Origin of the sequence: Longimicrobium sp. (genome assembly GCA_036377595.1) — a bacterium.
Taxonomy (GTDB): domain Bacteria; phylum Gemmatimonadota; class Gemmatimonadetes; order Longimicrobiales; family Longimicrobiaceae; genus Longimicrobium.
Map to the genome: position 1 here is coordinate 1 of DASUYB010000057.1, position 86,799 is coordinate 86,799.

The following is an 86,799-nucleotide window of genomic DNA, read 5'->3' on the forward strand; positions in this document are numbered from 1 at the left end:
CGCCAAACATCCCCGCGTCCCCGCGGCTCCGCGTGAGAACCAACATCCATGGAGACGAGCGGAAAACAGGGGTCAGCCGACCAGCTTGTTCACACGGAGCAGGGACCCGGGGGTCGGCACATGATGGTTCACGATGCGCTGAAGCCCCTCCTTCATCGTTGCCGCGCCGAAGTTGATGAGCAGGCCGACATGCAACCCCAGCAGCCGCAGATAGGTAAGCACCTGCTTCCCGTGAACGGGGGCCAGTCGCTCCACGGACTTCAACTCGACCACGACTCGATCTTCCACCAGAAGATCGGCGCGACATACGTCCTCGAAGCGCGTTCCCTCGAACTCGAACGAGATCCCCCGCTGCTTCTCCACTTTCAGGCCGCGCTTCTCCAGCGACGAGGCCAGCACCACCTCGTACACGGACTCCATCATCCCCGGACCGAGCTCCGTATGGATCCGGTACGCACAATCCACGATCATCCCGGTAATCTCGTCGATCTCGCGCACGTGAAACCTCCGTGTGTGAGTTCTCAGCGGGATCACCCCTCGTCCAGCCCGTACTCGCGGATCTTGCGGGTGAGGGTGTTGCGGTGCACGCCCAGCACCTCCGACGCCTTCCCCAGGTGGCCGCGCACCAGGCGCAGCACCTCGCGGATGTGCAGCCGCTCCACGTCGGCCAGGGAAAGGTCGGGCGCGTAGCCGGCCAGCGGCGCGCCGGAGACGGCGTCCTCGGCGGGCGGCGGGCGGAGGTCGTCGAGCGGGAGATGCTCGGGGAGGAGGACAGCGCCGTGGGCGAGAAGGACGGCGCGCTCCAGCACGTTCCTCAGCTCGCGGATGTTTCCCGGCCACTCGTGCTCGTGCAGCCGCTCCATCACGCTGCGGGCGATGCCGCGCACGTCGCGGTCGTAGCGCGCCGCGTGCAGCGCCACGAAGTGCCGCACCAGCAGGTCGATGTCGCCCCCGCGCTCCACCAGCCGGGGAAGCTGCAGGGTGACGACGGCCAGGCGGAAGTACAGGTCCTCGCGGAACGTTCCTTCGGCGATGGCGGCGCGCAGGTTCTTGTTCGTCGCCGCGACCACGCGCACGTCGACGGGAATGCGCTCGTCGCCGCCCACGCACTCGATCTCGCGCTCCTGCAGGGCGCGCAGGATCTTGGCCTGCAGCGCCAGCGACATGTCGCCGATCTCGTCCAGGAGCAGGGTGCCGCCGCTGGCCCGTTCGAAGCGCCCCACCTTGCGCGCGATGGCGCCGGTGAAGGCGCCCTTCTCGTGCCCGAAGAGCTCGCTCTCCAGCAGGTTCTCGGGGATCGCCGCGCAGTTCAGCGCCACGAACGGCCCCGCCGCGCGCGCGCTGTTGCGGTGAATGGCCCGCGCCACCAGCTCCTTCCCCGTCCCCGACTCGCCCAGCACCAGCACCGTCGCGGGCGAGTTGGCCACGCGGCCCACCATGCGGAACACCTCGAGCATGGCCGGGCTGGCGCCGATGGCCGCCTCGTCCTCGCCGTCGCCCAGGTCGGCGGCCGAGACGGGGAGCACGTCCTCGGCCTGGAAGACCTCGCGCAGCGCGCCCTCCAGCTCGCGCGGATCGGGCGGCGAGGCGAAGACGCCGAGCACGCCCAGGCGCGAGGCCTCGACCATCATCTGCATGGTCGGCCTCGAGGCCAGCAGGACCATGCTCCCCGCCGGCGTGCCGGACTCGGCGATGCGGCGGACCAGCGCCAGGTCGGCCGCGGGGAGGTCGAGGGAGAGGACGAGCGCCGCCCAGGGGCCGCCGCGGAGCTGCTCCAGCCCGTCGCCCAGGGTGGCGGCGGCGCGGACCTCGGCGCGCGCGCCCACGGCCTGGCGCACGGCGTCGGCCACCGCGGGGGCGGGTTCGATGACCAGGACTGCGGGACGGGGCACGGCCTCGGCGCGCGGCGGTGGGCGGTGGGAACGCCAGCTTGCTGGCGAACGGTGAGGCGGGAATCTGCGCTGTTCTGCAAAATGGTGCAACGGGTGAGGGGTGCCCAGTGCCCAGTGCCCAGTGCCCAGTGCCCAGTGCCCAGTGCCCAGTGCCCAGTGCCCAGTGCCCAGTGCCCAGTGCCCAGTGCCCAGTCGTCGAGACTCGGGCGAGAAAGATCTTGTCTTGCGAGGATGGAGCGGGGCCGGGGGGTGCCCTGTCCCCCGGCCCGCGGCCGACCCGTCCAGTATCTGTTCGCCCCTGGTTCATGAAATCGGGGGGGTGCTGCCACTGCCAGACCGTGCATCACCCGATCGCGGGCGGACCGGCCGCGCTCCTTTTCTCCCTAGCGGTACGCCTTCGACGCCTGCACCGCCGCGTACGCGTCGGCGTATCCCGTCCCCTGCTCCCACAGCGCGTAGCCGGGCTGCGGGCGCGCGGTGTTGGTCAGGATCGACGAGACCTGGTCGGGCGTGAGCTTGCCGTTCGCCGCCTCCTGCATCAGCGCCACCACGCCGGCGATGTGCGGCGCCGCCATCGACGTCCCCGACATGCAGGTGAAGTCGTCGAGGTTCTGGAAGCCGATGTTGCAGGCGTTCAGGTCGCTGGTGATCCCCAGCGGCGCCACCACGCCGGTGTTCGAGCGCGCGGAGACGATGCGCACGCCGGGCGCGGTGATGTCGGGGTGCTGCAGCGGGTCGCCGGGAACGCCGCGCGACGAGAAGCCCGCCAGCACCGGCGCGCGCCCGTTGGCGTCCACGCACTGCGACGCGGAGTTGGTGGGGTCGAGCACGAACAGCTTGCACCCGGCGGCCACGCTGATCACCCACGGGGCCACGCTCTGGTAGTTCATGGTGTTCTGGTCCGGCCCGTCGTTCCCCGCGGCGAACACCACGGTGATCCCCGCGTCGTGCGCGGCCTTCATGGCCTCGGTCACGGGGTCGGTGGGATCGAAGTCGCCGGTGCCGCCCCACGAGTTGTTGACCACCCGGATGTTGTACTGCACGCGGTGGTCGATCATCCAGTCCACCGCCTGCAGCACCGAGGCGAAGACGATGTGCAGCCCCTCGCCCGCGGAAAGCCCGATCAGGCTGGCGCCCGGGGCCACGCCGCGGTACGCGCCGAAGCTGCTGCCGCCGTTCCCCGCCGCGATCCCGGCGACGTGAGTCCCGTGCCCTCCCGTGTTGTCGGTGTTCGGCAGATTCTCCACGTACAGCTCGCCGCCGGGACGCGGGAGCGAGGTCGTGTCGTCGGTCAGGTAGAAGAAGTTCAGCGTGAACTTGACGTTGGCGACGGTCTTCGCGGGATACGCCACGTCGGTGTTCAGCCCGTTGATGCCGCTGTCCATGATGGCGATCCCGACGCCCTTCCCCGTGATCCCGCCGGCCCACACCTGGTCGGCGCGCAGCGACTGCGTGCTCTCGCGCAGCAGCAGCGGCATCACCCGGTTGGCGTAGACGCTCTGCACGCCCGTGAGCCCCGCGATCGACTGGATCTGCGCGGGGGTGCCGAGGGTCACCAGCATCGACAGGTTGCGGAAGGTCATCACCCCCGCGCCCAGGCGCAGCACCTGGTTGGTGATGGCCAGCGGGGTGGTCCGGGCCGCGTCGTAGTTGACGATGGCCACCAGCTTCGTGGTCGGCAGCGCGGTGGCCAGCTGCGATGTCAGCAGCGGGTCGATCCGCGGCCCGCCCGCGAGCGTCGCCAGGCGCGCGCCGCCGGCGGGGGGCGTGGAAGCGGTGGGCTGCGCGTCGTTGCAGGCGGCCAGCGCCAGCGCGGCCAGCGGAAGGAGAAGCGTCCGTCTCATCGATTCGTCAGTCCGTCTCGTTGGTCGTCTGTGGCGGCCGCCGCCCTGGTGCGGCGGCCGTATCGCCGTTCATCGAAATCCCCTGCTTCTCCTACCGCCGCACCGCCATCACCGCCGCGTAGGCGTCGAGGTAGCCGGCACCCGCCTCCCACTCGCCGTAGCCCGTCATCTTCCGCGCGTTGCGGGTGATCGCCCGGTAGACCTGGTCGGGCGACAGCTTCCCGCGCGCGGCCTCCTGCATCAGCGCGATCGTCCCCGTCACGTGCGGCGCGGCCATCGACGTCCCCCCCATGCAGGTGTAGTAGGGGACGAACAGCTGGGGGATGGCGCAGTCGAGCGCGTCGGCCGGCAGGTTGATGGCGTTGATGGGGGTGCCCGTGCTGGCCCGCGCGGACACGATGTTCACCCCCGGCGCGGTGATGTCGGGGTGATACAGCGCGTCGCCGTGGATGCCGCGCGACGAGAAGTCGGCCAGCATGCTGGCGCCGGCCGCGCACTGCGCGGCGGAGTTGGTCGGGTCGGGGGAGACCGTCTTGCACCCTGCGGCCACGCCGATCACCCACGGAGCAACGCTGTACGGGTTCAGCGTGTTCTCCCCCGGCCCTTCGTTCCCTGCGGCGAAGACCACCGAGATCCCCGCCTTGTAGACTTCCTTCGTGGCCACGTTGGTGGGGTCGAGCGGGTCGAAGGTGCCGCTGGAGCCCCACGAGTTGTTGACCACCTTGATGTTGTATTTCGCGGCGTTGTCGATCAGCCAGTCGAAGCCGGCCAGCGCCCAGAACACGAACAGCGTCTCGCCCGCGCTGATGCCCACCAGGTTGGCGCCCGGCGCCACGCCGGTGTACCGCCCCGACGACGAGGCGCCGCTCCCGGCCGCGATCCCCGCCACGTGCGTCCCGTGCCCGCCGGTGAGGTCGGTGTTCGGCAGGTTCTCCACGAACAGGTCGGCCGCCACGGGCGTGGGGTCGGGAGACATCAGGTCCTTCATGCTCCCCATGAACTTCACGTTCTGCACGAGGTGCTCGGGATAGTGGACGTCGGGGTTGAAGAGCCCGTCCACGCCCGAGTCGAGGATGGCGATGCCGACTCCCCGCCCCGTGTAGCCCGCCACGCGCGCGAGGTTGGCGCGGATGCTGGGGACGCTCTCGGCCAGCATCCACTTGAGCTGGCGGTTGGCGTAGAGCGACGCCACGCCGGGGACGGCCGAGATCTGCGTGAGCTGCGCGGGGGTGGCCAGGGTGGCCACGATCGGCAGGTGGCGGAAGCGGATGATGCCCGCCCCCGTGGCGCGCACCGCCTGGGCGACGGCGTCGCCGTTGGCCGTGCTGTCGTACGTCACCAGCACCTCGAGCTGCTCCAGCGGGCCGGCCAGCGACAGCGCCGAGCCCAGCACCGGGTCGATGTCGACCCCCGGGGCGAGCGACACCGCGTTCAGCCCGGCGGGCACGCGGCTGGGTCCGAGGGGTTCCTGGTCACCGCATCCCGCGGCCATCACCGCGAGCGCTGCCAGGGCGAGCAGGCGCTTCATCCATCCTCCTGTGTGTCACGTGGCCGAGTACCGTCCACCCGCACGGCGTTGCGTTCCGTGCCCAGCGACAGGGCAAGCGCGGGTCCACATCACGGCACACCTGCACCGCAATGGTGAAATCGTCCCCCACCCGCTCGTCACCGATCGCCCCCGCGCGGGTGTCGAGGATTCGACCAAGTTGCTACGGGTGAACGACTTGGACGTTCGGTCGCAAACGGGTGGGGATCACTGAAAGGTGAGACGGAATGGCGATTTCAGAGGGGTGGAGCGAGGTGATTGTAGCAGATTGCAGCAGATTCGATCCGGGCGTTTTCACAATTCTGGTGAAACATCCCATACCATTCTGGTGAATTTCACCCTGCGCCACAAAATGTGATCGCGGGCACGATGAATGCGCAGGGCCGACGGCATGCGTACACAGCCGGTAAACCTTTGATGCGCAAGCGGATGGACACTCAGGCCGACGCGCCCGCCGCCGATCCCGCCGCCGCGGACGACCCCGTTCTCCCGCTCCTGGAGTCCGCCGCCGACGCCTACCGGGCGCACGACGCGGCGCTGCGCGGCGAGCTGGCCGTGGCGCAGGCCGACGCGCGCTCGGCCGCCGACGACGCGGAGCGCCGGCGCGCCGAGGCCGACGCCGCGCGGGCGGAGGCGGCGCTGCTGCGCGAGCAGATCACGCACGCGCGGAGGGAGCTGGAGAGCGAGCACCGCGCCTTCGAGCGCCAGCGCGAGCGCGCGGAGACGCTGCGGCAGTCGCTGGCGGCGGTGCACCGCGCGCTCTTCGGCGGCAACCTGTACGACATGATCCTGCGCGCCTGCCTGCAGATCACCGGCGCCACGCGCGGGGTGTACGTGACCGCCCGCGCGGGGGGACGGATGCGGGTGCGCTCGGCGGTGGAGGTCGACGGCTATCCGCGCGAGGACCCGTCGGCGTTCGTGCAGGCGCTGGTGCGGCGGGTGGCGGAGCGCGGCGAGCCGCTGGTGTGCAACGGCGGCACGGAGCACGGCGTGGACGGCATCGATCCGCCGTCGTCGCCGGCCGAGCGCTTCCGCAACCTGGTGGCCACCCCCGTGGTGCTGATGCAGGACCTGGACGGCGTGGTGATCGTGGGCGACAAGCAGGCGGGGCGCTTCGATCCCGAGGACGTGGAGACGCTGATCTCCGTGGGCAACCAGGCCGGCGTGGCGGTGGAGAACCGGCGGCTGCAGGACGCGCTGCAGCGCGCGTACGTCTCCACGGTCAGCATCCTGGCCGACGCTGTGGAAGCCAAGGACCCGTACACGCACGGCCACTGCGAGATGGCGTCGCGCTACGCGCGACTGGTGGCGGAGCGGATGGAGCTGCCGCAGCAGGAGCAGGCGCTGGTGTGCTACGCGGCGCTGCTGCACGACGTGGGGAAGATCGGCGTGAGCGACGGCGTGCTGCACAAGCCCGGGCCGCTGCTGCCGGAGGAGATGGAGCTGATGCGCGCGCACGTGCGTGTGGGGCACGACCTGCTGCGCAACGTGCCCGTGCTGGAGCCGGTGGCCGACGTGGTGCTGCACCACCACGAGCGCTTCGACGGCGACGGCTATCCCGACGGGCTGCGGGGCGAGGAGATCCCGCTTCCCGCGCGGATCGTGGCGGTGGTGGACGCGTACTGCGCCATGATCACCCGCCGCGCCTACAAGGAGGCGTACACCGAGGACCACGCGCGCGAGGAGATGCGCCGGTGCGCGGGAAGCCAGTTCGACCCGCACGTGGTCGACGTCTTCCTGCAGGTGCTCGACACCCCCGCGGCCGGCGATCCGGACGAGGACGCGTGGGCCGAGTGCCTGGTCCTCCCCGGCCTCGCCGACCGGGAGCTGCTGCGCAAGGCATTGTAGAGAATCTCACACGGCACGGAGACACAGAGAAAAAACGAGGCACGGAGAACCGATCGCGGTTCTCTGTGCCTCCGTGTCTCTGTGGTACCAAGTCCGGGCGAAGTATTGGTGCATCCAACCGAATCTCGTGCTGACGCGATGATAGATCCTTCGGCCTGCAAACGCTTGCGCAGACGCTGATTACGGTCTGGCCGGCCTCAGGATGACGTCAGCGCGGGATCAGTCGGGGTGCAATCAACAGTGTTCCCGGATTTCGTAGAGATCTCCCGGTTCAGCGGCAGCCGCGGGCGCGCTTGGTCACGTAGAGCGCCCGGTCGGCCTCGCGGACCAGCTCGTCGGGGCCGGCCAGCTCGGGGCGGTACTCGGCCACGCCCTCGCTGATCCCCACCAGGTCCAGCAGCCGGCGGCGGACGCGCTCGGCCAGCGCCCGGGCGGCCCCGGCGTCGCCGCCGGGGAGGATGGCCAGGAACTCGTCGCCGCCGTAGCGCACGACGACGTCGCTGCCGCGCGCCTCGGAGCGAAGCACCTCGGCCACCCTGCACAGCACGCGGTCGCCCGCCGGGTGCCCCTGCTCGTCGTTCACCGCCTTGAAGCCGTCCAGGTCCATCACCATCACCGCCAGCGGGTCGCCGCGGCGGGCGGCGGCCCAGGCGTGCTCCATCACCACGTCCATGTGGCGGCGGTTGGCCAGCCCGGTCAGCGAGTCGGTGAGCGACAGGCTGCGCACGCTCTCGATCAGCCGCACGCGCTTGAGCGCCATCTCGGCCTGCAGCGCCAGCGCGCGCATCACGTCCCAGTCCTCGGGCTCGAACACGCGGTCCTCGCGGCGCTCGGTCAGCACCAGCAGCGCCTCGTCGGCCACCGGCACGTGCGCCACCTGCGCCGTGGCCGGGTCGCCGAAGAGCGGCGCGGCGGCGGTGCACAGCCCCTCGGGGCGGGTGTCCAGCGCCAGCAGCAGCCCCGGCCGGGCGAAGCGGTCGTCCCAGAGGATGCAGGGGCGATACTCGGTGGAGGGCGCGCCGGGGCGGGCAGGCGCGCGCAGGAGCCCGCGCTCGCGGTCGCGCACCATCACCATCGAGGTGTGCGCGCCGATCATGCGCAGCGCGTGGCTCGACAGCGTGTGGAACACCTCGTCCTCGGTGTCCGCGGCGTTCAGCGCCTCGAAGTAGGCGATCAGCTGGTCGGGAAGGCGCTGGCGCTTGGCCTCGCGCACCCGCTCCTGGCGGAGCGCGGCCACGCGCGCGCGCGCCTGCGCCAGCAGGTCGCCCTCGCCCACGATGGGCAGGCGGCAGGTCCCCGACGCGGCCAGCAGCACGCCTTCCTCGGGGCCCGACTCCAGCAGCAGCACCAGGTCCTCGCCGTCCACGCAGGGCACCGGGACGGTGGCGGTGGACGACAGGGCAAAGCGCGGCCCCCGCTCGTCGCCCACGGGCGCGCGCGTGCCATCCGCGATCCACCGCGTGGGCGTGGCCATCAGCACGCCCAGCGTCCGGTCGTCTCCCCGCCTCAGCCGCATGGAAATACCTCCATAAGAAAGGCGGGAGAATCCTCATCGAAACCGAGAATCCACCCGCCGGAACACCGAGCTAAACCGTTACCTTTCAGGAAGATTGGAAATATATCACTGTTCCAGAAATGAGTCAATCGGTGTCCCTGCGGAAGGACGCGGATCGCAATGGAGCGCGCATCTGCGGCCTCTTTGCTGGAAAAATCGGGAGACGCGCCGGGCGCGCGAGGCGGCGGCCGAGGGGACCCTCAGCGGTCATGGCAGACGAGTGGAGAGGATTCCAACGCGCCGGGGCATGCTCGTATCCAACGGGGCTCACCTCCACCCGATCCGTCCATGCGAATCCGAATCCGCCGCCGCGCCATCCTCGCGAGCCTCCTCGTCCTCTTCGCCGCGACCACGTCCCGCTGCGGCACGGTGCCGTCCGGGCGCGGACCGTCCCCCACGTGGGACGGCGGCGGGGAGGTGGTCGTGCGCGGGGAGATGGCGCGCGTGGCGGAGTTCCTCCGGCGGCAGAGCGGCTTCGGCTATTCCGGGTCGGTGCTGGTCATGCGCGGCGACACGGTCCTCCTCCGCGGCGCCTACGGGCTCGCCGACGCGGAGAAGGGGATCCGCTATCACCCCGGCACCGTGTTCGACATCGGCTCGCTCACCAAGCAGTTCACCGCGGCCGCCATCCTCCGGCTGGAGATGGACGGCCGGCTGCGCGTGGGCGACTCGATCGCGCGCTACCTGCCGGGGGTGCCGGCGGACAAGCGTGGCATCACCATCCACCAGCTGCTCACGCACACGTCGGGGCTGCAGTCCGACTATCCCTACGCCTCCAGCGAGGCCGACCAGACCGAGTACGAGGTGGTGGGCCGCGACAGCGCCGTGCGGCGGATCCTCGCCACGGAGCTCGAATCTCCCCCCGGCGCCCGGTACTCGTATTCCAACCCCGGCTACGTGCTGCTGGCCGCCATCGTCGAGCGCGCCGGCGGGATGCCGTACAACCGGTACCTGCGGACGAAGCTCTTCCGCCCCGCGGGGATGACGAGCACCGGCTTCTGGGGCGACCTCTCGGGCGTTCCCGACTCGCTGGTGGCTCGCGGGCACGACGAGCTGGGGCGGGTGGTGCACGACCCGATGCGGCGCTCGCCCGACACTTGGTTCGACCGCGGCGGGGGGATGGTGCTCTCCACGCTGCCGGACCTGGCGCGGTGGATGGCGGCGCTGCGCGGCGGCCGCGTGCTGTCGCCCCGGGCCACGGCGAAGCTCTTCCACCCGTGGGTGGCCGCGACGTACCCGTACCCGCCGACGGAGGCGTACGGATACGGGTGGTTCCTCGGCGCGTCCGGCCCCGGCGGCCCCACGTCGATCCACCACGGCGGCGACTACCTGGGCACGGGCGCGCAGGTGCTGCTCCTCCCCCGCGAGAACCTGCTGATGGTGACGTCCTCCAACGTGCGGCACGACCTGTATCCCACCCGCAACCGCGTCGACCGCGTGATCCCGCGGATCCTGGCCGGCGAGACGGTGCCCTTCCCGCCCGCGTTCGTGGGATTCGACTCCGTCGCCGCGGCCGACACGGGGCGATACCGGCTGCCAACGGGCGGAGGCGTGGTGGTGCGCCTGGAGCGCGGGCGGATGTACGTGGGCGCGGAGGGGCAGGACGCGGTGGACCTGCTGACCCGCGCGCCCGACAGCCTGCGCGCGGTGCGGGCGGAGCTGTCGCGCGCGGCGGGCGCGTTGCTCGAGGGCGCGTGGCGTGGAGAATTCGCGCCCCTGCAAGGCTACTCGGGGAGGGAGCCGGTGGCGGAGCTGGGGAAGGCGATCCAGGACTACCTGCACGAGATCGCGCCCGGCGGGGCGCCGCTGGAGCGCGTGGAGGTGCTGGGCACGTACGCCACCGGCTTCCCCGCCCGCGGGTCGCGGGAGAAGACGCGGCTGCGCCTGCACTACGGCCGCACGGTGCTCCCGTTCTTCATCCACTGGGCCGGGCGCGCGCTCCTGGCGGCCGACACCACCGCGCGCGACCTGGCCGCGCGCATCCCGCTGCAGCGTGCCGGCGACGAGCGCTACGCCGGCTGGGAGATCGTCGAGACCACGCCCGTGGAGCTCACCTTCTCGCGCCAGGATGGACGGGCGATCGAGGTCCGCGTCCAGCGCGATTCCACCCTCGCCGTGGCCCGCCGCGAGACGCCGTGAGCGAGGCGGGGAGACGACGGAGGCCCCGCAACCGGCCGGTCACGGGGCCTCCCGGGGCGATGTGCCGCCGGCGCTCGCACCGCCGCCGTCACCCGCTCCCGCCGGCGACCCGGACGCGGGCGTCCTGGTCGGTGTTGTTGACGATCTCCATCCCCGCCCGGATGCCGCTGGTGGTGCCCATCGTGATCTCCTCGCGCTCTGTGGGTGATGCGCTGTACCGCGCCGGGTTCGATCTCCTCATCCGCCCGCGCCACCGGCGACGCGCACGCGGGCGTCCTGGTCGGTGTCGTTGACGATCTCCATCCCCGCGCGCACGCCGCTGCCGATGCTCATCCTCGCCTCCTCATGGTGATGGGTGCCGGCGGCGTCATCCGGTGCCGCCGCCGGCCACGCGCACGCGCGTGTCCTCGTTCGTGCCGTTGATGATCTCCATCCCCGCGCGCACTCCGCTGCCGATGCTCATCCTCGCCTCCGGAAAGGTGGGTTGCCGCCGTTCATCCGCTGCCGCCGCCGGCCACGCGGACCTTGGCGTCCTCGTCCGTGCCGTTCACGATGTCCATCCCGGCGCGGATCGCGGTCGTGGTATCCATCACGTCCTCCGTTGAAGTGGTGACACTCAGCCGCTGCCGCCCGTGACGCGGACCTTCGCGTCCTGATTGGTGTCGTTGACGATGTCCATCCCGGCCCGGAGGCCGCTCGTAGTGCTCATGCCGTCCTCCTCGCTGCGTGTCGAGATGATGGGCCGCCCTATCCGGCTCCGCCGCCCGCGACCTTCACCTTCGCGTCCACGCTGGTGTCGTTGGTGATGTCCATCCCCGCGCGAACGCCGCTCGCCGTGTGCATCGCGATCTCCGTCGACCGGGTGATATCAGCCCGGGCCGCCGCTGGAGCCGACCTTGTACTTCGCGTCATCACCCGTGTTGTTGGTGATGTCCATCCCCGCCCGCACCGCCGTCGTCATGTGCATCGTGGCCGTCCTCCGCTCAAGGTGATCGTCAGCCCTGCCCGCCGTTGCTGACGCGAACCTTCGCCTCCTGGTTCGTGTCGTTGATGATGTCCATCCCCGCCCGCACCGCCGTCGTCGTATGCATCGTGCCCGTCCTCCGCTCGAGGTGATCGTCAGCCCTGCCCGCCGCCGGTGACGCGGACCTTCGCCTCCTGGCTCGTGTCGTCGATGATGTCCATCCCCGCGCGAATGCCGCTCTGCGTGCTCATGTCGCCTGTCCTGGCTGGAGGGTGATGGGCGGACAGCGCTCGCTGCGCTCAGCCCTGGGGACCGCTTGAGGTGACCTTGTACTTCGAGTCGTCTCCGGTGTTGTTGGAGATGTCCATCCCCGCCCGGATGCCGCTGGTGGTGCGCATGGTGTCCCTCTGCGTCGAGGTTCCGCGTTCGCTCGCTCTCTGAACCAACGACCATTCGACACGCGTCGCGCACAGCGGAACGCCGCGATGGGACGAGGCGTGGAAAGCCGGATGCGGACCGCGTCGTCATCCACACGAGCGGGATCGGCGGACGGACGAAAAACGGCCCCGCGGCGTGAGACCGCGGGGCCTTGCTCGTCCGGACTGCGTCGTCGCGCCTACCTGCCGGGCGATACGGGTGCGACGCCGATGGCGGCGTAGAGCCGGTCGGGCTCGTACACCACGCCGTCCTTCACCACCAGCCGCGTGCGGCGGATGTCGGAGATGCGCGCGGTGGGATCGCCGTCCACCAGCACCACGTCGGCCAGCTTCCCCGGCGCGATGGTGCCCAGCTCGCCGTCGCGCTTCATCACCTCCGCCGCGCCCAGCGTGGCGATGTACAGCACGTCGGCCGGCGGGATCCCGGCCTCGGCATACAGCTCCAGCTCGCGGTGCAGCTGGAACCCCGCGAGCGCGTCGGTGCCCGCCACGATGCGCACGCCGCCGCGGTGCATCAGCGCCACGATCTGCATCATCCGGCGATAGCTCTCGCGGTAGCGCGCGTCCATCCCCTCGGGCACCGGCAGCCCGCCGGAGAGGAGGCTGCGCCGCACGTTCACCGGCAGCCGCGCCGCCACCGCCGCGAAGTCGGGCGAGATCTGGCCGGCGCGCGCGGTGAACATGCCCTCGAACGCGTTCAGCGTGGGGTCGATCACGATGTGCCGGTCGCGCAGCAGGGCGACGAAGCGCTGCACCTCGGGCGACGCCAGGTCCAGCCCCGCCGCCATCGCCGCGGGGCGGGTGAAGCGCGCCGGCGTGCGGGTGTCGATGGAGTCGCCCAGGAAGTTCAGCAGCAGGAAGTTGCCGTGCTGGATCTCGTCGATCCCCATCCGCACCGCGCGCTCCGCCGTCAGCGGCCAGGGGATGTGCCCGCTGACGCGCATCCCCAGCTGGTGCGCGCGCTGGACGATCACCGGCAGGAGCGTGGTGTCGAGCGAGCTGTAGACCTTGATCTGCTCCGCGCCCAAGCGCCGGTACGTCTCCACCGCGGCCGTCGCCTCCGCGGGCGTCGACACCTTGAGCCCCGTCGGGCCGGTGAACGGGCCGGGGCCGTCGATGAAGCCCGCCATGATCACCCGCGGCCCCAGCTGCTCGCCCGACGCCCAGCGCCGCCGCAGGTCCGTCACCACCGTGGTGTCGTTCCCCATGTCGCGCACGGTGGTGACGCCCGCGGCCAGGTGCATCAGCCCGTCGAGCGGGCCGTTGTGCGTGTGCATGTCCCACAGGCCGGGAAGGAGCGTCTTCCCCGCCCCGTCCACCACCTCCGCCCCCGCGGGGATGGCGACGGACGCCGACGGTCCCGCGGCGGCGATGCGGTTGCCGTCGATCACCACCGTCATCTCCGTGCGGCGGACGCGCGCCTGCGGGTCGAACACCGCCACGTCGCGGAAGACGAGCGGGTGCCCCGGACGGCGGGCGAGGGTGCGCGCCAGCTCCGCGTAGCGCCGCTCGTCGGCCGCGTCCTGCGCGCGGGTGAGCTGCGGGAGCGCGGATTCCCACCCCGCCTCCACCACGCCGATCCATCCGCCCCCGATCCCGAAGAAGCGGTTCTCCGGCGTCAGCCACAGCGCCGCCGGCTCGAACCCCAGCCCGGCGATGCGGTACTGCGTGACGGTGCGCGTCCGCCCGCCCGCGCTCACCTCCAGCTCTCCCACCCGCTCGAGGGAGACGCGCCCGCCGGGGAGCAGCGCCAGCGCGTGCCCCGGCGCGGCGAGCAGCGCCCGCGCCAGCACGCCGTTCTCCACCACGTCGTTCATCGGCGCGAACCAGACGGGCCCGCTCACCGCGGTGTCGCCGCGCTCGGCCGTGCTGCGCCACGTCGCCCGGCCGTGGGAGAGCTCGTACCGCTCGTCCACCGGGTTCTTGTAGTAGTCGACGCCGGTGGTGTGCAGCATCACCGGCACCCCGCCGGGCCCGAGCCGGACGCGCGACTCCAGCTCCGCCCCGCGCCCGCGGTCGTTCAGCCGCGAGGTGAAGCGCAGCTCGCCGTCCGGCATCGCCCACGCCTTCACCTCGCCCGCGTGCCGCTCGCCGAACACGATGGTCCAGCGCGAGGTGTCGGGAGATGCGGGCGACTGTGCGCGGAGGAGATCGCCGCGGACGGCCAGGCCGCACAGCGCCACGAGGAGGACGGCGGGACGGTTCATGGAGGAGATCGGGAGCGGGTGAAGGCGGAAACGGAGCGGAGAATCGGGTCAGGGGGATTAAGCTGCGATGCGGCGAAAGAATCAAGACTGTTGATGATGAGCCACGGCGCACGCGATCTTGATCGCGCGCGGCAGGTGGGCGACGTCATCGCCATGCGACGATCGCACGCGCAGACACCAGCACGCCGTCCGCCTGGATCACATCCCCGCTCGATCTCCATGCACACCCACGCAAAACCGCCCGGGCCGCAGCAGCCCGGCGATGCGCAGGCGACGCAGGCGCCACGATCTCCCGTCCGCTCTCGCGCGGACGAGGCGGAGGTGGTGCCCGGCCGGCTCGCGCACGACGTGCTGGGCCAGGCCGGGCAGCCGCTGGACGAGCCGACGCGAGGCTCGATGGAGGCGCGCTTCGGCCACGATTTCAGCCGCGTGCGCATCCACAGCGACGACCACGCGGCGCGCGCCGCCGACTCGCTCGGCGCCCGGGCCTACACCGTGGGACCGAAGATCGTCTTCGCGCGCGGCCAGTACGCGCCGGGAATGAGCGGCGGACGCCGGCTGCTCGCCCACGAGCTGACCCACGTGGTGCAGCAGGGCCGCGCGCCGGCCGATCCGCGCGTGGTGGAGCCGGCCGGGTCGCCCGCCGAGCACGAGGCCCGGGCCGTGGCCTCGGCGGTCGCGGGCGGCGCAGGACGGGTCCGCGTGGCCGCCGCCTCGCGGGCGATCAACCGCGACGTCGGCTGGGCGCGGCGCGGCCCGATCCCCGACGCGTACGGGATGGGGTACAACGACATCCTCAAGGCGGCCGGCGCCTCGGCCGAGCCGGCCGTGCGCGACCTGGCCTCGCTGGAGACGGTGCACCTTCTCGAGCCCGACATCGCGAGGTTCTGGGCCCTCCCCGCCAGCCGCGCCGACGCCGTGCTGAAGCTCGAGCCGCACGCGGCCGGCACCGGGTGCGAGAAGTGGTTCCCCAAGCTGCGCGCGCTTCCCAGCGGCTCGATGACGCTGGCCGATCCGTACGGCGGAACCTCGTCGGTCAAGGCGCACTTCGTCCCGGGCCGCACCGCCCGGAAGGCACTGATCATCGGCGGCGTGCACAACAAGACCGAGCCGCAGGGCTCCGAGGTCGTCAACCGGCTGCTGACGCTCCTCACCACGCGCGCCGCGGCCGGGAAGAAGCCGTTCTTCACCGTCGTGCTCATCCCCGACCTCTTCGCCGCCACCCGCTACGACTCCAGGAGCCCGCGCTGGATCAAGGGCGGGATGGGGCGCGACGAGACGGGGACGCTGGAGAAGAAGCGCTCCGTGGAGCCGAACCGGAATCTCCCCCTCCCCGGCGAGGACCTGGCCGCCGCCCGCGCACGGGGGGCGGGGAGCGCAACGGCGCCGGAGCTCGTCTTCCAGGATCCCGCGAAGCCGACGGCCGCCCCGCGCGCCGCGCACGACACCAAGGGTGCCGGCAAGGGCGGCACCAGCATCCGCATGCTCCCCGAGACGCGCACCCTGGTCGCGCTGATCGAGCATCTCCAGCCCGAGCGGATCGCGAGCGTCCACGCGCACAGCCTGAAGCAGACCACCGGCGACGCCCCGGGGATCTTCGTGGACCCCCGCGGCGTGGACCCCACCACCGGCGCCGTCACCGACGCCGCGAAGGCGGCGGAGGACGACCGCCTGGCCACGGCCATGGTCACCCAGGGACGGAGCAAGTTCGGCACGGGGGTCACGGGAACCGACGACCCCTTCGTCGGCAACGCCCCGGGAACGTCGAAGGCGAGCGTGCGCTACGCGTCGGGCGCCCACGCGGAGGGCAACTCGCTGGGGATGTGGGCGCCGGTGCCGGTGGCCTCGGGGGCGGGGGCGCGGCCGGGGATCACCACCGTCACCATGGAAGTGCCGCAGTGGACCGACGCCACCAAGCTCGACAAGATCGAGACGCTCGACAGCGAGCTGCTGGCCGACATCTTCCTGGAGGACCCGGCCACCGCCACGCCGTCCACCGGGCCCACCAGGCCGTGACGGGGCAGATGGAGACGGTTCGCTCGCCGCGGCGGTGACCGCCGGCGCGTCCGGACTCGACGATTCGAATCACGAACGACGGCCCCGGGTCCGGAAGGATCGCGGGGCCGTCTCGCATCCCCTGCGACGGGAGACGAGGCGCGGCCGGTTGCGCGAGCCGGCCGCGCGACCGAGTGTGAACCTGGCACCGTTCGCCCGGCGCGACGAGACAGTGCGCCAGGCAGCAACCGGCCCGGTTTCGCGGGAGACCCCGATGGCAGCCGACTTCCTCCTGTACGGATCGTACGGATACACCGGGCGCCTCATCGCGGAGCGGGCCCGCGAGCTGGGGCTCACCCCGCTGCTGGCGGGCCGCGACGCCCTGGCGCTCGCGGCACAGGGCGAGGAAACCGGCTTCCCGCACCGCGCCTTCGCGCTCGACGACGCGGCGTCGCTCGACGCCGCGCTGCGCGAGACGGGCGTGGTGCTCCACGCGGCCGGACCGTTCTCGCGCACCGCGGCCCCGATGGCCGAGGCGTGCCTGCGCACCGGCAGCCACTACCTGGACATCACGGGCGAGATCGCGGTGTTCGAAGCGCTCGCGGCCCGCGACCGCCCGGCGCGCCAGGCGGGAGTGATGCTGCTGCCGGGCGTGGGCTTCGACGTGGTCCCCTCCGACTGCCTGGCGGCCCACCTGAAGCGCCGCCTCCCGTCGGCCACGCACCTCGCGCTGGCCTTCCAAGCGGTCGGCCGGCCGTCGCGAGGCACGCTCACCACCATGGTGGAGAACGCGGCGCGCGGCGGCGCGGTCCGCCGCGGCGGTCGCATCGTCGCCGTTCCCGCGGCATGGCGCACGCGCGAGGTGGACTTCGGAAGCGGGCCGGTCACCGTCACCACCATCCCGTGGGGCGACGTCTCGACCGCGTACCACAGCACCGGGATCCCCGACGTCGAGGTGTACACGCGCGTGCCCCGGGGGCAGCGCCGGATGCTGCGCGCCACCCGGCGCCTGGGTTGGCTGATCGGCTCGCGGCCGGTGCAGCGCATGCTCCGGCGCGCCGTGCGCCGCGGGCCGCCGGGCCCCACGCCGGAGCAGCGCGCCCACGGACTGAGCCTGCTCTGGGGAGAGGCGGAGGACGGGCAGGGCCGGCGCGCGGTGTCGCGCCTGCGGGCGCCGGAAGGCTACACCCTCACCGCGCGCACGGCCGTGGAAGCGGTCCGCCGCGTGCTCGCCGGCGAGGCTCCCGCGGGCTTCCAGACGCCCTCCCGCGCCTACGGTGCCGACTGGATCCTGGGATTCGAAGGCGTGGAGCGGACCGACGTCGAATGAAGTCCGACCGCAACGATGAGTGATGATCGCGCAGCATCGAACGATCGTCCACCGGCAGCCTCAGGGGATTCGGGCGCTCCAATAGGAAGTGCGGCTCCACGGATCCAGTGTGCATTCCGACATCCTCAACAGAATGACTCACACGGAGGAAACGGAGGTAACGGAGGAACTGAACGCGATCGGAGTTCCTCCGTTTCCTCCGTTTCCTCCGTGTGAGATTCTTCAGTTCAGGAGCATGGGAATGCACGGTAAATCCTGAGAAACGGTGTGATATGATACGGCAGGACACCCGTCGGGACACCAGCAAAAGCCGAAGGCCCCGCCGCCCAAATGGGCAGCGGGGCCCAAGTCGTTGTACCGCGAGAACGGAGGCGGAGGGGCTCATCCGGCTGCCGCGATTGATTGTGCATTCCGATCGGCTGATGCCGGGCGGCACCTGGGGAAATCCAGGGCATGCGTTCGAGCGACAGGCGGCCTGTGGCTCGGGAGCCGGCCACAGATTCCTCAGGCGCCACAACTCTGGCGTGGAGGACAGGGCGGCGCAGCGCCTTCGGAATGACATTCCGTTTCTTCCTCCAACGCACAGTTGATCCGGAGACTCGGTATCGAACTTCCAGGCGATCGCGAACCTGCGCAATCCGGGAGAAGGTGCGGGGGGCATCTCCCGCACTGTGTGAGTGCGAACCCGCCGCCGCACCCCGCCGCGAGGCCGGAAAACCCGCGCCGCCACAGTGCGCAATCGGGGAGAAGGTCCACCCCCGCGGCTCGTGTAAGCTGGTACCACCAACCGGACCGACCCGGAGCCCGACGCGGCTCGGGCGAACGGCCCTCGCGATGCCGAGGGGGGTCGCCGGAATGGCGTCGGAAGGGCTCGCCGGGCAGCCGCCCCCCGATCCGCCGCGCGTACCCCGTCGCGTGTCAAACCGTCCGAACCCCACGAGGAGGGCACGATGTCGATCAATCCGTACCGGAACGAATCGCTGATCCAGATGGAGACGTACGAGACCGACCCGGCGCGCGCCGACGCCCTGGTGGCGCAGGTCCGCGCCAAGTGGGCGGTGCTGCGCGAGCGGGGGCTGGCCGGTGACTACCCGGTCGAAGTCCTGCGCAGCGCGGGTCAGAACGGCCACCCCATCAAGGTGGTGGAGATCTTCAAGTGGCGCTCCCGGCAGGCGCAGGCCGAGGCGGCCACCTCGCCGGAGCTGCGCGAGATCCAGACGAACATCACCACCCTGTCGTCGAGCGCGCAGGCTACCGACACGCTCACCGGCGTGGTCCGCGGCTTCAACACCAACTTCCCGCCGATCGGAGGGGTGGAGCTGCTCAAGGGCGTGTGCTCGTGCCTGCTGAGCATCGACGGGATGGTGGAAGACTATCCCATGAGCGTGAAGAACGGGATCGTGCTGATGCACCGGAGCCCCCGGATGGACCTGGACGGCGACGGGCGCAACGAGATGTACCTCAAGATCCTCATGCACGGCGGCGAGGTGATCCAGGCGGCGCTGGGACCCATCCGCGTGGAGCAGAACTTCGCCCGACCCAACGACGGGCTGGTCAAGTCGCTGGGCGAAGGCGACAACGACTTCCCCGCCATCGGGATCTGGCGGGTGTCGTGGAAGATCCAGACCGCCATGGGTGCCGTGCTCACCGACCCCGACCAGCCGCTGGTCTTCGGTCCGGCGCTGGTGAACCACTACCCGCCGGTGGGAACGCACTTCCACGCGGTCACCGGGCCGGTCAAGCTGGTGCTGGAGCGGACCGGCGAGACGGTGGGCCGGCTGGTGCCGGGTGAGCTGACGGCGTTCGACATCGTGGTGTCGAAGGACGACGAGATCTTCGCCGACATCCTCAACACGCCGCCCGACGACATCTTCGAGATCTGGGAAGCCAACCGGCACCGCGTGCACGTGGCGGTGGACGAGAAGGAGGCGCTGCCCGACCTGGCGCCCTCGCTGGTGGCGACCGTCTGAGCGCAGCAGGGGCACGGCGGAAACGCCGTGCCCGCGGCCGAACCCACACACCAGGAAGGGGGCGGAGATGGGACGGACCCCACGGGCGGCAGAGCCGGGACGCAGCACGGCCGCCCGCGTGGGTCCGCTCCCTCCCACCCCTTGGCTGGCGCAGGTCGGCGCCTCGCTTCCCGCGGTGGGGCGCCTGCCCGCGCGCGCGGAGGTGGTGGTGGTGGGCGGCGGGGTGATCGGCGTGGCCGCCGCGTACCACCTGGCGCGGCTGGGAGCGCGGGCGCTGGTGCTGGAGGCCCGCGCGCCGGGCTGGGGGGCCAGCGGGCGCAACGCGGGGCTGGTGCTGGGCGCGCCCGCCACCCTCGACGGGATGCGGGCGGTGCTGGAGGAGGAGGGGATCGACGCCGGCTGGGAGGAGCTCGGCCACCTGGCCCTGGCCGCCTCGCCCGGGATGCTGGAGCGGATGCGCGGCGAGGTGGAGGCCCGCCCCCCGGCCGCCGCGCCGGTGCAGGTGCTGGAGCGGGACGAATGCGAGGCGCTGCTGGGCACCCCCATCGCCCCGCGCTTCGCCGGCGGGCGGTGGATGCCGCGGGCCGCGGCGCTCGACCCCGCGCGGTTCGTGTACGGGGTGGCCGCCGCGGCGCTCCGCCACGGGGCCGCGGTGGCGCCGCGCACCCGCGTGCTGGCGATCCGGGCCGCCGCCGGGGGGTTCGACCTCCGCACCACGCGGGGGAGCCTCCGCGCCGGGCAGGTGGTGCTGGCGTGCAACGCCCGCACCGGGCGGCTCTGGCCGGCGCTGGCCGGGGTGCTGGCCCCCGCGCGGGGGCAGGCGCTGGCCACCCGCCCGCTGCGCTTTCGCTTCGGCGTGGCGCTGGCGGTGGACTACGGGGCCGTGTACTGGCGGCAGACGCCCGACGGCGCGGTGGTCCTGGGCGGGTTCCAGCACCTGGACCCCGCGGCCGAGGCCAGCGGGCGCGAGGCGCTGAATCCCCGCATCCAGGCCGCGCTCGAGGCCTTCCTCCCCGACGCCTTTCCCGGGCTGGGGCGGGTGCGGGTGGCGTGCCGCTGGGCCGGGGTCATGGACCGCACCCCCGACGGCCGCCCGGTGCTGGGCGCGGTTCCCGGGGCGCCGGGGCTCTGGGTGGCGGCCGGGTTCGGCGGGCACGGGCTTCCCCCCGCGCTCGACGCCGGCCGGGCGCTGGCCCGCGCGCTGGGCGGGGGCGGCGTCCCCGAGGGGCTGCGGGCGCTCGACCCCGCCCGCTTCGGCGGGAGGGCGCCATGCTGAGCGGCGCGTTCGTCCCCATGCTGTTCCGCCGCGTGGAAGGCGCCGAGCCGGCGCGCGCCTTCGCCGCCCGGATGCTGGGGTGGCCGGAGGTCGGCGAGGGCCTGTACGACGCGGGGAACGCGCTGGTGGGCTTCGGCGTGCAGGCCGCGGAGATGGGCCCCGGGGTCTGCTCGCGCGAGAACCTGCGCCCGGTGGCCACGGGCGTGAACCCGGCGTCGGAGCTGCGGGTGGCCGCCGCCGACTTCGACGGCGCGGTGCGCCGGGTGGCCGGCGCGCTGGGGGTGCCGTGGGAAACGCTCTCGGCGTCCGTCCGCCACGACCGCGAGGGGTGCTCGCTCTCCTTCCACGACGCCACCGGCAACCTCACCACGCTGCTGCGTCCCCTGCGCCGCCCGCGCGCGGCGTCGGTGAACGGCCCGCTCCGGGACGCCGACGTCCCGGCCGTGGTGGAGGTCGCGCTGCAGGTGGCGGACCTCGCCCGCTCGCTCCGCTTCTACTGCGGGGTGCTGGGGGTGCCGGCGCTGCGGGTGGCGGAGCGCGAGGCGCGCCTGGACGCCGGCCCCCTGGTCCTGGCGCTGGTGGCGGAGGAGGAGCCGGGCGCGGTGGCCGGCCTGCGGCGGCGGGGGGCGCTGCGCGATTCCGTCATCTTCCGCGTCGCCGGGCTGGAGGACGAGGTCCGCGCGCTGGCCGGCCGCGGCGTGGAGTTCCCGCTGGGCGTGGAGGAGTGCGCGGCGGCCCGGCGCAAGGCCTTCTTCTTCGACCCCGACGGACACCGGCTGGTGCTGTGGGAGCCGCCCCGCGCGGCCGAGCCGGGCACCGCGGCGGCCGGATACCTCCCCGTGCTGGAGCGCATCGAGGCGCGGCACGCCGCCCATCCATCGTCCACCCCCGCCCTGGAGGCCCGATGAGCCTGAGACGCGCCCCCCTCCTCTACGTCTTCTACGAGACGAGCCAGATCCGCAGCCAGCGGGTGCTGTTCGAGTCGGTGATCGGCGTTCCCGTGATCGAGGTGGAGCCGCACCTGCCCCACCACCGCCACGGCGTCTTCAAGTACGACGCGGGCGGCGTGGTGCTGTCGCACAACATGTCGGGGCCCAGCCGCTTCCGCCCCGAAGACTCCGACGCGCTGGTGACGGTGTTCGGCGTGCCCGCCGGCTGGAGCGCCGAGCGGGTGCGCTCGGTGGGGCTGGCCGGGCGCGCCGACGGCCTATTCACCGACGCCGAGGGGCGCCACTTCCGCTTCGTGCCCCACGCGCGGAACACCCGCGCGGTGGTCGACGAGCTGCGGCTGACGGTGGACGACCTGGAGGCGTCGATCGCCTTCTACCGCGACGTGCTGGACCTGGAGCTGGTGGGACGCACCGGGCGCGCCGCGCGCTTCGCCACCGGCACGGTGCCCATCGGGCTGGAGGAGGGCCCCGCGGCCCCCGACGGGCGCCGGCCGCGCCGCCACTCGTACCTGCTGGTCTTCCACACCGCGGAGATCGAGGCGGCGCGCACCGCGCTGATCGAGCGGGGGCTGGAGTTCCGGCAGCCGCGCGTGGGGTTCAGCGAGATCGGGGGGACGATCCGCTTCGACGACCCCTCGGGGCAGCGCTTCTGCCTGTACGTGGCCTCGGAAGAGAGCCTGACCTGGGGGAGCGGCCCCAAGGTGCTGGAGCTGGCCGGCGGGCCCGCGGCGGCGCGCTGAGCATTCACCCTGTCCACGAAAAGGAGGCCCCGATGCTGGCGGATACGCGGGTGCTCTACGTCTTCCTGTACGTGCGCGACCTGGCGGCGTCGCGCGCGTTCTACGCGGACACGCTGGGGCTGGAGGTGATCGAGGAGGACGAGGGGTGCGTGAAGTTCGACGCCGGGCACGTGATCCTGGCGATCAACCGCGCCGCCGACTACGGGATCGTCCTTCCCGACATCAAGGACCACTCCACCGACGTGGTGTGGCTGGTCGACGACATCCGGCAGGCCACGGCCAACCTGGCCGCGCGCGGCGTGGAGTTCAAGCCGACCGACTGGTACCAGCCGGGCGGGATCGCCGACTTCTACGACCCCGACGGGCGCTGGCTGACCCTCTACCAGCCCTCGGAAGAGGCGCTCGGCTGGCCGAGCGGCGAGCGGCTGCGCGCGGTGATCGAGGCGCGCCGGAAGCGCAACGGCGGCGACACGGCGCAGCGCGCCTCGGCCGTGCCCGCGGCCGGCCAGGAGCCGCCCGGGCTGGCCGACGCGGAGCTCATCTACCTCTTCACCTTCGTTCCCAGCTCCCGGGTGGCCGAGGAGTTCTACCACGAAGAGCTGGGGCTGCGCGCGCTGGAGGGCGGGCCGTGCAGCCGCACCTCGGGCGGCGACGAGGAGGGGGTGGTGAAGTACGACACCGGCGGGATCCTGATCGCCACCCACCACGTGGAGCCGGAGCGCTCGCAGGAGGAGTTCGAGGAGCACCTCTGCCCGCCGCCCGAGCTGGAGGGGGGGAGGATGAAGGGGGTGGCGCCGGTGTTCCACGCCCCCGACGCCGAGGCGGCCGCGCGCGAGCTGCGGCGGCTGCGCCCGGAGCTGGAGCCGGTGGTCACCCGCGGGCCGGTGGGCACCATCGTGCGGGTTGACGAGCCCACCGGGCACCTGGTCTTCCTGTACGAGCCCTCCGAGGCGGCGCTCGACACGCCCAGCGGGCGGAAGATCCGCGAGATCCTCGCCCTTCCGCTGGACGCCCCGGCATGCGCGGCCTGAGCCCACCCCCCGGCGCGGGAGCAGCGGCCATGATCGCCTGGAACGACGAGAGCGGCGCGGCGGCCACCGCCGCGCCCCCCCGCGAGCTCACCTACCTGGAGGCCGTCCTGCGCGAGCGGGCGCCGGGCCCGCGGGTGCTGGCGCTGGGAGACGGCGGCGCCGCGGCGCTGGCGCCGCTGGCGGGGGCCGGCTTCGGGGTGGAGCCGGCGGGAGAGGAGGACGGCGACGCCTGGCCCGCCGAGATCTTCGACGCGGTGGTCTGCCTGGCGTGGCCCGCCGCCGCCCCCGAGCCGGCGCAGCGGCGGCTGCTGCGCCGCATCCGCCACCACCTGGCCGAGTGCGGCGTGCTGGTGATCGGGCACACGCCCGCCACCCCGCGGCCGTCCGAGGGCGGCGACCCGGCGGCGGTGCGGCGCGCGCGGCTCCTGGAGCTGGAGTCGCGCCACAGCGCCACCGCCGCGCTGCTCGCCCTGGTGCGGCTCTCGGGGTTCGCGGTGGAGCGCATCGACGCCGACTTCCTGGTCGACTACCCGGCCACCCCCGCCTCGGCCACCCTGCAGCTGGTGGCGCGTCCCCTGGCCGCGCCACCCGAGGCGCTGGCGGTGGCGTCGTGGACCACGCGTCCGGGGATGCGGCTGGACCTGCGCTACGCCCCCGAGGAGGCGGGGCTCCTGGAGCCCCGCCCCGAGGCCGTGTGGGAGGCGCTGGTGCGCCAGGCGGGGCGCGGCGGGGCCGGCGTGGTGGCCGGCTACCCGGTCGACGACCCCTACGGCGGCGTCCGCGCGGCACCGGCGGTGTCGCGCTTCTTCGGCGTGGAGCTGGCACCGGAGCAGCTCACCTTCGCGGCGGGGGTGACCTCGCTCCTGCACGACGCGGCACGGCTGGCCGACGGCGGCTGCGTGGCCGCGCCCGCGCTGGTGCACCCCGACCTCGAGGCGTGGGCGGTGGGGCACGGGAGCGAGGTGCGCCTCCTGGACGGGCCCGCCACCCTCGAGCGGCTCACGGCCCACCTCGAGGAGGTCCGCCCCGCGCTCCTGCACTTCGACCGCCCCGACTTCACCGGGCGCTTCCTGGCGCTCCCCGAGGTCGAGGCGCTGGCGCGCGCCGCCGCGGCGATGGGCGCGGCGGTGGTGATCGACGAGAGCCCGGCGCCCTACCTGGGGCCCCGCGGGAGCGCGGCCACGCTGGCCAACCGGGTCGGCAACCTGGTGGTGCTCCGCGGCTTCACCAAGGCGTACTCGCTGGGGGGGATGCGGGCCGCCTTCGCGGTGGCCTCGCCCGGCGTGTCGCAGCGCGTGCGCGAGCTGGTGGCGCCCATGCAGGTGGGCGAGCTGGCGCTGGCCGCCGCGCTCCGCCTGCTCGACGCGGGCGACCTGTTCGGCGGCCTGCGCGCGCGCGTCCGCGCGGTGAAGCCGGGGGTGGTGGCGCGGCTGCGCTGGGTGGGGCTGGAGGTGATGGAGAACCACCGCGAGTTCCCCTGGGTGGCCGTGGCCGACCCCGGCGGCGCGGCGTCGCGCTTCCTGGAGGCCCGGGGGATCTTCGCCCTGCGCCCCGCGCCGGTCCCCGTCTTTCCCGAGCCCCGCCTGGAGGTGCTGCGGCTGACCGTTCCCCTCTCCGACGAGCGGCTGGCGCTCTTCGTCGAGCTCCTGACCGGTCCTCCGCGAGAGGGAGAGCCGTCCGCGCGGGACGCCTCCTCCTCCCCGGCGCCCGGAGGCCGTCCATGAGCGTGGCGGGCGGCAACGGCGGCGGCGACCCGTCCGCGTACGAGCGGGTGCTGGTGGTGGCGGCCCACCCCGACGACCCCGAGTTCCTCTTCGGGGCCGCGGTGGCCAGCCTGGTCCACCACGGCGCACGGGTGGGCTACGTGGTGTGCAGCGACGGCGCCAACGGCAGCCGCGACCCGGGCGCGCCGCGCGAGGAGATCGCCGCCGCGCGCGAGCGCGAGCAGCGCGACGCGGCCGCGGCGCTCGGCGTCGCCGACGTGGTGTTCCTGGGCTTCCCCGACGGGAGGCTGGAGCCCGGCGACGAGCTGCGCGGGGCCATCGCCCGCGAGATCCGGCGCTTCCGCCCCGACCTGGTCATCACCCACTTCCCCCGCCGGGCGCTCGACACCCCCATCGAGGCGTCGCACCCCGACCACGTGGCGGTGGGCGAGGCCGCGCTGGCGGCGGTGTTCCCCGACGCGGCCAACGCCCGCGCCCGCCCCGAGCTGCTGCGCGAGGGGCTGCAGCCGCACCGGGTGAAGGAGGTGTGGATCCCCGGCTACGAGCGCGCCAACCACTACGTCGACGCCACCCCCTTCATGGAGCGGAAGATCGAGGCGATCCGCCGCCACCGGAGCCAGGTGGAGGGCGACGACCCGCGCGAGTCGCTGGCCTGGGTCTACGGGTGGATGAAGTGGGCCGGGAGCCAGGGAGGCGTGGAGTACGCCGAGGACTTCAAGCGCATCCGGCTCTGATCCGGCCGGCGCGCGGCGACTCCATCGTCTCCGGGCGCCGTCCGGGATGGAGGGGATGTGATACGAAATCCGGGAATTTGGTTGATGCACCCGGACCGATCCCACGCTGACGTCATCCTGAGGCCGGCCAGACCGTAATCAGCGTCTGTGCAAGCGTTTGCAGGCCGAAGAATCTATAACCGCGCAGCACGAGGTTCGGTCGGACGCACCAATACCTCACCCGGATTCGGTATGAAGCCGGGGGAGCCGGCGGCGGTCTCGATCGCTCCGTCTTCCCGTGGGTGCCTGGTTTCGACGTGACCTGCGGGGGCAGGGTCCCCGCCTACCGATGCGGAGGGTTGTGATGGCCACCATCCTCGAGCCCGCCACCGCCACGGTCGACTCCGCCGGCGCCGAAGCGCTGCGCAGGGGGCTGCGCGGCGCGCTCCTTCTGCCGGGCGACGCGGGATACGACGCGGCGCGCAAGGTGTGGAACGCCGGGATCGACCGCGCGCCCGGCCTGGTCGTGCGCTGCGCGGGCCCCGCCGACGTGATGCGGGCCGTGGAGTTCGCCGGCGACCGGGGGCTTCCCGTGGCGGTGCGCGGCGGGGGGCACAGCATGGCCGGACACGGCGTGTGCGACGGCGGGATGATGCTCGACCTGTCGCCGATGAAGGGGGTGCGCGTGGACCCGGCGCGGCGGACGGCGCAGGTGCAGGGAGGCGTCCTCTGGGGCGAGCTGGACCACGAGACGCAGGCGCACGGGCTGGCCACCACGGGGGGAAAGGTCACCACCATCGGCGTGGCCGGGCTTACGCTGGGCGGCGGCTACGGGTGGCTCATGCGCAGGCACGGCCTGGCCTGCGACAACCTCCTCTCGGTGGACGTGGTGACCGCCGACGGCCGGCTCCGCACCGTGGGCCCGGGCCGCGACGAGGAGCTGTTCTGGGGGCTGCGCGGCGGGGGCGGCAACTTCGGCGTGGCCACCTCGCTGGAGTTCCGGCTGCACCCGGTGGGCCCGGTGGTGCTCGGCGGGCTCCTCCTCTATCCGGCCGCGGACGCGGGCGAGCTGCTCCGCTACTACCGCGGCTTCATGGAGGACGCTCCCGACGAGCTCCTGGTGCTGCTGGCGTTCAAGCCGGCGCCCCCGGCGCCCTTCGTCCCGCGTCACCTGCACGGCGCGCCCACCGTCATCGTGGCCGCCTGCTGGGCGGGGCCGCCGGCCCAGGGCGAGCGGGCGCTGGCCCCGCTGCGGGCGTTCGGCAGGCCGATCGTGGACCGGATGGGGCCCATGCCCTACCAGCGGGTGCAGCGTCTCCTCGACGGGGCGGCGGTTCCCGGCTACCACGTGGCGGTGCGCTCCGACCACCTGGCGCGGCTGGACGACGCCTGCATCGACACGCTTGTGGACCAGGCCGCCGGGATGACCTCGCCGCTCTCGGTGGTGGTGCTGATCCCGCTGGGGGGCGCCGTGGCGCGCGTGGGCGAGGACGACACCGCCTTCAGCCACCGCGCGACGGCGTTCGACTACGCGGTCTACTCGCTCTGGGACGACCCCGCCGACCAGGCGCGGCACGTCCGCTGGGCCGAGGAGTTCGGCGCCGCGATGCGGCCGTTCTCCACCGGCGTGTACGTGAACGAGATGGGCGACGAGGGCGGCGCCCGCGTGCGCGCCGCCTACAATCCCCGCACCTGGGCGCGGCTGGTGGAGCTGAAGCGGCGGTACGACCCGGAGAACCTCTTTCCCTACAACCAGAACGTCCCGCCGGAGGGATGATTCTCCCGGCATGCGCGCGCGGGCCGGTGGAACGCCGCCTCGCCGCCCGTCCCGCGGGCCCCGCCGACGCGGGCCGCAGCGACCCGCCGGCCACCGCCGGCCGGGCGGATGGAGACCGCGGGGGCGGAACCCCCACGGCCGGGCACCGGCTCCAGCGCACGCGTGCGGTCCCGCGGCTGCGGCCGCGCGGCCAGGGCCTCCTGCCGCTCGGGTCGTAGCCGCGGGGCGCGCGGGGAGACCGCCGCGGGTCGGCCGAACCTGCGTCCGCATCGCCGCACCCCGGCGATGCGCTTTGCAGGTGTAATTCGTGTCATAACGAATAACAATTCGTCCGTATACATCCTGATGGGTGCGACGCCGGATCGTGGGGACGAAGGGCCGCGGCTTCGGTGCACCGACGGGGCGAGCATCGTCACGTACTCGCGGGACCCGCCGAAGGTGAACGGGCGCGCTGACCGGGCAGGCCACGACGGATCAGGGCGCAGACCTCAGCCGCGCGAGCGTTCGCGCGGGGGGATGAGACCATGGAATCCAGATCGGGTGCAGGATACGACGGGACGCTGAACCTCGTGGAGTTCGTCGATCGCTTCACCGACAGGCGGCGCGGCCAGGACCTCACGCGCCTGGGACCGGCAACGGCCACGCTGCTCGCCCGCATCGGCGACGCGGGGCGCGCGCGAGAAGTGATCGCCGTGAACTACTGGCGTGCATGGCTGGCCTGCCCCGACGGGCCGCGGATCCTGGGCGGCGCATGGGACCGTGGCCGGCCCATCATCGTGCTGCGCAGGCGGCTCGGACGCTTCGACCTCCTGGTCCTCGACCCTTCCATCCCGCTGGGTACGCCGCCGGTCGCGACCCTCGTCGAACCGGCGTCGCTGGACGTGCGCGAAGCGGCGATGGACATGTTCGACAGCGGTCTCTCGCCGCTGGCCGGCGATCTGTCTCCGGACCTCGCGCGAGAGGTCGCGGAATCGGATCACCCCTTCGCGGTGATCGTCGCGGCCGCGCCCCAGTACGAGCTGCTCGCCGTGCCGAGCCAGCCCATGATGGTCAGCGGCCGCGGCATGGAATCGACGGCGGGCGTGATCGTGAACGACCGGCTGAACCCGGGCGTCGTGGGCGTCACCGCCGCCCTCCACGCCATCGCCGATGCCGGCACCGTGCTGGTGGACGGGCAGCCCGGCGTCGTGGTCCGGAGGGATGCCCGGACCGACAGCGCGTTCATCACCCTTCCCACCGTTCCGTCGGGGCCGGCGCTGCTGCGGACGAAGGGGGTGATGACGAGCGAGGCGCCCCGGTACAACGATCCCGCGAGCTTCGTGGGATACCAGTCCCGGGCCCACCGCACCGTGATCACCGGCGCCGACCCGACCATCCCTTCGCCCAGCGCGCTGCGGCAGGCATGCCTGTACACCAACCGCGACGCCCAGCCCCGCGACTCGGGGGCCGCGCTGGTCACCGACGACGGCTGGATCGTCGGCTTCGCGTTCGAGCGCACGCTCCCCGGACAGTCGCCGGCGCACTGCTCGTGGATCTGGGCCGAGTCGGTGCTCGACGCGCTCGGGCTCGACCTGCACGCGGGAGGCGAATGATGGCGACCCCATGGTTCGGCCGCGTCCTGGCGGCCGCGCGGCGCGTCGTGGTCACGGCGGGCGAAGACTTCATCCTGGAGCAGCTGGGGACGGAGCACGGCGTCGCCGCGCCGGCGCGGGAGCTCGCCAAGGGGGCCGAGTACATGACCATCCGCGTCAAGACGTCGCGGATCGTGAACGTGCGGCGCTGGACGAGCACGTACTACGGCTGCATCCAGGCGCGCACCAGCTACCTGCACGAGAAGCTCGGCGCGGTCGAGTTCCAGACGGTGGTGGTGCCGGAGCTGATGAAGCACCTCGACCCCCGGAACCTGGGCCAGGTGATCCTCGTCGACCGGCCGATCGTGGGGCCGGTGCCCTACGTGGGCGGCGTCTCGCTCGAGCTGGGCCTCTTCTCGGTGAAAGGCAGCGACCTGGCCGCCCCGTACATCGAGCTGCTCACCAGTCTCGCGGAAGCCTCCGGCGTCAGCTTCTTCCTGCGGGCGCTGCCCTTCGTAGAACCCCTTCGCAAGGGCATCGACCTGCTGTTCGGAAACGCCGACCAGGCGCAGCTCGAGATCGGGCTCGACCAGAGCTGGGAGACCGTCAGGACCGGAACCTGGCTGCTGATGCGCGCACCCAAGGGCAGCGTCCGCACCAGCCAGCTGAGGCTCGATCCCGACGACCACCGGCTCACCGACGCGCAGGGGAGGCCGTTTCAATCTCACCCCTACGTCATCTTCGCGATCGAGGGCTCGGCCGAGCGCGACGACTGGATGCTGATCCCCGAGCTGAACGCGGCCTGGGACGCGATCGGGGGAGCGGCGAAACGCGGCGACCTCAACGATGCGGAGCAGCTGCTCCGCAGCTTCGAGCTCGTCTGCAACTGGAGCGCCGACCTCATCCCCTCGGACGCGGAGCGCCTGGTGAAGAAGGCGCGGTCGAAGCTGCCGGGCCTGCAGCAGGGCACCGGGATGGCGGGCCTCCCCGCGGCGGAGCATCCGCTCGGCGAGCTGAAGGACCTGGACCTGTACGATCACCGGGAAAGTCCTGAGTCCTGAGTCCTGAGTCCTAAGTCCTAAGTCCTAAGTCCTAAGTGCTAAGTGCTAAGTGCTAAGTGCTAAGTGCTAAGTGCTAAGTGCTGAGTGATGAGTCCTGAGTCCTGAGTCCAGGCAGTTGTTGGGTTGTCACTTAGGACTTGGGACTTAGGACTTAGGACTATTTGCTCGAGATCGTCCCGGCACGCGCGCCCGCGCCGAAGGCAGCCGAGCAATCCCGGAGAAGTGCCCTAGGGCGCCGCCCGCCAACGTTGGGGAGGAACGCGCGCCCGGGGGCGGCAAGTCATTCATCCGAGCCAGGGAGGGATCGATGGCGACGCAGGAAACGCAGGTCCTGGATGACCGCTCGCGCCTCGAGGACGCGCGGATGGCCTCGCTGATCGTGTACGTGCACGACCTCGACGAGTCGCGCGCGTTCTACGGCGACCTGCTGGGGCTGCGCCAGGTGGTCGACGAGGCCGCCGAGGCGGGCTCGGTCCGCTTCGACGCGGGGGTCACGGTGCTGGACCTGCGCCGCGCCGCCGACTACGGGATCACCCTTGCGCCGCAGCGCGACGACTCGTCCGACACCGTGTTCCTGGTGGACGACGTGGAAGCCGTGAGCGCCGCCCTGGAGACGCGCGGGGTGACCTTCGCCCGCCGGAGGAGCTACGAGATCGGCAAGGTGATCGACTTCTACGACCCCAACGGGCACCGGCTGATGCTGTACGAGCCCTCGGAGAAGGCCATGCGCTCCACCAGCGCGCCCAAGATGCGCGCGGTCTGGCGCGCCGCGGGGCGGGGCTCGGCCGAGCTCATCGGCCCCCCCGCCGAGACGGTGCCGGTGGACGCCGCCGACCTCGAGGCGCGGGGGCTCGACGGCAAGCCGCTCATCTACTTCTTCGTGTTCGTGCAGGACATGGCCGGCGCCAACGCCTTCTTCGAGGACGCGCTGGGGTTCAGGGCGCTGGAGCGCACCCACTGCTGCAACCACGCCTGCGCCAGCGACATCAAGGGCGTGGTCAAGTACGACTGCGGCGGGGTCATGCTGTCGACCCACCACATGCACGGGCACGAGGCGGTGGTCGACGACTCCGGGAATCCTTACGGCGCCAAGGAGTTCCACCCCGAGCACGCCAAGGGGGTGGCGCCCGTCTTCCACGTGGGCGACCTGGGCGACGCGGTGTGGCGGCTGGCGCAGCGCGGCGTTTCCACCGCGCGCACCGTCACCTACTCGCAGGCCGGGGCCACCGCACGCGTGGAGGCGCCGTCGGGGCACCTGTTCTGGCTCTACGAGCCCTCCGACGAGGCCCGCGACGGCCCCGGCGGGCGCAAGCTGGAGGAGATCATGGGCGCGGAGCTCTGACGCCGGGTCACCGTCTTCCGCTCGTCGCCCGTCCGCTGCAGCTGGGGAGAGGGGGAGCGTGCGGCGCGGCGGGCGGGAGGCGGTGATCCGCTCGGAACGTAAGACGCCGGTCCGGCAACACCCACGCGAAGGGAAAGGGGACCCGCCGATGAACGCACCCGCCGCCGCCCCCGCAGCACCGCCCGCGCCCGCCGCCGGCGACGCCTCGTCCGCCGCGCGGCCGGGAGCGGCCCCGGCCCCGCGCGAGGGCCCGCCCGGACCGGGGGCGGGGCTCCCGCCCGAGCGCGCGCTGGTGCAGATGCTGATGGCCACGCGGGTGCAGCAGGCGATCTCGGTGGCCGCGGCGCTGGGCGTGGCCGACCTCCTGGCCCGGGGGCCGCGCCCCGTGGACGAGCTGGCCCGCGAGGCCGGGGCGGACCCCGGGGCGCTGGGGCGGCTCCTGCGCGCGCTGGCGGCCCACGGCGTGTTCACCGAGGCCGGGCCGGGGCGCTTCGCGCTGACCCCGCTGGCCGAGCTCCTGCGCGGCGACGCGCCCGGCTCGTTCCGCCCCGTGGCCCTGTGGTGCGGCAGCGTGGCGTACACGGTGTTCGGCGGGCTGGAGCACAGCGTCCGCACCGGCGAGCCCGCGTTCGACCACCTCTTCGGGATGGAGTTCTTCGACTACCTGGAGCGCAACCCCGAGACCGGGGCGCTCTTCGACGCCTTCATGGCGCGGCAGACCGCGGCGGTGGCCGCGGTCCTTCCCTCCGCCTACGACTTCGCGGACATCGGCACGCTGGTGGACGTGGGCGGCGGGCGGGGCGAGCTGCTCTCCGCCATCCTCCGCGCCCACCCGCACCTGCGCGGCATCCTCTTCGACCGCCCGCAGGTGGCCGAACGCGCCCGCGCGGCGCTGGAGGCGGCCGGGCTGGCCGGCCGCTGCGCGGTGGTGGACGGCGACCTGGCCGAAGCGGTTCCACCGGGCGGCGACGCGTACCTGATGAAGAGCATCGTGCACGCCGCCCCCGACGACGAGGCGGCCCGCTGGCTGGCCGGCTGCCGCCGCGCCATGGGCGCCGGCGGCCGGCTGCTGCTGGTCGAGTTCGTCCTCCCCGAGGGGAACGAGCCGCACCCGGGAAAGCTGATGGACGTGCTGATGCTGGTGGGAACGCACGGCGGGCGCGAGCGCACCGCGGCCGAGTTCGGCGCGCTCCTGGCGCGCGCGGGCTTCCGCCTGACCCGGATCGTTCCCACCGAGTCGTTCTACGCCGTCATCGAAGCCGTGCCCGCGTGAGGGCGGGGGGCATGGAGGCGGAGGTGGATGTGGCCCGCGCCCACGCGCCCGCCCCGGCGGCGGCCGGCGAGGCGGCGCTCCGCGCGCTGCGGGGCTCGCTGCGCGGCGACCTGCTGGTGCCGGGCGACCCCGGGTACGACGAGGCCCGGCGCGTTCACAACGCGCTGGTCGACCGCCGCCCGGCCCTGATCGTCCGCTGTGCCGCCGCCGGCGACGTGCGCGCGGCCGTGCTCTTCGCGCGCGAGCGCGGATGGCACCCGGCGGTGCGCGGCGGCGGGCACTCGGTGGCCGGCCACTCGGTGTGCGACGGCGGGATGGTGATCGACCTCTCGCCCATGCGGGGCGTGCGGGTGGACCCCGCGGCCCGCCTGGCGCGCGCCGAGGGCGGCGTCACCTGGGGCGAGCTGGACCGGCAGACCCAGGCGTTCGGGCTGGCCACGCCGGGGGGGATCGTTTCCACCACGGGCGTGGCCGGGCTCACCCTGGGCGGCGGGGTGGGATGGCTGGTGCGCAGGCACGGGCTCGCCTGCGACAACCTGGTGGCGGCCGAGGTGGTGACGGCCGGCGGCGAGATCCTCCGCGCCAGCGCCGACGAGCACCCGGAGCTCTTCTGGGCGCTCCGCGGCGGCGGGGGAAACTTCGGCGTGGTCACCGCCTTCACCTTCCGCCTCCACCCCGTGGGCACCGTGCTGGGCGGGATGGTGCTGTATCCGCGCGGCCGCGCCCGCGAGGTGCTGCGCTTCTACCGCGACTTCGCGCCCGGCGCGCCCGACGCGCTCACCACCTCGGCCGGGCTCCTCACCTCGCCCGAGGGCGTGCCCCTGGTGGCGCTGGTGGCGTGCTGGGCCGGCCCCCTTGCCGAGGGCGAGGCGGCGCTGCGGCCGCTGCGCACCTTCGCCCCGCCGCTGGCCGACGGGATCGGGCCGCTCCCGTTCGCGCGGATGCAGCGGCTGATGGACGAGGCGTTTCCCCCGGGCCGGCGCAACTACTGGAAGTCGGACTTCCTGCGCGAGCTGCCCGACGCGGCCGTCGACGCGGTGGTGGAGCACGCCGCGCGCGCGCCCTCGCCGCACACGGCCGTGCTCCTGGAAAGCTACACCGGGGCGGCGGCCCGCGTGGCGCACGACGCCACCGCGTATCCGCACCGGGGGGCGCCGTACAACCTCCACCTCTTCGCGGCGTGGACCGACCCGGCGGGCGACGCCGGCAACGTCCGCTGGGCGCGCGAGGCGCGCGAGGCGCTCCGTCCGTTCTCCACCGGCGGCGTATACGTCAACTTCCTGGGTGACGAGGGGGAGGCGCGCGTGCGCGCCGCCTACGGCGCCAACCACGCGCGGCTCGCGCGGGCCAAGCGCGCGTACGACCCCCTCAACCTGTTCCGCCGCAACCAGAACGTCCGGCCGGAAGGATGAGGCCGGCAGAAAGGCAGGGCCATGGGCTCGACCATCGACCCCGGGAGCCTGGCCGTGGCGGCGACGCACGTCGACGCCACCTGGGCGCCAGAGCGGCGGCGCGTCCGCCTGCACGCCTACTGGCTCCGGCTCCTGGCCGCGGGCCCCGACCGCTACGCCGGGGTGGCCGAACGCTGGACCGACGGAGCCAACTTCCACCCCGACCCCGACGCGGCCGCCCGCGACGAGCGCATCGCCGCGGCCGAGGCGGCCGACGGCGGCCGGACGCTGCGGGTGCGGTGGGAAGACGGCGCGACGCACCTCTTCGCCGCAGAGGAGCTGTGGCACCGGGCCTTCGAGGCCGACCCCGCCGACCGGGTCGAGCCCGAGCCCTGGGACGCGCGCACCCACTTTCCGGCGTTCGACCACGCGCGGGTGATGGACGACGACGACGCCCTCTGCGAGTTCCTGCACTTCTTCCTGCGCCGCGGGCTGGCATTCCTGCACGGGGTGCCGCGCCGCGAGAAGGAGATCGAGCGGGTGGCCGCGCGCCTCTCCACCCTGCAGCGCAGCCACCTGGGCGACACCTTCACCCTCCTCTGGCGCGAGGAGTCGCGGCACCTGGGCGAGACCCCCGACGGGATCCCGCTGCACATCGACATGGTGTACAAGCAGATCCCGCCCGACCTGCAGATGCTGCACGTGCTCGAGGAGGCCGAGGAGGGGGGCGAGAACGTGTTCGTCGACGCCTTCCACCTGCTCTCGCGGATGGACCCCGAAGACGTGCGGCTCCTGCGCGAGGTTCCCGTCTGGTTCGTGGCCGAGAGCGAGACCGTGCACTTCCGCGGGCTGCACCCGATCGTGGTGTGCGACGCCCGCGGGCGCTTCCAGGGGATGTACTACAACGAGTACAAGATGGTCTTCCCCGTCGACGCGCCGGCCGGGCTCTACCACGCCTTCCTGCGCCTGAGGCGGCTGGCGGGCGACCCGGAGAGCGCGCAGGTGGTGCGGCTGCCGCGCGACAGCATCGCCCTGTTCCACAACCTGCGCACGCTGCACGCGCGGCTGGCCTTCCGCGGCACGCGCCGCCACCTGGAGGGGTGCTACCTCTCCGAAGACGACCTGAAGAGCCGCTACCGCACGCTGGCCGCCCGCGCGGCCGCGCCCGCCGCGCCCGCCGCGCCGTGACGGCGCGGCGCTGCCCTGCTCCGCCGCGGAGTGGCCCGCCGTCGAGACTGACCGCCGCCCGGCGGGCCGCCTGGAAGCACCACCGCCTGCGCCGCGACCGCCGGGCGCATCATCCACCGCCCCGCCGCGCGGCGCCTGGAGCGATGCGCGGCGGCGTGGGAGACACCGGGAAGGGGAAAGGACGACCATGAGCTCGATCGCCACGCCGGCCGCCGCGTCCGCGCGGCACCCGGCGGAGACCGCCACCGGGCTCGTGGCCCGGCTCAACACGCGCGGGCACCGGCGCGCCCTGTGGGGGTTCGCGGCCATCGTGCTGGCGCACTGGGCCGAGCACCTGTTGCAGGCCTGGCAGATCTGGGGGATGGGGATGCCGCGCCCGCACGCGATGGGCGCGCTGGGGATGGTGTGGCCGTGGCTGGTGCACTCGGAGTGGCTGCACTACGGCTACGCGGTGGTGATGCTGATCGGCCTGTTCCTGCTGCGCCCGGGGATGGCGGGGCGCGCGCGCAGCTGGTGGACCGTGGCGCTGGCCATCCAGTTCTGGCACCACGTCGAGCACGCGCTGCTGCTGGTCCAGGCGCAGAGCGGCTGGCACCTGGCGGGGCGCCCCGTCCCCACCAGCATCGTCCAGCTCTGGCTCCCGCGGGTGGAGCTGCACCTGTTCTACAACGCCATCGTCTTCGTGCCGATGGTGATCGCCATGGTCCACCATCTCCGCCCCTCGCCCGCCGAGGCCGCGGGGATGCGGTGCACCTGCGCGATGCGGGGCGCCTTCCGGCCGTCTCCGCGGTTCACGTAGCTGTCGCAGCCGCCCCGGCGGTGACGCTGCCCACCACGGCGGGAGTGGCGCGCGCCGTGAGGTCCGGGATGGCCGCGCAAAGGCGCGAGGGTTACGTTCCGGGGGCGCCGGTACGCTCCCGGAAACGCGGGCGCGGCGCCCGGCGCACCCCTTTGCAAGGAGGTGCTTCGTGGGCCTGTCCGTGATCGCCGTGTACCGGCCCAGGGAGGGGCGCGAGGACGAGCTGCTGGACGTCATGCGCGACCATCTTCCCGTGCTCCGCCAGGAGGGTCTCGCCAGCGGCGCGGAGCCGGTGGTGCTGCGCACCGGCGACGGCACCCTGATCGAGGTGTTCGAGTGGGCCTCGGAGGACGCCGTGCGGCACGCGCACGAGAACGCGCGCGTGCAGGAGCTGTGGAACCGCTTTGCCGCCGTCTCCGACAACGTTCCCCTGGCCGAGGTCCCCGCGGCCCGCGAGCGCTTCGCCACCGTGGAGCGCGTGGAGCTCTGAGCGGGGCGGGACCGCCACCGCGCCCGGCGCAGGGCCCTTCCCCGCCGACGGGGAAGGGCCTTCGTTCTCCCTGGCTCCGCCCGGCGGCGAACGTCCGTCGCCCCTGCCCCGGCCACCTTCCCGCGGCCCCTCCCCGGCGCCCCTCCGAACACGAGCAACCTGAGAGAAGGCACGCCTCGCACCCCTGCCTAGACTATATCGCGGCTGCCCACTACCGCGAGTGCCCCGTCCGGAGCCGCGCATCCGCGCCGGTCCCAGGCCGTGCCAAGGCAAGGAGGAAATGCGATGCTCACCAAGCCCGTTGCCATTTGCGTGAACCGAGGGGGACAGAGTCTCGACACCGCCAAGATGGTGGCCGACGCGGTCGGCTGGCCCGTCATCGGGGCCGACCCACGAGACATCCTTCTGGTCGACGCAGGAAACGCCATCATCGGTCTCGGCTTCCAGGTCGTCACCTCGTTCACGACCGCGGCCGCCTCGGACCCGGCCGTGGATCCGGCACTGGATCCGTCGATCTCCGGCGACTGCGCCGGCGATCCCGCGTTCGCCGTGGCCAGCACCACCGAACCCACCATCGCCTCGTCGTTCGAGTTCGCCACCGGATCGATCGACGACGCCGCCGAGAAGCCCGCGCGCCACCTCCAGCTGTCCGCCGCCACGCTCACGCGCAACAAGCGCGGCGACAACGGGACGCAGCGCCTGCACTGGACCGACGTGAACGGCAACCTCTTCACCTTCGCGCAGTTCGACGACGCGGGGCTGCAGGGGAAGCGCGGCGCCTACTACCGCAAGCTCCTGGAGCGGCGCGGCTTCGAGCTGGGCAAGCGCACCCGCTTCGACAACACCCTGCCGCTGGTGGGGGTGACCCTGCTGGTGTCGGACCTGGAGCGCTCGCGCGCCTGGTACGAAGGGAAGCTCGGGCTGAAGGTGATCGACGCCGACCGCGACGACGTGAGCCTCGACGCGGGGAACATCATCCTGCGTCTGCGTCCCGAGTCGTCGACCGGGCTGGTGCGCAGGTACCGGATGACCATGGCGCTGCGCGACCAGTTCAGCTTCTACACCCCCGACATCCGGGCCGAGGCCGCCAACCTCGCGAAGGGCGGGGTGATCTTCCCGCGCGGCATCGAGTGGAGCACCTCGGGCGGCGCGCTGGCCAAGATGCCGGACCCCGACGGCTACGGCCTGTGGCTCTGGCAGCCGCAGCCGACCTACATCACCGGGATGCCCATCGACTACACGTCGGTGGTCAGCCGGATCCTGCACGAGCAGGGGCTGCCACTCCCCGAGCAGGGCTACAGCGGGCCGTACAGGCTGGAGCAGGTGGCCCAGCCGACCCTGAGCGCGCCGCCGCCGTCGGGCACGCCGACCACGCCGCCCACCACCAAGGGCTGAGGCGTGCGCGGAAGCGGGGTCCCGAAGACCGAGGGGGCCCCGCATCCCGGCGATCGCCGCTGCACCCCTCCGGCGGCGAACGCCCGTCTCCCTGCCCCGGCCACCTGCCGCGGCGCTCGCCGGCACCCCTCCAGACACGAGCAACTTGAGAGAAGGCACGCCTGCCGCCCCTGCCTAGACTGTACCGCGGCTGCCCACTACCGCGAGCGTGCCCCGTCCGGAGCCGCGTCCCCGCCGGTCCCGGGCCGTGCCAAGGCAAGGAGGAAATGCGATGCTCACCAAGCCCGTTGCCATTTGCGTGAACCGAGGGGGACAGAGTCTCGACACCGCGAAGATGGTGGCCGAGGCGGTCGGCTGGCCCGTCATCGGGGTCGATCCCCGCGACCTGCTGCTGGTCGACGCGGGGAACGCCATCGTCGGCCTCGGTTTCCAGATCGTGTCGGCACTCATCATCTCCGACCCGTCCATCTCCGGGAGCTGCGGTGGCGACCCCGCGTTCGCCACCGCCAGCACCGGGGAACCCACCCTCGCCTCGTCGCTCGAGTTCGCCTCGGTGTCGATCGACGCCGATGCCGAGAAGGCCGCGCGCCACCTGGAGCTTTCCACCGCCGTCGTCACGCGCAACAAGCGGGCGGGCACCGGTGCGCAGCGCCTGCACTGGACCGACGTGAACGGAAACCTCTTCACCTTCGCGCAGTTCGACGCCGAAGGGCTGAAGGGGAAGCGCGGCGGCTACTACGCGAAGCTCCTGGAACGGCGCGGCTTCGAGTTGGGCAAGCGCAACCGGTTCGACAACACCCAGCCGCTGGTGGGCGTAACCCTGCTGGTGTCGGACCTGGACCGTTCGCGCAGCTTCTACGAGGGGCAGCTGGGGCTGAAGGTGGTGGATGCCGACAACGACGACGTGAGCCTCGACGCGGGGAACATCATCATGCGGCTGCGCCCCGAGACCTCCACCGGCATGGTGCGCAGGTATCAGCAGAGCCAGTCGCTGCGCGACCAGTTCAGCTTCTACACCCCCGACATCCGGGCCGAGGCCGCCAACCTCGTCAGCCAGGGGGTCGGGTTCCCGCGCGGGATCGAGTGGACCGTCTCGGGCGGCGCCCTGGCCAAGATGCCGGACCCCGACGGCTACAACCTGTGGCTCTGGCAGCCGCAGCCCCGCTTCGTGGAGGGGATGCCGATCGACTACACGCCGGTGACCAGCCGGATCCTGAAGGAGCACGGCCTGCCGCTTCCCCGGGAAGCGTACACCGGGCCGTACGTGCAGGAGGCCCTGGGACTGCTCTCCACCATTCCGCCGCCGCCGTCCGGCACGCCGACCACGCCGCCCACCACCAAGGGCTGAGGCGCGCGCGGAGGCGGGGCCCCGGTCCCGGGTCTCGAGCGCCGGACCGGCGCCCGGAGACCGGGATCCGGTCCGGAAAGACCGAGGGCTCCGCGATGCCGGTCATCGGCGCTGCACCCCCGTCCGCCGTCCTCCGCCGTTCGCGGGGGGCGGCGGCGGGCACCCGACCTCCAGGAGGACGCATGGACGAGGAACTGCGGACCGATTTCGCCGGCGAGGGCGCGCTGGCCGGGGCCAGGCTGGCCGAGGTGGCGCTGTACGTGCGCGACCTTTCCGCCTCGCGGGCCTTCTACGAGGAGGTGCTGGGGCTGGAGCCGGCGGACGCGGACAGCCACTCGGCGGCCTACGCCACCGGCCCGGCCCGGCTGCGCCTGCGCGCGGCCGACGACGAGGCGGTGACGCTGGCCGACGCCGATCCCTCGGCCGACCTGACCTTCCTGGTGTCCGACCTCGACGGGGTGCGCAACGCGCTGGCCGCGCGCGGGGTGGCGTTCGCCGACACGATGCGCTACGTGATCGGCGCCACCACGGGGTTCCACGACCCCGACGGGCACCGCATCTCGCTGTACGAGCCCTCGGCCACGGCCATGACCTGGCCCAGCGGCGAGAAGATCAAGGAGCTCGTGCGCGCCGTCGGAAAGGACCCGGCGGCGTTCGGGACGGGCGCCCAGGGAGGCGCGCCGGCGCCGGCGGGGCTGGGCGGGAGCGAGCTGGTGTACCTCTTCCTCTTCGTTCCCGACGCCGACCAGGCGATGGAGTTCTACCACTCCGTGCTGGGGCTTCCCTACCTGGAGTGCCGGGCGTGCCGGCGCGGCTCCACCGAGCACCAGCAGGGCGTGGTGAAGTACGACGCCGGCGGGCTGATGCTGACCACCCACCTCTTCGAGGGCCCCGAGGCCGAGGCCGCGGGGGCGCTGACCGCGGCGCAGATGAAGGGGCTGGCCCCGGTGTTCCAGGTGCCCGACGTGGCGCGGGCCGCGGCGGCGCTGGCGGCGCGCGGGGTGCGCACCGGCCGCGTGGTGACGTCGGCGGCGGAGCGCAGCGCGCGCTTCGAGGATCCCTTCGGCCGCGTGTTCCACCTGCGGGAGACCCTGCCGGAGACGGCGGAGCCCCGGGCCGGGGCACGCGCCGCGGCCGGGGCGCGCTGAATGGGCGCGTTCCCCCGGTTGCGGCGGATGGGCGTGCTGGGCGGCCTGGGTCCGCAGGCCACCATGGAGTTCGAGGCGCGGGTGCACGCCGTCTCGCGTACGCTGCTTCCATCCCGGAAAAGCGGCGGCTATCCCCCGATGGCCGTCCTCTACTATCGACACACTCCCTTCCTCTTGGATTGCGACCTGCGCGTCGCCCTTCCTCCGCGGCCGCACCCGCGCCTCCTCGAGGCCGCCCGCTCGCTGCGCCCCCTGGCCGACTTCCTGGTGATCCCGGCGAACGCCCCGCACCTCTTCCACGCGGAGATCGAGGAGGCGTTTGGCGGGCCGCTGGTGAGCATGGTGGAAGCGACGCTCGCCGAGGTGGAGCGGCGCGGGTGGACGCGGGTGGGGGTGCTGGGGCTGGGCGAGCCGCGCGTGTACCTGGACCCGCTCGGCGCGCGCGGCGTGGACGCGCTGTCGCTTCCGCCGGAGGGCCGCGCCGCGCTGGACGCGGCGATCTTCGCCACCATGGAGGGGGGGGCGGAGCCGCAGTCGCGCCGCGCCGCGCTCGACGCCGTGGCGTGGCTCCGCGCGCGGGGCGCCGACGGGATCATCCCCGGGTGCACCGAGGTGCCGCTCCTGCTGGGCGAGGCGGCGGGCGCGCCCGACTTGGTGGACCCGCTCCAGCTCCTGGCCGAGGCGGCGGTGCGCTACGCCATCCCCGACGAGTGGCGGCCGGACCCGGAGACCGACGCGGCCCTCTCCACGCCGGCGCCGGCGGAGCGGGCGTCCTCCGGGGCCGCGGCGCCGGCCTGACCGCGCGCGCCGGCCCGGCGAATCGCATCGCCCCGGTCGCGACCGCCATCGCCGTCGATCTCATCCTTACGACGACCGGGATGGCCGCTCTGGCGCGTTCGCCCTCGCCCGCATAGCATGGACCGGCCGGTCCGGACGGACCGCGCGGACGGGCGCTGAGCTCCCCGTCCCTGCCGCTCTTCACCCGGTTTCGCGGAGGTGCGGGATGGCCGCAACGCTTGGCCCGGACGAGGTCTTCCGCACGCTGTTCGAGTACTGCGGCGCCAAGCCGGGCGCCGTGGTGGACCACCCCTGGGGCGAGGTCGTGTTCAAGGTGAAGAAGAAGATCTTCGCCTACATCGGCCGCCCGGGAGAATCGTCGGGGGTGACGGTGAAGCCCGCGCCCGAGGAGCTGGATGCGCTGCTGGCGCGCCCGAACGTGCAGCTGGCGCACTACATCGGGCGCTTCGGCTGGGTGAACGTGTCCATCCACGACCAGGCGTCGATGAAGCTGGCGCTGCGCCTGGTGGACGAGACCTACGAGCAGATCGCGCACGGGAAGAAGGGCGGGGCGCGCAAGGCCGCGTCCCCGTCGGCCGCCGGAGAGACGCCGCCGCCCGCCGCGAAGAAGAGCGCCTCGAAGGAGGCTCCCGCGAAGAAGGAAGGCGCCGCGAAGAAGGAGGCTGCCGCGAAGGCGGGCGGGGCAAAGAAGCCCGCCGGGGGGAAGAAACCGGCTGCGGGATCTGCGTAGATCACACGATCGATCCCCATTGGGGGACTCTGTCGTCCCGGGCGGCGCCGGCTCCGCTCGGGACGACGCGTCTTTCATTTGATCTGATTCGTATCGAACCCGAAAGTTCCGGATCTCATGAGGAGACGCGGAGAACTCATCCCCGGCATCGATACCAGTTCCGGATTGATGTCATCCCGAAGGCGCTGAACCGACGCCTCGTTACGCTCCGAACCCTGGCGCCTGAGGGATCTGTGGCATGCTTCCGAGCCAAAGACCGCCTGTCTCTCCCAGAGCCGATCACAGGAATCCGAGCGAGCGGCCGCCTGCCGCTCGGATGCGGATCATAGATTCCTCACGGTGCCGCCAATCATCCGTGCGGTGGAAAGGACGGTGCAGCGGCTCCGTTCGGAATGACATCCTCTCGAGGGAATCGCACAGTTCGTCATCTCCGCGCCCTCCGCGTCTCCGCGTGAGACAATCTTTTCCCGGGCTGGGATGATACCAACTCCGGGTGAAGAATTGGTGCGACCCAGCCAATCCCGTGCTGCCGCGATGATAGATCCTTCGGCCTGCAAACGCTGGCACAGACGCTGATTACGGTCTTACCGGCCTCAGGATGACGTCAGCGTGGGGATCGGTCCGGGTGCTTCAACCCAATTGCCGGATTGGGATGAGAACAGATACGGAGGCACGGGGAGAGTTCTCCGTGCCTCCGTGTGACGAGATCGCGGTACCCGCGGCTGCGGGTCAGCCGGCGAAGCGCCACGGCGCGGCGGGAACGCGGGCACCGGTGGCGGCCTCTTCCAGCAGCCCCGCCATGCGCGGGTCGCCGGGAACGTCGGCCAGGTCGGCGCACACCGCCGTCGCCGCGACCCCCACCTCGCCGAGCCGGCGCTCCCACTCGGCGGCCGTGCGGCCGCGCAGCTGCGTGGCGATGCGCTCCTGGAGGCGCTCGGGCGGCCCGTCGGCCCGCGCGCCGCACACCGCGGCCGCGCTGCGCAGCGCCGCCGGCTCCGCCGCCTCCACCAGCAGGAACCCGTCGGCCGTCTCCACCGGCTGGTCCAGCGGCCCCCACACCGGCCGGCCCATCCGCCGCCCCCGCTCGTCGCCCGTGGCGATCCCCGCCAGGACGTGGGCCTGCAGCAGCGTGGCCGCCCCGAGCAGCGAGGTGTCGACCCGGCACCCGCGCCCCGTACGCTCGCGCAGGTAGAGGCCCGCGAGGATCCCCTCGCAGGCCAGCAGGCCGCCCATGATGTCCACGTACGCCATGCGCGAGGGCGCCGGCGGCTCGCCCTCGGGCGTGATCCCCTCGGCGCACCCGGAGTACGCCTGCACCAGGAAGTCGCCCGCGATCAGGTCGCTCTCGGGCCCCCACCCCGAGGCGTAGGCGTACACCAGCCCGGGGTTGCGGCGGGCCAGGTCGGCCGAATCGAGCCCCAGCCTGGCCGCCCGCCCCGGGCGCCAGTTGTGGAGGCAGACGTCGGCGCCGGCCGCCAGCTCGGCCAGCCGCTCCCGCCCCTGGGGCGACTTGTAGTCGACCTCCTCCACCTCCTTGCCGCGGTTGTACGCCAGGTAGGCGGAATGGAGCGACTTCAGCGGCGCCACCCGCCCGATGTCGCCCCCCGGCCGCTCGACCTTCACCACGTGCGCCCCCAGCAGGCGCAGCAGGTGCCCCGCCAGCGGGCCCTGCAGCCGCGTGGTGACGTCGATCACCCGCATCCCCGCGAGCGGCGCGCCCCCGGCGGGCGGCGCGGCGGCCGCCGCCTCGCGGCGGCCGCCCGGAACGATCGACCAGGGGTCGGCCGCGCCCCGCCCCAGCGAGTCCAGCACCTCGGGATAGCCGCGGACGCGCCGCACCACCGCCCCCGACGCGGCCGCCGCGGCGTGCACGTCGTCGAGCGTGCGGCCCGCGGCCGCGCGGTGCAGCGCCCGGGGAAGGAGGCAGCGCGCGCTCAGGTAGCGGAAGACGTAGGTGGGCCACGCGGCCTGGACCTCGGCGCGGTCGGCGCCCAGCTGGGTCCAGAACGCCTCCCACACGTCGGGGGTGAGCGCCTCCAACTCCACCGCGTGCCCGTCGGCGGTGAGGAAGGGGGGTGCGGGGCGGGCGTCGGGCGAGCGCCGGAGCGCCTCGTCGGCGGTGCGGCGCAGCCACGGGTCGCCGCTGGTGGCGATGGCCAGGTGGTGCGACAGGAGGATCAGCGCGCCCTGCAGCACGGAGGTCTCCACGCCGCGGACGGCGAGCCCGCGCTGGCGGGCGATCAGCGCGGCCAGCACCCCCTGCGCGGCGATGACCCCCGCGGCCGCCGACGCCACCTCGAGCCCCAGGCGCCGGGGACGTCCCCGGTCGCGCCCGTGCACCGCCATCACCCCCGAAACCGCCTGCACCAGCGGCTCGGAGCGGGGCTCCGGCCCGTCCCCCGGCGCGGGGGGCGCCCAGCGCAGCGTGCAGCGAACGCCCTCGCCGCCGGCGGTGGGGCGCACCTCCAGCTCGCCCGCCAGCGCCGGGTCGCCGCCGGCCCGCTCCTCGCGCCGGGCGCCCAGCCGCGCCAGATGGGCGGCGCAGATCCGGGCCGGGAGCGCGTCACCCGCGGCGGCCACGGCCAAGTCGCCCAGCAGGGGGGGAACGGAAGCGGAGCGGGGCGATTCGGTCAGGAGCATGCCGTCCTCCCATGGAGCGGGTGCGGGCCCGTGCCGGGTCCGCGGAGGAGTGGTTCGAAGCGGATCCATCCACCCGGCGTCCGCCGCGGCGGGGACGGCGGACGCCCGCGGGGCGGGGACGCCGTCCGCCCTTTCGCGACGCGCACCGATCGTCGCCCCGCCGCGCCCGGTACCTCCACCGGGATCACGTCGTCGCTGCCGCCGGGACTGGCGTCCCCCGGCGCGGTCAGGCCGGAACGGGGCGTCCCCGGGCCTCCACCTGGCCGCGGAGCGCGGGGAGGTCCACCTTGCCCAGCGGCGTGCGGGGGATCTGGTCCAGCAGGCACAGCTCGCGCGGGAGCTTGTGCGGCGCCAGCGCGCCGCCCAGCTCCGCGCGCAGCGCCTCGAGGGAGGGCTCGGCGCCGGGCTCGGGCACCACGCAGGCGCACACCGTCTCGCCGTAGACCGCGTGGGGAAGCCCCAGCACCGCCGCGTCGCGGACGCCGGGGCAGCGCAGGAGCGCGCCCTCCACCTCCACCGGGTCCACCTTCAGGCCGCCGCTGTTGATCTGGTGCTTGATCCTCCCCAGCACGTACAGCCGCCCCTCGTCGTCCAACCGGCCCAGGTCGCCGGAGTGGTACCACCCGTCCGCGACGGGCGCGGGGTCGCCCCAGTAGCGGACGGGGAAGAACGCGCGCGAGAAGGCGATCTCGCCCACCTCGCCCGGCGGCAGGGGCTCGCGCCCGGGGCCCAGGACGGCCACCGAGCCCGGCGAGGGACGCCCCACCGAGCCGCGCAGCACGTCGTCGCGGTCGGTGGTCACCACCCCCACCCCCTCGCTGGACCCGTACATCAGCATGAACTCCATCCCCAGCTCGTCGTAGACGGCGCGCAGGAGCGCGGGCGGGAACGAGGCGGCGCTCCCGATCCCCATCCGCAGCGTGCGCAGGTCGTGGCGGGCGGGGTCGCGGCGGTCCAGCAGGAGGCGGAAGTGCGCGGCCGAGCCGCTCACCACCGTCACCCCCTCCTCGGTGATCCGGCGGAGCGCCTCGGCGGCGTCGAAGCGCTCGAGGAGCACCAGCCGCCCCCCGGTGGACAGGGCGCTCATGGCCATCATCATCCCGAAGCCATGCGAGAGCGGGAGGTACGCCAGGTGCACGTCGCCGGGCCCGAAGCCGAGGCGGTCGGCCAGCCGGCGCCAGCGCATCCGCAGGTTGCCGTGCGTGCTCACCGGCGCCTTGGGCCGCCCCGTGGTTCCCGAGGTCACGAAGATGGCGGCGGGGTCGGCGGGGTCGGGGCCGTCGGGAACCTCGATCCCCCGCTCGCCGCCGGCCTCGCAGGCGGCGATCACGGCGGAGAGGCGGACGCACCCCTCGGGCGGGGCCAGGCCGCCCACCACCAGGACGCGGAGCCCGGGGCGCGCCGCGCGGAGCTCGTCCAGCGCCGCGAAGGGGTCGCCCGCGCCGGCCGCCGGCTCGAAGACCAGCGCCGAGGCGCCGGTGAGCTCCACCAGCGCCGAGAGCTCGGCCGCGGTGAGGCCGTGGTCGGCCCCCACGTGCACGGCCCCGGCGGTCCACGCCGCGCCCGCGGCCACCAGGAGCTCGGGGCGGTTGGAGAGCGGGCACAGCACGCGGTCGCCCGCCCCGATCCCCAGGTCGCGGTACAGCGCCGCCACCGCCGTGATCGCGTCGCCCAGCTGGGCGTAGGTGGTGCGCCGGCCGCCATGGACCAGCGCGGTCCGCTGCGGCCAGCGGATCCACGCGCCGTGCAGCGCGCCGGCCAGGGTTTCCGGGTTCATCGTGCGCTTCGCTCCATGGCTGCGGGGTGCGGGACGTTCTCCACGGATAGCGGCGGAGGGGCGCCCGGCATTCTCCCTGGTTGCGCGTTTGGCCGCGGCGCGCCGGTGACCGGCGGCAGCTGCTCGGTGAAGGGAGGCGTTTCGTCGGTGTAGGGGAGGGGGACCGGCGGCATGGCGGTGAGCCCGCGCGGCACCGCGGCGTCGTCGATGCGCGCCTGCTCCATGTCTTCGCGCAGCCCGGGGCGGGCGAAGCGGGCCGCGGCCGCCGCGGGGACCACGAAGGGGCGCGCCTCGCGCTGGAAGTCCAGCCCGGGGTCTTCGTCGTTCACGATCCCCTCCAGCACCAGCAGCGCCAGGATCGGCATCACGAAGGCGCTGGTGCCGCGCAGGCCGTGCCTCGCCTGGATGTCGAACAGGCGCCCCACGAAGCCGGCCACCCGGAACTCGCGGGCCGGCACGCGCGACACGCGGTCGACCAGCGCGGCGATCTCGGCCTCGAAGGCGCCGTAGGCCAGCCCGGGGGGCACGGAGACGGCCATCTCGCGGGTGATCCGCGCGCAGCGGACGCCGTCGCCGGTGGCCAGCGCCAGGAAGAACTCCGCGAACTTCGCCCGCGCGTACGGGGCCGTCTCGGCCACGAAGCCGAAGTCCAGGAGCGCGGCGCGCCCGCCGTCCAGGAAGGCCAGGTTGCCGCGGTGCATGTCGCAGTGGATGCACCCCTCCTCGAAGATCATCCGGTAGAGCGCGCGCACCGCCGAGCGGAGGGCGGCGCGCCGGTCGCCGGTGCCGCGGGCCGGATGCCCCCGGAAGCCCTCGACGAACTCCATGGTCAGGATCGACGCGCTGCTCAGCTCGTCGACCAGCGCGGGCACCACCACCCCCGGCTCGGCGGCCAGCGCGGCGCGGAGCCGGCGGCTGGCGGCCGCCTCGGCGCGGAAGTCGAGCTGGCGCTCCAGGCAGGCGCAGAGGTCGTCGACCGCGGCCCGGAGAGGAACCGGCCGGAGCGGCGGGAGGCGGGCGGCCCACCGGGCGCCCAGCCGCAGGAGGCGCAGGTCGGCCTCCATGCGGCGCGCCACGTCGGGGCGCCGCACCTTGACCGCCACCACCCGCCCGTCGCGGAGCCGCCCGCGGTAGACGGTGGCGATGCTCGCGCTGGCCACCGGCGCGGGATCGAGCTCCTCGAAGGCCGCGCCGAGCCGGGTGCCCAGCTCCTCGCGGAAGAGCCGGGGGACCACGTGGAAGGGCCCGGGGGGAAGCCGGTCCTGCAGGCGCGCCAGGTGACGGATGGCGTCGTCGCTCAGCAGGTCGCGGCGGGTGCCCAGGAGCTGGCCGAGCTTGATGTACGTGGGCCCCAGCGCCTCGAACAGCTCCGCCAGCGTGCGCCCCGCGATGCTCGCGCGCGGTTCGCCGCTCCGCCCCAGCCCGGCGGCCGCCAGCCGGGCTCCCAGCCGCGCGGCCGCGGCCAGGCCGTGCCCGGCCAGCGCGAGCGCGCGGAGCGCGGGCGCCAGTCTCCCCATGCGTCCCTCCCGGGTCAGGCCAGGCCCGCGGCGGCGAGCCGCTCGGCCAGGAGGAGCGGAAGGGAAACCAGGATCGGCGGGTCGATCGCCGCGCCGGGGCGCAGCACCACCTCCACGCCGCGGACCCCGCCCCCCTCCGTCACCGTCACCGGCCCCCCCGCGCCGCGCAGCACGTCTTCGTGCAGCAGGCCGCCCTTCTCGGCCAGCGGGAGCGCGACACCCGCGGCGAAGACGTGCCAGGTGCCGTACCCCACCGGGGCGGCGCGGAAGGGCCCGCCGCCGTGCAGGAGCACGCAGGCGCCGGGATGGCCGCTGGGAAGCGGGGTGCGGAAGAGCCCCACGAACACCGCCCCCGAGAACCCCTCCGGCGCCCTCACCCGCCCCTCCACCGCCGGACCGGGCGCGGCGGCGCCGGCGTCGCGCACCTCCAGCGCCCGCGCCAGCGAGGCCGCGTCGGTGCGGACCGCGAAGCGGCGCAGCCGGTGCGGCGGCAGCCCCACCGACTCGGAGAACTGGCGCGTGAACGAGCCCACGCTGTTGAAGCCCACCTCGAAGCAGATGCGGGTGGCGCTGAACCGCGTGGTGAACAGGAGCCGCCGGGCCGCGTCCAGGCGCAGCGCGGAAAGGAAGCGGAACGGCTGCACCCCCGTGACCTGCCGGAAGATGCGGTCGAAGTGGAAGGGGCTGGCCGCCGCCTCGTGGGCGATGGCCTGCAGCGACAGCGGCTCGGAGAGGCGCTTGCGCATGGCCCCGATGGCGTCCTCCACCGACCGGCGCCGCGACGCGGCGGTGCGGTCGCGGCACGCGGGGGCGAGGGGAGCCACTGTCGCGGGGGCAGAGGCGGGGTCCCTGGGGCGTGTCGTGCTGCTGGCCATGGGTGCTCCGGTGCTCGGGTCCGAAAGTGCGAAAGTGCGAAAGTACGAAAGTGCGTCAGTGCGTCAGTGCGAGAGCTCCCGTAGCGCGCGCGCTCCCGCCGTGGAACGCCGCCTTCGGCGTCGCCGACGGTGTGCTCGCGGACGGGCCGGACTCCCGTGCCGGCCCGGCGTTCATCCCGGCCGCGACGACCTTCACCCGTACGGCAGCAGCGCGTCGCGGAGGGCGCCGGGGAGGGGCGCGGCGACCGTTCCGCCCCCCTCTTCGCGCCGCATGCAGGCCACCTCCTGCTCGCCGCGCGCGGCCAGCTCTTCGCCGTCGCCGGCGCGGCGCCAGTACTCGAAGCGCAGGGTGATGCGGTTCTGCGCCACGCCGCCCAGCCGCATCCGCAGCCGCACCTCGTCGAAGGCGTGCAGCTCGCCCAGGTACTCGCACGAGACGCGCGTGGTCACCAGCGCCAGCCCGCGCGCCATCTCGTCCAGCACGCCGGGGGCGTGGTCGCGCAGGAACAGCTCGCGGCAGCGCCCCTGCCAGCGCACGTGGTTGACGTAGTAGACGTTGCCGACGACGTTCGTCTCCTCGAAGCCCACCACGTGGCGGTATTCGTAGGCGCGCCCCGGGCCGCCGCCGCTCGCGGGCGCCGGCGTCATGGTCAGACGGCGGCCGCCGCCGCGCGCTCCAGCCAGGGCGCATACCCGTCGGCGGCCAGCCGCCGGCCCATCGCGTCGAAGAGGGCCGGGTCGTCGGGCGCCCAGGTGGCCAGCCCGTCGACGTAGCGGTTGTACATGCAGAAGGCGGCGGCGATCAGCACCGTGTCGTGGATCTCGCGGTCGGTGGCGCCCTGGTCGCGCGCCACCCGGATCTCGGCCTCGCCCACGCGCCCTCCCTCCTGCACCCGCCCGGCGATGGCCAGCAGCGCCCTGAGCCGCGGCGTCACCGGCGCGTGCCGGTAGTCGCGCACCACGGCGTCGACGGCGGCGCCCCCGTCGTCCAGCAGGTGCCGGGCGGCGGCCGCGTGCGCGCGGGTGCAGAAGGCGCAGCGGTTGAGCGACGACACGTAGGTGGCGATCAGCTCGCGCTCGGCCGGGGCGAGCCCCTCGCTGGAGCGCAGGAGCACCTGGGCCAGCTCGTTCAGCACGCGGCCGCTCTCCGGGTAGCGCTCCATCAGCCCGACGATCCCCGGGATTCCCTCCCTCACTTCCACGTGTGGCATACGGTCCTCCTGAGTCCTAAGTCCCAAGTCCTGAGTCCTGAGTCCTGAGTCCTGAGTCCTGCGTCCTGAGGGGAAAGAGTGGCGCATCTCCCTTGCACTTAGTCACTTAGGACTCAGGACTTGGGACTTGGGACTCAGGGTACGGCTCACGACGCGAGCTCCCACCGCGCGGCGGCGGCGTGGAGCGGGAACGGATCGGCCGCGGCGGCGGCTTCCACGGGGACCGCCAGCGCCACGACCCGCGCGCCCTCGGCCCCGGCGATCCGCAGGATCCCGGTGGCCACGACCATCTCGCCCCACGCCAGGATCACCCAGCCATCCGCGGAGGCCGAGGAGAGGGCCGGCGTTTCCGCCGGACGCCCGCTCGCCTTGGCCAGCGCCTCGCGGGCGGACCAGACGCGCGTGGCCGCCGTGTCCAGCTCGTCGCCGGTGGCGCGCGCCACCTCCTCCGCCAGGCGGAAGCCGCCGGTGCCCAGCAGGTCGTGCCAGAGCGCGGCCGGGCGCGCGGCCACCCGTTCCAGGTCGCACCCCAGCGGGCCCGGCCCGGCCACCCCCATGGTCAGCCCGTCGCAGTGGGCGGCCGACACGCCCAGGGGAAGCTCGAGCAGCTCGGGCTTCCCGTCGGGCCGCCTGCCGACGGGCGCGCCGGCGCCCGCGGCCCGCCGGATCGCGCGGTCGCTCGCCGTGCGGCGGTCGGCGCCGCCGTCGCGCTCCACGGCCACCGACACCGCGGCGCCGGGCACCAGCTCGGCCACCCGCCGCTCCAGCCAGGGGCCCAGCAGCGCGGGCGCCCAGCCGCCCGCCTCCGGCTCCAGCGGCGCCACCCGCCGCAGGCGCAGCCCCTCCCAGCGCTCGCAGACGGTGCCGTCGGCGGCCACCACGTCGACGTCGTAGACCAGCTCCCGCCCGTCGTCGGCGGTCTCGCGCGCCCGGACGGCATGCGCGGCGGCGGGATCCAGCACGCCCGCGGCCACCCGGGCCACGCCCACGGGAAGGACGAGCGCGTGGGGGATGCACGCCTGGATCGCGTGGAGCGCCGCGTCGCGCGCGCCGGGGTCGCCCAGCACCCGCGCGGGGGGAAGCCAGGCGCCGAACCAGCGCGCGCCGCCGTCGGGCGACAGGGCGGCCTCGCATGCCCGCGCGCGCAGGGCGCGGTAGGCGGCCACGCGGCGGAAGCGCCCGCCGTGGAAGAAGAGCGGGCCGTACAGCTCGCGCGCGGGGTCCAACGCGACCTCGGCGCCGGCCGGCGCCGCCTCCACCGGGCCGCTCCGGCCGCTGGCACGCTCCGCCCCGAAGCGGCAGCGGGCGCGGAAGTGGTCGGCCGCGAAGCCGGTGGCCTCGCTGCGGAGCGCGACCTCCACGCTGCCGTCGCCGTGCGCCAGCGCGCACAGGCGCACGCGGGTGCGGCCGCCGGCGGAGACGACCACCGGCTGCTCGAAGCGCACCTCCTCGAAGGCCGGCACCCGCTCCGTCCCGGCCAGCGCCATGGCCGCCTGGGCCATCGCCTCCAGCCCCAGCACCGCGGGCAGGAGCCGCTCGCCGCCCACCACGTGGTCGTCGAGATAGGGGTCGGTGTCGGCGGAGAGGTCGGCCTCGGCCACCAGCTCCACGCCCGGATAGTGGACGCGCGGGTGCTCGAGGAAGCGGAAGAGGGGGAGCTCGGGACGCTCCAGGAGCAGCGTGGGCGGCGCGCCGAAGCGGCCGGCCACCACCACCGACGGCGCCGGCGCGGGTGCGGCCAGGAGGCGGTGCAGCATGGCCACGCCCTCGTCCGGGGCGATCGGCGTCACGCCCGAGCGGGCCAGGGCGTCCACGGCGCCCAGTCGCGCCCCCATCCCCACCGCCGACCAGACCGACCACTCCACCGTCAGGCAGCGGCAGCGGGGGTTCGCGGCACCGAAGCGCTCCACCTCGCGCGCGAGCCACTCGTTCGTCAGCGCGTACGCGGCCTCGCCGGGCATCCCGGTGCGCGCGATGATGGAGCCGAAGCCGACCACCAGGCGCACCCCGGCGGGGTCGAGCGCGGCCAGGACGCTGCGCATCCCGGCCACCTTGGGCGCCAGCGCGGCGCGGAGCCCCGCCTCGTCCAGCGCGCCCAGCAGCCGGGGGACGTTCACCGCCGCGCCGTGCAGCACGGCGGTGACCCGGCCCAGCTCCGCCTCGGCCGCGCGCACCGCCCGGCGCACGGCCTCTGCGTCGCTCACGTCGGCCGCGAAGTAGCGGGCGCGCACCCCGGCGGCCGCCATGCGCTCCAGGGTGCCGGCGACCGCGGCATCCCCGGCGGGCGAGGTGCCCACCAGCGCCAGCGCCGCCCCGCCCTGGCGCGCCAGGGCCAGCGCGCACTCGGCGGTGATCCCCTTGGCGCCGCCGGTGGCCAGCAGCACGTCGCGCGGGCCCAGCGCGGGCCCGGCCGCATCCTGCAGCGCGGCCAGGCGCAGGCGGGGGACGCTGCGGCGGCCGAGCGCGTCGTAGCGGGCCTCGGCGTAGCCGTCCGCGCTCCGCACCTCGTCCACCGCCCACGCCGCGGCCTCGGGGAGGTCGGGGGGAAGGTCGACGACGCACACCGTGGCGCGCGGCGCCTCCAGCGCCAGCGTGCGCGCGAACGACGCGGCGCCCCCGCCGTGCTGCGCCAGGAGGAAGCGCGCGGGACCGTCGGAGGCCAGCACGGCACGCGCGCCCTCCAGCAGCAGCCCCAGGTGGCGCTCGTCCGGGTCCGGGGGAAGGCACACCGCCGTCCCGCTCCCCACGCCGCCCGCGCCCAGCGCGGCGCACAGCGGCTCCGCCAGCGGGTGGCCCGCCGGGGCGATCACCCGCCACTCTCCCCCACCGTCCGCCGCGGGACGGTCGGCGCGGTGCGGAAGGGGGGCCTCGACCCACCCGACGGTGAAGGCGCGCACCCACGGGCCGACGCCCGGCGGGGCCGTCTCCCCGCCCTCGTCCCCGGCGACGGGGGACGCGTCGCCGGCGGCGGCGAGCCCGGCCAGCGCGTGGGCCATCCCGGCCACGGTGGCCGACGCGTACTCGGTGGGCGCGGCGGGCGGGGCCACGCCCAGGCGGCGCGACGCGCGCGCCACGATCTCGCCCACGGTGATGGAGTTCAGGTGCAGGTCGCCCAGCAGCCGGTGCTCGTCGAGCACGGCGGCGGCGGGAAGCTCGGCCCGCTCGGCCACCAGCGCGCGGACCACCTCCAGGGGGGAGCCACTCTCCGCCGACCCGGCGCCGGCGGCCGTATCGGCTTCGGTGTCGGGAACGGCCGGCGAGGGCGTCTCGAGCTCCACCGTTCCCCCGTCCACCGGGGCCATCTCGCAGGGGCTGGCCAGGAAAGCGGGGCGGCGGGCGGGGTCGAAGGGGCGCGCGAAGCGGTCGGCGTGCAGCGCCTCCAGCCGCACCGGCGCGCCCAGCGTCCACGCGGCCCCGGCGGCGCGCAGCACCCCGCCCAGCGACGGCCCGCAGGCGTCCATCGCCACCACCGGCACGCCCTGGGCGCCGGCCAGCGCCGAGAGCGCCTCGCCCGGCCCGGCCTCGATCCACAGGTCGGCCTCGCCGCGCACCGCCTCGAAGGCGTCGAGGAAGAGCACCGGCGCGGTGACCTGCCGCACCAGCAGCGCGCGCAGGTCGTCGCCGGGGGCCAGCGGACGCCCCAGCACGGTGGAGGAGACGCGGCGGCGGGGCGGCCGCAGCGGCTCGCCCGCCAGGTGCCCGGCCAGCGGCGCGGCGGCGGCGGCCACCAGCGGCGAGTGGAAGGCGTGCGAGACGGACAGGGGGCGCGCCTCCCATCCCCGCGCACGGGCGCGCTCGACCACCGCCGCCACCGCGTCGGCGGGGCCCGACACCACCGTCCGCGCCGGCGCGTTCACCCCGGCGATCACCACCGGCCCGTTCCCCAGCAGCGCCTCGACCTCCGCGCGCGGCGCGGCCAGCGACGCCATGGCGCCCGCGGGGCCGTCCAGCGCGCCCATCGCCGCGCCGCGGACGGCGGCGGTGCGCAGCAGCGCCTCGCGGTCCATCACCCCCGCCCAGTGCAGCGCCGCCAGCTCGCCCAGCGAGTGCCCCACGGCCACTTCCGCCTCGATCCCCAGCGCCTCCAGCACGGCCAGCGCGGCCAGCGTGGCGCGGGCGATGGCGGGCTGGGCCACCTGCGTGGCCACCCCGTCGGCCCCGGGCGCGGGCGCGGGAGCTTCGGCGTAGAGCGCCTCCACCGCGTCGAAGCGGCGGCGGAGCGCCCCGCCGCCCAGGTGCGCGGGCGAGCCCTGCCCGGGAAAGAGCAGGCCCAGGCGCGGCGCGGCGGAGGCGGGCCCGGGGTGCAGGAAGACGCCGGCGCGCGCGTCGACCCGCGTCGCCACGCCGTCCCCACCCCACGCGCAGAGCGCCTCCAGCCCCCGCGCCAGCTCCTCGGGGGTGGAGGCGACCACGGCGGCGCGCGCGGAGCCCGCCCCGGCGCTCCGCTGCAGGTGCACCGCCAGATCCACCAGCTCGGCGCGGCTGAGCGCGGCCGCCACCGGGGCCAGCTCGCGCGCCTGGGCGGCGAGCGCGCCGGCGTCGCCGGCCGCCAGGCAGAAGAGCTCCGCGTCCTGCGCCGAGCGGAGGAGCGTCCGCACCCGCGGGGCGAGCGCGCCCGCCCGCTGCACGGCCACCCCTTCCAGCACCACGTGGGCGTTGATCCCCCCGAACCCCATGGCGCTGACCCCCGCGCGCAGCGGGCGCTCGCCGGGCCACGCCTCGCCGGCGGCGGGGGCGCGGAGCACCCGCGGCTCGGCCAGCAGCTCCGGGTGGGGCTCGCCGCACCCCGTGGCGGGGGGGATCACCTGGGCGTGCAGCGCCATCGCCGCCTTCACCACCCCGGCGATCCCCGCGGCCGCCTTGGTGTGCCCGATCACCGCCTTCACCGAGCCCAGCGCCGCCGGCCGGCGGGCCCCGCCCTCGCGCAGGGCGCGGGTGAGCACCCGCAGCTCGGTGGCGTCGCCCACCGCGGTCCCCGTCCCATGGCCCTCGAAGTACGCCACCGTCTCGGGTCCGAACCCGGCGCGTGCGTAGGCGCGGCGCAGCGCCAGGAGCTGCCCCTCCTCCTCGGGGCGGGTGATCCCGCCGCTCCCGTCCGACGACACGCCCCAGCCCCGCACCAGCGCGTAGACGGGGATGCGCCGGGCCAGCGCGTCGTCGTAGCGCATCAGCACCACGAAGGCGCACCCCTCGCCGGGGAAGAACCCGGCCGAGCGCGCGTCGTACACCCGCATCTCGCCCTCGGCCAGCGCCCCGGTGCGGGCGAACCCCACCAGCTCGAAGGGGTCCAGGCTCAGGTCCACCCCCCCGGCCACCACGGCGTCCAGGTCGCCCGCGGCCAGCGCCGAGCACCCCTGCGCCACCGCCAGCAGCGACGAGGCGCACGCCCCGTCCACCGTGTAGCCGCCGCCCTTGAAGTCGAAGTGGTTGCAGATCCGCCCGGCGATGGTGTTGGACAGCCCCCCGGCCAGCGTCTCCTCGCCCGGCGGCGGGAAGGGCGCCTTGAAGCGCGTCTCGGCGGCGGCCAGGAAGCGGCGGCGCTCCCCCGCATCCCAGCCGGCCTCGTCCAGCTCGGCGTCGAACACCCGGCGCACGTACGGCCAGCGCAGCCGCAGCAGCCCCGCGCGCGAGAACTCGCCGGTCAGCGAGTTCCCCACCAGCACCCCGGTGCGCTCGCGCGGCAGCCCCTCGCCGCCGGGCAGGCGGGCGTCGTCGAGCGCCGCGGCGGCCACCTCCAGCGCCAGCCAGTGCGCCGGGTCGGCCTCGCGGTACGCGCTCCCCGACACGCGGAAGCGCACCCGGTCGAACTCCCAGTCCTCCACCAGCGCGGCCTGCGTCACGTAGGTGAGGTCGACCGCGCTCCGGCTGGCCGAGGCGTAGTCGGCCAGGCGCAGGCGCTGGTCGGGGATGCGGCGGAAGGCGCGGCGGCCGGCCAGCACGTTCTCCCACAGCTCGGCCGGGGTGCGGGCGCCGGGATAGCGGCAGGCCATCCCCACCAGGGCGATGGGCGCGCTCACGGCTCGCGCTCCGCCGCCAGCACCGCCCGGCGCCGCGCCGCGGGCACCCGCCCCGGCGCCGGGTCCGCCACGCGCGCCGGCTCGGGATCCGGCCGTACCGGGCGCGCGGCGAGCAGGGACGCGTACGCCCACGCCCCACGCGCCGCGCACACCAGCGACAGCGCGAAGAACAGCCCGAACACCACGTGCGCCGTCATCAGCACGCCGTACGCGGCGGCCACCGCCGCGCCGAAGGCCGCCTGCGCGCGCGGCGCCGACGGCGTGGTGGCCGGGTCGGTGACCATGTAGAAGCTGAAGAGGATGAAGGCCACGCCGGTCAGCGGCAGCCACGCGGCGCCGAGCGGGGCGCCGAACGCCAGGTGGCGGACCGCCGCCTGCGCGGCGAAGCCCAGCACCCAGGCGCCGATCAGCGGCAGCCGCCGGGTGAAGCGCGCGTTGAGCAGCGTTCCCGTGCACACGATCACCGCCGGGAGCACCCAGTCGCCCACCGGCCCCAGCCCCTCGGTGAAGTGGTAGGGCGGCGCGATCCCCACCCAGGGGAAGAGGAGCAGGGTGGCCGTGATCCCCAGGTTGGAGGGGTTGAAGAAGTGCCGCCCGCCCTGCCCCGCCGGGAGGCGGAAGAGCGACTTCGACGCGATGGCCGCCGCGGCGGCGAAGGCGATCACCGCCAGCCGGTCGTTGGCGTACAGGAGCATGGCCACCGCCAGCCCCGTGATGTGGGCCGAGAGGAAGAAGTCGACGGCGGCCCGCGCACCCCCGCGCCAGCGCGGCGACCGCCCCGCCGCGCGCGAATCGACCGCCTCGAGGAGGGCCTCGGTCAGGTACGCGGCCGCCAGCGCCACCACCGGCTGCGCCCACGACTGCTCGAAGCCGAGCACCGTGTGGCCCAGGAGATTCAGGATGGTGATGGCCACGGCGAAGCGCCTGAGCCCGCCCAGGCGGCCGGCGTCGCGGGGGGTCGTCTCAGGCGCCATCGGCGTCTCCCGGTGCGGGGTTGCGGCCGAGGACGACCGTGTGCCATCCCGGCGTCAGCTGCAGCGTCCCGGCGTAGCGCCGCCCGTCGGCGCCCCGCCAGCGCAGCTCCACGCGCAGCGCGGTGCCCGCGGGCAGCGACCCCAGCCCGAAGTGCAGGTCGGCGCTGCGCTTTCCCGAGTGCCCGTTCCCGCCGTCCACCTGCGCCACGCGCACCGACCCGTCGGGGAGGCGGACGGTGGCGGCGGCGCCGATGGCCGGGCGCGCGCGCACGCCCCGCCCGGGATGCCCGGGGAAGACGACGGTCGCCCCCGGGGCGGCGGCGACGGGGAGGAGGAGGTGCAGCCCCAGGAAGGCGCCGGGGCGCGGGGCGTCGTTGCGGTAGAAGCGCGAGGGCCCCCACTGGTTGGCCAGCGCGAAGTCCAGGTCGCCGTCGCCGTCCACGTCGGCCGTGGCGATCCCGCGGGTGACCTGCGCGGCTCCCAGCCCCACCTCGCGCGCCAGGTCGTAGTAGCGGCCGTCGCGGGCGCGGACGAAGAAGCGGTCGGGCTGGTGGCCGGCGAGGTCGGCGTCGCCCGGGAGGAAGCGGTGCCAGCTGGCGGGGCTCGAGGTCAGCTGGTCGTTGCCCATCGCCAGCTCGTGCAGCTCGGGCCAGCGGTTGGTCGTTCCCCGCGCGAAGCCGATGGCCTGCATCGCCTCGGGCGTCCCGTCGTTGTCGAAGTCGTCGAGCCGCGACTCCCATCCCCAGCTGCTGCGCGAAAGCCCCAGCGCCTCGCTGCGGTCCACGTAGGGCGCCACGCCGTCGCGCATGCGCCGGGTCTGGCCGGTGCTGATCCAGGCGAAGTGGCTTTCCTCGAGCGAGAACTCGCCCGCGATGTTGCTGACGTAGATGTCCAGCAGGCCGTCGCCGTTCAGGTCGGCGAAGTCCACCCCCATCCCCTTGAACGAGTCGCGCCCCAGCACCTTGGAGCCCGGCGTCGTCCACCTCTTCACCCCCTCCAGCACGGCAAAGCGGGGATGGCCCGGGCGCGAGCGGTTGTGCAGGAGCCGGTCGGGCCCGAAGTCGTTGGCCAGGTACAGCTCGGGAAGCCCGTCGCCGTCCAGGTCGGCGGCCCCCACCGCCAGCGTCCACCCGCGCGCCACCCGGTCGCCGAACACTCCCGGCGCCTCGCGGAAGCGCCCCGGCCCCGCCCACAGGAGGACGCGGTCGCGCCCGCCGTTGAAGGCGCGCGACATGCTCTGCTGCATCCGCTCGCGCCCCCCGGCGCGCGCGTCCAGGATCCGCGCCCCGTCGGGGAAGTAGTTGCCCACCACCAGGTCGGGGTGCCCGTCGCCGTCCACGTCGGCGAAGGCGGCCGCGTTGGTGTACCAGCGCGCCCCGCCGCCCGCCACCTCGCGGCGCTCGTACCCGTCCGCGGACGGCGTTTCCGCGCGGCGCAGGAAGGCCACGGGGGTTCGTCCCCAGTAGTAGACCACCAGGTCCATCGCGCCGTCCTCGTCCACGTCGCCCGGGAGGCATCCCATCGGCGCCATGGTGGCGGCGGAGTACGCCAGCGGCGCCGGGTCGAGCGCGAACGGCGCGTATCGCCGCGGCGTGCCGGGCACGGGCGAGACGATCGCCTGGTCGGTGCGCGGATCGACGTGGCAGACGTCGTTGGGAAGCCCGTCGCCGTCGAGGTCGACCAGCGCCACCGCCGCGCCGACCGACGAGATCCACGCGCGGAGGTGCGCCAGCGACGGGTGCACCGGCCGCGCGGTGCGGAACGGCCCGCCGGAGAGCTCGGGAAGTGCCTGGGCGGTGAAGCGGAAGCGCGCCGCCAGCGCCGCCCGCTCGCCGCCGGAAAGCGTGGGGAGGCGGGCCGCCGCGTACAGGGCGGCCACCACGGCCAGCGCCGCCGCGCGCCGCGCGTGGCGGCGGGCGTATCGCAGGAAGCCGCTCATGCGCGGGCCTCGGCCGCGAAGTGCCGCTGGATGCGGAGCCGCCAGGCCTCGTAGGCCGGGAGGCCGCCCACGGGAGCGAGGCCCTCGAGCGCGTCGTCGGTCACCCGGGCGGCGGCGGCGGCCGGGCAGCCGCAGAGCGCCAGGCAGGCGAGCTCGGTGTGCGGCGCCGGGTTCCCGGCGCGCCGCCGCGCCCCCGCGGCGAAGGCGGCGCCCTGCGCCAGGGCCGGCCGGTACGGCCCGGCCATGGCGGCCAGCGCGCCCGCCTCGCCATGCCCGGGCCCGCCGGCGTAGGCGCAGGCCAGGCCGGCGCCGCTCCACAGGTCGCCCCGCCGCGGGGCGGCGAAGCGCGCGATGGAGGCGGCGACGCGCGCGGGGTCGGCGCCGTGTACGAACCACAGGCTCCGCCCCAGCCCCTGGTCGAAGGCGCGGCGGGCGTAGCCGGAGACGCGCCGCGGGAGCGCGCGTGCGTCCACGAAGCGGCGGGGATGGAAGTACCCCTGGTGGAAGCCGTACCCGTCGGCCGCCAGCCATCCCAGCAGCGGGTCCATCCACCCGGGCACGTGGTGGAACGGGCGCCTCAGCCGGGCCAGCGCCCACCCGGCGCCCACGTGCACCATGTACGCGTGGCTCCTGCCGGCGCCGCGCAGGAACGCCTGCACGCGCTGGCGCCGCCACGGCGTGAGCGCGTCCAGGAGCGTCAGCGCCATCGCCGCGCCCTCGTAGGCGAAACCGCGCAGCGCCGGCTCAACCGCCTCCAGCCGTGCGGCCAGGCCGTCTTCGGGGTCCTCCTCGAGCGCCGCGTGGTAGCCGTCCAGGAAGGTGCGGCCCACCTCTTCCAGCCGCAGCCGGGCCTGGGTCACGCCCGCGAAGCCGCGCCGCGCGAACGTCGCCTCGGCGGGGTCGATCCGCAGCAGGCGCCGGAGGAGGCGCCGGCCGGGGCCGGACCGTGCCGGGGCGGCGTCGCGGGCCGGCGCGGCGCGGGTGTTCCAGGGCGACCGGGGGGCGGCGGAGAGCATCCGGGTGCGCGGGGTTCGACCGTATCCGGAAAATGAGCCGAAACCGTCGGCGCACGGCCGCGCATCGCCCGTCGTGAAGCCTGCCGTAAGCTCCTCGGGTGCCGCGGGATGGGCGATCATGACAAGCTCCGTACCGCCCCGCCCCGCCCGCGGCGGACCGGGTCCAAAGCCGCGCACCGGCCGAAGTTGCCCTACATTTGGCGTCGGGAAAGGCCGGGCCGGGTGTGCGGCGGGCTGCACAGGAGAGGGAAGGCCCCCTGTGCGGAGGACCCACAGGGGGGCGGAGAGCGCGGATCGCGGTGAATGCCGCGCACGAGCGGACGACGTCTCCGGGGCTCGCGCCCCGCAGGCGTTGGGACAGCCGGGTTTCTCGCGGAGGAGGGGTCAGTCGGAGGGCGGGTCGACGTCGCCGAGCGCGGCCAGGAGGTCGTACAGCCCGCGGCGGCTGATCCCCAGGAGGCGGGCGGCCTTCACCTTGTTTCCCTCGGCCAGGCGGAGCGCCTCGGCCAGGTAGTGGCTGCGCACCCGGTGCAGGGCGCTGGGAAGGTCCAGCGCGAGCCCGCCCGCCGGAGCGGCGTCGAAGGGGGCGTAGCTCCCCCGCACCTCGTCGGGAAGGTGGCGCGGGAGGAGGGCGTCGCCCTCGTCCAGCCGGGCGAGCACCTGGGCGCGCTCGATCACGTTCTCGAGCTCGCGGACGTTCCCCGGCCAGGAATAGCTGTCCATGGCCTCGGCGGCCGCGGGGCTCACGCGGCGCAGCGGCGACCGCGTGACGGGCCGGTAGAGCGCGAGGAAGTGCTCGCACAGGTGGGGAAGGTCTTCCCTGCGCTCCCGCAGCGCCGGCAGGTGCAGCTCGATGACGTGGAGCCGGTAGTACAGCTCGGGGCGGAACCGCCCATCCCGGACGGCGCCCATCAGGTCGCTGTTGGTGGCCGCGATCACCCGCACGTCCACGGGGATGCTGCGCGTGGCTCCCAGCCGCCGCACCTCGCGCTCCTGCAGCGCCCTCAGCAGCTTGGGCTGGAGGGAAAGGGGAAGGTCGCCCACCTCGTCCAGGAACAGCGTGCCGGTGGTCGCCTCCTCGAAGTACCCCGGCCGCGACCCGGCCGCGCCCGTGAACGCGCCCCGCTCGTAGCCGAAGAGCTCCGACTCGATCAGGTTCTCCGGAAGGGCGGCGCAGTTGACGGCCACAAAGGGGCGGCCGCTGCGGTCCGAACGGGCATGGACGCTGCGCGCCGCCACCTCCTTGCCGGTGCCGGTCTCGCCCGTGACCAGCACGGTGGTGCCGGTGGGGGCCACCAGGTCGATCATCCGGCGCAGCTCCACCATCTGCGGCGAGCTTCCGACCAGCTCGACGGCGCGGTGCGGCGGCGCCGCAGGGGTGCGGAACCGACGTGAGCCGGGAGAGGGTGGATCGGACCCGGAGGCCGCCTGGCCGCCTCGGGGTGCCCGCCAGGAGGTGGACGAATCCATGGACCGGCTCATTCGATGGAGGCGCCCGGCCGTCTCCCGGCTCGGGGGGGAGCCGGGCACGACGACCAGGCGTGCGAATCGCCCACCCCGTAGTCCCTGAACTCAGGACTTCATCGCCGCCCCTCCTGCACGCCATCCGAGCACGCGCGAAACCGGAAGCTCGCGCCCGGAATCGGTTCACCGCTCCTTTCGTCACGTAAGAGTGCTTTCTTTTCAAGACAATTACATAGAGTGCACGTTGCGACGAACGTCGCTTGTTTTGGCCTGATATGCTGGCAAATCTCCCTTACGTGCTCCCGCGTGTAGATCCTTTTAAGCCTACAATATGTAGTACCAGACAAGAGTCAATACGTTGCATGATCGCGTGTCACTCTTTGCCTCGTCGCCGCCATTCCGGGCAATCCAGGAGAAGTCCGGCCCCGGGACGGCACCCTACCTTCGGTTGGAAAAACCGTCACTGCCGCACGACCGCCGGCCGTCCAGGGAGCGTCCCGGCGGACCCGTCACCATCGTCTCGCGGCCCTGGCAACCGTGCTTCGGCCCGCTTCCACGTGGAGGATCGCGGCGTGCTCATCTCTCGCTGCCGGGGAGCGGACGGGGTGCCCTCCGCGCGACCGCACCGGCCTGCTTCCTCCGCGTTCTCTTCGCCCCGCTCCATTCCGCCGGCGACGGCGCGAAGGCGGCCGTGGCGCGCCCGGACCGTGCCGGGCCTGGTCGCGCTCCTGCTGTGCGCCGCACCCGTGCGCGGGCAGACGGTGGAGGACGGGACCCTGCTGCCCAAGGGCGCGCTGGGCGCCGGCATGGTGCTCACGCACGAGACGTGGGACCGGTACTGGGAAGGGAGCCTGAAGCGGGGCAACGAGAACATCGGCAGGCTCACCACGCGGAGCCTTACGGCGATGACGGGATACGGGATCAGCGACCGGCTCGCGCTCCTGGCCATGCTCCCGTACGTCCACACCCACGCCAGCCGCGGTACGCTGAAGGAGATGCACGGCATCCAGGACGTGGTGGTGGCGGCCAAGTACGGCCTGGTGACGGTCCCGGTCGCCGGCCGCGGCACCCTGAAGGCCCTGGCCGTCGGATCCATCGCAGTTCCCGCCGGCGACTACTCCCCCGACTTCCTCCCGCTCTCCATCGGCCTGGGAAGCCGGCGTGCCTCGGGCCGCGTCACGCTGGCCTTCGAGGCGCGCCGGGAGTGGTTCCTGAACGCCTCGGCCGCCTACACCTGGCGGTCGAAGGTGAAGCTCGACCGCGCGGCGTACTACACCGGCGGCCAGCTCCACCTGGGGCGCGAGGTGGCGATGCCCGACGTGTTCGACTACACGCTCGGCGGGGGATACCGCGGAAGGCGGCTGCACGTGCCGGTGTCGGTATCGGTGCAGCGCACGCTGGGGGGAAGCGACATCCGGCGGCAGGACATGCCGTTCGTCTCCAACCGCATGGACTTCGTCCGCGTGGAGGGCGGCGTGGGCTACACCCTTCCCGCGACGAACCTGATGGTCCGGATCGGCGCCGCGCGCGTGGTCGGCGGCCGCAACGTGGGCCAGGCCACCACGCTCACCGGCGGCTTCCACTACACCCTTCCCCTCCGCACGCGGGCGCCGTGAGCCGCGTCGCGGAACGTCCGTGCGCGGGGCCGACGTGAGCGGCGCGAGCTCCGGGCGGGTCCCTCCGCTGCGCCGCGCACCGGCGATCGTGCCCGCCGCGCGGATCCGGGGCGGGCGCGGGCGCGTCCCGGTCCTCCGGGCGCGAATCCCTCGCGCGACCCCTTATCTCCCGGAACGACTTCGTGGGACGCGTATGAGACCTCACGCCCTCCTGCCGCCGGCGGCCGTCTTCCTCGCCTGCACCGCGGTTCTTTCCCTGGCCGGGTGCGACAACGCGGTCGAGGGAACGGAGCGGCTGCCGCCGCTGGAGGCAGCGGCGCTGGACGCGGACGCCGGGAGCTGGCGCATGATCGTCCTGTCCGCCCCGGACCAGATCGCCGTTCCGGCCCCGGCGGCCGCCGGCTCCGACGCGTACCGGGCCGAGCTGCAGGCCATCCGCGCCGCGCAGGCCAGCCTGACGGCGGCGCAGCGCCGGTCGGTGGAGCACTGGAGCGGAGGGGGCGTGCTGCGCTGGAACCAGGTGACCCGCGAGCTGGTGGCCCGCTTCAACCTTCCGCCCGCGCCGCGCGCCGACGGCACCTACCCGGTGCCCGACCCCGAGAACCCGTTCGCCGACCCGCAGTTCCCCTTCGCCAACCCCCCGTACGCGGCGCGCGCCTACAGCTACGTCAGCGTGGCCCAGTACGAGGCGCTCAAGTCGGCGTGGTACTGGAAGTACCGGTACAACCGGCCCTCCCCCGCCCGCGTGGACCCCGGCATCCGGGCGCTGGTGCCCGTCGGGAGCCTGCCGGCCTATCCGTCCGAGGACGCGGTGCTGTCGGCCGTCACGGCCGAGGTGCTGAAGGCGCTCTTCCCGGCGGCGGTGGAGGAGATCACGCGCCAGGCGGCGGAGCAGCGCGAGGCGGCGCTGCTCTCGGGGAAGGCGTCGCCCAGCGACGTGGCCGCGGGACTGGCGCTGGGGAAGGCCGTCGCCGCGGCGGTGCTGGCGCGGGCGGCGGCCGACGGGGCGAGGAGCGCCGCCGGCACCCCCGCCGAGTGGAAGGCGCTGGAAGATGCGGCGGCGGCCCGGGGCGAGGTTCCCTGGCGCAGCCAGGAAAGCCCGGCCCGGCCGCCGATGCTCCCCGGCTTCGGCCGGGTGCGGACCTGGACCATGACGGCCGAGGAGGCGGCCGCCGAGCAGCCGCCGGCGCCTCCCTCCACGTCGTCGGAGCAGATGCGGACCGAGCTGGCCGAGGTCAGACGCACGGTGGACCACCTGACGCGCCACCAGCTCGCGGTCGCCCTGCGGTGGAACGACGGCGCCGGGACGTACACGCCGTCGGGGCACTGGAACGACATCGCGGCCGAGCATGTCCGTGACGCGCGGATGAGCGAGGTCCGCGCGGCCCGCACCTTCGCGCTGCTCAACATGGCCATGCACGACGCCGCGGTGGGGTGCTGGAGCGTGAAGTACCGGTACTTCAACCCCCGGCCGCACCAACTCGACCCGGCGATCCGCACGGTGGTGGGGCTTCCCAACTTCCCCTCCTATCCGTCGGGGCACTCGACCTTCTCGGCCACCGCGGCGGAGGTGCTGTCTTACGTCTTCCCCGACGCCGCGGCCGAGTTTCACGCCCTGGCGGACGAGGCCGGCATCTCGCGCCTCTACGGGGGGATCCACTACCGGAGCGACATCGAGCGCGGCAAGGAGCACGGCGCGAGGGTGGGCGCCTATGCGGTACGCCTCGCGCGCGGCGACGGCGCCGACGCGGGGCGCACGGTTTCTCCAGCTCCGTAGTCCCGATACGAGTCTTTGTCCAGGTCGCGACCGCCCCTGCGGAAGGAATGGCTGCCGATGATCGTGCACTCCCTGTTCTTCGCCCAGTACCGCGACTTCGCCGGCGCCGGCGAGCTGTCCGTGGAGCTGCCGGAGGGGGCGAGCGTGGCCGACCTCGTCCGGCGCCTGCGCACGGCCGGCAGCGGCCTGTCGAAGCTCCCCGCATCTCCCGTGGTGGCGGTGAACATGGCCTGCGTGCCGGGCGACACCCCGCTCCGCGACGGCGACGAGGTGGCGTTCATCCCCCCGGTGGCCGGGGGGTGAGCTGCATTGGAGGAAGGAATGTCATTCCGAAGGCGCTGCGCCGCCCTCTCCTCCCATGCCGAAGCCGTGGCGCCTGAGGAATCTGTGGCCGGCTCCCGAGCCACAGGCCGCCTGTCGCTCGGACGCATGCCACAGATTCCTCGGGCGCCGCCTGGCGTCAGCGCGTTCGACGCGTTCGGTTCCTCCGTTACCTCCGTTTCCTCCGTGTGAGTCATTCTTTGAGGATGTCGGAATGCATACTGAATCCTCGGGATATGTATCACACGCGAAAAAACTCCGCCCGGCGCGCGGATGCGTGCCGGGCGGAGCTCTTCACCGCCGGGTCCAGACCGGCGCGGAGGGAGGCTACGGGCGCTTCAGCCACACGTTGTACGTGCCGCTGCCGCTGTACGAGCGCACTTCCCACCAGTAGTAGCCGGGGGTGCCGCTGTACGATACCGTCTCGGTGCTGCCGGTCGTGGTGCCGCTGGCCACCGCCACCCAGGTGGTGCCGTCCCACCGGTACAGGTACAGGTCGAAGTCCGTTCCCGCGGGGCCCTGCAGCCACCCCTGGTGCATGCCCGACACGGTGCTGACGTAGTAGTTGCCGTCCGGCTGGTACGACGAGCCGCCGCTGCTCAGCGTGCCGGTGTACTGCATGCAGTCCGTGCAGGGCGCCGTGTTGCCGGTACCACCGCCGCTGCCGCCGCCGCTGCCCGTGGTCAGCAGCGAGAACAGCAGGCGGTTGGGCGAGCCGGTGCCCCCGTTCGTGACCACGCCCGTGGTGGCCGTGGAGAGGATGGCGCTGGTCACCGCGGCCGGGGTGGCCGTCGGGTTGCCCTGCAGGTACAGCGCGGCCACGCCGGCCACGTGCGGGCTGGCCATCGAGGTGCCGTTGAGGGTGTTGTTGGCCGTGGTCGACGTGTACCAGGTGGAGGTGATGCTGCTCCCCGGCGCGAAGAGGTCGACACAGCTGCCGTAGTTCGAGTAGGCGGCGCGCGCGTCGGTGTTGGTGGTGGCGCCCACCGTGATGGCCGACGGGGCTCGCGCCGGGCTCTTGGTGCAGGCGTCCACCCCCTCGTTGCCCGCGGCCACGACCGCCGTCACACCCACGCTCACCATGTGCGCCAGGGCGTCGTCCACCGCCTGGCTGGCATCGGCGCCCAGCGACATGTTGGCCACCGCGGGGAGCACGCGGTTGTTGGCGACCCAGTCCAGCCCCGCGATCACGCTCGAGTTGGTGCCGTTCCCCGCGCAGTCCAGCACGCGCACCCCGATCAGCGTCACGCCCTTGGCCACGCCGTAGGCGGCGGAGCCGAGGGTGCCCGCCACGTGCGTCCCGTGGCCGTTGCAGTCCTGCCCGCTGCCGCCGAAGGCGTCGTAGCCGATGGAGGCGCGCCCGCCGAACTGCGTGTGGCTGGTGAGGATGCCCGTGTCGATCACGTAGGCCCGCACCCCCGCGCCCGTGGGCGTGTAGGTGTAGGTGCCGTCCAGCGGCAGCGCGCGCTGGTCGATGCGGTCCAGCCCCCAGGTGGCGCCGCTCTGCGCGGTGCTGGCGTGCACCACCGCGTCTTCCTCGATGTACGCCACGCTCCGGTCGCGGCGCAGCGTGTTCACCTGCGCCGCCGACAGCTCCGCCGCGAAGCCGTCCACCGTGCTGGTGTAGAAGTGGTGGACCTGCGCGCCTACCGAGTGGGCCAGCGCCTGCGGCGCGGTGCCGTCCTTCAGCACCACAATGTACGAGCCTTCCACCGCCATCCCGGGGGCGGCCCGGTAGAGCGGCGCCAGCTCCTGCGAGCTCTCCCCGGGCGTGCGGGCCGAGGTGGGCTGGTCGGTGGAGCAGGCGGCGGCCGCGAAGGCCAGCGCCGCCAGGGCGAAGAGGGTAGTGCTACGCATGATAGGAACGTCCTCGCGCAATGAGGTACGGGCGCCCGGCCCAATGCCGGGTGCCTGAGATGCCGTCCGGAGCGAAACGTCGGCGACAACGGCAAAAGCACGGTGGCCCCGCTTCCCGGACGGCGAAGCGGACCTGCGTGTATGCCTGTGTGGAGTGGGGTGTACCAGAGCACGGGGGCACGCCCAGAGCAGGACGATGCCTAAACCGTTGCCTTATATATAGTTAAATATGTTGGGGAGGGAAAGGGGTCGCGAGATTTTGGGTGCGTGCGCCGGGATGGCGCACTAGGGACGGTGGGGTCTCGCACGCGGACGAGATCGCCCGCGACTGCGGCGAGCACGGCACTTGGCTGCACGTGGACGGCGCCTACGGCGCACCCGCCGTCCTCACCGCGGCGCACCACTCCACCAGCGCGCACGATGTGATCGGCTGCATTCGTGTAGCTCACAGCGTAACCCACAACGAAACGGCCCCGCGATCCATGAGGATCGCGGGGCCATAAATCGTTGCAGCTCAACAGCAGGCGGAGGAACGCGAACCCCAAGGGCTTGCTCCCGCCGCATTGAGGGCGGAGGTACCACCCTGCTCTCAGCCTCGCTGTAAACATAATTCCAGACCTATTGTGCAGGATGGTGACTAACATTTATTCTTCTCCACCGCACTGCGGATATCTTCATGGAAGGTATAGCAAGCTATTCACACTGGGGGCTCAACCACAGCGTAGATGATCTCATTAGCCTTACCCTGTGTGATGTTCCGCACGTTGAATTCGCAGGCACTGGCGGGGCGAATCAGTCGAAATTTGAAGCGGCCGGCTGCGAACGCCCGGCCGTTCGAGCCGGCGGCGCGAGCGCGCGGCCGGATTCTCTCCCCACACCCAAGGAGGGGCACCATGCCGGGCAAGATGAAGCTGCAGTTGGACGGGCTGAAGGTGGAGTCGTTCGAGGCCGACACGCAGACGTACGGAAGCGGCACCGTGCGCGGCGCGGAGCTGTTCGCCAGTATCGACGGCACGTGCGTTGATTACACCTGCCGCAACTATGGCACCTGCCGCGTGGGCGCGAGTGGGTGCAATACCGTACCCTGACTCGAGACGACCGGACGCCGCGGCCGGGTTCCTCGGCCTCGACCGCCTGCAGTTGAAGGCAGGCTGACGACGGTACCCAGCAAACACGAAGGCCCCGCTGCCCGAGAGGGTAGCGGGGCCTAAGTCGTTGCAACGCAACAGCGGAGGCGGAGGGACTCGAACCCCCAAGGGCTTGCGCCCGCCGCGTTTCGAGTGCCTGGGCTCCGCGTCCGCAGTGGGGCGTATTCGGGAGAAATCAGCCGTTTGCGCGGTTTTCAACGTCCGAGCGGCTGTGGTTGAATCCACGGAAGGACGCGGGAATCCGTATCGGGACGGTTGCACACTACACCAAGTGTGACACCGGACGAGCGGCCTGCCGGTCCGCCACACCCTACGCTACACCAAATCGGTTACCCCGCTCAAGCTCCACGCCTGATCACCCGGTTCAATTCAATTCTTTCGTCCCCGCTGCGTCGGCGCGGGGTGTTTCCCTTCCATTGGTCGCCGGTGGTCAGGCCGACTTCAGCACTGACGCGGGGCTCACACGCGATGCGCGAGCCGCGGGGATCAGCGTCGCGGCGGCGATTACGAACGTGAAGAAGCCGGTCGCCACCGCGAACACGGGCAGCCCCGCACTCGCCACGCCGGGAACTGCGGCCGCAAGCACGCGGTTAGCCGCCGTGCCGCCCAGTAGGCCCACGACCGCACCCGTCACCACAACACCCAGCGCGCCCCGGGAGACGAGCACCAGCAGGTCGGCCGGGCGGGCGCCCAGCGCCGCACGGACCGCCAGCTCTCCCAAGCGCTGGCTGGCGCCGTACGCCACCACACCGTACAGCCCGATCGCGGCCAAACAGAGCGCCAGGCCGGTGAGCGCGACGAGCACGGCCACGTACCAGCGAAGCGGGTCCAGGTAGGTTGCGAGCGCGCTCTCCACCGTGCGGAGCTGGAACGCGAGTTGCCCCTCGCCGGCACCGTCCAGCGCGCGGCGCAGCGCGGGCAGCAGGATGGCGCCCGGCGTGCCACGCACCAGCACCGACGCTCCCGGCCCGCTCACTTCGCGCGCCACGTACAGGCCTCCCGGCACCACGACATCGCCCTCCATGGGAGGGGGGGAAAGCTCCACGTGCGCAGCGACCCCCACCACCTCGCCGCTTGGTGCGGCCGGCGAGCTACCTAGGCGCACCCGGCGGCCCAGCGGATTGGCAGTGCCCCACAGCCTGTGGGCCAGTAGCTCGTCAACGATCACTGGATTGGCGCCAGCAGCGTCGCCAGCAGCGAAGTCGCGCCCGTGCACGATGCGGACGCCGGCAGTACGTAAGTAGTCAGGCGTGACCGCCAAGCACACACACTCCGCCTGCAGCCCGACTGCGCCGTCGACCGTCACCGCACCCACGCCCAAGCGCTCGCTGGTCGCGATTGCCAGCACACCGGGCACGGCGCGGAGCGCGTCGACCAGCCGCACGGCGGAGGCGTCCGCCGAATCAGTATTGGTCACGGGACCGGCACCGGGCACGCGCAGCGGAACGACGTACAGGTTACGCACGTTTACCTGTGGCCGCCAAAGCAGCAAGCGCGAGATGCCACTCACCAGCGCGACTAGGTTCACCAGCAGAATGAGGGACACGGCCATCTGTGCGCCGGCCACCAGGTTGCCCCCGCGCTGGCCCGCCGCGCGCCCGCCAGCCCTTGGTGCGCCGTCCTTCAGCACCGCGGCCACGCTCACACGGGCAACGTGGAAGAGCGGCGCCATGTTGCAGAGCAGCACCAGCACGAGCGCACTGGCCACCCCAAACACCACCCCGCGCACATTCAGCACGCCCAACTGCAGGTTGTCGAGCGCGCCGAGTGGAGAGGTGGCTACGATCACCCGGAGCACAGCCATGGCTACCACCGTACCCAGCACGGTGGCGGCCACCGCCATCGTTCCACCCTCCACCAAGAGCGGCAGCACCAGTTGCGTGCGAGAAGCGCCGAGCGCCGCCCGGATGGCCGTCTCGTGTCGGCGCGAAAGCGCGCGCACCAGCGTGAGCTTGGACACATTCGCGCAGGTGATGAGGACCACGCACAGCACTACCCCCTGCAGTAGATAGAAGAACGACGCATCGGAAGGCCGACGCACCATGTCGAACGCCTCTAGGCTGGCCCCGCGGCGAAGCTCGGGGTCGGCGCGCTCCGAGTTGAGGCGCGCCACAAGCACCCGCGCCTCGGCGCGCATCTGCGCCTCGCTCACGCCTGCGCGCAGCCGCCCCACCATGCTGAGCGTGTAGTCGGCCGCGCCGCCGACACCGGGCTCGAGAGGGACCCAGAAGGCACTCCCCTCGCTGGGAAACCAGAAGCCGGCGGGCATCACCCCCACCACCACGTACGGCTGGCGACCGATGCGCTGCGTGCTGCCCACCGCGTCGCGGCGACCGCCGAAGCGGCGTTGCCACATCGCGTAGCTGATCATCACCGAGCGCGAACCCGGCTCGGTCTCCTCAAGCCCGCGACCCAGCACCGGTTTCACACCCAGCACCTGAAAGAGGTTGGCCGAGACCTCGAAACCGTTCAGGCTCGGGGCGTCGTCGGCGTGCAGCGCCAAGCGCTCGGCCAACCCCGCACGGTATGCCGCCAAGCCCGAGAATCCGCGAGCCATGGCGGCCACGGCCGCGTACTCGCCCGGCGAGACCAACTCGCGCTGCGGGCTGCGGCGGTAGTCCTGGAACCCATACAGCCGCCCCGGCTCCGCGTACGGCGCGGGTCGCAGCAGCACCGCCTCGACAAAGCTGAAGATGGAGGTGTTCAGCGCCACCGCCAGCGCTAGCGACAGGCCGGCCGACGCGGCGTAGCCGGGGCTGCGGCGCAGCGCGCGGAGCGCGTGGCGGAGTACAATCATTTGGAAGCCCCCGGTGCGCAGGCGGCGGAGCACCGGCTGGCCGCCGAGGGGTAGGCTGTGCCGGACGGCGCCACCAGCACGTGAGTGGTCCCGTCGCGGTCCTGGCTGAGCACGGCGATGCGCTCACCCCCGTCCGACGCCACGGCCACCGCACGGCCCCGCACGTCGAGAGAGCGAAGCACGCGGCCGCGTCGATCGAACACCTCGAGCGCGGAATGCGGGTAGTAGTTGACGTAGCGGTCGCCTTTGGGGCCGACTAGAGCCATCGTCCAGTCGCGGTAGCGAATCCCGGCGAAGAGCGAGTCACCGACCACCGCCAGCCCGGCGACGTTGGGCTGGTAGGTGAACCAGTTGCCTCGCCACCCGCCCGGGTTTCCGCGGGGCGGGGAGTCCACGCGCACACGCGGCTCGGCGCCGCGGTAGCTCACGGCCAGAAGGATCGGCGCTCCGACGGGTGTGCCGCGGCGGTCGAAACCCCGCACCGTGGCGTCGCCCTGCGTGAGCACCCACACGGTGTCGCGAGCCAGGGCTAAGTAGGTGCGGTTCAGCACGCGACGGGCGACGGTGCTGGCATAAGGAACGGGCTCTCCGAACGCACCCGCCGGGCGGCCGGCGGTGTCCCAGGCGCGCACCAGGCGCTCGCGACTCCACTCCACGGGAGAGAGGTACGGACCCGCGGTGTGGCCGGAGCCGAGCCACGAGTCGTACCAGCGGCCGTCGGGCGCCAGGGCGAAATCCCCCAGGTAGAGGTCGAATTGTGGCGTGTGCGGAGCAGATGCCGCGCTACGGACTCTGCCGTCGGCAGCGAGCACCCATACTTTGCCCTCCTCTCGGTCGGCCACCAGCAGGCTCCCTCCACCCGGCGCGCAGCGGACGATCGAGAGCGCGTCGAAGCGCGTGCCAGATCCAGCGGGCCCGTTCAGCGTATTTAGCAGGCGACCATCAGCGGCGAAGAAGAGCAACCTCTGCTCCCTGCGGTCGGCCACCACCAGGCGGTCGCCCAGCCAGCAGAGCGAGCCGACTTTCCCGAGAAGGGTGTCGTTGCCGGGGAGCGCATCGGCAAGGTCTGTCCAGAGGGCGGGCCCGGGCGACACCGGATGGCTCGGCCTGCGCCCGACGCCACCGTCCAGCGCGCGCGTCAAGTCGGGGTTCCTCCCCACAGCGGGCAATGCGTAGCGCGCCATCCTGAGGCCCTGCGCCAGCATAAGCAGCGCGTGGCCCTGCATGAGCAACGCGGCCGCCAGAACTGCCAACCCAAAGCGGGCTAGGCGCTTGATCGTATCCCGGCGCATGTCAACACCGCCGGCGGAGCTCGTTCTGGTCCTCGGCGCCGCTGAATGCGCCCCAGAACTTCACGCGGCCGTCGCCGCCTACCAGGATGTACACGGGCACGGCCGTGGTCTTCAGGCGCCGAGGCGCGTCGGGGTCGTAGCGCACAGGCATCCCCGTCACAACATCGGCCTCGAAGTCGCGGGCCTTGTCGTCATCGAAGGCCGAGATCCACACCACGGGAATTCGGTCTTGGTGGTTCGTGGCCGCTGCCTCGCGCCGGGCGGCGGTGTGGCAGTGGGGGCAGTCGGGATGGAACACCACCAGCAGGCGACATCCGGTGGGAAGCAGCGCGGTGGCGGTCGGTGGCGCGGCACCGCCGGGGTGCGAAAGCGGCCGCAGGTTCAACACGGGAAGGGCGCTTCCGATCGCCAGCCGCGAAGCGGGTTTCGCCTCCAACTCGCCCTGCTCGCCCTTGAGGTACTGGAATCCAAGGTTGCCGGCCGTTACCACGAACAATACGAGGTACACGGCGAGTTCCAGCCGATTGGGCTGTTTCATGGGGGTGCCCTGCGGGTTTAGGCGGTGGAACGGATGCCCTGAACGGGGCGCAAAACCCGGCCGCCGGGGAGCCCTGGCGCCCCCGCGGCGGCGGGTGAAGGATCAGGTCTCGTTCGCCTGCGGGCAGTCGCAGTTCCAGAACCAGCAGCCCTCGCAGGTTATGCTCGTCAGCTTGCCACTGCCGTCGAAGGTCTTGCTCGAAACCTCCCAGTTAGCGTGGGCAGGCGCTGCGGCAATCGCCATGTTGACGCCCACGAAGAGGGCCAGGAGAATGTTGCGCTTGATGTTCTTCATCGGAGTTCCCTTGGGTGATGGGTGTGTCTGCTTGTGGATGCGGAAGTGTCCGCAGGGGGTGAGAGGCTGCCAGGGCCCGCTCGGCAAACGTTCTCCGGAGAACGTCTGGAAACGATAGTCTTGTTTATCCCAACCTGTCAAGGATGGTGATGGCACTAAATGGCCGAGCTCAAAAAGAGGATTCGTGGGATGGCCGCGTTCGATGCAACGCCCTGCACCACGCCGGGAAGGGTTCGCATGTATCTATCTATCTATCTATCTATTCTGCACCCACAACGAAAACGGCTCCGCGATCCGTGGGGACCGCGGGGCCGTAACCCGTTGCAACGCAACAGCGGAGGCGGAGGGACTCGAACCCCCGAGGGCTTGCGCCCGCCGCATTCGAGTGCTCGGGACTTTGCGACGTTAGAGGACGATAGCGTACCTGCTCCCTCCGTTCTCTGCAGTTTCTGCTTGGGATCGCCGGCGCCGTTCAGAACTCCCAGCTCACTCCGAAGCTGGGGACGAACGGGAACATCTCGTCGTAGCCCTGGCCGAGCCGGACCTGTCCGTCGCGTACCTCCGCGAAGGGGTCGATGGCCCGGGCGTTCGCGCGGTTGTACAGGTTGAAGAGGTCGAGATAGGCCTGGACGCGCCCGCCCCGGCGCGCCCATTCGCGGCTGATGCGCGCATCCAGGCGGTGGTAGGCCGGAAGGCGGATGGAGTTCAGCGCGCCCCAGCTGCGGGTGACGACGACCTCTCCGGTCGGCAGGGTGGCGGCGGACTGCTGGAGCGGCGAGGCCGGCCAGCCGGTGTGGTACTGCCACGCCATGCTCAGCCGCCACCCCGGCCGCGGCCGCCACGCAAGGTCCAGCGCCAGCGCGTGCCGCTGGTCCAGCGCCCGCGGTACCCAGCGGCCCGACGAGTCCTGGTCCTCGGCGCGCGAGAGGGTGTAGCTCGCCGACCAGGCCAGGCGCCGCCCCGACTCGCGACGCGCCTGCACCTCCACCCCCTCCGCCCGCCCGCGCACCGGCGCGAAGCGCACGCGGTCGTCGAGGGCTTCGGGGAAGACGTCGGTGATGGGGTTCCCCACGTTCAGCCAGCGCGGGCGGACGTGGCTCAGCAGGCGCTGGTAGGCCTCTACACGCACCGTCACCGCGTTTCCGGCCGCGCGCTCGATGCCCACCACCCGGTGCTCCGCCCACTCCGCGGGAAAGAACGTCTCCACCCCGTCCTGCACCTGCAGCTGGTGAAGCCCCTGCGCCTGCGCGTAGCGTCCCCACGCGGCGCGCAGCCGCGTGTTCGCGTCGAGCTGCAGGGCGGCGCTGACGCGCGGCGCGGCGTGGCGTTCGTCGGTGGCCGGGTCCAGGTCGTAGCGCACCCCGCCTTCCACCGTGAGCGGCGGCGCCGGGCGAAGACGGAGCGCCGCGTATCCCCCGAGCGCCGTGCCGGCGGGAGAGGCGTCGACGGCCGTGGTGTCCAATCCCCCATCGGTCCGCTGCGCGCGGAAGTAGTCGTAGTCCGCCGCGTCGCGCCGGGCCTCGGCGCCCCATTTCAGCAGCGCGGAAGCGGAGAGATCGAACGTGGCGTCGTGCCGGATCCCCCAGGTGCGCAGCGTGCGCCGGTCGTCGACCCGGAGGTCGGGCTCGCTCGCGGTGCCGTCGCCGGTCTCGCCCGCGCGCGTCCAGTCGAGCCCGGCCGCGGAGACGACGGTGCGGGCGGAAAGGCGCTCGCCCCGTACGGTCCACGTGAGCCAGCCGTAGCTGCTGCCGTACCGGCTGCGCAGGGCGGGGTCGCCCGGCTCGTCGCGGAAGCGGAGGCGGTCGCGGGCCAGCAGCGCGTGCGCGGCGAGCGTGTGGCCGGGCGCGAGGTCGTACTCGACCTTGGCCAGCGCGTCGTAGTAGACGGGGGAGATCTCGCCCTTGTCGCTGCTCCGCGCGTGTGACAGGTCGAGCGCCAGGTCCAGGAAGCCGCGCCGCGCGGAGCCCACCCATCGCCCCCGCCCCCCCGCCCAGCTCCCCGCCGACATCGCCCGCAGGTTGGTGAGCGACACCCCCAGCGTGGTGCGCGCCGGCCCCGGTACGGGCGACACCGTGCGCATGTCGAACACGCCGGTGAGCCGGTCGCCGTACTCGGCGCCGAACCCGCCGGTGATCAGGTCGATGCCGCGGACCGCCGAGACGTCGACGATGGAGAGGGCGCCGTCGAAGTCCTTGACGTGGAAGGGTTCCAGGAGCTGCACGCCGTCCAGCATCACGAACAGCTCGTCGTTGCCGCCCCCGCGCACCCGGAAGGCGGCGGAGAGGTCGGTCGCGGCCACGCCGGGGATGCGGCTCACCGCGCGGAACACGTCTTCGCCGATCTGCGGACGCGTCTCCAGGTCCTCGCGCGTGAGGGTGCGCGGCGCGTCGGCCCGGTGGTCCATCACCCCGAAGTAGCTGGGCGTCACCACCACCTGTGCCAGCGGGATCATCCCCGTCCTGAGCGTCACCTCCACGCGGCCGGCGGCGCCGGGCGCCACCTCGACCTCGGCGCGCGCCGGCTGGTAGCCGAGCCGGCGCACCTCCAGCGCGTACCGCCCGGGCGCCAGGCCGCCCAGCGCGAACCGGCCGTCCTCCGCGGTCACGGTGGACCGCGCCGCGGCCGACACCCGGGCCCCGGCCACGGCCTCGCCTGCGTCGCCGCGGACGATCCCGGCCACGCTCCCCGTTTGTGATACCCGCGGCTCGGCGCGGAGCACGGCCTGTCCGCGCGGCGAGACCAGGAGCCGCAGCCCGGAGCCGCGCAGGACCGCGAGCAGCGCGTCCGCCGCGCGCAGCCCGGCGACCCGGCTGGTGACCGGCCGGTCCAGGCCGGGAAGGTCGGGGTCGAACACCACGCCCACCGACGCCTCCGCCAGGATGTGGCGGACGGCGTCGCCCACCGTGCCGCCCCGCACCTCGCCGCGGACGACGCGCGCCAGCCCGGCGACGCCGTTGCCGCTCGCATCGAGCGGCGCCCATGCGGCGCCGGCGGGCGAGGGGGCGGAACTGGACTGCGGGCGGGCGGGAAGCGGGCTCACGGCGAGGAGGAGCGCTGCCGCGAGAATCCGGGCGGAGTGGTGGGTGGTCATGGCCGTGTGCGGGAGGAAGGGGAGATGAGGATGGTGCCTCCCGTGCGGCTCCAGCGGGCGCCGAGGGAGAGAGTGACCGCGTCGAGCACCTCGTCGAGGGGTGCGCGCGGGAGGGTGAGGGTGAGGTGCCGCCGCGCCAAGGCGGGGTCCGCCACGCGCACCTGCACGCCGTACCAGCGTTCCAGCTCCCGCGCGACCTCGGCGAGCTCCGCGCGGTCGAACTCCAGGCGTCCTTCCCGCCACCCCGCGTAGCGCGCGGGATCGACGCCCCGCTGCCGGGCAGCCGGCCTGCCGGGTGCCGCGAGGCCCAGGTCGCCGCGAACCAGGACGACGCCGGTGTCCGCGCCGGCCGCCGCGGAGCGCAGCCGCACCCGTCCGCTCTCCACCACCACGCGCACGGGCTCGCCACGGTAGCCGCGGACGTCGAACCGGGTGCCGAGCACGCGGGTGAGCGCGCCGCCGGAGCGCACGGTGAAGGGCCGCCTGGCGTCGTGCGCCACCTCGAAGAACGCCTCGCCGTCGAGCACCACCTCGCGCGCGCTGCCCCGGAAGCGGCGCGGATGCTCCAGCCGGCTGGCCGCGCCGAGGGTGATGCGCGTGCCGTCATCCAGCCGCAGCGAGCGCGTGGCGCCCGCCGCGGTCGCGACGGCGACCATCGGCTCCGGGGACGGCGCGGCCAGCCGCCAGATCCCGGCGCCGCCGGCCAGCACCGCCGCGACGGCCGCGGCGCGGAGCAGGGGAGCGCGGCGGCGCCCCGCCCACACCGGCGCGGGCCGGCCGGTCGCCATCGGCCCGGCCGCGGCGATGCGGGCGGAGAGGCTCTCCCACGCCTGGTCGGTGCGGCCGTCGCTGGCGGCGTCCGCGCCGGGGCCGCGGAGCGCGCGGAGCATCGCCAGGTGCTCCGGTGCCGCGGCCAGCCAGCGCTCCACGCGCGCGGCGGCCTCGGGCGAGGCCTCGCCGGCGAGGTAGCGGTCCAGCAGCGTCCAGTCGATGGGCTCGTTCACGGCGGCATCCCCGGTGGGCGTTCAGGAGGTGAGACAATCGAAACGAAAAAACCCCCACACCGGGAGGACGGATGGGGGTGCGCGGGTTCGTCTCGGGGGTCGACGATCACCTCCGCCGAGAGACGCGAGACTGGATGAACCCGACGACGTTCAGCGCGTCTGGAGCGACGACGTTCGGAATCCGCTCCCCGGTCTCAGTCGTCGAAGTCGCCGAGGGTGGCGCGAAGGGCCTTCAGCGCGCGGCCGAGCTGGTTCTCGACGCCCTTGACGGAGATGCCCATCACCTCGGCGATCTCACCGTGGCGCAGCCCGTGGCGCCAGCGCAGCTCCACCACCATTCGCGCCCGCTCCGGCAAACGTGACACGGCCCGTGCGACCGCCGCCGCGGCCTCCGATTCGGCCGCGGCGCGATCGGGTGCCGGGGATGGATCGGAGGGGTCGCCCTCTCGCCGCAGCCGGGCGAGCCACCCGCGTTCCCGGCTCACGCGCTTCAGGTGATTGAGGGCGCGGTTGCGGACCGCGCCGAAGAGGTATGCGCGCAGGGTGGCGCGCAGCTCCCAGGCGGCGCGGCCGCGCCAGAGCTCGAAGAACACGTCCTGCACCAGCTCTTCGGCGACCGCCGCGTCGCGCACGTACCCCTCGGCGAAGCGGCAGAGCCCGGCGTGGTGCTCGCGGAAGAGCGCCTCGAACGCGCCGGCGTCGCCGCGTCGAATGCGCTGGGCCAGCTCGCGGTCCTCCCGCGGCGGCGGAAGTCGCTCGGTCACGGACGTGTCACGTGCGGTGGGAACGGCATGGCAGAATGTATATTCGCCATGCTGTCCCAAATGCTACCCAATGGATCGCTGGATCACGAGCAGACCGTCGGAGAGAGCGCGGAACTCCCTGGAAGAGGGGAGACGATCGCCGTTTGGCCGAGCGCACCCAAAACCAACGAAAACGGCCCCGCCGCTCGACTGAGCGACGGGGCCATAAATCGCATTGTGGACCGAGAGCAGTCGTAGCGAGTGGGAAGGCGGAGGAGGAGAAACATCGAAGCAGGTTTTGACCTGAGGCCCATGGGAAGCTTCCTCGCTTTGGCAACCAACTGCCGTATCTTTCCGTGTACCACACGCATGACTTCCATCACCCCGTGAGGAGCCGCAGGGATGCCGAGCGTTTTTCTCAGCCACACGAGAGTCGATAAGCCCTTCGTCGAAAAGCTTGCGGATCATCTGAAGAAGCTTGGCGTGAACGTGTGGTTCGACAAATGGGAGATCAGAGTCGGGGAGTCCATCACATGGAAGATCAACGACGGGATCCGCGAAAACGAGTTCCTGGCCATAGTCCTTTCACCGGATGCACTTCGGTCGGAGTGGGTGAAGACGGAGCTCAGCGCCGCCTGGATCAGGCAGATGAATACCCGGAGAGTGGGCGTGCTGCCCATTCTCCTCAGAGATTGCGAGATCCCTCTGCTTCTCGCCGACCGGAGATACGCCGACTTCAGAACCGACTTCGATGAGGGTATCTCCCAGCTCGCGGGGGCGCTGGGCATTCGCGAAAGCCGGCTCATGTCCGAGGAGAACTGGCGACGATTCGCAGTCAAAAGAGCCCCCGGCTGGCAGAAGTTCCGTCAGGCCGAGTTCGAACGGTTGGTGACGGTGTTGGTCGACAGGGCCGTGGAGTACAACTGGTCGACGTGGGTTGGCGGGCGGGCGAATCCCTTCTCCATTACGCTTTCCGGCTTCGTCGGCCAGGGGCGGAGCGCTTCCGTGTCGCTGAAGCTCAGCGGGAAGACGCTTGCATACATGGCCACCCTCCAGGACGAGTACAACCCGAACCACCTGAGGGCCGGTGACTTCGACCTGTACGTCGGGAACACGACGAACGAGTGCGAGGAATTCGTGTGGCGACATATGGAGGACTTCCGGCGGGCCCACGGTGATCCCACAGGCAAGCCGCATCACTTCGTAGAGAGGTTCACGTCTCACATCGACGCAGCATCCTTTGCGCATCAGATGCTGAGCGAGCTTTCTTGGTACAAGGGAGAAAAACGCCTCAGATAAGCGATCTTGTTGGCGGGTCTTTCCAGCCGGAGTGCTGCGAGTTGCGAAGATGGAGTCGGGCGTGTAACCCACAACGAAAACGGCCCCGCCGCTCGACTGAGCGACGGGGCCGTAACTCGTTGCACTGCAACAGCGGAGGCGGAGGGACTCGAACCCCCAAGGGCTTGCGCCCGCCGCATTTCGAGTGCGGTGCCTTACCAGTTAGACTACGCCTCCAAACCGACTCCAGTCGGGACGGCCGGATTTGAACCGGCGACCCCTCGCTCCCGAAGCGAGTGCTCTACCGGGCTGAGCCACGTCCCGAAAAACCTGCGCCCGGACTACCCGTCTGTTCCTGCACCGGCGAGCGGACCGGGTGGGATTCGAACCCACGAGGGCTGTTAACCCCACACGATTTCCAATCGTGCTCCTTAAGCCGCTCGGACACCGGTCCCAGCTGGAGCGGAGAGGGCGGGATTCGAACCCGCGTCTGCCTTTTGGGCAGGACGGTTTAGCAAACCGTTGGTTTTAGCCACTCACCCACCTCTCCAAACCGAGCCTGCAAGTTGCCCCCCCAGGGCTCGAACCTGGACTTTCCTGATCCAGAGTCAGGCGTGTTGCCAATTACACCAGGGGGCAATCAACCGAAGTTTTCAATCAGAGCGGGAGACGGGGCTCGAACCCGCGACCCTCAGCTTGGGAAGCTGATGCTCTGCCAACTGAGCTACTCCCGCGCTCTTTCCGTGCGGCGAAATCTAACCGTACCGCCGCCGCTTGACCAGAGCCACCGGTCGGATTTGAACCGACGACCGCTCGATTACGAATCGAGTGCTCTACCCCTGAGCTACGGTGGCGCGGTGTGGGTTCCAGTGGAGCCGACCGGGATCGAACCGGTGACCTCTGCAGTGCGATTGCAGCGCTCTCCCAGCTGAGCTACGGCCCCAAATGCTTCGCGCGAGTGGGCGGTACAAGACTCGAACTTGTGACCTCCACGATGTCAACGTGGCGCTCTAACCAACTGAGCTAACCGCCCGGGCAGTGGTGGGGGTAGGATTCGAACCTACGTAGGGCTGTGCCCGGCAGATTTACAGTCTGCTGCCATTAGCCACTCGGCCACCCCACCGAACTTCCACGTACCGTCCCTGCGAGTGGAGCCGAGGGGAATCGAACCCCTGACCTCTTGAATGCCATTCAAGCGCTCTCCCAACTGAGCTACGGCCCCAGATACCGACCCGTGTTTTCAAACCGACCGGCGCCGCTGGCGCCTGGAGCGGGGCCGACGGGACTCGAACCCGCGACCTCCGGAGTGACAGTCCGGCACTCTAACCGACTGAGCTACGGCCCCTTGTACCACCTCGCGGAAGACGCATCTTCCGGTCCTGCAAGAGCGGGCAACCGGGCTCGAACCGGCGACCTCAACCTTGGCAAGGTTGCGCTCTACCAACTGAGCTATGCCCGCAATTCCCGCCCGGGGACGGATCCCCGTTCCAGCGCTCCCACGGGGAATCGAACCCCGCTCTCCACCTTGAAAGAGTGGCGTCCTGACCGATAGACGATGGGAGCGACTCTTTCACCTCAAGCTCGCGATGGGACTCGAACCCATGACCTCTTCCTTACCAAGGAAGTGCTCTGCCGGCTGAGCTACGCGAGCACCCGTTGCCGGGCCGGTCCCGTTTTCAAGTACCGCCAGGGGGATTCGAACCCCCGTTACCGCCGTGAGAGGGCGGCGTCCTGGGCCTCTAGACGATGGCGGCGTCGAAGCACCGTTCTTCAGCAGCAGGGCAGGAGGGACTCGAACCCCCAACCGCCGGTTTTGGAGACCGGTGCTCTACCAATTGAGCTACTGCCCTACGGTCCAGCTCAAGGTGGCCAGGGAGGGAATCGAACCCCCGACACCACGATTTTCAGTCGTGTGCTCTACCAACTGAGCTACCTGGCCCTGCGCCCCCAACAAAAAGCCGCCCGGCTGCGGCGGCGGGGGTTGGGCAATAGCGGGGGCGGGATTCGAACCCGCGACCTTCGGGTTATGAGCCCGACGAGCTACCAGGCTGCTCCACCCCGCGTCAAGGACAGTGAAGATAACGGCCGAGGGCCGTTCCGTCAACCCCCGCCGGGCGTTTCGCCCGGCCCGCCGGACGCTGTCGTCCGTCCGGCGGGCCACGATTATATACGACCCCACCGCGTTTGTGAAGCCCTTGACAGAATCGGATTTTTTGCTGCCGAAACAGACTTTCGACAGCCTCGACGGAATCCGCCCAAGTGGCCGCTTTACATCCGTTTAGAAGAAATCCTCGACGGACACGATCCGGATCCAGTCTGCTCGAAATCTCCAGACGTGGGACGAAGGAGATCGGATGGAGTGCGCATCCGCTTGCTGTCGCCGCGCACCGCCACTATCGTCTGTTTCCATCTCCCTTCCCGACCGAGTCTTCCTTCAACTGCAAGCGACGCATGAACATCCTTCGACTCGCCCGCGCGGGGCTGGTGCTGGCCGCGGCGGTGACGCCGCTGGCCGCGGGCGCGCAGCGTCCCGCCTATCCCACGACGCGCACGGTGGAGCAGGCGGACGACTACCACGGCACGCGCGTGGCCGATCCGTACCGCTGGCTCGAGGACACCGACGCGCCCGAGACGCGCGCGTGGATCACCGCCCAGAACGCGCTGACGGAGCAGTACCTGGCCGCGATCCCCGAGCGCGCGCGCATCCAGGCGCGGCTGACCGAGCTGTGGAACTTCCCGCGCTGGGGCTCGCCCGCGCGGCGCAGCGGGCGGTACTTCTACTTCAAGAACACCGGGCTGCAGAACCAGTCGGTGCTTTACGTGGCGCCTTCGCCGCGGGGCGAGCCACGCGTCCTGCTCGACCCCAACACGTTGCGCGCGGACGGCACCGAGGCGCTCACCACCGCGCAGTACACCGACGACGGGCGGCTGCTGGGCTACGGCGTGGCGTCGGGGGGATCGGACTGGCAGGAGTTCCGGGTGCGCGAGGTGGACACGGGCCGCGACCTGCCCGACCGGCTGCGCTGGATCAAGTTCTCGGACATGGCGTGGACGAAGGACGGCCGTGGCTTCTTCTACGCGCGCTATCCGGAGCCGTCGGGGAACGCGCTGACCGCGGCCGTGCACGACCAGAAGCTCTACTACCACCGCATCGGCGAGCCGCAGGAGCGCGACGTGCTGGTCTACCAGCGCTCCGACGAGCCGGACTTCATCTACTACCCGCGGGTGACGGAGGACGGGCGGTACCTGGAGATCTCGGTGTCGAAGGGGAGCGACCGGCGCAACCGCATCTACGTGATGGACCTGGGCGACCCCGCGCGCCCGCGCGTGCAGGGGCAGATGGTGCGGATGCTGGACGCGTTCGACGCCGGGTACACGCCGCTGGGGAACGACGGGCCGGTGTTCTACTTCGCCACCGACAACGCGGCGCCGCGGGGGCGGGTGGTCGCGGTGGACCTGCGCGACCCGGCGCCGGCGCGCTGGCGGACGATCGTGCCCGAGGGGCCCGACGCGATCGTCGGCTCGCGGCGGGTGAACGGGAAGTTCGTGCTGTCGACGCTGCACGACGTGGCCGCGAAGCTGCGCGTCTACAACGCCGACGGAACCTCCGCGGGCGAGGTGCCGCTCCCCGGGCCGGGCGCGGTGTCGGGGCTGCAGGGGCGCTCGGGCGACCGCGAGCTCTTCTTCACCTTCGCCAGCTTCCTGTCGCCGGCGACGGTGTACCGGTACGACTTCGCCACGCGGCGGGCGGAGCCGGTGTGGCCGGTGAGGACCGGGTTCGACGCGAGCCGGTACGTGACGGAGCAGGTGTTCTACACCAGCCGCGACGGCGCACGCATCCCCATGTTCATCACCCACCGCCGCGGGATGGCGATGGACGGGAACAACCCCACGCTCCTTTACGGCTACGGGGGATTCAACTCGGCGGTGCTGCCGGCGTACTCCAGCGCGGTTGCCGTGTGGCTGGAGATGGGCGGCGTCTACGCGTCGGCCAACCTGCGCGGCGGCAACGAGTACGGCGAGGCGTGGCACCAGGCGGGGATGCTGGCCAACAAGCAGAACGTGTTCGACGACTTCATCGCCGCGGGCGAGTACCTGGTGGCGCAGAAGTACACGTCGCCTTCGAAGCTGGCGATCTCGGGCGGGTCCAACGGCGGGCTGCTGGTGGGCACGGTGCTGAACCAGCGGCCGGACCTGTTCGGCGGGGCGCTCCCCGCGGTGGGGGTGATGGACATGCTGCGCTTCAACAAGTTCACCATCGGCTGGGCGTGGGTGTCGGACTACGGCTCGCCGCAGGACCCGGCGCAGTTCCGCACGCTGTACGCGTACTCGCCGCTGCACAACATCAGGGCGGGAACGCGCTTTCCGGCGACGCTGATCACCACGGGCGACCACGACGACCGCGTGGTGCCCGGGCACTCGTTCAAGTACGCGGCGGCGATGCAGGCCGCGCAGGCGGGCGACGCGCCGGTGCTGATCCGCATCGAGACGCGCGCGGGCCACGGCGCGGGCAAGCCCACGGCGATGCAGATCGAGGAGGCGGCGGACCGGTGGGCGTTCCTCGTCCGCGCGCTGGGAATGAGGGTGGAGATGTAAGCAGTGCCGGGTTGCAGATCGGAGGGCCCGACCGCCGATGCGGCCGGGCCCTTCGTCTTCCCGATGCTGCGGTCTCAGGTCGCGGCCGGGAGCCCGGCGGAGTCTCCGTCCGCCGCCAGCGGGGGGGAATACGCGAGGGCGGCCGGGAGCGTTGCAGACGCCGGCCGTGGCGTGCTCACCTTCCGGGGCGGCGCGCTGCCGGACTCGCTAACCCAGTCGGCCAGAAGTGCGAGCGCGCCGGGATGCTCATAGGGAGCGCTGTGCGCGAGCCGCGTGACGGGTGCTTCGCTGATGGCCCTCCGATTAACCCCGGCCCAGGCCAGCGTGGCCAGCGCCCGGCGGCGTTCATCACCCATGTACGGCCACGCATCGCGGGTGGAGAACAGGTGGACCGGCCACGATCCGGGAGGTGTGGGCTCGGCGCTGACCTCGAGGAACATGTTGGTAATGCCGAAGCTACGTCCGAACGTGAGAAGCACGATGCTCAGCATGCCCACGGAAAGCAGGACCAGAACGCCGAGCACCAGTGTCAGCAGCAGGAAAACCGGAAGCACGGGAACGGCCACGAGCAATGCCGCGGCACAGGCGAGCCACTCACGGAGGGTCGTCGGCCGGGTACGCCAACCGAGAAGCCTCTGGAACCGCGCCGCGGGCCCGGAGGCGATCCCGATGATGGCATGCGAGATCGCAAAGGCCAGCAGGTGCGAAGTGCTGAGCGCCGCCGATGCCTCGTCTCCCGTCGTCCGGATGATCAGCAACGGTTTCAGGATCGGCGGGAGCCTGACGCGCTCGTAGTTCTGCTTGGCCCGGTTCAACCAGGAATCCAGCAAACCCTGGCCCGCGTTCAGGAACACCCGCGGAGCCGCGAGGAGGGCGACGACCAGCAACACCGCGGCCAGCATCAGGGCGGAGCCAGCCACCCTGTAGCTCGTGATGTCCTGCCCCCACAGCTTCGCGGCGACGAAGACGGGAGTGACCGCCAGGCAAACGGCAACGAAGGCCACCAACGCGGCGGCCATTCCCTTCAGCGCAGCCTTGAAGTCGGGGTCCAGGTGCCGCGGCTGGAGATGGAGGAAGGGGGTGGAGAGGCAGGCCAGACCCTCGACGCACGCGGCCACAGCCGGGTCGGCCAACGCCCGGATGGAGACGTTGCCGCCATGGCTGTGCGCCACCAGGTATTGGGTGGCGCCGGGATGCTCCTGCGCCTTCTTCAGGATGTGCTCGCGGAGCTCTTTCGCCGCCGCGATGCGGGCGCTGGGACGATTTCGTCCGCTCCATCCGAACGGCGCGAACGCAACCTCACAGTCGGGGAACGCCTGCCGCAGCGTCTCGCGCAGTCGGGATCCCTTTTTCGTCCATCCAGCGTCTTGGGCAAACGTACCGTGGACGAGAGTGAATACGTACTTCATGAGCGTGGTGGAGGGGTTTGTGGGGCCGAACGAATGATGGGCGGAACCGGTTAGCGCCCTCACGTGGATCGAACGGGATATGCAACCGGCAGGGTGAAGCGGGCGGACCGACTGCGGAGGGGAAATGGATGATGAAGATCCTGCGTACCGCGTCACCACTAAATCTTTGTCGCTTCTACATTTTTCGTCAAGATTTTCATACCAGGCGCGGCCACGTCCCACTTTCCTGGCGCCCGGTCTACGTCAGGAAGCGGCCTTCGCTGGCGAGCGCGTCGAGGAGGCGGCCGCGCTCGTTCTCGTCGCGGGCGGAGGCCAGGAGCGCGGGGGTGGCGTGGTGGCGGGCGCCGCACGCGCTGCACGTCACCCAGTCCTGGTCCCACAGCCGCTCCTCGCGCCAGGTGCCGGCGCACTCGGGCAGCACGTGGCGGATGCCATGCGCGTCCGCGGCGATGCGCTCCTCCTCGGCCAGCGTGTACGGCTCCAGGCTGGGCTCGAAGTGGCAGCCGTAGCAGGTCAGCGCGTACGGCAGGTCGATGCGCGCGCCGTCGGCCAGCTTCAGGTGGCGGCCGCAGCGCGGGCACACGCCGGCGAACCACTTCACCACGTATCGCCCCGTGTAGAAGCGGTGCGCCAGGAACGCCCCCACGCAGAACGACAGCACCGGCCACGGGTAGTGCGGCGGGATCCACACCACGTACGGGCAGATCCCCCAGAACAGCGCGATGGAGAGGACCGTCTTCAGCGCGCGCCACGGATACGGCTGGTAGACGACGCCCAGCCGCGCTGGCGTCGGCGGGTGGGCCCGCAGCACGAGGTGGACCTGGGGTGTCTCGATGGTCATCGCGCGGCTCGCTGTAGCTGTCCTTCTCCTAAGGTAAGGACGCCGCGCAAGGGGTGGCAGGGGGTGATGACGGGATCGTCGCGAGGAACAGGCTAATACCGAATCCGGGTGAAGTATTGGTGTGTCCGACCGAACCTCGTGCTGCCGCGATTATAGATCGGTAGTGACTCTACTCATCAGTGATGAATTCTCCGAGTCAGGAATTCCTCCCAGGTCCAGACGTGGCCGCTCAGCCCGATGGCCATTGCGGGGGTTCGCTTGCGGTAGCGGTGCCCCTTCGGCAGGTCGGATGCCT

The 86,799-nt window shown here is 72.8% G+C and carries 58 protein-coding genes and 19 tRNA genes; 31 read left to right on the forward strand and 46 right to left on the reverse strand.

Translation table 11 applies throughout. The annotated features are described in order from the left end of the window. Positions 1–72 precede the first annotated feature (72 nt). The 4 genes from VF092_08465 to VF092_08480 form a co-directional block, all read right to left on the reverse strand. A complete protein-coding gene (locus tag VF092_08465) occupies positions 73–498 on the reverse strand; it encodes a GxxExxY protein (protein ID HEX6747321.1) in 426 nt (141 codons plus the stop codon). 32 nt (positions 499–530) lie between these two features. Then, positions 531–1,892, reverse strand: a complete 1,362-nt coding sequence (locus tag VF092_08470; protein ID HEX6747322.1) for a sigma-54 dependent transcriptional regulator — start codon at positions 1,890–1,892, stop codon at positions 531–533. 383 nt (positions 1,893–2,275) lie between these two features. Further along, positions 2,276–3,736 (reverse strand): S8 family serine peptidase, encoded by a 1,461-nt coding sequence (locus tag VF092_08475; protein ID HEX6747323.1) that lies wholly within the window; start codon positions 3,734–3,736, stop codon positions 2,276–2,278. 91 nt (positions 3,737–3,827) lie between these two features. Next, complete coding sequence (locus VF092_08480; protein HEX6747324.1) at positions 3,828–5,264, reverse strand: S8 family serine peptidase; 1,437 nt, start codon at positions 5,262–5,264, stop codon at positions 3,828–3,830. Positions 5,265–5,699: 435 nt separating this feature from the next. Here VF092_08480 and VF092_08485 point away from each other — a divergent pair, with 435 nt between their 5' ends. Continuing rightward, entirely contained in the window at positions 5,700–7,130 is a 1,431-nt protein-coding gene (locus VF092_08485) for an HD domain-containing phosphohydrolase (GenBank protein ID HEX6747325.1), read from the forward strand. 271 nt (positions 7,131–7,401) lie between these two features. Here the strand turns inward: VF092_08485 and VF092_08490 are convergent, their stop codons facing one another. Beyond that, positions 7,402–8,646: a GGDEF domain-containing protein gene (locus VF092_08490; protein HEX6747326.1), complete on the reverse strand. Its 1,245-nt coding sequence runs from the start codon at positions 8,644–8,646 to the stop codon at positions 7,402–7,404. A 327-nt stretch (positions 8,647–8,973) separates the two neighbouring features. On the opposite strand from VF092_08490, the gene VF092_08495 reads away from it, so the two are divergent. Next, positions 8,974–10,824, forward strand: a complete 1,851-nt coding sequence (locus VF092_08495; GenBank protein ID HEX6747327.1) for a serine hydrolase domain-containing protein — start codon at positions 8,974–8,976, stop codon at positions 10,822–10,824. A 1,580-nt stretch (positions 10,825–12,404) separates the two neighbouring features. On the opposite strand, the gene VF092_08500 is transcribed toward VF092_08495, so the two are convergent. Next, positions 12,405–14,432 carry an amidohydrolase family protein gene (locus VF092_08500; protein HEX6747328.1) on the reverse strand — a complete coding sequence of 676 codons (2,028 nt, stop codon included), beginning with the start codon at positions 14,430–14,432 and terminating at the stop codon, positions 12,405–12,407. A gap of 219 nt (positions 14,433–14,651) precedes the next feature. Between VF092_08500 and VF092_08505 the strand changes: the two genes are divergently transcribed. From VF092_08505 to VF092_08615, 23 genes are all read left to right on the forward strand, one after another. Next, complete coding sequence (locus VF092_08505) at positions 14,652–16,448, forward strand: DUF4157 domain-containing protein (GenBank protein HEX6747329.1); 1,797 nt, start codon at positions 14,652–14,654, stop codon at positions 16,446–16,448. 253 nt (positions 16,449–16,701) lie between these two features. Beyond that, a complete protein-coding gene (locus VF092_08510; GenBank protein ID HEX6747330.1) occupies positions 16,702–17,757 on the forward strand; it encodes a saccharopine dehydrogenase NADP-binding domain-containing protein in 1,056 nt (351 codons plus the stop codon). 950 nt (positions 17,758–18,707) lie between these two features. Continuing rightward, positions 18,708–19,727: a hypothetical protein gene (locus VF092_08515; GenBank protein ID HEX6747331.1), complete on the forward strand. Its 1,020-nt coding sequence runs from the start codon at positions 18,708–18,710 to the stop codon at positions 19,725–19,727. Between the two features lie 67 nt (positions 19,728–19,794). After that, positions 19,795–21,003 carry an FAD-binding oxidoreductase gene (locus tag VF092_08520; GenBank protein HEX6747332.1) on the forward strand — a complete coding sequence of 403 codons (1,209 nt, stop codon included), beginning with the start codon at positions 19,795–19,797 and terminating at the stop codon, positions 21,001–21,003. Further along, the gene (locus VF092_08525; protein ID HEX6747333.1) at positions 20,997–21,911 is read left to right on the forward strand and encodes a VOC family protein; all 915 of its coding nucleotides are present in this window, start codon (positions 20,997–20,999) and stop codon (positions 21,909–21,911) included. The genes VF092_08520 and VF092_08525 overlap by 7 nt, the downstream gene beginning before the upstream one ends. After that, a complete protein-coding gene (locus VF092_08530; protein ID HEX6747334.1) occupies positions 21,908–22,693 on the forward strand; it encodes a VOC family protein in 786 nt (261 codons plus the stop codon). Before VF092_08525 ends, VF092_08530 begins: the two co-directional genes overlap by 4 nt. 32 nt (positions 22,694–22,725) lie before the next feature. Continuing rightward, positions 22,726–23,724 (forward strand): VOC family protein, encoded by a 999-nt coding sequence (locus VF092_08535; GenBank protein HEX6747335.1) that lies wholly within the window; start codon positions 22,726–22,728, stop codon positions 23,722–23,724. A 29-nt stretch (positions 23,725–23,753) separates the two neighbouring features. Then, positions 23,754–25,448 (forward strand): aminotransferase class I/II-fold pyridoxal phosphate-dependent enzyme, encoded by a 1,695-nt coding sequence (locus VF092_08540; protein ID HEX6747336.1) that lies wholly within the window; start codon positions 23,754–23,756, stop codon positions 25,446–25,448. Continuing rightward, positions 25,445–26,182, forward strand: a complete 738-nt coding sequence (locus VF092_08545) for a PIG-L deacetylase family protein (protein ID HEX6747337.1) — start codon at positions 25,445–25,447, stop codon at positions 26,180–26,182. The genes VF092_08540 and VF092_08545 overlap by 4 nt, the downstream gene beginning before the upstream one ends. Positions 26,183–26,525: 343 nt before the next feature. Continuing rightward, a complete protein-coding gene (locus VF092_08550) occupies positions 26,526–27,938 on the forward strand; it encodes an FAD-binding oxidoreductase (GenBank protein HEX6747338.1) in 1,413 nt (470 codons plus the stop codon). A gap of 524 nt (positions 27,939–28,462) precedes the next feature. Then, positions 28,463–29,530 carry a hypothetical protein gene (locus VF092_08555; protein HEX6747339.1) on the forward strand — a complete coding sequence of 356 codons (1,068 nt, stop codon included), beginning with the start codon at positions 28,463–28,465 and terminating at the stop codon, positions 29,528–29,530. After that, on the forward strand, positions 29,530–30,570 hold the full coding sequence (locus tag VF092_08560; protein ID HEX6747340.1) for a hypothetical protein: 1,041 nt from the start codon (positions 29,530–29,532) through the stop codon (positions 30,568–30,570). The genes VF092_08555 and VF092_08560 overlap by 1 nt, the downstream gene beginning before the upstream one ends. Positions 30,571–30,877: 307 nt before the next feature. Then, a complete protein-coding gene (locus tag VF092_08565; protein ID HEX6747341.1) occupies positions 30,878–31,912 on the forward strand; it encodes a VOC family protein in 1,035 nt (344 codons plus the stop codon). 148 nt (positions 31,913–32,060) lie between these two features. Next, positions 32,061–33,185 carry a methyltransferase gene (locus VF092_08570; GenBank protein HEX6747342.1) on the forward strand — a complete coding sequence of 375 codons (1,125 nt, stop codon included), beginning with the start codon at positions 32,061–32,063 and terminating at the stop codon, positions 33,183–33,185. Positions 33,186–33,208: 23 nt separating this feature from the next. Next, the gene (locus VF092_08575; GenBank protein HEX6747343.1) at positions 33,209–34,597 is read left to right on the forward strand and encodes an FAD-binding oxidoreductase; all 1,389 of its coding nucleotides are present in this window, start codon (positions 33,209–33,211) and stop codon (positions 34,595–34,597) included. A gap of 21 nt (positions 34,598–34,618) precedes the next feature. Next, a complete protein-coding gene (locus VF092_08580; protein ID HEX6747344.1) occupies positions 34,619–35,764 on the forward strand; it encodes a TauD/TfdA family dioxygenase in 1,146 nt (381 codons plus the stop codon). Positions 35,765–35,951: 187 nt separating this feature from the next. Beyond that, entirely contained in the window at positions 35,952–36,563 is a 612-nt protein-coding gene (locus VF092_08585; protein HEX6747345.1) for a hypothetical protein, read from the forward strand. A gap of 169 nt (positions 36,564–36,732) precedes the next feature. Next, on the forward strand, positions 36,733–37,053 hold the full coding sequence (locus VF092_08590; protein HEX6747346.1) for a hypothetical protein: 321 nt from the start codon (positions 36,733–36,735) through the stop codon (positions 37,051–37,053). A 285-nt stretch (positions 37,054–37,338) separates the two neighbouring features. Continuing rightward, positions 37,339–38,448, forward strand: coding sequence for a VOC family protein (locus tag VF092_08595; GenBank protein ID HEX6747347.1), 1,110 nt, complete (start codon positions 37,339–37,341; stop codon positions 38,446–38,448). Positions 38,449–38,719: 271 nt separating this feature from the next. Continuing rightward, positions 38,720–39,796: a VOC family protein gene (locus VF092_08600; GenBank protein HEX6747348.1), complete on the forward strand. Its 1,077-nt coding sequence runs from the start codon at positions 38,720–38,722 to the stop codon at positions 39,794–39,796. Between the two features lie 182 nt (positions 39,797–39,978). Beyond that, positions 39,979–40,944, forward strand: coding sequence for a VOC family protein (locus VF092_08605; protein HEX6747349.1), 966 nt, complete (start codon positions 39,979–39,981; stop codon positions 40,942–40,944). Next, the gene (locus tag VF092_08610) at positions 40,945–41,742 is read left to right on the forward strand and encodes an amino acid racemase (protein HEX6747350.1); all 798 of its coding nucleotides are present in this window, start codon (positions 40,945–40,947) and stop codon (positions 41,740–41,742) included. Positions 41,743–41,947: 205 nt separating this feature from the next. Then, the gene (locus VF092_08615; GenBank protein HEX6747351.1) at positions 41,948–42,472 is read left to right on the forward strand and encodes an MmcQ/YjbR family DNA-binding protein; all 525 of its coding nucleotides are present in this window, start codon (positions 41,948–41,950) and stop codon (positions 42,470–42,472) included. A gap of 729 nt (positions 42,473–43,201) precedes the next feature. Here the strand turns inward: VF092_08615 and VF092_08620 are convergent. The 11 genes from VF092_08620 to VF092_08670 all read right to left on the reverse strand — a co-directional run bounded on the left by VF092_08620 (position 43,202) and on the right by VF092_08670 (position 61,920). After that, positions 43,202–45,112, reverse strand: coding sequence for a CoA transferase (locus tag VF092_08620; GenBank protein ID HEX6747352.1), 1,911 nt, complete (start codon positions 45,110–45,112; stop codon positions 43,202–43,204). A gap of 226 nt (positions 45,113–45,338) precedes the next feature. Further along, positions 45,339–46,889, reverse strand: a complete 1,551-nt coding sequence (locus tag VF092_08625) for a fatty acid--CoA ligase family protein (protein ID HEX6747353.1) — start codon at positions 46,887–46,889, stop codon at positions 45,339–45,341. Beyond that, the gene (locus tag VF092_08630) at positions 46,886–48,406 is read right to left on the reverse strand and encodes an AarF/UbiB family protein (GenBank protein ID HEX6747354.1); all 1,521 of its coding nucleotides are present in this window, start codon (positions 48,404–48,406) and stop codon (positions 46,886–46,888) included. The genes VF092_08625 and VF092_08630 overlap by 4 nt, the downstream gene beginning before the upstream one ends. A 14-nt stretch (positions 48,407–48,420) precedes the next feature. After that, complete coding sequence (locus tag VF092_08635; protein HEX6747355.1) at positions 48,421–49,281, reverse strand: AraC family transcriptional regulator; 861 nt, start codon at positions 49,279–49,281, stop codon at positions 48,421–48,423. Positions 49,282–49,473: 192 nt separating this feature from the next. Continuing rightward, the gene (locus VF092_08640) at positions 49,474–49,929 is read right to left on the reverse strand and encodes an acyl-CoA thioesterase (protein ID HEX6747356.1); all 456 of its coding nucleotides are present in this window, start codon (positions 49,927–49,929) and stop codon (positions 49,474–49,476) included. A 2-nt stretch (positions 49,930–49,931) separates the two neighbouring features. After that, a complete protein-coding gene (locus tag VF092_08645; GenBank protein ID HEX6747357.1) occupies positions 49,932–50,492 on the reverse strand; it encodes a peroxidase-related enzyme in 561 nt (186 codons plus the stop codon). Positions 50,493–50,638: 146 nt separating this feature from the next. Further along, entirely contained in the window at positions 50,639–56,509 is a 5,871-nt protein-coding gene (locus VF092_08650; GenBank protein HEX6747358.1) for an SDR family NAD(P)-dependent oxidoreductase, read from the reverse strand. Next, complete coding sequence (locus VF092_08655; protein ID HEX6747359.1) at positions 56,506–57,483, reverse strand: hypothetical protein; 978 nt, start codon at positions 57,481–57,483, stop codon at positions 56,506–56,508. The genes VF092_08650 and VF092_08655 overlap by 4 nt, the downstream gene beginning before the upstream one ends. Continuing rightward, entirely contained in the window at positions 57,473–59,422 is a 1,950-nt protein-coding gene (locus VF092_08660) for a CRTAC1 family protein (GenBank protein ID HEX6747360.1), read from the reverse strand. Before VF092_08660 ends, VF092_08655 begins: the two co-directional genes overlap by 11 nt. Next, a complete protein-coding gene (locus VF092_08665) occupies positions 59,419–60,438 on the reverse strand; it encodes a DUF1702 family protein (GenBank protein HEX6747361.1) in 1,020 nt (339 codons plus the stop codon). The genes VF092_08660 and VF092_08665 overlap by 4 nt, the downstream gene beginning before the upstream one ends. A 384-nt stretch (positions 60,439–60,822) precedes the next feature. After that, a complete protein-coding gene (locus VF092_08670) occupies positions 60,823–61,920 on the reverse strand; it encodes a sigma-54 dependent transcriptional regulator (GenBank protein HEX6747362.1) in 1,098 nt (365 codons plus the stop codon). A 689-nt stretch (positions 61,921–62,609) separates the two neighbouring features. Here VF092_08670 and VF092_08675 point away from each other — a divergent pair. The 3 genes from VF092_08675 (at position 62,610) to VF092_08685 (ending at position 65,598) form a co-directional block, all read left to right on the forward strand. Then, on the forward strand, positions 62,610–63,518 hold the full coding sequence (locus VF092_08675) for a transporter (protein HEX6747363.1): 909 nt from the start codon (positions 62,610–62,612) through the stop codon (positions 63,516–63,518). 193 nt (positions 63,519–63,711) lie between these two features. Next, positions 63,712–65,295 (forward strand): phosphatase PAP2 family protein, encoded by a 1,584-nt coding sequence (locus VF092_08680; protein HEX6747364.1) that lies wholly within the window; start codon positions 63,712–63,714, stop codon positions 65,293–65,295. A gap of 57 nt (positions 65,296–65,352) precedes the next feature. Continuing rightward, positions 65,353–65,598, forward strand: a complete 246-nt coding sequence (locus VF092_08685; GenBank protein ID HEX6747365.1) for a MoaD/ThiS family protein — start codon at positions 65,353–65,355, stop codon at positions 65,596–65,598. Between the two features lie 345 nt (positions 65,599–65,943). Here the strand turns inward: VF092_08685 and VF092_08690 are convergent, their stop codons facing one another. After that, a complete protein-coding gene (locus VF092_08690; protein HEX6747366.1) occupies positions 65,944–67,473 on the reverse strand; it encodes a S8 family peptidase in 1,530 nt (509 codons plus the stop codon). Between the two features lie 893 nt (positions 67,474–68,366). Here VF092_08690 and VF092_08695 point away from each other — a divergent pair. After that, positions 68,367–68,561, forward strand: a complete 195-nt coding sequence (locus tag VF092_08695) for a hypothetical protein (protein HEX6747367.1) — start codon at positions 68,367–68,369, stop codon at positions 68,559–68,561. 490 nt (positions 68,562–69,051) lie between these two features. On the opposite strand, the gene VF092_08700 is transcribed toward VF092_08695, so the two are convergent. The 7 genes from VF092_08700 to VF092_08730 form a co-directional block, all read right to left on the reverse strand. Continuing rightward, positions 69,052–71,451, reverse strand: coding sequence for an ABC transporter permease (locus VF092_08700; GenBank protein ID HEX6747368.1), 2,400 nt, complete (start codon positions 71,449–71,451; stop codon positions 69,052–69,054). Continuing rightward, positions 71,415–72,710: a hypothetical protein gene (locus VF092_08705; GenBank protein ID HEX6747369.1), complete on the reverse strand. Its 1,296-nt coding sequence runs from the start codon at positions 72,708–72,710 to the stop codon at positions 71,415–71,417. The genes VF092_08700 and VF092_08705 overlap by 37 nt, the downstream gene beginning before the upstream one ends. A gap of 1 nt (position 72,711) precedes the next feature. Then, on the reverse strand, positions 72,712–73,248 hold the full coding sequence (locus tag VF092_08710; GenBank protein ID HEX6747370.1) for a hypothetical protein: 537 nt from the start codon (positions 73,246–73,248) through the stop codon (positions 72,712–72,714). 102 nt (positions 73,249–73,350) lie between these two features. Beyond that, positions 73,351–73,542 carry a hypothetical protein gene (locus VF092_08715; GenBank protein HEX6747371.1) on the reverse strand — a complete coding sequence of 64 codons (192 nt, stop codon included), beginning with the start codon at positions 73,540–73,542 and terminating at the stop codon, positions 73,351–73,353. 472 nt (positions 73,543–74,014) lie between these two features. Beyond that, the gene (locus VF092_08720) at positions 74,015–76,633 is read right to left on the reverse strand and encodes a TonB-dependent receptor (GenBank protein ID HEX6747372.1); all 2,619 of its coding nucleotides are present in this window, start codon (positions 76,631–76,633) and stop codon (positions 74,015–74,017) included. Further along, positions 76,630–77,637 (reverse strand): FecR domain-containing protein, encoded by a 1,008-nt coding sequence (locus VF092_08725; GenBank protein HEX6747373.1) that lies wholly within the window; start codon positions 77,635–77,637, stop codon positions 76,630–76,632. Before VF092_08725 ends, VF092_08720 begins: the two co-directional genes overlap by 4 nt. Positions 77,638–77,831: 194 nt before the next feature. After that, positions 77,832–78,401, reverse strand: coding sequence for an RNA polymerase sigma-70 factor (locus tag VF092_08730; protein HEX6747374.1), 570 nt, complete (start codon positions 78,399–78,401; stop codon positions 77,832–77,834). Between the two features lie 381 nt (positions 78,402–78,782). Between VF092_08730 and VF092_08735 the strand changes: the two genes are divergently transcribed. Next, on the forward strand, positions 78,783–79,679 hold the full coding sequence (locus VF092_08735; GenBank protein ID HEX6747375.1) for a TIR domain-containing protein: 897 nt from the start codon (positions 78,783–78,785) through the stop codon (positions 79,677–79,679). A 133-nt stretch (positions 79,680–79,812) separates the two neighbouring features. Here the strand turns inward: VF092_08735 and VF092_08740 are convergent. From VF092_08740 to VF092_08830, 19 genes are all read right to left on the reverse strand, one after another. Beyond that, a tRNA-Ser gene (locus VF092_08740) sits at positions 79,813–79,895 on the reverse strand. A 13-nt stretch (positions 79,896–79,908) separates the two neighbouring features. Beyond that, positions 79,909–79,982 (reverse strand) — tRNA-Pro (locus VF092_08745). A gap of 44 nt (positions 79,983–80,026) precedes the next feature. Beyond that, a tRNA-Ser gene (locus VF092_08750) sits at positions 80,027–80,112 on the reverse strand. A gap of 9 nt (positions 80,113–80,121) precedes the next feature. Continuing rightward, a tRNA-Ser gene (locus VF092_08755) sits at positions 80,122–80,208 on the reverse strand. A 16-nt stretch (positions 80,209–80,224) separates the two neighbouring features. Continuing rightward, positions 80,225–80,297: transfer RNA gene (locus VF092_08760), tRNA-Gln, on the reverse strand. Between the two features lie 22 nt (positions 80,298–80,319). Continuing rightward, positions 80,320–80,392 (reverse strand) — tRNA-Gly (locus VF092_08765). A 48-nt stretch (positions 80,393–80,440) separates the two neighbouring features. Beyond that, a tRNA-Thr gene (locus VF092_08770) sits at positions 80,441–80,512 on the reverse strand. 16 nt (positions 80,513–80,528) lie between these two features. Then, positions 80,529–80,601, reverse strand: a tRNA-Ala gene (locus VF092_08775). 16 nt (positions 80,602–80,617) lie between these two features. After that, positions 80,618–80,691 (reverse strand) — tRNA-Val (locus tag VF092_08780). A 6-nt stretch (positions 80,692–80,697) separates the two neighbouring features. Further along, positions 80,698–80,781, reverse strand: a tRNA-Tyr gene (locus tag VF092_08785). A gap of 26 nt (positions 80,782–80,807) precedes the next feature. Continuing rightward, positions 80,808–80,880: transfer RNA gene (locus VF092_08790), tRNA-Ala, on the reverse strand. A 49-nt stretch (positions 80,881–80,929) separates the two neighbouring features. Next, positions 80,930–81,003 (reverse strand) — tRNA-Asp (locus tag VF092_08795). A gap of 41 nt (positions 81,004–81,044) precedes the next feature. Next, positions 81,045–81,117, reverse strand: a tRNA-Gly gene (locus VF092_08800). Positions 81,118–81,149: 32 nt separating this feature from the next. Beyond that, positions 81,150–81,221: transfer RNA gene (locus VF092_08805), tRNA-Glu, on the reverse strand. Positions 81,222–81,236: 15 nt separating this feature from the next. After that, positions 81,237–81,309, reverse strand: a tRNA-Thr gene (locus VF092_08810). Between the two features lie 30 nt (positions 81,310–81,339). After that, positions 81,340–81,412, reverse strand: a tRNA-Glu gene (locus VF092_08815). Between the two features lie 23 nt (positions 81,413–81,435). Continuing rightward, positions 81,436–81,508 (reverse strand) — tRNA-Trp (locus VF092_08820). A 16-nt stretch (positions 81,509–81,524) separates the two neighbouring features. After that, positions 81,525–81,597: transfer RNA gene (locus VF092_08825), tRNA-Phe, on the reverse strand. 50 nt (positions 81,598–81,647) lie between these two features. Continuing rightward, positions 81,648–81,721, reverse strand: a tRNA-Met gene (locus VF092_08830). A gap of 388 nt (positions 81,722–82,109) precedes the next feature. Between VF092_08830 and VF092_08835 the strand changes: the two genes are divergently transcribed. After that, entirely contained in the window at positions 82,110–84,254 is a 2,145-nt protein-coding gene (locus tag VF092_08835; protein HEX6747376.1) for a prolyl oligopeptidase family serine peptidase, read from the forward strand. A 74-nt stretch (positions 84,255–84,328) separates the two neighbouring features. On the opposite strand, the gene VF092_08840 is transcribed toward VF092_08835, so the two are convergent. Next, positions 84,329–85,663, reverse strand: a complete 1,335-nt coding sequence (locus tag VF092_08840) for a hypothetical protein (GenBank protein HEX6747377.1) — start codon at positions 85,661–85,663, stop codon at positions 84,329–84,331. 238 nt (positions 85,664–85,901) lie between these two features. Then, positions 85,902–86,504: a hypothetical protein gene (locus VF092_08845; GenBank protein HEX6747378.1), complete on the reverse strand. Its 603-nt coding sequence runs from the start codon at positions 86,502–86,504 to the stop codon at positions 85,902–85,904. Positions 86,505–86,799: the final 295 nt, after the last annotated feature.

Bases quoted from the DNA above. Each gene is read 5' to 3' on its own strand.
- VF092_08475 (HEX6747323.1), bottom strand. From the start codon at position 3,736: ATGAGACGGACGCTTCTCCTTCCGCTGGCCGCGCTGGCGCTGGCCGCC.
- VF092_08480 (HEX6747324.1), bottom strand. From the start codon at position 5,264: ATGAAGCGCCTGCTCGCCCTGGCAGCGCTCGCGGTGATGGCCGCGGGA.
- VF092_08485 (HEX6747325.1), top strand. From the start codon at position 5,700: ATGCGCAAGCGGATGGACACTCAGGCCGACGCGCCCGCCGCCGATCCC.
- VF092_08490 (HEX6747326.1), bottom strand. From the start codon at position 8,646: ATGCGGCTGAGGCGGGGAGACGACCGGACGCTGGGCGTGCTGATGGCC.
- VF092_08495 (HEX6747327.1), top strand. From the start codon at position 8,974: ATGCGAATCCGAATCCGCCGCCGCGCCATCCTCGCGAGCCTCCTCGTC.
- VF092_08500 (HEX6747328.1), bottom strand. From the start codon at position 14,432: ATGAACCGTCCCGCCGTCCTCCTCGTGGCGCTGTGCGGCCTGGCCGTC.
- VF092_08505 (HEX6747329.1), top strand. From the start codon at position 14,652: ATGCACACCCACGCAAAACCGCCCGGGCCGCAGCAGCCCGGCGATGCG.
- VF092_08510 (HEX6747330.1), top strand. From the start codon at position 16,702: ATGGCAGCCGACTTCCTCCTGTACGGATCGTACGGATACACCGGGCGC.
- VF092_08515 (HEX6747331.1), top strand. From the start codon at position 18,708: ATGTCGATCAATCCGTACCGGAACGAATCGCTGATCCAGATGGAGACG.
- VF092_08520 (HEX6747332.1), top strand. From the start codon at position 19,795: ATGGGACGGACCCCACGGGCGGCAGAGCCGGGACGCAGCACGGCCGCC.
- VF092_08525 (HEX6747333.1), top strand. From the start codon at position 20,997: ATGCTGAGCGGCGCGTTCGTCCCCATGCTGTTCCGCCGCGTGGAAGGC.
- VF092_08530 (HEX6747334.1), top strand. From the start codon at position 21,908: ATGAGCCTGAGACGCGCCCCCCTCCTCTACGTCTTCTACGAGACGAGC.
- VF092_08535 (HEX6747335.1), top strand. From the start codon at position 22,726: ATGCTGGCGGATACGCGGGTGCTCTACGTCTTCCTGTACGTGCGCGAC.
- VF092_08540 (HEX6747336.1), top strand. From the start codon at position 23,754: ATGATCGCCTGGAACGACGAGAGCGGCGCGGCGGCCACCGCCGCGCCC.
- VF092_08545 (HEX6747337.1), top strand. From the start codon at position 25,445: ATGAGCGTGGCGGGCGGCAACGGCGGCGGCGACCCGTCCGCGTACGAG.
- VF092_08550 (HEX6747338.1), top strand. From the start codon at position 26,526: ATGGCCACCATCCTCGAGCCCGCCACCGCCACGGTCGACTCCGCCGGC.
- VF092_08555 (HEX6747339.1), top strand. From the start codon at position 28,463: ATGGAATCCAGATCGGGTGCAGGATACGACGGGACGCTGAACCTCGTG.
- VF092_08560 (HEX6747340.1), top strand. From the start codon at position 29,530: ATGGCGACCCCATGGTTCGGCCGCGTCCTGGCGGCCGCGCGGCGCGTC.
- VF092_08565 (HEX6747341.1), top strand. From the start codon at position 30,878: ATGGCGACGCAGGAAACGCAGGTCCTGGATGACCGCTCGCGCCTCGAG.
- VF092_08570 (HEX6747342.1), top strand. From the start codon at position 32,061: ATGAACGCACCCGCCGCCGCCCCCGCAGCACCGCCCGCGCCCGCCGCC.
- VF092_08580 (HEX6747344.1), top strand. From the start codon at position 34,619: ATGGGCTCGACCATCGACCCCGGGAGCCTGGCCGTGGCGGCGACGCAC.
- VF092_08585 (HEX6747345.1), top strand. From the start codon at position 35,952: ATGAGCTCGATCGCCACGCCGGCCGCCGCGTCCGCGCGGCACCCGGCG.
- VF092_08595 (HEX6747347.1), top strand. From the start codon at position 37,339: ATGCTCACCAAGCCCGTTGCCATTTGCGTGAACCGAGGGGGACAGAGT.
- VF092_08600 (HEX6747348.1), top strand. From the start codon at position 38,720: ATGCTCACCAAGCCCGTTGCCATTTGCGTGAACCGAGGGGGACAGAGT.
- VF092_08605 (HEX6747349.1), top strand. From the start codon at position 39,979: ATGGACGAGGAACTGCGGACCGATTTCGCCGGCGAGGGCGCGCTGGCC.
- VF092_08610 (HEX6747350.1), top strand. From the start codon at position 40,945: ATGGGCGCGTTCCCCCGGTTGCGGCGGATGGGCGTGCTGGGCGGCCTG.
- VF092_08615 (HEX6747351.1), top strand. From the start codon at position 41,948: ATGGCCGCAACGCTTGGCCCGGACGAGGTCTTCCGCACGCTGTTCGAG.
- VF092_08620 (HEX6747352.1), bottom strand. From the start codon at position 45,112: ATGCTCCTGACCGAATCGCCCCGCTCCGCTTCCGTTCCCCCCCTGCTG.
- VF092_08625 (HEX6747353.1), bottom strand. From the start codon at position 46,889: ATGAACCCGGAAACCCTGGCCGGCGCGCTGCACGGCGCGTGGATCCGC.
- VF092_08630 (HEX6747354.1), bottom strand. From the start codon at position 48,406: ATGGGGAGACTGGCGCCCGCGCTCCGCGCGCTCGCGCTGGCCGGGCAC.
- VF092_08635 (HEX6747355.1), bottom strand. From the start codon at position 49,281: ATGGCCAGCAGCACGACACGCCCCAGGGACCCCGCCTCTGCCCCCGCG.
- VF092_08640 (HEX6747356.1), bottom strand. From the start codon at position 49,929: ATGACGCCGGCGCCCGCGAGCGGCGGCGGCCCGGGGCGCGCCTACGAA.
- VF092_08645 (HEX6747357.1), bottom strand. From the start codon at position 50,492: ATGCCACACGTGGAAGTGAGGGAGGGAATCCCGGGGATCGTCGGGCTG.
- VF092_08655 (HEX6747359.1), bottom strand. From the start codon at position 57,483: ATGGCGCCTGAGACGACCCCCCGCGACGCCGGCCGCCTGGGCGGGCTC.
- VF092_08660 (HEX6747360.1), bottom strand. From the start codon at position 59,422: ATGAGCGGCTTCCTGCGATACGCCCGCCGCCACGCGCGGCGCGCGGCG.
- VF092_08665 (HEX6747361.1), bottom strand. From the start codon at position 60,438: ATGCTCTCCGCCGCCCCCCGGTCGCCCTGGAACACCCGCGCCGCGCCG.
- VF092_08670 (HEX6747362.1), bottom strand. From the start codon at position 61,920: ATGAGCCGGTCCATGGATTCGTCCACCTCCTGGCGGGCACCCCGAGGC.
- VF092_08680 (HEX6747364.1), top strand. From the start codon at position 63,712: ATGAGACCTCACGCCCTCCTGCCGCCGGCGGCCGTCTTCCTCGCCTGC.
- VF092_08685 (HEX6747365.1), top strand. From the start codon at position 65,353: ATGATCGTGCACTCCCTGTTCTTCGCCCAGTACCGCGACTTCGCCGGC.
- VF092_08690 (HEX6747366.1), bottom strand. From the start codon at position 67,473: ATGCGTAGCACTACCCTCTTCGCCCTGGCGGCGCTGGCCTTCGCGGCC.
- VF092_08695 (HEX6747367.1), top strand. From the start codon at position 68,367: ATGCCGGGCAAGATGAAGCTGCAGTTGGACGGGCTGAAGGTGGAGTCG.
- VF092_08705 (HEX6747369.1), bottom strand. From the start codon at position 72,710: ATGCGCCGGGATACGATCAAGCGCCTAGCCCGCTTTGGGTTGGCAGTT.
- VF092_08710 (HEX6747370.1), bottom strand. From the start codon at position 73,248: ATGAAACAGCCCAATCGGCTGGAACTCGCCGTGTACCTCGTATTGTTC.
- VF092_08715 (HEX6747371.1), bottom strand. From the start codon at position 73,542: ATGAAGAACATCAAGCGCAACATTCTCCTGGCCCTCTTCGTGGGCGTC.
- VF092_08720 (HEX6747372.1), bottom strand. From the start codon at position 76,633: ATGACCACCCACCACTCCGCCCGGATTCTCGCGGCAGCGCTCCTCCTC.
- VF092_08735 (HEX6747375.1), top strand. From the start codon at position 78,783: ATGCCGAGCGTTTTTCTCAGCCACACGAGAGTCGATAAGCCCTTCGTC.
- VF092_08835 (HEX6747376.1), top strand. From the start codon at position 82,110: ATGAACATCCTTCGACTCGCCCGCGCGGGGCTGGTGCTGGCCGCGGCG.
- VF092_08840 (HEX6747377.1), bottom strand. From the start codon at position 85,663: ATGAAGTACGTATTCACTCTCGTCCACGGTACGTTTGCCCAAGACGCT.
- VF092_08845 (HEX6747378.1), bottom strand. From the start codon at position 86,504: ATGACCATCGAGACACCCCAGGTCCACCTCGTGCTGCGGGCCCACCCG.